This is a genomic window from Endobacterium panacihumi (assembly GCF_050847465.1).
In the GTDB taxonomy this organism is placed as follows: Bacteria; Pseudomonadota; Alphaproteobacteria; order Rhizobiales; family Rhizobiaceae; genus Neorhizobium; species Neorhizobium panacihumi.
The window spans coordinates 1,626,719-1,734,841 of record NZ_JBOZRA010000001.1; the positions used below are offsets into that span (position 1 = coordinate 1,626,719).

General features: G+C 59.9%; 112 protein-coding genes, 3 tRNA genes and 1 pseudogene (1 of these 116 running past the window's edge). 60 read left to right on the top strand and 56 right to left on the bottom strand.

What is annotated here, in order from left to right:
• From ACRQ1B_RS08095 to ACRQ1B_RS08110, 4 genes are all read right to left on the bottom strand, one after another.
• Positions 1 to 1,110: the 5' portion of an OmpP1/FadL family transporter gene (locus tag ACRQ1B_RS08095; protein ID WP_432293109.1), read on the bottom strand. 204 nt of this gene lie to the left of the window's left edge; only the first 1,110 of its 1,314 coding nucleotides appear in the window; its start codon is at positions 1,108 to 1,110; its stop codon lies off the left edge, out of view.
• A 332-nt stretch (positions 1,111 to 1,442) separates the two neighbouring features.
• Positions 1,443 to 4,361: a valine--tRNA ligase gene (locus ACRQ1B_RS08100; RefSeq protein WP_432293110.1), complete on the bottom strand. Its 2,919-nt coding sequence runs from the start codon at positions 4,359 to 4,361 to the stop codon at positions 1,443 to 1,445.
• Positions 4,362 to 4,495: 134 nt separating this feature from the next.
• Positions 4,496 to 5,425 carry a PopZ family protein gene (locus tag ACRQ1B_RS08105; RefSeq protein ID WP_432293111.1) on the bottom strand — a complete coding sequence of 310 codons (930 nt, stop codon included), beginning with the start codon at positions 5,423 to 5,425 and terminating at the stop codon, positions 4,496 to 4,498.
• Positions 5,426 to 5,585: 160 nt separating this feature from the next.
• On the bottom strand, positions 5,586 to 6,233 hold the full coding sequence (locus ACRQ1B_RS08110; protein ID WP_432293112.1) for a protein-L-isoaspartate O-methyltransferase family protein: 648 nt from the start codon (positions 6,231 to 6,233) through the stop codon (positions 5,586 to 5,588).
• Positions 6,234 to 6,515: 282 nt separating this feature from the next.
• On the opposite strand from ACRQ1B_RS08110, the gene ACRQ1B_RS08115 reads away from it, so the two are divergent.
• Together ACRQ1B_RS08115 and ACRQ1B_RS08120 are read left to right on the top strand one after the other, a co-directional pair.
• Positions 6,516 to 6,809: a hypothetical protein gene (locus tag ACRQ1B_RS08115; RefSeq protein WP_432293113.1), complete on the top strand. Its 294-nt coding sequence runs from the start codon at positions 6,516 to 6,518 to the stop codon at positions 6,807 to 6,809.
• A 347-nt stretch (positions 6,810 to 7,156) separates the two neighbouring features.
• Positions 7,157 to 7,230 (top strand) — tRNA-Cys (locus ACRQ1B_RS08120).
• 237 nt (positions 7,231 to 7,467) lie between these two features.
• Here ACRQ1B_RS08120 and ACRQ1B_RS08125 read toward each other — a convergent pair.
• On the bottom strand, positions 7,468 to 7,749 hold the full coding sequence (locus tag ACRQ1B_RS08125) for a hypothetical protein (RefSeq protein ID WP_432293114.1): 282 nt from the start codon (positions 7,747 to 7,749) through the stop codon (positions 7,468 to 7,470).
• 538 nt (positions 7,750 to 8,287) lie between these two features.
• Here ACRQ1B_RS08125 and ACRQ1B_RS08130 point away from each other — a divergent pair.
• Positions 8,288 to 8,932 carry an exopolysaccharide biosynthesis protein gene (locus ACRQ1B_RS08130; RefSeq protein ID WP_432293115.1) on the top strand — a complete coding sequence of 215 codons (645 nt, stop codon included), beginning with the start codon at positions 8,288 to 8,290 and terminating at the stop codon, positions 8,930 to 8,932.
• A 66-nt stretch (positions 8,933 to 8,998) separates the two neighbouring features.
• Here ACRQ1B_RS08130 and ACRQ1B_RS08135 read toward each other — a convergent pair whose 3' ends face one another.
• Positions 8,999 to 9,286 (bottom strand): hypothetical protein, encoded by a 288-nt coding sequence (locus ACRQ1B_RS08135; protein ID WP_432293116.1) that lies wholly within the window; start codon positions 9,284 to 9,286, stop codon positions 8,999 to 9,001.
• A gap of 148 nt (positions 9,287 to 9,434) precedes the next feature.
• Here ACRQ1B_RS08135 and ACRQ1B_RS08140 point away from each other — a divergent pair.
• Positions 9,435 to 9,509: transfer RNA gene (locus ACRQ1B_RS08140), tRNA-Asn, on the top strand.
• 474 nt (positions 9,510 to 9,983) lie between these two features.
• Positions 9,984 to 10,505, top strand: a complete 522-nt coding sequence (locus ACRQ1B_RS08145) for a DUF805 domain-containing protein (RefSeq protein WP_432293840.1) — start codon at positions 9,984 to 9,986, stop codon at positions 10,503 to 10,505.
• Between the two features lie 91 nt (positions 10,506 to 10,596).
• On the opposite strand, the gene ACRQ1B_RS08150 is transcribed toward ACRQ1B_RS08145, so the two are convergent.
• Both ACRQ1B_RS08150 and ACRQ1B_RS08155 read right to left on the bottom strand, forming a co-directional pair.
• Positions 10,597 to 10,833 (bottom strand): hypothetical protein, encoded by a 237-nt coding sequence (locus ACRQ1B_RS08150; RefSeq protein WP_432293117.1) that lies wholly within the window; start codon positions 10,831 to 10,833, stop codon positions 10,597 to 10,599.
• Between the two features lie 113 nt (positions 10,834 to 10,946).
• A complete protein-coding gene (locus ACRQ1B_RS08155) occupies positions 10,947 to 11,390 on the bottom strand; it encodes a MarR family winged helix-turn-helix transcriptional regulator (protein WP_432293118.1) in 444 nt (147 codons plus the stop codon).
• 315 nt (positions 11,391 to 11,705) lie between these two features.
• On the opposite strand from ACRQ1B_RS08155, the gene ACRQ1B_RS08160 reads away from it, so the two are divergent.
• From ACRQ1B_RS08160 to ACRQ1B_RS08170, 3 genes are read left to right on the top strand one after another with little or no spacing between them, the layout of a single operon-like run.
• Positions 11,706 to 12,251 (top strand): sorbitol dehydrogenase family protein, encoded by a 546-nt coding sequence (locus tag ACRQ1B_RS08160; protein WP_432293119.1) that lies wholly within the window; start codon positions 11,706 to 11,708, stop codon positions 12,249 to 12,251.
• A gap of 25 nt (positions 12,252 to 12,276) precedes the next feature.
• A complete protein-coding gene (locus ACRQ1B_RS08165; RefSeq protein ID WP_432293120.1) occupies positions 12,277 to 13,911 on the top strand; it encodes a GMC oxidoreductase in 1,635 nt (544 codons plus the stop codon).
• A 2-nt stretch (positions 13,912 to 13,913) separates the two neighbouring features.
• Complete coding sequence (locus tag ACRQ1B_RS08170; protein WP_432293121.1) at positions 13,914 to 15,353, top strand: c-type cytochrome; 1,440 nt, start codon at positions 13,914 to 13,916, stop codon at positions 15,351 to 15,353.
• A gap of 63 nt (positions 15,354 to 15,416) precedes the next feature.
• Here the strand turns inward: ACRQ1B_RS08170 and ACRQ1B_RS08175 are convergent, their stop codons facing one another.
• Both ACRQ1B_RS08175 and ACRQ1B_RS08180 read right to left on the bottom strand, forming a co-directional pair.
• Entirely contained in the window at positions 15,417 to 16,682 is a 1,266-nt protein-coding gene (locus ACRQ1B_RS08175) for a GGDEF domain-containing response regulator (RefSeq protein WP_432293122.1), read from the bottom strand.
• 215 nt (positions 16,683 to 16,897) lie between these two features.
• Positions 16,898 to 17,692, bottom strand: coding sequence for a hypothetical protein (locus ACRQ1B_RS08180; protein WP_432293123.1), 795 nt, complete (start codon positions 17,690 to 17,692; stop codon positions 16,898 to 16,900).
• Between the two features lie 347 nt (positions 17,693 to 18,039).
• Between ACRQ1B_RS08180 and ACRQ1B_RS08185 the strand changes: the two genes are divergently transcribed.
• Entirely contained in the window at positions 18,040 to 18,204 is a 165-nt protein-coding gene (locus ACRQ1B_RS08185) for a hypothetical protein (protein WP_165931989.1), read from the top strand.
• A 31-nt stretch (positions 18,205 to 18,235) separates the two neighbouring features.
• On the opposite strand, the gene ACRQ1B_RS08190 is transcribed toward ACRQ1B_RS08185, so the two are convergent.
• From ACRQ1B_RS08190 to ACRQ1B_RS08205, 4 genes are all read right to left on the bottom strand, one after another.
• The gene (locus ACRQ1B_RS08190; RefSeq protein ID WP_432293124.1) at positions 18,236 to 18,475 is read right to left on the bottom strand and encodes a hypothetical protein; all 240 of its coding nucleotides are present in this window, start codon (positions 18,473 to 18,475) and stop codon (positions 18,236 to 18,238) included.
• A gap of 143 nt (positions 18,476 to 18,618) precedes the next feature.
• Positions 18,619 to 20,004: a sensor histidine kinase gene (locus ACRQ1B_RS08195; RefSeq protein ID WP_432293841.1), complete on the bottom strand. Its 1,386-nt coding sequence runs from the start codon at positions 20,002 to 20,004 to the stop codon at positions 18,619 to 18,621.
• A gap of 37 nt (positions 20,005 to 20,041) precedes the next feature.
• Complete coding sequence (locus tag ACRQ1B_RS08200; protein WP_432293842.1) at positions 20,042 to 20,719, bottom strand: response regulator transcription factor; 678 nt, start codon at positions 20,717 to 20,719, stop codon at positions 20,042 to 20,044.
• Between the two features lie 85 nt (positions 20,720 to 20,804).
• Positions 20,805 to 21,314, bottom strand: coding sequence for a DUF1993 domain-containing protein (locus ACRQ1B_RS08205; protein ID WP_432293125.1), 510 nt, complete (start codon positions 21,312 to 21,314; stop codon positions 20,805 to 20,807).
• Positions 21,315 to 21,488: 174 nt separating this feature from the next.
• On the opposite strand from ACRQ1B_RS08205, the gene ACRQ1B_RS08210 reads away from it, so the two are divergent.
• The 4 genes from ACRQ1B_RS08210 (at position 21,489) to ACRQ1B_RS08225 (ending at position 25,833) form a co-directional block, all read left to right on the top strand.
• On the top strand, positions 21,489 to 22,562 hold the full coding sequence (locus ACRQ1B_RS08210; RefSeq protein WP_432293843.1) for an ABC transporter substrate-binding protein: 1,074 nt from the start codon (positions 21,489 to 21,491) through the stop codon (positions 22,560 to 22,562).
• Positions 22,563 to 22,770: 208 nt separating this feature from the next.
• Positions 22,771 to 23,715, top strand: coding sequence for a Bug family tripartite tricarboxylate transporter substrate binding protein (locus ACRQ1B_RS08215; RefSeq protein ID WP_432293126.1), 945 nt, complete (start codon positions 22,771 to 22,773; stop codon positions 23,713 to 23,715).
• A complete protein-coding gene (locus tag ACRQ1B_RS08220) occupies positions 23,712 to 24,203 on the top strand; it encodes a tripartite tricarboxylate transporter TctB family protein (RefSeq protein ID WP_432293127.1) in 492 nt (163 codons plus the stop codon). Before ACRQ1B_RS08215 ends, ACRQ1B_RS08220 begins: the two co-directional genes overlap by 4 nt.
• Before the next feature lie 112 nt (positions 24,204 to 24,315).
• Positions 24,316 to 25,833 (top strand): tripartite tricarboxylate transporter permease, encoded by a 1,518-nt coding sequence (locus ACRQ1B_RS08225; RefSeq protein ID WP_432293128.1) that lies wholly within the window; start codon positions 24,316 to 24,318, stop codon positions 25,831 to 25,833.
• Between the two features lie 78 nt (positions 25,834 to 25,911).
• On the opposite strand, the gene ACRQ1B_RS08230 is transcribed toward ACRQ1B_RS08225, so the two are convergent.
• Positions 25,912 to 26,556, bottom strand: a complete 645-nt coding sequence (locus tag ACRQ1B_RS08230) for a ChrR family anti-sigma-E factor (protein WP_432293129.1) — start codon at positions 26,554 to 26,556, stop codon at positions 25,912 to 25,914.
• A 347-nt stretch (positions 26,557 to 26,903) separates the two neighbouring features.
• On the opposite strand from ACRQ1B_RS08230, the gene ACRQ1B_RS08235 reads away from it, so the two are divergent.
• From ACRQ1B_RS08235 to ACRQ1B_RS08275, 9 genes are all read left to right on the top strand, one after another.
• Positions 26,904 to 27,941, top strand: a complete 1,038-nt coding sequence (locus ACRQ1B_RS08235) for a cysteine synthase A (RefSeq protein WP_432293130.1) — start codon at positions 26,904 to 26,906, stop codon at positions 27,939 to 27,941.
• Positions 27,942 to 27,948: 7 nt separating this feature from the next.
• Positions 27,949 to 28,695: an alanyl-tRNA editing protein gene (locus ACRQ1B_RS08240; protein WP_432293131.1), complete on the top strand. Its 747-nt coding sequence runs from the start codon at positions 27,949 to 27,951 to the stop codon at positions 28,693 to 28,695.
• A gap of 37 nt (positions 28,696 to 28,732) precedes the next feature.
• Positions 28,733 to 30,151 carry a 3-mercaptopyruvate sulfurtransferase gene (sseA, locus tag ACRQ1B_RS08245; protein ID WP_432293132.1) on the top strand — a complete coding sequence of 473 codons (1,419 nt, stop codon included), beginning with the start codon at positions 28,733 to 28,735 and terminating at the stop codon, positions 30,149 to 30,151.
• Positions 30,152 to 30,252: 101 nt separating this feature from the next.
• Positions 30,253 to 30,720 carry a DUF1203 domain-containing protein gene (locus tag ACRQ1B_RS08250; RefSeq protein WP_432293133.1) on the top strand — a complete coding sequence of 156 codons (468 nt, stop codon included), beginning with the start codon at positions 30,253 to 30,255 and terminating at the stop codon, positions 30,718 to 30,720.
• 107 nt (positions 30,721 to 30,827) lie between these two features.
• Entirely contained in the window at positions 30,828 to 31,160 is a 333-nt protein-coding gene (locus ACRQ1B_RS08255) for a PilZ domain-containing protein (RefSeq protein WP_432293134.1), read from the top strand.
• A gap of 98 nt (positions 31,161 to 31,258) precedes the next feature.
• Entirely contained in the window at positions 31,259 to 33,247 is a 1,989-nt protein-coding gene (locus tag ACRQ1B_RS08260) for a bifunctional 2',3'-cyclic-nucleotide 2'-phosphodiesterase/3'-nucleotidase (RefSeq protein WP_432293135.1), read from the top strand.
• Positions 33,248 to 33,529: 282 nt separating this feature from the next.
• The gene (locus ACRQ1B_RS08265) at positions 33,530 to 34,366 is read left to right on the top strand and encodes a PhzF family phenazine biosynthesis protein (RefSeq protein WP_432293136.1); all 837 of its coding nucleotides are present in this window, start codon (positions 33,530 to 33,532) and stop codon (positions 34,364 to 34,366) included.
• A 32-nt stretch (positions 34,367 to 34,398) separates the two neighbouring features.
• Positions 34,399 to 34,971: a DinB family protein gene (locus ACRQ1B_RS08270; RefSeq protein WP_432293137.1), complete on the top strand. Its 573-nt coding sequence runs from the start codon at positions 34,399 to 34,401 to the stop codon at positions 34,969 to 34,971.
• Entirely contained in the window at positions 34,964 to 35,383 is a 420-nt protein-coding gene (locus ACRQ1B_RS08275; RefSeq protein WP_432293138.1) for a CopD family protein, read from the top strand. Before ACRQ1B_RS08270 ends, ACRQ1B_RS08275 begins: the two co-directional genes overlap by 8 nt.
• Positions 35,384 to 35,402: 19 nt before the next feature.
• On the opposite strand, the gene ACRQ1B_RS08280 is transcribed toward ACRQ1B_RS08275, so the two are convergent.
• From ACRQ1B_RS08280 to ACRQ1B_RS08295, 4 genes are read right to left on the bottom strand one after another with little or no spacing between them, the layout of a single operon-like run.
• Complete coding sequence (locus tag ACRQ1B_RS08280; protein WP_432293139.1) at positions 35,403 to 36,260, bottom strand: ABC transporter ATP-binding protein; 858 nt, start codon at positions 36,258 to 36,260, stop codon at positions 35,403 to 35,405.
• Between the two features lie 12 nt (positions 36,261 to 36,272).
• Positions 36,273 to 37,208: an ABC transporter permease subunit gene (locus ACRQ1B_RS08285; RefSeq protein WP_432293140.1), complete on the bottom strand. Its 936-nt coding sequence runs from the start codon at positions 37,206 to 37,208 to the stop codon at positions 36,273 to 36,275.
• Between the two features lie 22 nt (positions 37,209 to 37,230).
• Positions 37,231 to 38,406, bottom strand: a complete 1,176-nt coding sequence (gene ssuD / locus ACRQ1B_RS08290; protein WP_432293141.1) for an FMNH2-dependent alkanesulfonate monooxygenase — start codon at positions 38,404 to 38,406, stop codon at positions 37,231 to 37,233.
• 23 nt (positions 38,407 to 38,429) lie between these two features.
• On the bottom strand, positions 38,430 to 39,395 hold the full coding sequence (locus ACRQ1B_RS08295) for an aliphatic sulfonate ABC transporter substrate-binding protein (protein WP_432293142.1): 966 nt from the start codon (positions 39,393 to 39,395) through the stop codon (positions 38,430 to 38,432).
• A gap of 213 nt (positions 39,396 to 39,608) precedes the next feature.
• Between ACRQ1B_RS08295 and ACRQ1B_RS08300 the strand changes: the two genes are divergently transcribed.
• Positions 39,609 to 40,547 carry an NAD(P)-dependent oxidoreductase gene (locus ACRQ1B_RS08300; protein ID WP_432293144.1) on the top strand — a complete coding sequence of 313 codons (939 nt, stop codon included), beginning with the start codon at positions 39,609 to 39,611 and terminating at the stop codon, positions 40,545 to 40,547.
• 379 nt (positions 40,548 to 40,926) lie between these two features.
• On the opposite strand, the gene ACRQ1B_RS08305 is transcribed toward ACRQ1B_RS08300, so the two are convergent.
• From ACRQ1B_RS08305 to ACRQ1B_RS08320, 4 genes are all read right to left on the bottom strand, one after another.
• Entirely contained in the window at positions 40,927 to 41,946 is a 1,020-nt protein-coding gene (locus ACRQ1B_RS08305) for an alpha/beta fold hydrolase (protein WP_432293145.1), read from the bottom strand.
• A gap of 190 nt (positions 41,947 to 42,136) precedes the next feature.
• Positions 42,137 to 42,628 (bottom strand): Lrp/AsnC family transcriptional regulator, encoded by a 492-nt coding sequence (locus tag ACRQ1B_RS08310; RefSeq protein WP_112731381.1) that lies wholly within the window; start codon positions 42,626 to 42,628, stop codon positions 42,137 to 42,139.
• A 67-nt stretch (positions 42,629 to 42,695) separates the two neighbouring features.
• Positions 42,696 to 43,310 carry a uracil-DNA glycosylase family protein gene (locus ACRQ1B_RS08315; protein WP_432293844.1) on the bottom strand — a complete coding sequence of 205 codons (615 nt, stop codon included), beginning with the start codon at positions 43,308 to 43,310 and terminating at the stop codon, positions 42,696 to 42,698.
• Between the two features lie 70 nt (positions 43,311 to 43,380).
• The gene (locus tag ACRQ1B_RS08320) at positions 43,381 to 43,914 is read right to left on the bottom strand and encodes a thermonuclease family protein (RefSeq protein ID WP_432293146.1); all 534 of its coding nucleotides are present in this window, start codon (positions 43,912 to 43,914) and stop codon (positions 43,381 to 43,383) included.
• A 180-nt stretch (positions 43,915 to 44,094) separates the two neighbouring features.
• Here ACRQ1B_RS08320 and ACRQ1B_RS08325 point away from each other — a divergent pair, with 180 nt between their 5' ends.
• From ACRQ1B_RS08325 to ACRQ1B_RS08335, 3 genes are all read left to right on the top strand, one after another.
• Positions 44,095 to 45,633: a sensor histidine kinase gene (locus ACRQ1B_RS08325; protein ID WP_432293147.1), complete on the top strand. Its 1,539-nt coding sequence runs from the start codon at positions 44,095 to 44,097 to the stop codon at positions 45,631 to 45,633.
• 71 nt (positions 45,634 to 45,704) lie between these two features.
• Positions 45,705 to 45,935, top strand: a complete 231-nt coding sequence (locus ACRQ1B_RS08330) for a hypothetical protein (RefSeq protein ID WP_432293148.1) — start codon at positions 45,705 to 45,707, stop codon at positions 45,933 to 45,935.
• Positions 45,932 to 46,210 carry a type II toxin-antitoxin system RelE/ParE family toxin gene (locus ACRQ1B_RS08335; RefSeq protein ID WP_432293149.1) on the top strand — a complete coding sequence of 93 codons (279 nt, stop codon included), beginning with the start codon at positions 45,932 to 45,934 and terminating at the stop codon, positions 46,208 to 46,210. Before ACRQ1B_RS08330 ends, ACRQ1B_RS08335 begins: the two co-directional genes overlap by 4 nt.
• On the opposite strand, the gene ACRQ1B_RS08340 is transcribed toward ACRQ1B_RS08335, so the two are convergent.
• Positions 46,207 to 46,599: a diacylglycerol kinase gene (locus ACRQ1B_RS08340; protein WP_432293150.1), complete on the bottom strand. Its 393-nt coding sequence runs from the start codon at positions 46,597 to 46,599 to the stop codon at positions 46,207 to 46,209. The genes ACRQ1B_RS08335 and ACRQ1B_RS08340 overlap by 4 nt on opposite strands.
• 636 nt (positions 46,600 to 47,235) lie before the next feature.
• Positions 47,236 to 48,252: a nicotinate-nucleotide--dimethylbenzimidazole phosphoribosyltransferase gene (cobT, locus tag ACRQ1B_RS08345; RefSeq protein WP_432293151.1), complete on the bottom strand. Its 1,017-nt coding sequence runs from the start codon at positions 48,250 to 48,252 to the stop codon at positions 47,236 to 47,238.
• A 119-nt stretch (positions 48,253 to 48,371) separates the two neighbouring features.
• Here cobT and ACRQ1B_RS08350 point away from each other — a divergent pair, with 119 nt between their 5' ends.
• The 3 genes from ACRQ1B_RS08350 to ACRQ1B_RS08360 are packed head-to-tail and all read left to right on the top strand — an operon-like array spanning position 48,372 to position 50,101.
• Positions 48,372 to 49,151, top strand: a complete 780-nt coding sequence (locus ACRQ1B_RS08350; protein WP_432293152.1) for an adenosylcobinamide-GDP ribazoletransferase — start codon at positions 48,372 to 48,374, stop codon at positions 49,149 to 49,151.
• An 18-nt stretch (positions 49,152 to 49,169) separates the two neighbouring features.
• Entirely contained in the window at positions 49,170 to 49,400 is a 231-nt protein-coding gene (locus ACRQ1B_RS08355; RefSeq protein WP_432293153.1) for a DUF1289 domain-containing protein, read from the top strand.
• Positions 49,397 to 50,101, top strand: a complete 705-nt coding sequence (locus tag ACRQ1B_RS08360) for a TIGR02281 family clan AA aspartic protease (RefSeq protein ID WP_432293154.1) — start codon at positions 49,397 to 49,399, stop codon at positions 50,099 to 50,101. Before ACRQ1B_RS08355 ends, ACRQ1B_RS08360 begins: the two co-directional genes overlap by 4 nt.
• 3 nt (positions 50,102 to 50,104) lie before the next feature.
• Here ACRQ1B_RS08360 and ACRQ1B_RS08365 read toward each other — a convergent pair whose 3' ends face one another.
• Positions 50,105 to 51,097 carry an AraC family transcriptional regulator gene (locus ACRQ1B_RS08365; RefSeq protein ID WP_432293155.1) on the bottom strand — a complete coding sequence of 331 codons (993 nt, stop codon included), beginning with the start codon at positions 51,095 to 51,097 and terminating at the stop codon, positions 50,105 to 50,107.
• Positions 51,098 to 51,170: 73 nt separating this feature from the next.
• Here ACRQ1B_RS08365 and ACRQ1B_RS08370 point away from each other — a divergent pair, with 73 nt between their 5' ends.
• Entirely contained in the window at positions 51,171 to 52,373 is a 1,203-nt protein-coding gene (locus ACRQ1B_RS08370) for an MFS transporter (RefSeq protein WP_432293156.1), read from the top strand.
• Between the two features lie 126 nt (positions 52,374 to 52,499).
• Complete coding sequence (locus ACRQ1B_RS08375) at positions 52,500 to 53,210, top strand: HPP family protein (RefSeq protein ID WP_432293157.1); 711 nt, start codon at positions 52,500 to 52,502, stop codon at positions 53,208 to 53,210.
• A 50-nt stretch (positions 53,211 to 53,260) separates the two neighbouring features.
• Here the strand turns inward: ACRQ1B_RS08375 and ACRQ1B_RS08380 are convergent, their stop codons facing one another.
• The 4 genes from ACRQ1B_RS08380 to ACRQ1B_RS08395 form a co-directional block, all read right to left on the bottom strand.
• The gene (locus ACRQ1B_RS08380) at positions 53,261 to 53,782 is read right to left on the bottom strand and encodes a TIGR00645 family protein (protein ID WP_432293158.1); all 522 of its coding nucleotides are present in this window, start codon (positions 53,780 to 53,782) and stop codon (positions 53,261 to 53,263) included.
• Positions 53,783 to 53,908: 126 nt separating this feature from the next.
• On the bottom strand, positions 53,909 to 54,685 hold the full coding sequence (locus ACRQ1B_RS08385; protein ID WP_432293159.1) for an ABC transporter permease: 777 nt from the start codon (positions 54,683 to 54,685) through the stop codon (positions 53,909 to 53,911).
• Complete coding sequence (locus ACRQ1B_RS08390; protein WP_432293160.1) at positions 54,682 to 55,650, bottom strand: ABC transporter ATP-binding protein; 969 nt, start codon at positions 55,648 to 55,650, stop codon at positions 54,682 to 54,684. The genes ACRQ1B_RS08385 and ACRQ1B_RS08390 overlap by 4 nt, the downstream gene beginning before the upstream one ends.
• A 96-nt stretch (positions 55,651 to 55,746) precedes the next feature.
• Positions 55,747 to 56,568, bottom strand: coding sequence for a sulfite exporter TauE/SafE family protein (locus ACRQ1B_RS08395; protein WP_432293161.1), 822 nt, complete (start codon positions 56,566 to 56,568; stop codon positions 55,747 to 55,749).
• 548 nt (positions 56,569 to 57,116) lie between these two features.
• Between ACRQ1B_RS08395 and ACRQ1B_RS08400 the strand changes: the two genes are divergently transcribed.
• Positions 57,117 to 58,040: an MYG1 family protein gene (locus ACRQ1B_RS08400; protein ID WP_432293162.1), complete on the top strand. Its 924-nt coding sequence runs from the start codon at positions 57,117 to 57,119 to the stop codon at positions 58,038 to 58,040.
• Between the two features lie 88 nt (positions 58,041 to 58,128).
• Here the strand turns inward: ACRQ1B_RS08400 and ACRQ1B_RS08405 are convergent, their stop codons facing one another.
• Positions 58,129 to 59,151: a zinc-binding alcohol dehydrogenase family protein gene (locus ACRQ1B_RS08405; RefSeq protein ID WP_432293164.1), complete on the bottom strand. Its 1,023-nt coding sequence runs from the start codon at positions 59,149 to 59,151 to the stop codon at positions 58,129 to 58,131.
• A gap of 102 nt (positions 59,152 to 59,253) precedes the next feature.
• On the opposite strand from ACRQ1B_RS08405, the gene ACRQ1B_RS08410 reads away from it, so the two are divergent.
• Complete coding sequence (locus tag ACRQ1B_RS08410) at positions 59,254 to 60,153, top strand: LysR family transcriptional regulator (protein ID WP_432293165.1); 900 nt, start codon at positions 59,254 to 59,256, stop codon at positions 60,151 to 60,153.
• 31 nt (positions 60,154 to 60,184) lie between these two features.
• On the opposite strand, the gene ACRQ1B_RS08415 is transcribed toward ACRQ1B_RS08410, so the two are convergent.
• Complete coding sequence (locus tag ACRQ1B_RS08415; protein ID WP_432293166.1) at positions 60,185 to 61,669, bottom strand: extensin-like domain-containing protein; 1,485 nt, start codon at positions 61,667 to 61,669, stop codon at positions 60,185 to 60,187.
• A gap of 338 nt (positions 61,670 to 62,007) precedes the next feature.
• Complete coding sequence (locus tag ACRQ1B_RS08420; RefSeq protein ID WP_432293167.1) at positions 62,008 to 63,822, bottom strand: methyl-accepting chemotaxis protein; 1,815 nt, start codon at positions 63,820 to 63,822, stop codon at positions 62,008 to 62,010.
• Between the two features lie 172 nt (positions 63,823 to 63,994).
• Between ACRQ1B_RS08420 and ACRQ1B_RS08425 the strand changes: the two genes are divergently transcribed.
• Positions 63,995 to 64,387: an acyl-CoA thioesterase gene (locus ACRQ1B_RS08425; RefSeq protein ID WP_432293168.1), complete on the top strand. Its 393-nt coding sequence runs from the start codon at positions 63,995 to 63,997 to the stop codon at positions 64,385 to 64,387.
• A gap of 381 nt (positions 64,388 to 64,768) precedes the next feature.
• Here ACRQ1B_RS08425 and ACRQ1B_RS08430 read toward each other — a convergent pair whose 3' ends face one another.
• A complete protein-coding gene (locus tag ACRQ1B_RS08430; protein WP_432293169.1) occupies positions 64,769 to 65,326 on the bottom strand; it encodes a DUF2087 domain-containing protein in 558 nt (185 codons plus the stop codon).
• A 196-nt stretch (positions 65,327 to 65,522) separates the two neighbouring features.
• Positions 65,523 to 66,488: a LysR family transcriptional regulator gene (locus ACRQ1B_RS08435; RefSeq protein WP_432293170.1), complete on the bottom strand. Its 966-nt coding sequence runs from the start codon at positions 66,486 to 66,488 to the stop codon at positions 65,523 to 65,525.
• A 149-nt stretch (positions 66,489 to 66,637) separates the two neighbouring features.
• Here ACRQ1B_RS08435 and ACRQ1B_RS08440 point away from each other — a divergent pair, with 149 nt between their 5' ends.
• On the top strand, positions 66,638 to 67,252 hold the full coding sequence (locus tag ACRQ1B_RS08440) for an FMN-dependent NADH-azoreductase (protein ID WP_432293171.1): 615 nt from the start codon (positions 66,638 to 66,640) through the stop codon (positions 67,250 to 67,252).
• Between the two features lie 93 nt (positions 67,253 to 67,345).
• On the opposite strand, the gene ACRQ1B_RS08445 is transcribed toward ACRQ1B_RS08440, so the two are convergent.
• The 3 genes from ACRQ1B_RS08445 to ilvA form a co-directional block, all read right to left on the bottom strand.
• On the bottom strand, positions 67,346 to 69,310 hold the full coding sequence (locus tag ACRQ1B_RS08445; protein WP_432293172.1) for a putative bifunctional diguanylate cyclase/phosphodiesterase: 1,965 nt from the start codon (positions 69,308 to 69,310) through the stop codon (positions 67,346 to 67,348).
• 178 nt (positions 69,311 to 69,488) lie between these two features.
• On the bottom strand, positions 69,489 to 69,812 hold the full coding sequence (locus ACRQ1B_RS08450) for an HlyU family transcriptional regulator (RefSeq protein WP_432293173.1): 324 nt from the start codon (positions 69,810 to 69,812) through the stop codon (positions 69,489 to 69,491).
• Positions 69,813 to 69,887: 75 nt separating this feature from the next.
• Positions 69,888 to 71,138 (bottom strand): threonine ammonia-lyase, encoded by a 1,251-nt coding sequence (gene ilvA, locus ACRQ1B_RS08455; RefSeq protein WP_432293174.1) that lies wholly within the window; start codon positions 71,136 to 71,138, stop codon positions 69,888 to 69,890.
• A gap of 204 nt (positions 71,139 to 71,342) precedes the next feature.
• Here ilvA and ACRQ1B_RS08460 point away from each other — a divergent pair.
• Positions 71,343 to 71,510 (top strand): annotated as a pseudogene (locus tag ACRQ1B_RS08460) (type II toxin-antitoxin system HicB family antitoxin); the annotation flags it as partial.
• 62 nt (positions 71,511 to 71,572) lie between these two features.
• Here the strand turns inward: ACRQ1B_RS08460 and ACRQ1B_RS08465 are convergent.
• Positions 71,573 to 71,657 (bottom strand) — tRNA-Leu (locus tag ACRQ1B_RS08465).
• Between the two features lie 160 nt (positions 71,658 to 71,817).
• Here ACRQ1B_RS08465 and ACRQ1B_RS08470 point away from each other — a divergent pair.
• The gene (locus ACRQ1B_RS08470; RefSeq protein ID WP_432293175.1) at positions 71,818 to 72,051 is read left to right on the top strand and encodes a DUF6894 family protein; all 234 of its coding nucleotides are present in this window, start codon (positions 71,818 to 71,820) and stop codon (positions 72,049 to 72,051) included.
• An 85-nt stretch (positions 72,052 to 72,136) separates the two neighbouring features.
• Here ACRQ1B_RS08470 and wrbA read toward each other — a convergent pair whose 3' ends face one another.
• On the bottom strand, positions 72,137 to 72,733 hold the full coding sequence (wrbA, locus tag ACRQ1B_RS08475; RefSeq protein ID WP_432293176.1) for an NAD(P)H:quinone oxidoreductase type IV: 597 nt from the start codon (positions 72,731 to 72,733) through the stop codon (positions 72,137 to 72,139).
• 309 nt (positions 72,734 to 73,042) lie between these two features.
• Between wrbA and ACRQ1B_RS08480 the strand changes: the two genes are divergently transcribed.
• On the top strand, positions 73,043 to 73,816 hold the full coding sequence (locus tag ACRQ1B_RS08480) for a competence/damage-inducible protein A (RefSeq protein WP_432293177.1): 774 nt from the start codon (positions 73,043 to 73,045) through the stop codon (positions 73,814 to 73,816).
• A 112-nt stretch (positions 73,817 to 73,928) separates the two neighbouring features.
• Positions 73,929 to 74,774: a universal stress protein gene (locus ACRQ1B_RS08485; protein WP_432293178.1), complete on the top strand. Its 846-nt coding sequence runs from the start codon at positions 73,929 to 73,931 to the stop codon at positions 74,772 to 74,774.
• A gap of 57 nt (positions 74,775 to 74,831) precedes the next feature.
• On the opposite strand, the gene ACRQ1B_RS08490 is transcribed toward ACRQ1B_RS08485, so the two are convergent.
• The 3 genes from ACRQ1B_RS08490 to ACRQ1B_RS08500 form a co-directional block, all read right to left on the bottom strand.
• Complete coding sequence (locus ACRQ1B_RS08490; RefSeq protein WP_432293179.1) at positions 74,832 to 75,269, bottom strand: DUF411 domain-containing protein; 438 nt, start codon at positions 75,267 to 75,269, stop codon at positions 74,832 to 74,834.
• 41 nt (positions 75,270 to 75,310) lie between these two features.
• Positions 75,311 to 75,694 carry a hypothetical protein gene (locus ACRQ1B_RS08495; protein WP_432293180.1) on the bottom strand — a complete coding sequence of 128 codons (384 nt, stop codon included), beginning with the start codon at positions 75,692 to 75,694 and terminating at the stop codon, positions 75,311 to 75,313.
• Positions 75,695 to 75,795: 101 nt separating this feature from the next.
• Positions 75,796 to 76,464 carry an NUDIX hydrolase gene (locus ACRQ1B_RS08500; RefSeq protein WP_432293181.1) on the bottom strand — a complete coding sequence of 223 codons (669 nt, stop codon included), beginning with the start codon at positions 76,462 to 76,464 and terminating at the stop codon, positions 75,796 to 75,798.
• 200 nt (positions 76,465 to 76,664) lie between these two features.
• Here ACRQ1B_RS08500 and ACRQ1B_RS08505 point away from each other — a divergent pair, with 200 nt between their 5' ends.
• Both ACRQ1B_RS08505 and ACRQ1B_RS08510 read left to right on the top strand, forming a co-directional pair.
• Positions 76,665 to 77,570 (top strand): hypothetical protein, encoded by a 906-nt coding sequence (locus ACRQ1B_RS08505; protein ID WP_432293182.1) that lies wholly within the window; start codon positions 76,665 to 76,667, stop codon positions 77,568 to 77,570.
• A 244-nt stretch (positions 77,571 to 77,814) separates the two neighbouring features.
• On the top strand, positions 77,815 to 79,023 hold the full coding sequence (locus ACRQ1B_RS08510; RefSeq protein WP_432293183.1) for an adenylosuccinate synthetase: 1,209 nt from the start codon (positions 77,815 to 77,817) through the stop codon (positions 79,021 to 79,023).
• 66 nt (positions 79,024 to 79,089) lie between these two features.
• On the opposite strand, the gene ACRQ1B_RS08515 is transcribed toward ACRQ1B_RS08510, so the two are convergent.
• Positions 79,090 to 80,367, bottom strand: coding sequence for a DUF1963 domain-containing protein (locus ACRQ1B_RS08515; RefSeq protein ID WP_432293184.1), 1,278 nt, complete (start codon positions 80,365 to 80,367; stop codon positions 79,090 to 79,092).
• Between the two features lie 273 nt (positions 80,368 to 80,640).
• Here ACRQ1B_RS08515 and ACRQ1B_RS08520 point away from each other — a divergent pair, with 273 nt between their 5' ends.
• From ACRQ1B_RS08520 to ACRQ1B_RS08545, 6 genes are all read left to right on the top strand, one after another.
• Complete coding sequence (locus ACRQ1B_RS08520; RefSeq protein ID WP_432293185.1) at positions 80,641 to 81,258, top strand: hypothetical protein; 618 nt, start codon at positions 80,641 to 80,643, stop codon at positions 81,256 to 81,258.
• Positions 81,259 to 81,477: 219 nt separating this feature from the next.
• Entirely contained in the window at positions 81,478 to 81,975 is a 498-nt protein-coding gene (gene gpt / locus ACRQ1B_RS08525; protein WP_432293186.1) for a xanthine phosphoribosyltransferase, read from the top strand.
• Positions 81,976 to 82,734: 759 nt separating this feature from the next.
• Positions 82,735 to 86,547, top strand: a complete 3,813-nt coding sequence (locus tag ACRQ1B_RS08530) for a vitamin B12-dependent ribonucleotide reductase (RefSeq protein ID WP_432293187.1) — start codon at positions 82,735 to 82,737, stop codon at positions 86,545 to 86,547.
• A gap of 270 nt (positions 86,548 to 86,817) precedes the next feature.
• On the top strand, positions 86,818 to 87,006 hold the full coding sequence (locus ACRQ1B_RS08535; protein WP_432293188.1) for a hypothetical protein: 189 nt from the start codon (positions 86,818 to 86,820) through the stop codon (positions 87,004 to 87,006).
• A 77-nt stretch (positions 87,007 to 87,083) separates the two neighbouring features.
• The gene (locus tag ACRQ1B_RS08540; protein WP_432293189.1) at positions 87,084 to 87,359 is read left to right on the top strand and encodes a BrnT family toxin; all 276 of its coding nucleotides are present in this window, start codon (positions 87,084 to 87,086) and stop codon (positions 87,357 to 87,359) included.
• Between the two features lie 37 nt (positions 87,360 to 87,396).
• Positions 87,397 to 87,684, top strand: coding sequence for a helix-turn-helix domain-containing protein (locus tag ACRQ1B_RS08545; RefSeq protein WP_432293845.1), 288 nt, complete (start codon positions 87,397 to 87,399; stop codon positions 87,682 to 87,684).
• An 82-nt stretch (positions 87,685 to 87,766) separates the two neighbouring features.
• Here the strand turns inward: ACRQ1B_RS08545 and ACRQ1B_RS08550 are convergent, their stop codons facing one another.
• Entirely contained in the window at positions 87,767 to 88,396 is a 630-nt protein-coding gene (locus tag ACRQ1B_RS08550; RefSeq protein WP_432293190.1) for an outer membrane protein, read from the bottom strand.
• A gap of 186 nt (positions 88,397 to 88,582) precedes the next feature.
• Here ACRQ1B_RS08550 and ACRQ1B_RS08555 point away from each other — a divergent pair, with 186 nt between their 5' ends.
• From ACRQ1B_RS08555 to ACRQ1B_RS08575, 5 genes are all read left to right on the top strand, one after another.
• Positions 88,583 to 88,825, top strand: a complete 243-nt coding sequence (locus tag ACRQ1B_RS08555; protein WP_432293191.1) for a hypothetical protein — start codon at positions 88,583 to 88,585, stop codon at positions 88,823 to 88,825.
• A 573-nt stretch (positions 88,826 to 89,398) separates the two neighbouring features.
• Positions 89,399 to 90,520: an acyltransferase family protein gene (locus ACRQ1B_RS08560; protein ID WP_432293192.1), complete on the top strand. Its 1,122-nt coding sequence runs from the start codon at positions 89,399 to 89,401 to the stop codon at positions 90,518 to 90,520.
• A 191-nt stretch (positions 90,521 to 90,711) separates the two neighbouring features.
• A complete protein-coding gene (locus tag ACRQ1B_RS08565; RefSeq protein ID WP_432293193.1) occupies positions 90,712 to 91,602 on the top strand; it encodes a hypothetical protein in 891 nt (296 codons plus the stop codon).
• A 185-nt stretch (positions 91,603 to 91,787) separates the two neighbouring features.
• A complete protein-coding gene (locus ACRQ1B_RS08570) occupies positions 91,788 to 92,798 on the top strand; it encodes a ketopantoate reductase family protein (protein WP_432293194.1) in 1,011 nt (336 codons plus the stop codon).
• A gap of 303 nt (positions 92,799 to 93,101) precedes the next feature.
• Positions 93,102 to 93,410, top strand: a complete 309-nt coding sequence (locus ACRQ1B_RS08575; protein WP_432293195.1) for a DUF1883 domain-containing protein — start codon at positions 93,102 to 93,104, stop codon at positions 93,408 to 93,410.
• A gap of 4 nt (positions 93,411 to 93,414) precedes the next feature.
• On the opposite strand, the gene ACRQ1B_RS08580 is transcribed toward ACRQ1B_RS08575, so the two are convergent.
• Together ACRQ1B_RS08580 and ACRQ1B_RS08585 are read right to left on the bottom strand one after the other, a co-directional pair.
• Positions 93,415 to 94,731: a replication-associated recombination protein A gene (locus tag ACRQ1B_RS08580; protein ID WP_432293196.1), complete on the bottom strand. Its 1,317-nt coding sequence runs from the start codon at positions 94,729 to 94,731 to the stop codon at positions 93,415 to 93,417.
• Between the two features lie 6 nt (positions 94,732 to 94,737).
• Positions 94,738 to 96,141, bottom strand: a complete 1,404-nt coding sequence (locus ACRQ1B_RS08585) for a DegQ family serine endoprotease (RefSeq protein WP_432293197.1) — start codon at positions 96,139 to 96,141, stop codon at positions 94,738 to 94,740.
• 149 nt (positions 96,142 to 96,290) lie between these two features.
• Here ACRQ1B_RS08585 and ACRQ1B_RS08590 point away from each other — a divergent pair, with 149 nt between their 5' ends.
• Genes ACRQ1B_RS08590 through ACRQ1B_RS08605 form a run of 4 tightly spaced genes read left to right on the top strand, consistent with a single transcriptional unit; the run spans position 96,291 to position 97,685 of the window.
• Positions 96,291 to 96,671: a YkvA family protein gene (locus ACRQ1B_RS08590; RefSeq protein ID WP_432293198.1), complete on the top strand. Its 381-nt coding sequence runs from the start codon at positions 96,291 to 96,293 to the stop codon at positions 96,669 to 96,671.
• A 30-nt stretch (positions 96,672 to 96,701) separates the two neighbouring features.
• Entirely contained in the window at positions 96,702 to 97,058 is a 357-nt protein-coding gene (locus ACRQ1B_RS08595) for a lysozyme inhibitor LprI family protein (RefSeq protein ID WP_432293199.1), read from the top strand.
• 55 nt (positions 97,059 to 97,113) lie between these two features.
• A complete protein-coding gene (locus tag ACRQ1B_RS08600; protein ID WP_432293200.1) occupies positions 97,114 to 97,374 on the top strand; it encodes a CopG family ribbon-helix-helix protein in 261 nt (86 codons plus the stop codon).
• On the top strand, positions 97,371 to 97,685 hold the full coding sequence (locus ACRQ1B_RS08605) for a type II toxin-antitoxin system RelE/ParE family toxin (RefSeq protein ID WP_432293201.1): 315 nt from the start codon (positions 97,371 to 97,373) through the stop codon (positions 97,683 to 97,685). The genes ACRQ1B_RS08600 and ACRQ1B_RS08605 overlap by 4 nt, the downstream gene beginning before the upstream one ends.
• 87 nt (positions 97,686 to 97,772) lie before the next feature.
• Here ACRQ1B_RS08605 and ilvD read toward each other — a convergent pair whose 3' ends face one another.
• Complete coding sequence (gene ilvD, locus ACRQ1B_RS08610; RefSeq protein ID WP_432293202.1) at positions 97,773 to 99,608, bottom strand: dihydroxy-acid dehydratase; 1,836 nt, start codon at positions 99,606 to 99,608, stop codon at positions 97,773 to 97,775.
• Positions 99,609 to 99,835: 227 nt separating this feature from the next.
• Between ilvD and ACRQ1B_RS08615 the strand changes: the two genes are divergently transcribed.
• Both ACRQ1B_RS08615 and ACRQ1B_RS08620 read left to right on the top strand, forming a co-directional pair.
• Positions 99,836 to 100,084 carry a DUF1902 domain-containing protein gene (locus ACRQ1B_RS08615; protein ID WP_432293203.1) on the top strand — a complete coding sequence of 83 codons (249 nt, stop codon included), beginning with the start codon at positions 99,836 to 99,838 and terminating at the stop codon, positions 100,082 to 100,084.
• A gap of 3 nt (positions 100,085 to 100,087) precedes the next feature.
• Positions 100,088 to 100,282, top strand: coding sequence for a type II toxin-antitoxin system HicA family toxin (locus ACRQ1B_RS08620; RefSeq protein ID WP_432293204.1), 195 nt, complete (start codon positions 100,088 to 100,090; stop codon positions 100,280 to 100,282).
• Here ACRQ1B_RS08620 and ACRQ1B_RS08625 read toward each other — a convergent pair whose 3' ends face one another.
• Positions 100,283 to 100,717 carry a DUF4112 domain-containing protein gene (locus tag ACRQ1B_RS08625; RefSeq protein WP_432293205.1) on the bottom strand — a complete coding sequence of 145 codons (435 nt, stop codon included), beginning with the start codon at positions 100,715 to 100,717 and terminating at the stop codon, positions 100,283 to 100,285.
• Positions 100,718 to 100,912: 195 nt separating this feature from the next.
• Here ACRQ1B_RS08625 and msrP point away from each other — a divergent pair, with 195 nt between their 5' ends.
• Together msrP and msrQ are read left to right on the top strand one after the other, a co-directional pair.
• Positions 100,913 to 101,854 carry a protein-methionine-sulfoxide reductase catalytic subunit MsrP gene (msrP, locus tag ACRQ1B_RS08630; protein WP_432293206.1) on the top strand — a complete coding sequence of 314 codons (942 nt, stop codon included), beginning with the start codon at positions 100,913 to 100,915 and terminating at the stop codon, positions 101,852 to 101,854.
• Positions 101,854 to 102,501 (top strand): protein-methionine-sulfoxide reductase heme-binding subunit MsrQ, encoded by a 648-nt coding sequence (msrQ, locus tag ACRQ1B_RS08635; protein WP_432293207.1) that lies wholly within the window; start codon positions 101,854 to 101,856, stop codon positions 102,499 to 102,501. The genes msrP and msrQ overlap by 1 nt, the downstream gene beginning before the upstream one ends.
• 127 nt (positions 102,502 to 102,628) lie before the next feature.
• Here the strand turns inward: msrQ and ACRQ1B_RS08640 are convergent, their stop codons facing one another.
• The 7 genes from ACRQ1B_RS08640 to secY form a co-directional block, all read right to left on the bottom strand.
• Entirely contained in the window at positions 102,629 to 103,042 is a 414-nt protein-coding gene (locus ACRQ1B_RS08640) for a ribosomal maturation YjgA family protein (RefSeq protein WP_432293208.1), read from the bottom strand.
• A 72-nt stretch (positions 103,043 to 103,114) separates the two neighbouring features.
• Positions 103,115 to 103,540: a 50S ribosomal protein L17 gene (gene rplQ, locus ACRQ1B_RS08645; protein WP_432293209.1), complete on the bottom strand. Its 426-nt coding sequence runs from the start codon at positions 103,538 to 103,540 to the stop codon at positions 103,115 to 103,117.
• A 140-nt stretch (positions 103,541 to 103,680) separates the two neighbouring features.
• On the bottom strand, positions 103,681 to 104,691 hold the full coding sequence (locus tag ACRQ1B_RS08650; protein ID WP_306838443.1) for a DNA-directed RNA polymerase subunit alpha: 1,011 nt from the start codon (positions 104,689 to 104,691) through the stop codon (positions 103,681 to 103,683).
• A 177-nt stretch (positions 104,692 to 104,868) separates the two neighbouring features.
• A complete protein-coding gene (gene rpsK / locus ACRQ1B_RS08655; protein WP_112731736.1) occupies positions 104,869 to 105,258 on the bottom strand; it encodes a 30S ribosomal protein S11 in 390 nt (129 codons plus the stop codon).
• A gap of 127 nt (positions 105,259 to 105,385) precedes the next feature.
• Positions 105,386 to 105,754 (bottom strand): 30S ribosomal protein S13, encoded by a 369-nt coding sequence (gene rpsM, locus ACRQ1B_RS08660; RefSeq protein ID WP_132273308.1) that lies wholly within the window; start codon positions 105,752 to 105,754, stop codon positions 105,386 to 105,388.
• 235 nt (positions 105,755 to 105,989) lie between these two features.
• Positions 105,990 to 106,574: an adenylate kinase gene (locus tag ACRQ1B_RS08665; RefSeq protein WP_432293210.1), complete on the bottom strand. Its 585-nt coding sequence runs from the start codon at positions 106,572 to 106,574 to the stop codon at positions 105,990 to 105,992.
• Positions 106,571 to 107,911 carry a preprotein translocase subunit SecY gene (gene secY / locus ACRQ1B_RS08670; protein ID WP_432293211.1) on the bottom strand — a complete coding sequence of 447 codons (1,341 nt, stop codon included), beginning with the start codon at positions 107,909 to 107,911 and terminating at the stop codon, positions 106,571 to 106,573. The genes ACRQ1B_RS08665 and secY overlap by 4 nt, the downstream gene beginning before the upstream one ends.
• Positions 107,912 to 108,123: the final 212 nt, after the last annotated feature.

Consider the following 108,123-nt stretch of genomic DNA (forward strand, 5'->3'; position numbering starts at 1 on the left):
CGTCTGCGTGCCGTAGCCCTGCGACGTACCGCGATCCCACGTCAGCGAAACAGCACCGCTCCACTGCTCATTAAACTTGTGACCGATACCGCCGCTGATAGTCCAGCCATCGCGGTAACCTAGATCCAAGGAGGTGGCTACGCGACCGGGGCCGCACAGGGTTGGCAGGCCCGGCACATTACAAGAGAAGTTCACACTTTGCAGCTGGCTCCAGTCAGTCCATTTGACTGATCCGAAAGCAAGCCAGTCAGGCGCGATGCCGGACTGAACCTTCAGCTCCAGTGAGTCCGGCATGGCTTGTGATCCGAAGACCGGCAGAATGCCGCTACCCGGAATTCCGGGAACCTGGCTCAGGTTCAGCGTACCGGTAATGTCGTCCAGCTTCACTTCACTGTTGTAGACTAGGCTTGCCCGCAATGCATATTCAGGGATTTCGTAAGCAACGCCAGCGCGCCAGCCCCAGCCGTCACCCTCCAGATCGAGACGGCCCACGCCACTCAAGTTACCGCCGAAAGCGGCCGGAACGTTGGTAAGGTCCTGAACGAGCCGTTCTTTGAAGCCGTAAACTTCCTGATAAAACGCACCGCCGATCAGCCGAAGCTGGCCCGGTCCAGCATCAAACCGATAAGAACAGGTCAGCGCATAATTGCGGCTGTTGACCTTCGTCTCAATATTCTGGTTGGCGCCAGCCCAATTGCGCCCGGGCTTCAGATGCGCGCCCCAAGGCTGCGAATAATCGAACATGCAATCCGCATTGTCGACGCCGCCCTTGATGCCCAGCCGCGTTGTCCAATAGCTTTCGCTGTCGTCCGCAGTATTAGGCAGACCATTCAGATTGCCGCCGCCCGAGGGCACCAAAGGCGATGGACGCGGTCCGGTTCCATTGAACGGATAAGCGTCGGATGTCGTATTGATGTCCCGCACATTCTTCAGCTCACGCTGCGGCGCAACAAAAGTCGTGGCCGCTTCCACAGCCACCGAAGACGGATCGAAAAGCAAATCGATATTATAACCGCCCCGTTCAAGGCCACCCGCAAAAGCAGGCGGCTGCACAGCCAGCAAACCGCCAGCAGCAAGAACAATCGTGGCAGTCTTTTTATTAAACGTCATGAGAACCCGCTCCTCCCAGCAAGTGATGGGAATCAGTGTGATGCAGTCATTGCCAAATAACAACTTTGCGTGACATGCGGAATATACCCGCCTGCAACCCAAATTTTGACGTGGACCTCTGAACAACAGGCCAATGAGCCGCATATGCGAAATTTCATTTTAACATATAGCAAGAACAATGGTCTTTTTAGAATTTTATCACACAACCAACAATAGATGTGCCTCATCCGCAACAGGATGGCGATTTCATGTCATCCCCAAACAATAAGGGCGCGCCGCTCTCGCGACGCGCCTTTTCAACGCAAAAACCCATCAATTTCAGCGGATAAGACTCAGTCCGCTTCGTTCAGCCGCTGCAGAGCGGTCAGCAGACTGGCACGCTGCACTTCCAGTTCCGCCAGACGCTCGCGCTCTGCCGCCACCACTTCCGGATCAGCATTGGCAACAAACTTTTCGTTCGACAGCTTTCCCTTGGCGCGGGCGATATCCGCATCGACCTTGGACAGCGTCTTTTCGATGCGTGCGCGCTCAGCGGCGAAATCGATCAGGCTGCCGAGCGGCAGGCAGGCCGTCGCCTCGCCGACCACGACCTGTGCCGCGCCCTTTGGAGCCGTGTCGGCCAGCGAAATGGCATCGACACGTGCCATCCGGCGGATCGCCGCGTCGTGACGCTGCAGACGACCCTCCGTCAGCTCACTGGCACCAACCATGATCAGCGGCGCGGTTGCCGACGGCGGCACGTTCATTTCCGAACGGGCAGACCGCAAGCCGGTCACAAGATCGACCAGCCAGTTGATTTCCGCAGCCGCCGTCGCATCGGCAAATTCCGGCGCCGGCCAATCGGTGTGGCACAGAAGATTGTCGCGGCTGTCGGTATGCGCCCACAGCTCTTCCGTCATGAACGGCATGAACGGATGCAGCAGCTTGTAGATCTCTTCGAGAACATAAGCGGCGCAGCCCTGTGCTTCCTTCTTGGCCGCCTCGTCCTCGCCCATGAAGACCGGCTTCAAAAGCTCCAGATACCAGTCGCAGAACTGGTTCCAGACAAAACGGTAGAGCGAGGATGCCGCTTCGTTGAAGCGATGCGTCTCGATCGCCTCGGTGACATCACGGATGGTGATGCCGAGTTCGGTCAGGATCCAGCGGTTGATCGTCAGCGTCGTGGCATCGGGAATGAAATGCGGATCGCGCTTCACACCGTTCATCTCGGCAAAACGCGTCGCGTTCCAGAGCTTGGTGCCAAAATTGCGGTAGCCGGCGATACGGGCCGGATCGAGTTTCACGTCGCGCCCCTGCGCCGCCATGATGGCGAGCGTGAAGCGCAGCGCATCGGCGCCGTATTCGTCGATCAGCTCGAGAGGGTCGATGACGTTGCCCTTCGACTTCGACATCTTCTGGCCGTTCTTGTCGCGAACCAGCGCGTGGACATAAACCGTGTTGAACGGCTCGACTGCGTTGCCCTCTTCATCCTTCATGAAGTGCAGGCCCATCATCATCATGCGGGCAACCCAGAAGAAGATGATGTCGAAACCGGTGACCAGCGTGTTGGTCGGGTAATAGCGCGCCAGTTCCGGCGTGTTATCCGGCCAGCCGAGCGTCGAGAACGGCCAAAGCGCCGACGAGAACCACGTATCGAGAACGTCCTCGTCACGCGTCAGGATCGAGCCAGGCTCGTAGTTTTCGAGCTTTTCCTGAACCCAGGCCTTCCACGGACCTTCATGCGCGAGGTAATGCTGGACGGCAGCGTCGAGCGCCTCCTCTTCCGACTTTTCAACGAAGCACTGGCCATCCGGGCCATACCAGGCCGGGATCTGATGGCCCCACCAGAGCTGGCGCGAAATGCACCACGGTTCGATGTTTTCCATCCAGTCGAAATAGGTCTTTTCCCAGTTCTTCGGGACAAAATTGGTGCGGCCTTCGCGAACGGAAGCGATCGCCGGCTCTGCCAGCGTCTTGGCGTCGGCAAACCACTGGTCGGTCAGCATCGGCTCGATGACGACGCCGGAGCGGTCGCCAAACGGCTGCATGATCTTCTTCTTCTCGACATAGGGAATGTCGTTGCCTTCGGCATCCTTGACCGTGACGGCAAGGCCTTCGGCATTGATCGTCTCGATGATCTTTGCACGGGCGACCATGCGGTCGAGACCGCGATATTCTTCGGGAACGAGATTGATCTCGTCGACTTCGGCCTCGCTCGGCAGTTCGCCGGTCTTGGTGATGGCGGCAGCCTTTGCCGCGCATTCGGCATAAGCTTCGCCATCGGTGCGCATGGCTGCGACCGTATCCATCAGGCGATAGAGCGGGATCTTGTTGCGCTTGGCGACCTGATAGTCGTTGAAATCATGCGCGCCGGTGATCTTGACCGCACCCGAACCGAAATCCTTCTCCGGATATTCGTCGGTAATGATCGGGATCAGGCGGCGATGCTCTTTTGGGCCGACCGGGATTTCACAAAGCTTGCCGACGATCGGCGCATAACGCTCGTCGGTTGGGTGAACGGCAACAGCACCGTCGCCCAGCATGGTTTCCGGGCGCGTCGTTGCGATCGAGATGTAATCGCGCTCTTCCGACAGAGTGACGTTACCGTCAGCATCCTTCTCGACATAGGTATAGGTCTCGCCGCCGGCCAGCGGGTACTTGAAGTGCCACATATGACCGTCGACTTCCTTGCTCTCGACTTCGAGATCGGAAATCGCCGTTTCAAACTTCGGGTCCCAATTGACCAGACGCTTGCCGCGATAGATCAGGCCTTCCTTGTAGAGCGTGACAAACACTTCGAGGACGGCCTTGGAAAGCCCCTCGTCCATGGTGAACCGTTCGCGCGACCAGTCGCAGGATGCGCCGAGGCGCTTCAGCTGGTTGAAGATCAGACCGCCGGACTCTTCCTTCCACTCCCAGACCTTGTCGATGAATGCCTCGCGACCAAGGTCACGGCGGGTAACATTGCTGCCATTTTCGGCCAGCTTGCGCTCGACAACCATCTGCGTGGCGATGCCGGCATGGTCCATGCCCGGCTGCCACAGCACGTCCTTGCCGCGCATGCGCTCAAAGCGGACCATGATGTCCTGCAGCGTGTTGTTGAGCGCGTGGCCCATATGCAGCGAACCGGTCACGTTCGGCGGCGGGATCACGATGGTGAAAGTTTCCGCGCCCGGCCTGGCATTGGCGCCGGCACGGAAAGCGTTGGCTTCGTCCCAGGCGGATGCGATCTTTGGTTCGACGGCGGCGGAATCGAAGGTTTTATCGAGCATTTCCTGACCCGTTTTTCTTTTATGAATGAGATGGTGCGGTGTTACGTATGTGGGGCGGGTGAAGTCAATAAAAAAGCCGCCCCGTCGCCGGAGCGGCTATTGAAATGACGCTTGAACGGCGATTAACGACGCCCTTAGCGACGGGGGCCGCGGGCGACGCGTTCGATTTCTTCACGCACGAGACGCTCGACGAGCGTCGGCAGATTGTCATCCAGCCACTCCTGCAGCATCGGGCGCAGCATGTCCTGTGCGATCTCCTCGACCGACTGCTGATTGAAGCCGTCGAGCATATCCGCCAGTTCGCCGAAAGAGCGGGCAACCTGCGCACCGGCTTCCGCCGACATCAGGTTGGCAGCGGCTTCGATCTTGGCCGGCAGGCTTTCGGCTTTCGGCTCGGAAAAATGCAAATCAGCCTTTGCCTGCGGCTCGTCGGCAAAACAAACAGGTTCGGCGGCAGGCGTTTCGGGCATGGTGGGCTCGATAGCAGACTCCACGATCCGCGGCATCCTTTCAGGTTCGGCCGGAACGTCATCCGGGTTGAAACCGGCAACGCCAAGCTCGGGAATCGGCGGCAGGATCGGGCGCGGCAAAGGCCGCGGTGCCGACGAGACCACGTTTAGTGCAGAAACATTCACGGGTTCTTCAGCAGCCTCGGTCGCTTCGAACTTGGGCACGCCGGCCTTTGTTTCCGACTTGGGTGCTTCGGAAGGCAGTTCGGGCGCACGGCTGGAAGCAGCCCGAACGCGGGCAGCGACATCGGCGAGCGAAAGCGAGCGTTCCGGAACGGTTGCTGCCGGTGCGGCCGATTGCGCCGAAAAATCATGGTTCTGCAGCGCAGGCTTTGCCGCAGCGGCCTCGCGCGCCGGCATGCCCGGATCATTCGCCGCCATTTCCGGCACGAAGGCGATATCGCCCGCATCGTCGGATACGCGCGGCTCCTCGTTGTAATCGGCAAAGTCGCGAGCGGAACCTTCGGCCGCCGGCTCGTTGCTTTCGATGATCCGGCGAATGGACGCCAGGATCTCTTCCATGGAGGGTTCACGCGCTACGCTTGGCTGAGCCATACTCTTCCCCGATCTGACGGTTCATGATCCGGAGCCTCAAGGATACGCGAGGACGAATCACCGGCATTTTAACGGAAAAGCCCGCCTCGAAACAATCGAAGGCGGGCCAGTCATGCTGCGCATGCACAGATTTGTTCGACACAGCTGTGCCGACATTTCATCAGAAAACGAATTCTTTCGCCTTCAGGAAACCCGGCAGGGCGCGGATCGACGAGTTGAATTGCGGCGTTGCCGAAACCCCTCCGCGCTCCTTGGTGAACAGGGTGGCGAAAGCGGAATTTCCATGGCCGACGACTGCGATCAGACGTCCACCGTCACGCAGCTGATCAAACAGGCCCGCCGGCACTTCTTCAACAGCGCCGCTGATGATGATGATATCGTAGGGGCTTTCTTCGTAGTGACCCTTTGCCATATCGCCGTTGGCAATCACGACATTGTCATAACCGGCAAGCGAGGCTCTGGCCTGCTCCACCAATACCGCGTCGCTGTCGACGGTGACGACACTGCCGGCCAGATGTGACAGCAGGGCGGCGGTATAGCCGGTGGAACAGCCGATCTCCAGCACGGAATCATCGCGCGTCACGGCGGCCAGCTGCAGAAGCTTGGCGAGTGGCGAAGCTGCCAGCACGTAACGGCCCGGTGCCACCTCTATATCGTTGTCGATATAAGCGATCGGCTTGACGGCATCCGGCACGAAAGCTTCACGCGGAACGGCGAGAAACGCCTTGAGAACCGAGTGAGAGGTCACGTCGGTCGTACGGATCTGGTTATCAACCATGGTGATCCGCGCTTTTTCGTAATCGGTCATGCTTCTGCGCCTCATGAAAGCGGTCCAACTGAACCCCGTATTACTGAGGGCGCAAGCGGCTTTCAAGCCATGGCGTACGCCGGAAAGCAAAAACAGCTTCAACGACACGTGGCGCGGAACGTCTGGCGCAGAAGATCGAGGCCATAACCGCTACCGCGGCAATTCCCATCGCCGGGCCAACGCGAAATGACTGCAATTGTCTGCATTAACGTAAAATTCACTATGAACTGGACGCAAGCAGGGTTTTATGGCGATAGGGTGTCATGTTTTCAGGAGAAAGAAATGCCCGACACCGCGCTGCTTCGCGACAGTATTGATAAAGTCGCCAGCCTCAAGAGCTTCTGGTCCGTGCGTGATAACGGCGTGCCTGTGAAGTTCGTCGACATGATCACAGAATTCCGGCACCATAACAATATTGCCTATATTTCCCTCGGATCCGCGATCATGGACCTCAACGGATCACCCACCGTCGAAATTGCCAGTCGCCTCAGACTTGATCTTGCGACCGCACGCAACCTGCACACCATGCTTGGCACGATGATCACCGAGATGCTGCGCACGGATGAGAAGATATGAGAGGCGCGACAGGAGCGTCCGACAGAGTGATTTCAATTCTGTTGGATCTCTACATGATCCTCTGTCTTTTCATCATTCGACACCGCGCGTTCAGTCACCGCACAGTCGGCTTGAAAGCGCGATGCGATTCAAACCGGGCGGATCATCCATCCGAACACCAACGGGCATTCTGGCATCCGGCCCGCCCTGTTTCCGGCAGAATGCGCCATTTCGGCACGGTTTTTCCGCTCCGGCTTTATCGGTTGTCGAACGGCTGACACGAAAAAACGGTAAACTTACCAAACAGCCTATTGCACGCTTCGTGGATTCGTTCTAAACGCCCGTCACCGCTCGATGAATACCCGGATGGCCTCGTGGCGGAGTGGTGACGCAGAGGACTGCAAATCCTTGCACCCGAGTTCGATTCTCGGCGAGGCCTCCAATTTTCCTAATAAAATCAGCAGATTGAAACCACAGCGCCTGGCGCTGGCGGTTGCTGCGTGGTCGATTGAGCAGCAGACGCTGGACACTCCACTCCGTATCTGTCAAAAGCCGGTCGAGAACGCGACTGCCGTTAGCTTTAGAACGGGGTCGGGCGACCGATTGACGTCACGTTGCTGCCGCGAGATCACGCAGGCCGTTCTTATTCTCTCCCACCACAGTCCGGCTCGCGCAGAGTTTATGCCGGCCAGTAGCCGTCCGAACTGAAGTCCGCCGGGATTTTGACGAAGCGGGCAATTGCCTGCGCCGCATATTCAATCTGCATGCGCAGATAACGAATTTCGATCGGCATCGGCGCGCCTGTCGCCAGTTCCCGGATACGCCAGGCATCATACCCACTGGCATGAATACGGCGCTCGGCTTCCTTGCGCACGTCCTCCGGCGTCGGACCGATGAGGTGATCCGCCTCACCTTCGGCCTTGTTGCTTCTGCCACCTTCGATCACCGTCAGCTTCACCATGCCTGCCGCCTTTCCCGCCGGAGCGCTTTTGAGAAAGAGCAAGTCTGGACCCGCTTTCTTGAGCGATCCTGACCACAGACACTGCCGAAAACCATCTAATAAAATTTGCAGGAAAACGGGGCGGATTCGCGCCTCTGGCTGCCTGTCATCAAATCTGCTAACATATGCGTGTGCCAAGGGGCTGAGGAGACCTGCGGCACCGTATCGACCGGCTCGATGCGAAGATCGGGAGATGTATTTGCGGCGCATCAATGCGCGGCCACACCCCCCAAGGTAAATTGATCATGCGGTAAGAGGAGAAACCGTCATGCATTATCTTGACTTTGTCACCGCCATCAATCCGTTCGTCATCGGCATACTGGTTCTGGTCATCGGTGTCGGCATGTACGATCACTTTGTAGCGCATAAATAAGACTTGAGAGCCGCGATCCGGCGGGTCAGATCGGGAACGGTTCGCTGATCGGCGAACCGTCGGATCGGTTTTCGCGCCGCAACAAAGCTGCTACACAATCGCAACCGCATCAACACGGAGGTGAATGTGCAGCAATCCGTCGAATTTGAAGATACCTCGCGCTCCCTGACGGAGACGTTACAGGCGCTTGTCAGCGGCATACGTGGTCAATCGATCACGCTGCGCGAACTGATGGACGCGGTCGGCGAGCAGGGGTTGCTCTTGCTTTGCGCCATCGCCTCCCTGCCCTTTCTCATTCCCGTCTCCATTCCGGGCGTCAGCACGGTGTTTGGCGCCGCCATTATTCTCGTCGGCATCGCCGTCTGTATGAACCGCCTGCCCTGGCTGCCGAGGCGCATTCTCGACCGCAAGCTCGACACAGCCAAGCTGGTGCCGGCGCTCGAGCGTGGTATCGGCATCGTCGGAAAATTCGACCGTTTCGTCAAACCGCGGGCAATGCAGCTTACCGGCAGCGCGGTGGCCAATCGTATCAATGCCTTGGCGATCACCGTCGGCGGCATTCTTCTCATGTTCCCGCTCGGCCTCATTCCGTTTTCCAATACGCTGCCGGCCGTCGCCATTCTGCTTCTGGCCGTCGGCATGATCCAGCGTGATGGGCTCGTCGTGTTGGGCGGTTATGTTTTCCTGATCGGCACCAAGATCTATTTTGCCGCGCTCGCCTACGCGGCCTTCAGCGCCGGCCAAGGACTGATGTCGATCTTCAGCTCGTAAGCGACACAAGAACTCCCCGGAACAGAATCGCCCGCGAAAATCCGAAATTTTCGCGGGCGATTCTGTTTATCGAGCATTTCTCGGGCGGCGCCTTGCCCACCAGACCGCGATTCGACGGCGCCGTCTGCGCACGAATGCCAGATCGATGGACAGAACCAGAAGGCCAAGCGGCACCATCCAGAAGCCGAGGATGGGCAGAAAACCGAGACAGCCGCAGATGACCAGCACAATGCCCAGCGCCATGCGTCCGAAGCGTGAACGTGGCATGGGAAGGCGAAAACGCCCCAGCATCAGCTTGCCATCCTTGGGATCGATCCCGAAACCCGACCTTCTCTCGTCGTCTGCCGCAGCCATCTGGCCTCCGTTTTTGGGCTTATTCACAGGTGCGAGGTGGGAAGTCGCAGTGGATAAAACAAGTTCCTTCATTTTTTTTACAAAAACCGCTTGGCAAATGGCCCAAGCATTTGTATTACCCCGCTCACCGCCGCGGCGACGCGGTTTTTCCCTGGTAGCTCAGCGGTAGAGCATTCGACTGTTAATCGACAGGTCGCCGGTTCGAATCCGGCCCGGGGAGCCAAATTCTAAGGGGTTCGCTTTCATAAGCGGACCCCTTTCTCATTTGAATCAATGACTTAGGCTTTGTGCCGCATCACCTCGCCGCAAGAGCTTCCGACTGTGCGCCCGTCCCTTCCGGCATGCTGCGTCCACCGCACATCCTCCCGATATGGTCAACCGGCCTTGATCGATGATGTGATTCTGCAATTTGCACCCGCATATTCTGATGATTGCGGTTCACAAAAATGCAACCAATGCCTTACCATCATGCATCCGGGGTCGGATCAGGTCATCACAAAAGCGGCTGCCGCAGCGCTGATGCGGTCATGGCGAGCAACTCCGCAGGCAGATCGAACACGTTGCGCGAAACGCCGCAACGGCTCGCTGAAAGCCGGCAGGGAGACCGCAATCACACTGATCATCTTCCGCCCGCACGCGCCCCCTGAAACCGCTTTGACGGGGTTTCAGGACAAGAAAAGCATGGAAAGGTTTGATGATGGGAAGTTTCTCCGTATGGCACTGGCTGATCATTCTGATCCTGCTCATCGTGCCGCTGATTTTCGTGCTTCAGAGCCCGCCGCTTGGGCCCAACCGTTTCGGGTCGCCACCAAAGGCCATGAGTTTTGGTGAAGCCATTGCCAGCTTCTTCCGCAACTATGTGAACTTTTCAGGCCGCGCCAGCCGATCTGAATTCTGGTACGCGACCCTGTTCAATGTCCTCGTCCACTTCGTTCTGGGCTTTGTCGATCCGTCGGAGGCCGCTTCGTCGATCTGGGGACTGGCCACCCTCCTGCCGTCGATCGCCATCGCTTCACGCCGTCTGCATGACATCAACCGAAGCGGCTGGCACCAGCTGCTGTCGTTCCTCTTTCCGATCGGCACGATCGCGTGGATTGTCTGGGCGTGCCAAGGGCCGAGCGACGCGGACGCATCGATCAGGCACTCCGACCCAACCCCACCCGCACCACCGATGCACAATGTCACCGGTGGAAAGAAGACATTCGGCCAATTGCGCTAAAGAAACGGCTGAAGGCAGGCCGGCACCCTTTCACGGATGCAAGGCCGCTTGATCATACGGATAGGATGTCGAGAGAATGCCGTGTGGCCGATCAGGTGATCTGCATGAGAAGGGATTTGATCTGTTCCGACTCCGGCAATTCCGGCGCGTGTTCGAGTTTCGTGCGCGCTCGGTATTTCGTGTCGGACGCATACCAATCGATCAGGCCGGATGCCACGTCCAGTGCCGCTGCGTCCGTTTTGTCTACGCCGTTCTCTTCGCACCAAGCCGTGTGAAACCGGTCGATCTCTTCAAGGTCATCGGACGATAAGACGGTTGTCGATCCCATGGTCGAAATCATAGCTGATCCCTGCGCGCTCACGCATCTTTTTGAAAGTGTTGGCGCATAACGATTCCATGAGGATTTTGTTCCAAAACGGGGCGATGGGCGCCCCGGCGCCCTCACCCCTTTTCATCCAGGATCGCGCTAAACGCCTTCATGTCCTCTAGAAAATGCTGAAAACGTTCCTTGCCCATCGTCTCGTAGATGCGGCTTCTCGCCTTCAACGCCGCATCATGCACAGTCTGCAGCACCTTCTCGCCTTCCGGCGTGATGTAAAGCATGCGCGCACGCCGGTCGCTGCGATCCACCTCGCGGCGGATCAGGCCATCCCTTTCGAGAATTTCCACGCATTTTGTCACGGATGAACGGTCAAGCGCGATGCGTTCGCCCAGCGCATTCTGCTGAATGCCCGGCTCGATATAGGCGAAGGCCAGCGCGCTGTATTGTGTCGGCGAAAACCCGTGTTCGACCGCCTGTTCGGTAAACAGCGCCAGCGCCACCTGCTGGCAGCGCCGCAACAGGATCCCGTGCGTATTCAACATATGTTCGGCAGTTACGATCACAGAAATCCTCTCCCATGCGACAGATTGACATAGGTCAATTGGTGGCGTAACTGATCATCAGCTATCCAATTATTTGGCGCGGTGGAGGACTGCGCTGTCTCGCGACAGCGTCAGTGAGTCCGCTCGCGCCTTTTTTCGTGACTTCCGCATGCCCGAAATCCGTCAGCAGTTTTCAGCATCCAGACGCCAGGCGCTCAGCGCCACGGTGAAGGGCGCGACATTGCCCGACATTGCGTGGCGATGCAACGCGCCGGCCGCGCCGGAAATCCTTTTCCCGTGGGCTACCGGCTCACTTTCTTCATGGTCAGGACAGAGATGACGAGACAGTCGAACGATCCCAACGGCAAGCTGATGATGTCGCGCCGCGGCATGTTGCTCAGCGGCGCCACCCTTCTTGCCGGCAGCCTTGCCGCCTCGCTCTGTCCCGCCATCTCGCTGGCGGCGGTCGATGCGGGGGTTGAGAGCCGTTTCATGCAGCTCTCCGGCCTTCTGATCAATCACCAGCTCAATCCCGATGTCGGCGCGCGTATCGCTGAAACGGCAACCGGTGAGTACAAGAATTTTGCCGGCATGCTCGATGCCATCATCGCCATTGCCGAAAAGAAGCAGGCGACGACGGTCGAGGATTTCTTCGGCGATATTCCGGAAGGCGAACTGAAGGACTTTGCCCACTGGGTGATCTTTGCCTGGTACAGCGGCTGCTCTTCGGAAAAGCGCAATGCCAAGGTCTTCACCTACGAAGAAGCCCTGACCTTCAAGACCACCAGCGACATCCTCACCATCCCCTCCTACGGCATTTCCGGCCCCAATCTGTGGACCCGGCCCAACCTGCCGCTCTCGGCCCCGATGCCGACTTTCTGACGACCCACTTAGAAGAAGTTTTCCCATGGTTACCAAGACTAGTGCCGACGTCGTCATCGTCGGAACGGGCGTTGTCGGCGTCGTGATCGCCGAACAGTTGCTCGATGCAGGCCATTCCGTCCTCATGATCGAGGCAGGCCCCCGCGTTTCGCGCGCCGAAGTCGTCGAGAACTGGCGCAATGCGCCGCTCGGCGTCAAAGGCGATACCTCGGTCGCCTATCCGCCCCGCCCCTGGGCACCGCATCCGAGCGGTGCCGAGAAGCCGGAAGATGCCTATCTGCAGTTTTCGGGCCCCGACGCCTATGACCAGACCTTCATCCGCTACGCCGGCGGCTCCACCTGGCACTGGGCCGGCACGTCCTGGCGCCTGACGCCGGAAGACATGCGCATCAACTCGCTCTATGGCGTCGGCCGCGACTGGGCCTTCGATTACGACACGCTGGAGCCCTACTACGTCCGCACCGAGCACAAGCTCGGCATTTGCGGCCCCGCAGATCGCACGCAGCAATGGCCGCAGACAGGCGCTCGCTCCGCCCCCTACCCGATGCCGGCTTTGCCGTTCTCTCCGGGTGAGGTGAAGTTCACCGAAGTCGTGAAAACGCTCGGCTACAACAACATCCCGGTGGCGCAGGCGCGCAATAGCGGCATGCCCTACGATGGCCGCCCGGCCTGCTGCGCCAACAACAACTGCGTTCCGGTCTGTCCCGTCGCCGCCAAGTATGACGCCGAAACAGCGCTGCATCGCCTGGAAAAGAAGGGCGCCACGCTGCTCGTCGATTCGGTTGTCTACAAGGTCGAAACGAACGCCCAGAACAAGATCGAGGCGGTGCATTTTTACGACCAGCACAAGCAGTCGCACCGTATCAGCGGCAAGCTCTTCGTGCTCGCCTGCAACGGTCTCGAAAACCCGAAACTGCTGCTGATGTCGACCGACGACCGCAACCCGAACGGTGTTGCCAACTCGTCCGATCAGGTCGGCCGCAACATGATGGACCACCCGGCCCGCTCGTTCACGGTCACCACCAAGGAGCCGTTCTGGTCGGGCATAGGTCCGGTCGTCAATTCCGGCATCATGGAAACGTCTCAAGGCGCGTTCCGCTCGGAGCATGCCGGCGCGTACTTCCGCTACAACAATTTTGCCCGTAACCGCTTCGTGACATTCGCTGCGTTGAAGAAGGGCCTCGTCGGCAAGGCGCTGGACGAGGAAATCCGCCGCATGACCGCCTGCACGGCCGATATCGTTGCCGCGCACGAAATTCTGGCCGACCCGAACAACCGCCTGACCCTGTCGGACAAGAAGGACTGGCTCGGCCTGCCAAAACCTTCGATCCACTATGATGTCGGCGATTACGTCCGCAAGTGCTGGGAAACCTACTCCCAGCCGATCGGCAAGCAGATCGCCGAAGCGATGGGTGCGGTCGACATCAAGATCTCGCCGAAATTCAACAACAGCAAGCACATCATGGGCGGAACCATCATGGGCAAGGATGCCGCAAACTCGGTCGTCGACGTGGATTGCCGCGCCCATGACCACGAAAACCTGTTCATCCCCGGCGGCGGCGCGATGGCCGCAGGCGCCTGCGGCAACAGCACCATCACCATGGTCGCGCTCGCCCTCAAGGCCGGCGACGCGATGGTCGACCAGATGCGGGGCGCATGATCATGAAGAGCGTAAAAACTTTCGCGCTTGCTGCACCGCTTGCACTTGCTGCGCTTGCTCCGGCATCGGCCCAGGACACCCAGAACCAATTCTCCAAGGAACTGATCGAAAAAGGTCGTTATCTTGCGACCGCTTCCGACTGCGTCGCCTGCCACACCAACCATGTCGGCGGCAAGCCGATGGCCGGTGGCCTGCCGATGTCGTCGCCGGTCGGCACGATCATCTCGACCAACATCACGCCGTCGAAGGAATTCGGCATCGGCAACTACACCGAAGCCCAGTTCGCCGACGCGGTGCGCAAGGGTGTTCGCGGCGATGGCGCCAACCTCTATCCGGCCATGCCCTATGTGTCCTATTCCAACATGACGGATGAGGACATCCACGCGCTCTACGCCTATTTCATGCAGGGCGTGCAGCCGGTGGACGAAAAGGCGCCGGAAACCAGCCTGCCCTTCCCGATGAACATCCGCGCCTCGATGATGGGCTGGAACATGCTGTTCCGTCCGAATGAGATACATAAGGATGATCCGGCGCAGTCGGCGGAATGGAACCGCGGCAAGTATCTGGCTGAGGGCGCGGCCCATTGCAGCACCTGCCACACCCCGCGCGGGACCTTCATGCAGGAGCAGAAGGACCTGAACCTCACCGGCGGCCAGATCGGCCCCTGGTTCGCGCCTGATATCACCAATGACAAGGTGCATGGTATCGGTTCATGGACGCAGGAGGAGCTGGTCACCTATCTGAAGACCGGTCGTCTCGATCACCGCGCCCAGGCAGCCGGCAGCATGGCGGAAGCCATCAGCTACTCTTTCCAGCACCTGACCGATGCCGACCTCAACGCCATCGCCACCTATGTCCGCAGCATCCCCAACCCGAACGCTTCGCAGGCAGCTGCCCCGACACGTTTCGATCAGGGCAAGGCCGGCAACGACCTGTCCGGTTTCCGCGGCAAGGATTACGCTGGCGGCATCAAGGGCGACCACGCCGGTGCAGCGCTCTACACCGCCAACTGCGCCTCCTGCCACGGCTACAATGCCCAGGGCACGGCTGACGGTTATTACCCGAGCCTGTTCCACAACGCGGCAACCGCCGGCGACAATGCCACCAACGTCATCGCCGCCATTCTCTATGGCGTCGATCGTCACACGGAAGACGGCCATGTCTTCATGCCGCCCTTCGGCGATCAGCCGAACACCGTCAACGCGCTGACCAATGTGGAAGTCGCATCGCTATCGAATTATCTGCTGAAGGATTACGGCAATGCCAGGCTGACGGTAACGCCTGAGGATGTGCAGGTGATCCGTGACGGCGGCCCGAGCTCGCAACTGGTGCTGTTTGCACGCATCGGCATGGGTGTTGGCGCTGTGGCGGCTGTCATCGTGCTGGGCGCAGCCGTATGGCTTTTCCGCCGCAAGCGGTCCCGAGCTCAAGTGGCCGTGTAAGCGCGGCCGGCCGATCCTGCGAGATACCAGCCTCCCGTTTCGCGACGGGAGGTTTTTTATTGATCAGAAGAGTTCCGCCACAGCTGAAACGCCGGCCGCCGTCATCGCTTCCGGCAGGGTGAGCGTCGAATAGACCCTGTTTCGGCCGCTGCTCTTCGCCAGATACAACAGCTGGTCGGCCGCATTGAGGTTGTTGTCGAAACTCTCACCGGTCTCCGTCTCCACCACCCCGATCGACACCGTCACGGAGATCTCGTGATTGTTGACCTCCATCACCAGTTCCTCGATCTGCTGTCGTAGCTGCTCACAGAAGGAATGTGCCTGGAACGCATCCGTGTTGCGCAGGTAGAGCGCGAATTCCTCACCGCCCAGTCGTGCGGCAAAATGTTTTGCTGCCGCACTGGCCTCGGCCAAAGTATCGGCCACCATCTTCAACACACGGTCGCCGGCCTCGTGGCCATAGGTGTCGTTGATCCGCTTAAAATGATCGATGTCGAGAATGGCCACGCTGCTACAGTGGTCGGGTGTCCGGCTTTCTTCCATTTGCCGTGTTTTTTCAAAGAAACAGCGGCGATTCGACAGTCCGGTCAGATAATCGCGATCGGCCAGATAGCGCAGCCGCTGGATCTGTTTGAGTGTTTCAATATTGTTGTCGATACGGCATTGCAGCTCTTCCGGAACGAAAGGCCGATAGATGAAATCGCAGGCACCGGCCTTGAGGAAGCTGGCGGAAAGCCAGCGGTCGGTGGAGGAAGACACGCCGACAATGCGCATCTCTTCGGAGGAACGCGTCTCACGAATGCGCCGTGTCAGCTCGTAGCCGTCCATGTCGGGCATATGATAATCAGTGACGACCAGATCGATCTTGTCTTCGACTTCGAGGATTTCCAGCGCCTGCTTGCCGGAATGCGCCTCGAGCACACGAAAGTTCTGGCGGGTCAGGATTTCCACCAGCCCCGATCGGGCGGAACGCGCATCATCGACCACGAGGATCGTGAAGGCACTGTTGGACAAAATGCGCGCCACGGTCTGGATTACGGTCTCAACCGTACGCGGGCCGTCCTTGACGATATAGTCGATGATCTTTTTCTGCGCGTATCGTTCACGCGCTTCGGGGTCGAAGATCGCCGTAAAAACGATCGTAGGCACGCCGAAATCACCGAGAAGACCGAGAATTTCACCGCGCGGCGAGTCCGGCAGGTTAAGCCCCGTCAAGGCAAGCGTAAAATGCTCGGCTTCCAGACAGGCCCGCGCAGAAGCCTGACTGTTGCAGCAAATGACTTCCGCTCCCGTTTCTTCTTCCATACGCTGCCGCAACAGCATAGTCATGGCCGGAGAATCTTCGATAAGCAGTATTCTATTATGCTCGTCTTTTGTTGCCACGACGCTTGCGCGACGTGCATCTTTCCTGGCTGCCATCAACCCCACCGCAATAACAGTCACCCCAATCCTTCTTGTTTGTATGGGGCAACCTGTTACCAACCGATTATAGATGAAGTAAAATTGCGAGCGGAAAGAATGTTATAGAGCAAAAGCTCGCCGCTTTATGAACACCAATTGGTAAATCTACCATCTTTGGGTTGCGCTAAACCTTCACGCACAAGCTGATCACCAATCGACTTTCCGCTGCGCATAGCAACACGCAATTTTGCACCGGCCTGCTCGCGATCGCCGCTGTCGGAAAGAACGAGATCGAACGGACCGGCATCGAGCAGTTCACGCAGCCGCACCTTGGCGCGGAAACCACGCTGGCGTTCGGCCTCGCACTTTGCCGATTCGGCGCTCGGCACGTTGACGTCGGCCAAGCGTACAGCAGTCTTGTCGTGCCAGAACACGCCGGCTTCGGCGATGCAATTGTTCAACCCGGAGCGACCGCAATAATAGAATTGCCCCTTGAAGCCCGCCCCCACCATCTTGGCGCCGCCATCCGGGGCAAGCGCCCTGGCGCCACTGACTGAGGGTATCGCCGGTGGTGGCAACGAGGCAAGCATAGGCTTGGCGATCGGTGATGGAGCCGTTGCGGGCACGGATCGTGAGGGAATGGCAGCGGGCGGTACCGGCACATTGCCGGAGGGCGCGTTTGCGGCCGACCTGGCGTTGGGCACGGCAGCGGGCGGAGACGGGCGCGGCGCCGGCTGCGGCTTTGCGGCTTCCTGCCGACTGGTACTGGTGGCCGGTGGTTTTGCCGGCGGCAGATAGCGCGCAAGATCGTCGCGGTGATCGTAAGCAATGATTCCGGCGACAACCAGGGCCGCAGCGCCGTACCACGGCACCATGCCGCCCTTTGCCTTGGTTGAACGACGCGTCTTGCGCCCCCTGCCCGTGGCTGCCTTTGCCATGACCTGCTCCTTCACATCTTTTGCGACGGAGTATCGTTAATAAATCTTTCCGAATGGTTGGCATGGCCACCCACAGCGTGTCGTTTCGATGCAGATTTTTATCTGATCCACAGGCCTGAAACATAAGGCATCTCACGCAGTGTGGCGACGAGATGGCTGGAAACGTGACACTCGCCTCTGGAAATGCGGATTTCCCCTCTATATGCAGGGGTCTACAGATTCCTGTGCCAGATTTGATCACCTGCGTATGCCGCGAGTTTCGCGGCGGTGTTGAGCCAGTTTTGCGCAAGCCCTGAATTCTAGGGTCTCGTCACCGGAATGAGTCCGGCCCCAACGAGGACAATGATATGTCGAATGAGACGGACCATAACCGCCACGAGCCGAGCGATTCGGCGATCGCGCTTTTCCTGCAGGACAACGATCCTGATCAACTGACCGACATTCTGGTCGCGGCGCTCGATGAAGCCTTCCGCATCATGGAACAGGACATCCGCACCGAAACCTTCCACTGAGATTTTGCCGTGAGCCGGCAGAACCTCCGGCTCACGCTGCCAGCAGCGCCTTCAACTTCTCAAAACGCCTGCGTGCCCGCGCCAACTGTTTTGCTGCTGCGATCGGCTTGTCGATAAGCTCTTCCAGCGATTCCACCAGAAGACTGGCGGCATCACTCTCACCGGTTCCCACCGGCACATTTTCGACGATCTCGCGCGCAAAATTGTACATTTGTCTGTAACTGGCGATTTCGGCTGCGACCTCGCTCCAATCGCGCTTCTGTCTGCTCATATCCATCCGTCTCTTTGACCATCAAATCGGGTCAGAAACGCGCCAACTGGCTAAAATGCCCGTCTTTATCGAAATCCTTAGTCAATCTCGGATTAACCTGTAACCCGCGCGAGAATTAGTATTCACTGAATAATCGCAGCACCTTAGCCATTTGGCGGCAAACGCACCCTTACCGTCAGACCTCGACCGTCCGGTCCATCGGCGAGTTCGACACCGCCGCCATGCAGAACGGCGATTTCCTCGACAATCGGCAAGCCGAGGCCGCTGCCCGGCCGCTCCTGCAAGCTGCCCCTCTCGAAACGGGTAAGCGCTTGCTTGCGGCGTTGCGCCGGAATGCCGGGGCCATTGTCTTCCACTTCCAGAAGCGCATCATTTTCTGACCGCAACGCCCGCAAGGTCACCACGGCGCCCTCGCCCGCATAAAGAACGGCATTGGAGATGAGGTTTTTCATCAACTCGGTCAAAAGCAGGGGTTCCGCCTTCACCATCACCGGTTCCTCGCCTTCGAAACCGAGATCGATACCGGCCTCAGCGGCAAGCACCACATGGTCTGCCGTTGTGGTGCGTGCCAGATCGGTCAGATCCACCGATGCGAACCCATCGCGCCGCGCCCGAGCCGTCGCATCGATCCGCGCCATCAGAAGCAGCTGGGCCAGCGTACGCTCGGCATCGGCCACCGCCTCGTCCGCCTTCAGCGCTGCCCGCCTTGCCTCCTCCAGATCCGTCGCCCGCGTCGCCAAGGCCAATTGCGTGCGAATGACGGCAAGTGGCGTGCGCAACTGATGGCTGGCATTGCCGGTGAAGTGGCGCAGCGCATCCAGTGCCGATTGCAGCCGCACCATGAAGGAATTGACGGTATCGACCAGTTCCTGCACTTCCTTCGGCACCCGGTCGGCGATCGGCGCCAGATCATCGGGGCTGCGATGGGCGATCGCGCCACCCAGACGGCTCAAAGGCCGCAGCGATACGGTCACCGCGATCCAGACGATCAGGGCAGCACCGACGATCAGAAAGGCCAGCCGCAGCGCCGAATGCAGCAGAATGGAATTGGTCAACTGCCGGCGCGCGATCGTCGTTTCCGCGACCGTCACCATGAAAGGCATGGAATTGATGCCGGTCGAGGCCGAGCGTGCCAGCGTCGCAACCCTGATCGGCTCACCGCGAAAGGTCGAATCGAAAAACGCCGTCGGCTGCCCCTCGTAACGTGCGAGGAAGGGCAGGTTCTTGTAGCCGGTGATAAACGTACCAGGCGGTCCGTCGACGCGATAGAAAACGCGGTCCTGCGCCGCCGAGGTCAGCATTTCCAGCGCCACATAGGGAATGTCGACTTCGAGCTTTCCGTCTTCCGAAACGACCACCCTTTCGGCGATCGCCAGCGCAGAACCGGCGAGAACACGATCGGAGACGTCATTGGCCGTCTCACGCGCTTCCCGCCATGTGTCGGACAACGCCAGCGCGCCAAGCACACCGGCCGAGGCCAGTAGCCATGCCAGAAGACGGCGGCGGATGGAAAACAGGCCCAGCCTCATGCCATTCCTGCGATCTGGAAAAGGCGAGACCTCGAACTCACCGGCCCGCCGCCGCGCCTTCGAGGTAATAACCAATGCCACGCGCGCTCTTCACCGTCAGCCCATGCGGCTGCAGGCGGCGACGCAGGCGGCTGACATATTGCTCGATCGCATTGGCGGACAAATCCTCGTCGAAACCGGTCATAGAACCGATGATCGCCTCCTTGGAGACTACCTTGCCGGCCCGCATGAACAGAAGTTCAAGCAGGCCCAGTTCCCTCGCCGGAATGTCGAGCGGCCGCCCTTCGCTGGAAAAGCTACGCGAGGTGAGATCGAACGTGACGCCGCCGTAACCGATCTGAGACGACCGCATACCCGCCTGTCGGCGCAACAGCACACGGATGCGGGCTTCGAGTTCGGAAATATCGAAAGGTTTGGTGAGGTAATCGTCGGCACCAAGATCAAGGCCCTTTACCCGCTCCTCCGGCGCTCCCCGCGCGGTGAGGATCATCACAGCCGCACGGTTTTGCCGCGAACGCATCGCACGCAAGACGTCGAGACCGTCCATTTCAGGCAGGTTGAGATCAAGGATGACAAGATCGAAATTCTGAGCGGCGGCCACGGCTTCGGCAGATGCACCGTCATGGACGACATCCACCACATAGCCACTGCCACGCAGGATCGTTGCCAGCCCGTCGGCCAGCGCGCCATTGTCCTCCACCAGCAAGATACGCACCGGCGACACCTCCCTTTCCGCACGGCCGAGAATAGCGGCAATGCGGCGAATTGTCACCGGCGCTCAATGACTTAAGAATGACAGATTATGAACGCGGCCCGAGATAATCCATCTTGCCGATCGGCACGCCCTTGTGGCGCAGGATCGCGTAGGCTGTCGTCACATGGAAATAGAAGTTCGGAATGGCGAAACCGAGCACGTAATCGCGCGCAGTGAAGGTCATCGAGCCGCTGCCGGTCTTCAGCACCACTTCGGTCTCGTCCTTGCCCTCCATGGCCGAAGCCTCGACCGCCTTCAGGATTTCGACTGTCTTTTCGATACGCGCCTGCAGGTCGGCGAACGTGGCCTCGTCGTCGGCCATCGGCACATTGTCGACACCGGCGACACGCACGGCCACGAATTTGGCGGTATCGCTGGCGCGCTGGATCTGCGACGTCAGCGGCCCCATGTCCTCGATCAGGCGTGCGTCCAGCAGCGTCTTGTGATCGAGACCGTTCTCGTCGGCAAAGGCCTCACCCTTCTTCAAAATGGCGGAGAGATTCTCAAAGGCGCGGATAAAGGCCGGAAGGGTGATGTCGTAAAGCGAAAGTGACATGGGGACAGGTCCTAAAAGTGGCCGTGGCGGGATGCCGATGGCGAAAAGACCGGGCACAGGTAGGCACACGGATTTTCGCAAACAAGTTACGAAAAAATTGTTTTTCCAGCCGTTGTGTTTGCACGAACAGCCACCATGCTTGTCGTTTGTCAGGCAGTCGGGCATGCTCTGAAGATGAAGGCTTTTGCGCTCCCGCTGTTTTTCACGCTCCTCTGTCCCATCGCCGTGTCTGCGGCGGAGGAAACGTTGTTTCCGGCCCTGTCCGGCGCTCAGGATGCGCGGGAACTTAAAGTCTATTCCTCACTCGACAGGCCGCTGGCGACACCGATGATCGCGGGCTTCCAAAAGGCCAATCCCGATATCACTATCCGCTATGAGGAAATGCTGACCGGCGAGATTTATGACCGCATCGTCCATGAAACCGATGCAGGTCAGAAAACGGCAGACTTCGCCTTTTCCTCGGCCATGGACCTGCAGGTGAAGCTTGCCAATGACGGTTATGCGCAGGTCAGCGACATGCCGATGAGCGAGCGTTGGCCGGAATGGGCAAACTGGCGCGATACCGTCTACGCACTGACATTCGAGCCAGCCGTCTTCGTCTATCACAAGCCGAGTTTTCAGGACACGCCGCCGCCCTCGACTCGTGCGGAACTGGTCAAATATCTGGAAAAACAGGGCGATGCCGTGCATGGCCGCATCGGCACCTATGATATCGAGCGCTCCGGGGTCGGTTTCCTGTTCATGTCGCGCGATCAGGAACAGTTTGGCGATATCTGGTCTGTCGTGAAGGCGATGGGGGCTGCCGGCGTCAAGCTTTATTCCACCAGCGAGGCCATTCTCGAACGTGTCGCCGATGGCCGTTTTGTGCTGGGATATAATATTGTCGGATCCTACGCGTCGAACTGGGCAACCCGACACCCGAATATCGGCATTCTTCTCCCAAAAGATTATACCGTGGTCATGTCGCGTATCGGCCTCGTGCCGCAGGCGGCAGCTTCTCCTGATCTAGGGCGAAAATATCTGGAATTCTTCATGTCGAAGGAAGGCCAGACCATCCTTGCCGTCGATGTACAGATCCCTGCCGTCAGCCCGGACGTGGCCGGCGCCAATACTGGAACAGCGCTGCAAAAGATTCTCGGCGGCCAGTTAAAACCCGTCCCCGTCAGTCTTGGCCTCATGGTTTACCTCGATCAGGTCAAGCGTTCGCGCCTGATTTCGCACTGGAACGACGTTCTGAGACGCCAATAAACACTATTTCCTCTTGCCAAACGCCAAGCACAGGCGAAGTGTCAGTTAGATGTCAGCTTCATATGTTGGCTTAACAAATGATCGGCGACCGCGTGGAGGCGGAAACCGGTGGATATGGGAGAGAGACTGTTAAGCTGGGCAAACCCGGCACCGTTCCTCCTGTCTCCAGCAAAGACACCGCGCCCAAGGCGCCAACGGAGGAACACACTTGAAACATTTCATCATCGCTTCGCTTCTTGCAGGTGCCATGGCACTGCCGGCTTACGCTGCCGATTACACCATCGTCGCGCCGGCGGCTCCGGGCGGCGGCTGGGACCAGACGGCCCGCTCGCTGCAGGCCGACCTGCAGAAGGAAAAGATTTCCGGCAAGGTTCAGGTCGTCAACGTACCGGGCGCCGGCGGCACGATCGGCCTTGCCCAGTTCTCCAGCCAGCAGAAGGGCAACCCGAACTCGCTGCTCGTCGGCGGTTACGTCATGGTCGGCGCGATCCTCACCAACAAGGCACCGGTCACGCTCGACGCCATCACCCCGATCGCGCGCCTGACCGGCGAATACGAAGCCGTCGTCGTTCCGGCCTCGTCCGAGATCCAGAACATCGGCCAGTTGATCGAAATGCTCAAGAAGGATCCGGGTTCGGTTTCCTGGGCTGGCGGTTCGGCCGGCGGCACCGACCATATCGGCGCAGGCCTGATCGCCAAGGCAGCCGGCGTTGATCCAACCAAGATCAACTACATCGCCTATTCGGGCGGCGGCGAAGCCCTTGCGGCCATCCTCGGCAACCAGGTCACCGCCGGCATTTCGTCCTACGGCGAATTCGAGCCTCAGGTTAAGGCCGGCACGTTGCGTCTTCTCGCTGTTTCCAGCGCCGAGCGCATCGAAGGTGCCGACGCACCGACGCTGAAGGAATCCGGCCTCGACGTCGTGCTCGAAAACTGGCGCATGGTTGCCGCAGCTCCCGGCATTTCCGAAGAGCAGAAGGCCGCCATCACCGCAGACGTCGAAAAGCTGGTCAAATCCGCCACCTGGCAGGAAACGCTGAAGACCAAGAAGTGGCAGGACACGTTCCTCGCCGGCAAGCCGTTCGAAGAGCAGCTGAAGAAGGACATTGCCGCGACAGAAACCATTCTCAAGGACATCGGACTGGTTAAATGACCACTGGTAACCACAACCATACCCACGCGCGCCGCCCTGATTGGGCGGCGCTTGCCGTGGCCTTCGTTCTCGCCGTCATCGCCGCTGTCATCTATTTCGACGTCAATCGCCTCGAAAGCAGCGGCGGATATTCCGGCATCGGCCCGGCAACGGTTCCTGAAGTCATCGCCATCTGTCTGATCGGCCTTGCGATCTGGACTGTCTTTGCCGCGTTCCGCGGTGACTTTCCCGAGCGCGAGCATCAGGAATTGTCGCCCGTTATCTGGATCGTCGGCGGCCTCGCCGCCCAGATGCTGCTGCTGACCACTGCCGGCTTTTCCATCGCTACGGGCATCCTGTTCGCCATGACTGCCGCCGGTTTCGGCAAGCGCAAGCTGTGGTTCTCGATCCCCGCCGGTATCGCGCTGGCCTTCGCCGTCTGGCTCGTTTTTGCACAGCTTCTGCAACTGTCGCTTCCGGCCGGTCCGCTCGAACGCTTGTTCTTCTAAGGCGTGATGCGTCCCGCATCGTCAGTCACGCCTTAGGCCTTTGTTTTCTCGCATGTCGTGACCGTGAACCGCTCAGCCGGTTGGTATGGCATGCTCTAGGAAGTAAGCCTCGATGAATACCTTCGATTTCCTCCTGCAGGGCCTGTCGATCGCCGCACAGCCGATCAACCTGTTCTACGCGTTGATCGGCGTCACGCTTGGCACGCTGGTCGGCGTTCTGCCCGGCATCGGCCCGGCGCTCACCGTGGCGCTGCTTCTGCCCGTCACCTACCAGCTCGATCCGGCCGGTTCGCTGATCATGTTCGCCGGCATCTATTACGGCGGCATGTATGGCGGCTCGACCACCTCGATCCTGCTCAATACTCCCGGCGAAAGTGCCTCGATCGTCACCGCGCTCGAGGGCAACAAGATGGCGCGTGCCGGCCGCGGCGGTCCCGCCCTTGCGACAGCCGCTATCGGCTCCTTCGTCGCCGGCCTGATCGCCACCGTGGCGCTGGCCTTCATTGCCCCCTTCGTCGTCAAATTCGCGCTTGCCTTTGGCCCCCGCGAATATTTTGCGCTGATGGTGCTCGCCTTCGTCACCGTATCGGCCGCTTTCGGCGATTCGACACTGCGCGGCCTCACCTCGCTGTTCATCGGTCTCGCACTGGCCATCATCGGCATCGACCAGCTGACCGGCCAGACCCGCATGAGTTTTGGCATTCCCGATCTGCTCGACGGTATCGAAGTGACGACGCTTGCCGTTGCCATGTTCGCCATCGGCGAAACGCTGTACGTTGCCGCTCAGGGCAGCCGCGCACCGGAAAAGGTCGAGGCGGTCAAGGGTTCGCTGTGGATGAACCGCCAAGACTGGGCCCGTTCGTGGAAGCCCTGGCTGCGCGGCACGGCGATCGGTTTTCCGATCGGCGCCATGCCGGCCGGTGGTGCGGACGTCTCAAGCTTCCTGTCCTATTCGGCGGAAAAGCAGTTTTCCAAACATCCGGAAGAGTTCGGCAAGGGCGCCATCGAAGGTGTTGCCGGTCCGGAAGCAGCCAACAACGCCTCGGCTGCCGGCACGCTGGTGCCGCTGCTGACGCTCGGCCTGCCGACCACGGCAACCGCCGCGATCATGCTGGCCGGTTTCCAGCAGTTCGGCCTGCAGCCGGGACCGCTCCTGTTCGCCACCAATCCGCAGCTCGTCTGGGGTCTGATCGCCTCGCTGCTGATCGCCAATTTCATGCTGCTGGTGCTGAACCTGCCGCTGATCGGCCTGTGGGTGCGCCTGTTGACGATCCCGAAGCCCTGGCTTTACGCCGGCATCCTGATGTTCGCGACGCTTGGCACGATCGGCGCCAACCCGTCGGTCTTCGAACTCGGCATGCTGCTCGCCTTCGGCCTGCTCGGCTATATCATGCGCGTCATGGGGTATCCGATCGCGCCTGTCGTGGTCGGCCTCATCCTTGGCCCGATGGCGGAGCAGCAATTGCGCCGCGCCCTGTCCATCAGCCAGGGTGACCCGACCGTACTGGTCAGCTCGCCGATCGCCGCAACGCTGCTGGTGCTCGCGGCCGTCGCACTGATCGTACCGCTGGTCATGCGCGCCCGCGGTCGTGGCGATGTGCTGTCGCAAGTCGCCGGCGACGAGGATTGATCACAACAAGTCTCCCAAGGCGAAAACACCCCGCTCGGTTCGCCGGCGGGGTGTTTTGTTTTGACGAAAGATGAATGTTCAAAGCCCGAGAATATCGCCGAGGAGGCCCATCTTCGAGCCCGAAAGTACAATCGGCGCAAACAGGACCGACAGGCACAGGCAGGGTTTTGTCATGCCCGCCACAGGCCTGTGGTCGAGATCCTCATCCGCCACCGACACGTCACCACGCCCGAACGTGCCGCGATGATCGTGAAAATCACCGTCCAGCACCAGCGTCAGCTCCAGCCCCTCATGGGTATGGTTCGGTAGCGCCCTGCCCGGCCGCGCCCACAGGAGCGACATTTCCGACCCGTCATCCTTGTCGTGCTCGATCATGTGCTGCTTCAGCCCCGGCAGCTTGGTCTTCCACGGCACGTCTTCGAGATCGTAACCGAGATGATCGCAGAGCGCGCGCGGCAGGACATGGTGTTTTTCGCGCAGCTGGACCACCCGCAGCGATGGCGATGATGACCGAATGATGCTGTCCACGCATCGCTCACCACCGGCCAGCGCACGCGTTTTCCCGGCTTGCAGCGACTCACCGGCAAACGCTTCGAGCGTTCTTGCCATCATTGCGGAAGATGGCTTCATCTCGATATGGGACGCGATCAGCACACGCGCGGGTTCGGGCAGGTCACCCGCCACATATTCGGAAATCAGCGCGTCGAGCATGGCCACCGTCATTGCGCCACCTCGACAACAATTCCGACTCCGGCCGCGTGAGCACCGAAGCCCTTTGCCGCACAAACTCTCCAACGCTGCCAGGCCAATGCCTGCATCACTTCGCAACCTTCCTATATCCCCGCCGTTCCAATAGGGGAAATTTCCCCATAATGTGGGGATATTTGCGGCATGCCGCCAGTCCTCAAAAATAGGGGGTAGTGAAGAAATTAAGCCTGTCCCGTTTTCCAGAAACAGAATTTCTTGCGTCTTCGCCATTGTCCGTAGACAAGACGGTTACTAGGTCGTGTACTCTCGTCTTCGCCTGTAGAAACACGGCACGCTCTTTAAGTGAAAGAAAAGGCATTTCCATGACCCCGCATTCCTCGGTGCTCAGCGTAATCGGCAACACTCCCCTGATTCGTCTGAAAGGCGCCTCGGAAGCGACCGGCTGCGAAATCCTCGGCAAGGCGGAATTTCTCAATCCGGGACAGTCGGTCAAGGATCGCGCTGCGCTCTATATCATTCGCGATGCGGAAAAGCGCGGCCTCCTGCGTCCGGGCGGCGTCATCGTTGAAGGCACGGCCGGCAACACCGGCATCGGCCTGACGCTGGTGGCCAAGGCGCTCGGTTACCGCACGGTCATCGTCATTCCCGAAACCCAGAGCCAGGAAAAAAAGGACGCCCTGAAACTCATGGGTGCCGAACTCGTTGAAGTGCCGGCAGTTCCCTACAAGAACCCCAACAATTACGTCAAAGTCTCCGGCCGCCTCGCAGAACAGCTTGCCAAGAGCGAACCGAACGGTGCCATCTGGGCCAACCAGTTCGACAATGTCGCCAATCGCCAGTCGCATGTAGAAACCACCGCGCAGGAAATCTGGCAGCAGACCGGCGGCAAGATCGACGGCTTTATCTGCTCGGTCGGTTCGGGCGGCACGCTGGCCGGCACTGCCGAAGGTCTTCGCGCTCACAATCCGTCCATCAAGATCGGCCTTGCCGATCCCGATGGCGCAGCACTTTATGACTATTACGCCAATGGCGAACTGAAATCCGAAGGCAGCTCGATCACCGAAGGCATCGGTCAGGGCCGCATCACCGCCAATCTCGAAGGTTTTACACCCGATTTCAGCTATAAGATCAGCGATGCTGAAGCTCTGCCCTACGTATTCGACATGGTCGAAAACGAGGGCCTGTGCCTTGGTGGCTCCACTGCCATCAACATCGCCGGTGCGGTTCACCTCGCCCGTGATCTCGGCCCCGGGCATACGATCGTCACGATCCTGTGCGATTACGGCAATCGGTATCAGTCAAAGATGTTCAACCCGGAATTCCTGAAGTCCAAGGGACTGCCGGTGCCGCAGTGGATCGCCAAGGCCAGCAAGATCGCCGCTCCCTTCGAAGCCGTTTGAGATCCCGATGACCACGAAACTCCTGTTCCGCGACGATTTTTATCTCTCCACCGCAGAAGGCACGGTCACCGTGCTGCATGAGGACGGCGCGATCGAACTCGACCAGACCTGCTTTTACGCCACGTCGGGCGGCCAGCCGGGCGATATCGGCTTTTTCGAGCGTGCCGATGGCAGACGTATCGAGATCGCCACCACCAAAAATGGCGCCACGAAGGAGATTTTTCTCCATGTGCCGGCCGAGGGCCAGCCGATGCCGCTGGTCGGTGAAAAGCTGACGCTGCATATTGACTGGCCGCGCCGCTACAAGCTGATGCGCATGCACACAGCCTGCCATATCCTGTCGGTCGTCTGCCCTTACCCGGTCACGGGTGCGGCCGTCGGCGAAGATGAATCGCGCATCGATTTCGACATGAGCGCCATTCCGGACCCGCTCGACAAGGCCGCCGCCACCGAACAGATGATGGCGATCATCAACGCAAATCACCCGGTCTACCTGCAATGGATCACCGACGAGGAACTGGCCGCCAATCCGGATCTGGTCAAATCCAAGAACGTGCGGCCGCCGGTCGGGCTCGGCCGTGTCAGTCTCGTCTGCATCGGTGAAAATTCCAGCGTCGACAGCCAGCCCTGCGGCGGCACGCATGTGTCGGAAACGCAGGAAGTCGGCCCAGTCTACATTTCCAAGATCGAAAAGAAGGGCAAGGAGAACCGCCGGTTCCGCATCCGCTTCGGCACGCCTGAAGAAACGGCCTGACCGGTACTCTGATATTGCCATACAAAGGGAGACTGCCATGAGCGGAGCAAAAAGCCGTTTCGTCGTATCCGCTAACTGGGTTGAAAAGCAGCTCGGCACGAGGGGTTTTCGTGTCATCGATGCAGCCTGGTATCTGCCCGCGCATGGCCGTAACGGCGCTGCTGAATATGCCGGCGGCCACATCCCCGGCGCGGTGTTTTTCGATCAGGACGTGATTGCCGACCACACGACCGGCCTGCCGCACAGCCTGCCCTCACCCGAATATTTCGCCGAGGAAATCGGCAAGCTCGGCATTTCCGAACACGACACGATCGTTGTGCATGATGGTCCCGGCTTCTTCTCCGCACCGCGCGTATGGTGGATGCTGCGCACGATGGGCGCCGAAAACGTCTATGTGCTCGATGGCGGTCTCGACGGCTGGAAAGCGGAAAATCGCCCGCTCGAAACCGACCTGCCCGAACCGGTGCCGACAACCTTTACGCCGCATTTCCGCCAGCGCCGTGTCACCAGCTTTTCGGAAATGCGCGCCGTCGTTGATAGCGGCGTGCGTCAGGTGGTCGATGCCCGCGGTGCAGGCCGTTTTACCGGTGACGAAGCCGAACCGCGTGCCGGCATGCGCTCCGGCCATATGCCCGGCGCCCGCAGCCTGCCCGCCACCAGCCTCTCGGCCAATGGCCATTTCCACGATCTCGCCACGCTGAAACGCATGATGGACGGCGCCGGTATCGATCTTTCGCAACCGGTCGTCACCAGTTGCGGTTCGGGCGTCACCGCCGCCGTCATCACGCTGGCGCTGGAATCGCTCGGCCACACCGACAATTCGCTCTATGACGGATCCTGGTCCGAATGGGGCTCACGCAGCGACACCAATATCGTCACCGGCCCGGCCGAACCGATCGCCCGCGACGAGGCACAGCCGCTCAAGGCGCATATCACCCGGCTCGAAATGACGGCAGCACCCAAGAACAGCCTGCCGATCCCGGCCAATATCCAGACAGCGCTGATGAGCGTGCAGGATATGCCGCTCAGCTATTACCGCTATCTCTACCGGCAGGTTGGCAAACGCTGGCACTGGTATGAGCGGCTGCGCATGAGCGATGCCGAACTGTCCGAAATCCTCCACAGCCCAAAGGTCAGCGTCACCGTTCTCTATGTGAACGGCGCACCGGCCGGGTTCTTTGAACTCAACAAGCTGAACGACGATCTCGTCGAACTCTCCTATTTCGGCCTGTTCGAGCGTGCCATCGGCATGGGCATTGGCAAGTGGTTTCTGGTGCAGGCGCTTTACGCTGCGTGGCAAGACAATCCGAAAAAGGTCACCGTCAACACCAATACGCTCGACCATCCGCGTGCATTGCAGCTTTACCAGATGATGGGTTTTTCGCCGGTCGGCACCAGCGAGGCCTGGGTGCCACCGATGTCGGATGCCGAACTGTTGATGGCGCTTGATCGCTGAAAATACGGCAAGGATTTGCAGTCCTTGCACATCAGGCAAGAAACGGGTGGCGGCAGGCCTCCATCCGTTTCATCTCTCCCTCAACCGAACGGGAGACAGACATGACCATCACCTTCACAGCCATGCCCACCGACCATGCAGAACACCTGCGTAACGGTGGCAGCGACGCCTATGGCAACCTGCCGGAAACAGCCATCTCCGATGGACCGGGCCATCCCTGCCGCCACTGCCTGAACAATATTGATGCTGGCGAAGAGTTCCTGATCGTCGCCTATCGCCCCTTCCCCACCCTGCAGCCTTACGCGGAAACGGGTCCGATCTTCCTGCATGCAGATAGCTGCAAACGGTACGAGGCAACGGAAGTATTGCCGCCGATGCTTGGAAGCCCTGACTATATTGTTCGCGGCTACAGCGAGAATGACCGTATCGTTTATGGCAGCGGCGCGGTCACCGCAACCGATGAGATCACGGAGCGTGCGACAATGCTTCTGGCACGAGAAGACATCGCCTATCTGCGTGTGCGTTCTGCCCGCAACAACTGCTTTCAGTGCCGTATAGATCGGGATTAATTGGGTTTTTCTCGAATTACATTCGGATTGCTATAATTTTACAGATGCAATGAAATGTAATTCAACAGCTTACCGCTATACCTCACCTCGAAAGATGGAGAGGGCACATGGCTGTCATTGGAATGAAGACCCGCAGCGCACAGCGCCGCAAGACCCGCATTATCGGGACCGTAAAATATTACAATCAGGCCGCCAAGGGCCGTATCGTCGATCTGTCCGACACGGGTCTGGCACTTGATCTCGGCAGCCCGTTCCATGCCGCCGCCGGCAGCGCGGTGAAGATCGAGACAGAAGAACTCGGCATTCTCGAAGGCACGGTCAAGTGGTCGCATCGCGGCCGTCTCGGCATACATTTCCGCCCGAACTCGAATGCATCAGCACAGGTCCAGTCCTATTTCCGCTTCTTCCATCAGGAAATCCGTCCGGTCCTGACGCGTTGAACCGCGGCATTTGAACTTATTGACCCTCTGTCATTTTACTGATGCAACCCTATGCAATTGCGCTTAGGTTGCCTCGATAAGCACCAGGGGAGATTTTCATGTCGCAATTGTCCGGTCTTCATCCCATCAGCCGCCGCGCCCTGCTTGGCGGCTTTGCTGCTTCTTCGGCCCTCGTGGTCCTGCATCCATTCGCCGCCCGCGCCGCAAACAATCAGGCGCATCTGCGCATCATGGAAACCACGGACATCCACGTTCATGTTTTCCCCTATGACTATTACGCCGACAAGCCGAACGACACGCTGGGCCTCGCTCGCACAGCCTCGCTGATCGACGGTATCCGCGCCGAGGCCGGCAACTCCATGCTCATCGACAATGGCGATTTCCTGCAGGGCAATCCGCTCGGCGATTACGTCGCTTACGAGCGCGGCATGAAGGAGGGTGACAAACACCCGGTGATCTCTGCCATGAACGTGCTCGGCTACGATGTCGGCACGATGGGTAACCACGAATTCAACTACGGCCTCGATTTCCTGAACAAGGTCCTGGCCGGCGCCGGTTTCCCCTTCGTCTGCGCGAATCTTACCAAAGGCATGCTGGCATCCGATCCGAAAAAGGATGAACTGATGTTCAAGCCTTACGTGATCATCGAAAAGCAGATCCGCGACGGTTCGGGCGCGACTTCGCCGATCAAGGTCGGCTTTATCGGTTTCGTGCCGCCGCAGATCATGACCTGGGATGCAAAAAACCTCGAGGGCAAGGCGCAGACCCGCGACATCGTCGATGCGGCCAAGGCCTGGGTGCCGGTCATGAAGGAGGAAGGCGCTGATATCGTCATCGCGCTCTCCCATTCCGGCATTGATGGCACCGGCCAGAGCGAGCGCATGGAAAACGCCTCGCTTTACCTTGCCGGCGTCGAGGGCATCGATGCGATCTTCACCGGCCACCAGCATCTGGTCTTCCCCGGCCCGAAGGATTTTGACGGCATTACCGGCGCCGATGCCAAGAAAGGCACGCTGATGGGCAAGCCTGCCGTGATGGCCGGTTTCTGGGGTTCGCATATGGGCCTGATCGACCTGCTCCTGGAAAAAGACGGCAACAGCTGGAAGATCATTTCGCACACGTCGGAAGCACGGCCGATCTACCACCGTGACGACAACCGCAAGATCGTCGCCGACGTGAAGGACAAGCCCGAAGTTCTGGCCGCCGCCAAGGCCGATCACGAGGCGACGCTTGCCTATGTTCGCCGTGCCGTCGGCAAGACGTCCGCGCCGCTGTATTCCTACTTTGCGCTGGTGGCAGACGATCCGTCCGTACAGATCGTGTCCAATGCGCAGACCTGGTACATCAAGCAGATGCTGAAGGACGGAAAATACAAGGATTTGCCAGTTCTCTCGGCGGCAGCACCCTTCAAGGCCGGCGGTCGTGGCGGCCCGGATTATTTTACCGATGTTGCAGCCGGCGATATCGCCATCAAGAACGTCGCCGACCTCTATCTCTATCCGAATACCGTGCAGGCCGTGCTGATCACCGGCGCGCAGGTGAAAAACTGGCTGGAAATGTCGGCGGGCATGTTCAATCAGGTCAAGGCCGGATCGAAGGATGCCGTCCTGCTGAATGACGGTTTCCCCTCCTACAATTACGATGTCATCGACGGCGTCACCTATCAGATCGATCTTTCCCAGCCGGTCCGGTTCGACAAGGACGGCAAGCTGGTCAATCAAGATGCCAACCGCATCGTCGATCTGGCATTCGATGGCAAGCCGATCGATCCGGCCCAGAAGTTCGTCGTCGTCACCAACAACTATCGCGCCGGCGGTGGTGGCAAATTCCCGGAGATCGCTGGCGACAAGGTCATCTTCGTCGCCCCCGACACCAACCGCGACGTCATCGTGCGCTACATCGTCGATCAGGGCACGATCAATCCGTCGGCCGATGCCAACTGGTCGTTCAAGCCGCTGGCGGATACGACTGCCGTGTTCGAAAGCGGACCAAAGGGCCGTCAATACGCGGCAGCGGTCAAGGGCGCAAAAATCGAGGATGCCGGCGACGGTGAAAACGGGTTTGCAAAATTCCGTCTGGTGCTTTGATACCCTCTGCTCCAGAGGACTATGCATCCTTTGAAGCATCCGAGGCGGGAACCAAGCGCCCTCCTCCGTCATCCTCGCCCTTGTGGCGGGGATCCAGCGGCGCCGCGTCTGCGGCGCGTAAGACACTCTTTTCGATTTTATCGTTCTTTCACCGTGCAGACGCGCGGTGGCCGGATTCCTGTGACAAACCTCGCGATAAACGCGAGGGACAGGAATGACGGTGGAATGTGGAAGCGCTGTGAGGCATCCTTCAATCAGCCACTCAATAACCTTGTGATCCCCATGCCCACATTTTCCTTCCAGCAGGTCGACGTCTTTTCCACACAAGCGATGCGCGGCAATCCGCTCGCCGTCGTCATCGGCGCCGATGGCCTTTCCGATGCCGACATGCAGGCCTTTGCCAACTGGACCAATCTGTCCGAAACCACATTTCTGCTCCAACCGACAACGCCCGATGCGCATTACCGCGTCCGCATTTTCACCCCCACGCAGGAATTGCCCTTCGCCGGCCACCCGACGCTCGGCAGCGCCCATGTCTGGCTCGCTCAGGCAACCGATGCTCCCGACGGCGAGGTCGTGCAGGAATGCGGCGCCGGCCTCGTGCGCATCCGCCGTGATGGCGAGCGGCTTGCCTTCGCGGCGCCGCCTCTCGTTCGCTCCGGCCCGGTCGATGCCGCCATCGTTGAGCGTATCACCCGTGGCCTCAATCTGCCGGATGCGCTGATCAGGGACAGTAACTGGGTCGAAAACGGCCCGGACTGGATCGGCGTCCTTCTCCCATCGCGGACCGATGTTCTGGCAGCCAAGGCGGATTATTCCATTCTCGCCGGCACCCGCGTCGGCCTTGTCGGCCCGTTCGATCCAGATCTCGATGGCACTGAGGCCCAGTTCGAAGTGCGCGCCTTCACCCGCAACGGCTATGAAGACCCGGTCACCGGCAGCCTCAATGCCGGGTTGGCTCAATGGCTGATCGGTTCGGGCGTCGCGCCCGAACATTACATTGCTGCGCAGGGCACCGCGCTTGCCCGCGCCGGCCGCGTCCATGTCGACAAGGTGGGTGACGATATCTGGGTGGGCGGCAATGTGACCACCTGCATATCCGGCACACTGACGCTATAGTCCTTGGCGAATGGCAAGCGGGGGGGAGATGGATGGACGCACGGCGATATTTTATCGCTCAGGCCTATAACAATGCCTGGGCCAATCACCGTCTGCTGAAAGCCTGCGGGCAACTGTCCATGGAGGAATTGGCAGCCGAGCGTGCAAGCTTTTTCCCGTCGATCATCCACACGCTGAACCACATCCTCACCGTCGACTGGCTTTACATCAGCGCACTCGAAGGCGATTGCATCGGCAGTGCCGCCTTCGAGCCGGAAATCCCGTTTCCCGCCTTTGCCGATCTCGACCGCGAACAACACGTCGCCGATCATCGCCTGATCGATCACTGTCGACATCTCGGCGAAAGTGGCCTTGCGGCAGAGGTGCGCATCCCGCGCGCCACGCATATTCAGGTGGAAACAGCCGGTCGCACCCTGCTGCATCTCTTCCAGCACCAGATCCACCATCGCGGTCAGGTGCATGCCATGTTATCCGGAACACGGATTCGCCCGCCGCAGCTGGATGAGTTCTTTACCGCCGACCCGGCAGAACAGGCGCTCAGGCGCCAGGATTTTGCCGAACTCGGCTTCACCGAGGCCCTTATCTGGGAAACCGACCATGCCTGATCTTTATCTCTGTCTCAGGGCCCTGCACCTGATTTGCGACTTCGTGCTGATTGCCGGCATGATGATCAACGCCTTTGCCATCGGCATGGTGCCGCCGGCCATCCGCACCGGCGTGATCGAGGTGCTGCGCAAATACGACCGTGTCGTCAACACCACAGCGCTGGCCGGTGTCTGGATCTTTGGCCTCTGGCTGGCCTTCGGTTACACCGGTTTTGCCGGCAATGGCTGGCTGCACGCGAAACTGCTGTTCGTGGTGCTTCTGTCGGCGCTGCACGGCATGCAGCAGGGCTGGATGCGCCGCATGGCCAAGAACCCGAAACTGGACCCGCCAGCCTTCGTGCGTGCCGGCATGCCGATCATTCTCGTTTCGACGGTCATCATAGTGGCGCTGGCCGCCATCAAACCGTTCTGATGAAAACCGCAGGCTATCCTCAGCTTTCGCCGAGGATAGCCGCCAGAAGCTGGCCCTCCAGCAGCGCCAGTTCCGGATCTCCATGGTGTCGCGGATGTGCCTGCGGCACCGCGAGATCGAGTGTCACCTGCCCCTCGTCCAGCACGATTACACGATCGGCCAGATGTACGGCTTCCGTTACGTCATGCGTGACCAGAACGGCGGTAAAACCCAGTTCGCGCCAAACCCTTGTCAGCAATTGCTGCATGCTGATCCGCGTCAGGGCATCGAGTGCGCCAAGCGGTTCGTCCAGTGCCAGCAGTCCGGGCCGGCTGACCAGAGCGCGTGCAAGTGCCACACGCTGCCTTTGCCCACCGGAAAGCTTTGCCGGCCACTCTTTTGCCTTTTCGGAAAGCTGAACCTCTTCCAGCACCAGTTCGGCCTCACGCCGCGCATAGGCTTTTGGTACGCCGTCCCCCAGCCCCACCGCAACATTGTCCGCCACGGAAAACCATGGCAACAATCGCGGCTCCTGAAAGACAATCCGGGCATCCGGTGCGACCCAATCACCGCCATCATCGATAAAATCGATCTCGCCACCGGTCGGCTCATCCAGCCCGACCAGCAGGCGCAAAAGCGTGCTCTTGCCGCAACCACTCTTGCCGACGATGGCGACGAACTGACCGGCCGGCACATCGAGATCGATGCCGCGCAGGACACGGTTGTCGCCAAACGCCTTTTCGACACCGCGCAGGCGAAGTCCGGCCGGCGCCTTGGGCAGAACCGGCGGCTCGGCAATCGGTCGCACCTCGGTGCCATCAGGAAAATAGGCTCTTTCCTGAAGCTCGAAAGCGTCCCAGACCATGGCGGAAGGAAGCAGATAGGAACTCACTGGCATCACCTCGTCTCCTCAAGCCTGATAGGCCGCGTTCCAGGACAGCGCCCAGCGCTCCAGCGCGCGGGCAACGACATCGGCGAGCTTGCCGAGCACGGCATAGATCACCAGCGCCAGCACGACGACATCGGTCATCATGAATTCGCGGGCGGTGTTGGCCATGTAGCCGATGCCGGAATTGGCGGCGATGGATTCGGACACGATCAGCGTCAGCCACATGATGCCGAGCGCATAACGAAGACCGACAAAGATCGACGGCAGCGCCCCCGGAAAGATCACCTTGCGGAACAGCGACCAGCTGCTCATGCCGTAGATCCTGCCCATCTCGACCAGATCACGATCGACATTTTTTACGCCGTGATAGGTGTTGAGATAGATCGGAAACAGCACGCCGAGCGAGGTGAGGAACAGTTTTGCCTCCTCGCCGATCCCGAACCACAGGATGACCAGCGGGATCATCGCCAGATGCGGAATGGTGCGCAGCATCTGCAATGTCGTATCGGTCAACTGTTCCGACAGTTTTGACACGCCGTTGGCGATGCCCAGCAGGAAACCGATAGAGCCACCGATCAGAAGCCCGCTCAGCGCCCGCGCGCCGCTCACTGCAACATCACGCCCCAGTTCGCCGGATAGAAGCCGTTCCCAGAACGCCGCCACCACCGCCACCGGCGACGGCATGATGCGATCGGAAATCAGACCGGTCGATGACAGGATCTGCCACACCAGCACCAACCCCACCGGAACCAGATAAGGCAACCATGCCCCGCGTGAGATGGTGCGCAGGCTGGCCGGTTTCCCGCCCTTTGCCTGCACACCGTCCGCCGCGCCCTTGGGAGGGTTTTGTGAGGCATGCGCCCAGTCCTGTGGCCTGTCTTCGCTCAACGTCCGCGGTGTTCCGCTAGTCGCCCGTCGCAGTTTTCGCCCTTCGGAAAACGTATCGATCGTCGTCATCGGCCAAGCCTCCATGTGTCAATCAGGATGCCGCAACGGCACGCACGGTCGCGTGCCCGCCGCCGCCAAAGATCGGCTTTGCCGCGGCAAACTCGTTGCCGAAACCGGCCCGCTGCTCTTCGCGGACAATCCCGAGTTCCGGAAACAGCAGTTCCGCCACGCGATAAGCCTCTTCCAGATGCGGATAACCGGAGCCGATCACCGTCTCGATGCCAAGCTCCTGATATTCGCGCAGTCGTGCCGCCACCGTCTTCGGCGAACCGACCAGCGCCGTCCCCGCACCGGAACGCACCAGCCCGATGCCGGCCCAAAGGTTCGGCGAGACTTCCAGCTTGTCGCGTCGCCCGTTGTGCAGGGCCGCCATACGCCGCTGACCGACACTGTCGGACTCGGTCGCAAAATGCGCCTGTGCCTTGGCGATCGTCTCGTCGGAAAGCTTTGAAATCAGCTTGTCGGCCGCTTCCCAAGCTTCCTCGTCGGTCTCGCGCACGATGAAATGCAGGCGGATACCGAAGGAAACATCCCGGCCCTGCTTTTCGGCTGCCGCCCGCACCGTCTTGATCTTTTGTTCCACCTGTTCCGGCGGCTCGCCCCATGTCAGGTATTTGTCGGCGCGGCCTGCAAAAAATTCGATGCCGGCATCTGAAGAACCGCCGAAATAAAGCGGTGGGCGCGGTTGCTGGATGGTCGGGAAACCAAGCTTGGCGCCTTTAGCCTTGATATGCTTGCCATCGAGATCGGCATGACCGGTGGTGACGAGATCCTCGAAAACCTGAAAGAATTCTTCCGCATGGGCATAACGCTCGTCATGCTCGAGGAAGATGCCGTCGCCGGCCAGTTCCGACGGATTGCCGCCGACCACGATATTGAGCAAAAGCCGCCCGTTCGACACGCGGTCGAGCGCCGCCGCCAGCCTTGCGTAATAGGCGGGCGACGCGGTGCCGGGGCGGATCGCCACCAGAAACTTCAGCTTTTCCGTGAACGGCGCCAGCGACGCAGCCGTCACGAACGATTCCTCGCAGGACACGCCGGTCGGCAGAAGCACGCCGGAATAACCCAGCCGGTCTACTGTCTGCGCCAGTTCGCGCAGATAGCGGTTTTCCGGCGGGCGGTTCAGCTCGGAACCACCGAGATAGGTGCCGTCACCGCCGGTCGGGATGAACCAGAGGAAATCGATTGGTTTGGACGTATCCGTCATGTCGGTGCTCCTTTCCATCCGTCTCAGCTGGCTTTCGGGCGCCAGACGATGTCGGCGATCTCGAGTTTTCTGGGAATAATTTTTAGGTCATAAAATTCGTCAGCCAGCGCCTGCTGGTATTGAACCGCCGCATCCGGCAGTGTCGAGACGGCGCCGAGGTCAGCGCCACGGCGCGACAGCACGACCTTGGTGACATTTTCCGGTACACCGGTGATCGAGGCGATCGCCTTCACCGTGTCGTCGAAATTGTTTTGCGCAGCCGTTCCGACCTTCTTCAGCTCGTCGATGATCTCGACGATCAGATCGCCGTTTTCACCAACGAAATCGCCATTGCCGAGAAAGTAGCTCCAGCTGTCCACGATACCTTCCGCCGTCGTCAGCACCCGCGTGTTCGGGTCGGCTTCGGCAATCGCCGTATAGGGATCCCATATCGACCAGGCGTCGATCGAGCCGTTCTTGAAGGCAGCGGCCGCATCCGGCGGTGCGAGATCGAGCTGCGTCACATCGTTCGGAGCAAGCCCGCCCTTGCGCAGCACCTTGACGGTGACGTTATGGGCGCTGGAGCCGCGCTTGAAGGCCAGCTTCTTGCCCTTGAGGTCGGCGATCGACCGGATGGGGCTATCCTTGTGCACCAGAATGGCCGAGCCCTGCCCGCTGCCGCGATAGGTGCCGACATAAAGCAGGTTTCCGCGCGCCGCCTGCGCAAACAGCGGCGGCACATCGCCGGTCGGGCCGAAATCGAGCGCACCGGCGCCAAGTGCTTCCAGAAGCGGCGGACCGGACGTGAATTCCGACCACGTCACCTTGATGCCGCGATCGGCAAATCGTTTTTCCAGCGCGCCCTGGCTTTTGGCGAGCGCCAGCACGCCGTTCTTCTGCCAGCCGATGCGTAATTCCTTCGCCGCCGCCCGCGCGCCTCCCGCGATCGGAAGAACCGTCGACACCGCTGCCGCGCCGATCAACCCCAATGTCTGTCTGCGAGTAACCATGGAACCCATCCCCTGTTCTACCCCGCGGCAACAATCACCGGCGGCGTTTCATCCATGGTCAAAGGCTCCCATACTCTATCGAAATGGTCGACATTGTTGCATTTCAAAAACTACCCGGTTTGAGAGTTTTCATTTCTCAATTTTGGCACTGTCGGAATGTGAAACTCCTAATCGACCATGTGATGCCGCATCGCGCAAAATGATTTTTTGCAGATGCACGCTTCCCGATGCCCCCGGTTTGTTTTAAGCCTTGAGGCATCGCATTTTCTGGAGGTTGGCATGGCGAAAGTGGCATTCATCGGTCTTGGGGTCATGGGGTACCCGATGGCGGGGCATCTCAGGCAAAAGGGTGGCCACGAGGTCACGGTCTATAACCGCACCGCCGCCAAGGCCGAGGACTGGGCAAAGAAATTCGGCGGCAAAACCGGCGCGACGCCGGCGGAAGCCGCCAAGGATGCCGATTTTGTCTTCACCTGCGTCGGCAATGACGACGACCTGCGCTCGGTCACGCTGGGCGAAACCGGTGTTCTTGCCGGCATGAAACCCGGCGCCATCCTGATCGACAACACCACCGCCAGCGCCGATGTGGCACGCGAACTGGCAATGGCTGCCACTGAGAAGAATATCGGCTTCATCGACGCGCCCGTGTCCGGCGGCCAGGCAGGCGCCGAAAACGGCGTGTTGACGGTGATGTGCGGTGGCGATCAGGCAACCTTCGATGAGGCAAAACCCGTCATCGACGCCTTTGCCCGCATGGTCGGCCTGATGGGCCCCGTCGGCTCGGGCCAGCTCACCAAGATGATGAACCAGATCTGCATTGCCGGCATCGTTCAGGGCCTCGCCGAATCCATCCATTTCGGCAAGCAGGCCGGTCTCGACATCGAAAAGGTCGTGGACGTCATTTCAAAGGGCGCTGCCGGCTCCTGGCAGATGGAAGCCCGCCACAAGACGATGAACGAAGGCAAATACGATTTTGGTTTTGCCGTAGACTGGATGCGCAAGGATCTCGGCATCGTGCTGGAAGAGGCCCGCAACAACGGCGCGAAACTGCCGCTGACGGCACTGGTCGACCAGTTTTATGGTGACGTGCAGGCCATGGGCGGCAATCGCTGGGACACATCCTCGCTGCTGGCGCGGCTCGACCGGAAATGATGCTGCGGTCAGGCTGCATCACTCTTGCCTCGGCAATCGTCCTGGTGGTGGGGTCAGCGGCATCGGCCGAAACGAATGGGGACAGGATTGTCAAAATCCTGTCCGAAACCATTCCATCCTGCTGGACAGTTTACCCGCCGCCGACGGGTGAAAAGCCGGTGCCGTTTGCCATCAGTGTCAAACTGACACCGGAGGGTTTCGTGGACGATCGGCCGGTATCCACAAGAGAACCGGCCTCCGCTTACGAACGCATGATGATGGCGAGTGGCGTTCGCGCTGTTCTCAGATGCGCGCCATACGAGGCACTTGCGACCTCTAACATTCCATATGAAGACTGGAAAAGCCTCACCATCAACTTTGACCCTTCAAAAACGGACTTTTAGGAGTCCTTCAGCCCTTCCAGCAACGCCTCGTGAAAACGCTCCGGCGCCTGGATCTGCGGCGAGTGGCCAAGATCTTCGAACTCAACCAGCTGTGCGCCCGGGATGGCCTTGGCCGCATCCTTGCCCAACTGCGTATAGTCACCGAGCGTCGCGGCAATCGCTTCCGGCGCGCGATTGGCACCCGGCGCCGTCTTGTCGGTCATGCCGATCATCAGCAGCGTTGGCACTTTCACCTGCGCAAATTCATGCACGACCGGCTGGGTAAAGACCATGTCGGAGGTCAGCGCCTGATTCCAGGCCACCTGATCACCGCCCTCACCTTCATACATGCCGGCACCCATCTCCACCCACTTATCGTAATCCGGCTTCCATTCGCCGGAATAATAGAATTTCTGCTGATAGGTTTTGATGCTGTCGAAGCTGGTCTTCTTTTCACCCTCGAAAGCCGCCTCGATCGTCTGGTAAGGCACGCCCTTGGCCTTCCAGTCCTCCAGGCCGATCGGGTTGACCAGCACCATCCTTTCGGTCGTTTCGGGATACATCAGCGCAAACCGCGTCGCCAGCATACCGCCCATCGAATGGCCAATCACTGTCGCCTTGTCGATACCGCGGCTTTCCAGCAGTGCCTTGGTGTTTTCCGCCAATTGATGGAAACTGAACTGGTAGCCCTCCGGCTTGCTCGATTTACAGAACCCAACCTGATCGGGCGCGATCACACGGTAACCGGCACTGCTCAACTGGCCGATCGTGCCTTCCCAGGTGGCGCCACAAAAATTCTTGCCGTGCAGGAGCACCACTGTCCGGCCATTCGGGTTTTCGGCGGCAATGTCCATGAATGCCATTTCAAGCTTCTGGCCCTGGCTATCCAGATTGAGCATTTCCGTCTTGAACGGATAGTCGAACCCTTCCAGCCGTGGCCCATAGGTTGGTCGCTCCTGCGCTGCGCTAACGGCAGGCAAGGCGGTACATGCCAAAGCGGCAAACATCGCAACGGATGTCAGGGATCGAACGGACATGAAAAACTCCTTCTGACCGCGGCACGCAATGCACGCACCGTCTATCGGCAGAGCTAGACACAAGCCATCGAACGACAACGCGCAATAACGTGGCCGTGAAAGTTGTTTATCGATCGGATTGGAAGAATGGTACCTGGGCGTTTTGTATCGCCCGGCGAAACGGCGTCGGCTCACGGCCGACGCCGAAGCCTTATTCCTCGACCTGCGACTTCTGGTTATCCAGCGTCATGTAGTCGAGCGGCAGTTCCGTCGTGTACTTAATCTGCTCCATGGCAAAGACGGAGGAAACGTCGCGGATTTCGATCTTGGCGATCAGCCGCTTGTAGAAGGCGTCATAGGCAGCGATATCCGGCACCACGACGCGCAGGAGGTAATCGACATCACCGCTCATGCGGTAGAATTCCACCACTTCCGGGAAATCTACGACCACCTCGGAAAAACGCTTCAGCCATTCGATCGAGTGGCTGGCGGTACGGATCGACACGAAGACCGTGACCTTGGTATTCACCTTGCCCGGATCGAGCAATGCCACACGGCGGCGGATGACGCCATCCTCCTCCATCTTCTGGATACGCCGCCAGCAGGGCGTCGTGGACAGACCGACCTTCTTGGCAAGGTCGGCAACGGCCAGTGTGGAATCCTCCTGCAGGATGCGCAGGATCTTGCGATCGAGACGGTCCATAAAATCTCCCCTTCGAAATTATTTTTCGTCATACCGCGAATTTTGGCACATGTAACCGAAAATTCTTTCAACGACACAATCTGTCCACATCCTGCCGAAGTGTTGGCAGAACGTCATTGCTAAACCACAAATTGCGTTTCAGCCATGCGCTGTTTCGCCAGCTCGGATGTGGCAGAGGCAGAATGCGCGGTCCGTCATTGACAAAATAGCTGCGTCGCCAACCCTTGACCGTCTCGGTCATCGTTTTCGCCCGCATTTTCCCCATATGCCACGCCTGGGCATATTGGCCGACCGCCAGAATCAGCTCGACCTGTGGCATCGCGTCGATCACGGCCTGCCGCCAGAGCGGCGCGCATTCGCGACGCGGCGGCAGGTCGCTGCCCTTCTCGTCATAGCCGGGAAAGCAGAACCCCATCGGCACGATGGCAAACCGGTCCGGATCGTAAAACGCCTCCCGGCTCACCGCCAGCCATTCGCGCAGCCGGTCGCCGGAAGCGTCATTGAACGGCAAACCGCTTTCATGCACGCGAAGCCCCGGCGCCTGCCCGGCGATCAGGATTTTCGCCTTGGAAGAAAGAACTGCGACGGGACGCGGCTCATGCGGCAACCGGTCGTCCAGCCCCCTCACCGGAACGTCTCGGCAGAGACGACAGGCAGCGATCGCGCGGCGCAAGACCTCCAGCCGATCTGGCTTGCCGGGCGCAGCAGGAACAGGGTTTGCAACAGGAGCAGAAGCGGACACGGGCGGAAACTCACAACCAACTCAGCGATAATATATCCTTGAGGCTGGAGAAGAAACTGCCTTCCTGTTCCAGCCGGCGTTCGCGCCGCCAGTCGGCCGGCATTATAAATGATCCGGCCCAAATTCCCTTCCGCTCCGTTTTGGCATCTGCCTGTTCGCTGCGATAGGTGATCATGCTCGTCGTCACCGCCATGCCGGCCTCCACCATGGCGCCACCCACCGTGCGTCCGTCGACAAAACAGTCAACCAGCAAACGGCCATATCGATCACGGTTCCCGCCATGACACTCGGCGGAACCATGTCTGATCAGTGCCTGCAAGGCCGCCTTGGCTTCCTGCCCGCATCGCCACTCTTGCCCGTCGCGTTCACAGGTCTGATCGAATTCCGGTGCATCGATGCCCAGCAACCTGAGTTTTTGGGAGCCGGCGGCCAAAGTATCACCGTCCACCACCCGGAACGGCCCGGTTACCGGATCACCTCCATGCCCCTGCAATCTGACGGCAATCAGGATCAGCAAAAACAGAAAACACAACGTCAGGACCATGTCCTTGAGACGCCCGATCCGCCCACGCCTGCGACCGGCTCCTCTGGCGCCCCATGTCATGCTTCTGCCTCAATCCCCAACAGAGCCTTCAGAAAAATGGAAAACAAATTCTTTCGCATCAGGACCTTCTTAATAATTTCCTACTAGGCTCGCACCATCCGGATCAGCAGTCCATGGGCAATGAGTAACAGCGTCAGCACATCGACGGACAAGATCATCGTGGACCGCACGCGCGCCCACCGCAGCAAGCCCGTGTCCAAAGCTGTTCGAGCCACCCGCGAAAGACTGCAATACACCGCCCAGGGCGCCCATGTCTTCGATCGGGAAATGCTGTCGCAGCATGTGCATACCGTCCTGCAAAGCGCGTTGATCACGCCCGTCGTCATCATCCTTGTCGCCATGGTCGGCCTTGCCATCAATCAGGATAGCAGCCTGTTATCATGGGGCCTGCTGGCGCTGGCGGTGCATGCCATGAACCTCGTTCTGGCCAAGCGGGTCGCCCGCAAGGAATTCACCACCGAGGAGGCGCTGCGCTGGCGCAAGTGGTTGCTTGCGGGACAGATCGCGCTCGGATTCTGCTGGGCAATTTTTGCCTTGCAGACCTGCGACGCCTGCGGCAATGCCGATGGCTTCTACTTCTACAAGGTGGCGGCTCTGCTGGTGGCGATCTCGATCACCGCCATGACCAATTTCATGCTGCGTCAGGCTGCTCTCTTCAGCTTCATCCCGACAGTCCTGATGCTGCTGATGACCGCGTTCTCGAGCCAGAACCCTCTGGATTACGGCATGGCGGGCATGGTGGCGACCGCACTCGTGCTGTTCTATTACATTTCCAACAGGCTCTATCAGTCCAGCCTCACGCTGATGTCCTTCCAGTCGGAAAAGGACGACCTGATCGCCGAACTGGAAGTCGCCAACTCGATGTCGGATGAGGCCCGCCGTCGCGCCGAGGAGGCAAATCTCGCAAAATCCCGTTTCCTCGCCTCGATGTCGCATGAGTTGCGCACGCCACTCAACGCCATTCTCGGCTTTTCCGAGGTGATGAATTCGGAAGTGCTCGGCCCGCTCTCCAACCCGACCTACAAGGAATATGCCGGCGACATCCACCGGTCGGGCGAACATCTGCTCAATCTGATCAACGAGATTCTCGACCTGTCGCGCATCGAGGCCGGTCGTTACGACCTCGCCGAAGAGGCGCTGTCGCTTCTGGAAATCGCCGAGGATTGCATCGGTATGGTGCAGCTGCGCGCCCGCGCCAAGAACATCACCATCCAGCAGCAGTTTGAGCCGGAAATGCCGATGGTCTGGGTCGATGAAAAATCCATGCGTCAGGTGCTGCTCAATCTGCTCTCCAACGCGGTGAAGTTCACCAGCCAGGGCGGCGATGTGATGGTCAAGGTCGGCTGGACGGCCGGCGGCGGTCAGTATGTCTCGATCAAGGACAACGGCCCCGGCATCCCGGAAGAGGAAATCCCGGTCGTGCTCTCTGCCTTCGGTCAGGGCTCGATCGCCATCAAGAGCGCCGAACAGGGCACCGGCCTCGGCCTGCCGATCGTGCAGGCGATCCTTGCCAAGCATGACGGTCAGTTCATTCTGAAGTCGAAATTGCGCGAAGGCACGGAAGTCATCGCCATCCTGCCCGCCACCCGCGTGCTGCAGAGCTTGCCGGCCGTAGAGGACGCCCCTCTGATTGAGCGCCGTCGCAAGAGCTTTGCCTGACCGGCTGAGAGCCTACCAACGGACCGGCACACCACCTTTTCCCGCGCACGGTTTTGAGGCATGATCGTGCCATGACCAAACTTCTCGACCGCGCCATCGAAGCCGCCCGCGAACTGCCTGCCGAAATGCAGGACGAGATCGCCGGCATGCTTTTGCGTTTCATCGGTGAGGATGATGGCAAGGTCTATCAACTGACCACAGAGGAGGAGGCTGAGCTCGGTATGGCCGAACAGGAAATCGCGCGCGGCGAACTTGTGGAGGAAACCGAGATGCGCACCATTCTGGCGAAATACATCCGGTGAGCATCCGCTTTACCGATCGCGCGTCCATGCAGATCGACGAAGCGCTTACCTATGTTCGCGAACGATCGCCATCCGGCGCCGAGAGCATCGCGCTTCGTCTTTCCGAGATTATCGATCTTCTCGCACACCAGCATAGAGCCGGCCAGCGAACGAACAGGCCATCAACAAGACGACTTGTTCTGACACCTTATCCCTACATCCTCTTCTATCGATTGCATGGCAATGAGGTGATTGTTACCCGTTTCCTCTATGCCGCGCGCACAAGCGGTACTTAAGAAGACAACCGCGCCATCACCACATAAAGCACAAACACGCCGTTCGCGCACAGCAGACAGAACACCGCGAGCGATCCCAGATCCTTGGCATGGCGGCCGACGCTGGAAATTTCGGGCGAGATGCGGTCGACCAGTTCCTCGATCGCCGTATTCAGCGCCTCGACTGAAAACAGCACCAGCATGAGAACGAGATAGATCAGGTAATCGGCAAGATGCGCGCCGACCGCCGCGAAGACCAGAAGACCGGCGACAAAGGCAATCACTTCATGGCGAAAGGCTTCCTCTCGCCACAGCCGTGCCAGTCCCTGCAGGGAATACCGCGTCGCCGCCACCACGCGGCGCATGCCGCTCGCCTTTTCGATCGTGCTGTCGAGTGGCGTCTTTTCCATGTTCGGCTTCCCCGTCCGGCAGCCGCAATTTCATCGGCCCGATGCGCAGCTATCGCCCGCACCGCCTTTGACGTCCATCCGTAATTCCTATCATCCAACAGAAGCCGGACCAAAATTTTTTCTCGTACAATCGATCATGTCACCGACAGAGCATTTTACGATCAGCTGTCGCGCTCGCGTTCGGCAGCCTGCCGCAATCTGATCCTCTGCCCCGCCGCCCAGGAATCCGCATGGTCCTCAAATCGGAAAATACGCTCGAAAACCTCGCCCTCCTCAAACACCCGGACGATCCACCAATCGTCACGTTCGATAATCTCGACCCTGTTGCAAGACAATATGCCAAATCCCAATCACCCCATCAAAATATGACAAAAGCTAACTTTCGAAGAAATAGGTGTCCACCCGCGATTTCTTGCAAATGACCGAAAAACAGGCAGGCAGAACGGCCAAACTCACGCAAATTCGATCATTCTGACCGATTTTCACGCAAATGTTATGCCGCGCTGTCGCTGAGGCGGGAAATGGGAAGACAGGAAAAGACCGGGAGAATCAGCGTGGCTGCGTACCCAACCGCCAACAAAAAGGGCGGTCGCCACAAGCGCCGCCCCTGCCCTGCCTTCGATGATCGCCCGGCCATTATGCCTTGTTGGTCACGCCCGCCTGAGCAAAAGTCGCCATGCCGGAATGGCAAGCGGCGGCAGACTTGACGATGCCGGCGGCCAAAGCCGCGCCGGTGCCCTCGCCCAACCGCATGCCGAGCGCCAGAAGCGGCGTCTTTCCGAGCTTTTCGATCGCCGCCAGATGGCCCGGCTCACCGGACACGTGACCGATCAGGCAATGATCAAGTGCCGAAGGGTTGGCAGCCTTCAGAATGGCGGCAGCGGCAGTGGCCACATAACCATCGATCAGAACCGGGACCTTTTCCATGCGCGCGGCAAGGATCGCGCCCGCCATCGCCGCGACTTCACGCCCGCCGAGACGACGCAGCACTTCCAGCGGATCGGACAGATGGTCCTTGTGGAATTCAACCGCCGCCTTCACGGCCGCAATCTTGCGCTCAAGTACGTCGCCATGCGAACCGGTACCGGGGCCGACCCACTCTTCGGCAGTGCCCCCGTAAAGCGCAAGATTGATGGCGGCGGCGATCGTGGTGTTGCCGATCCCCATTTCGCCAATCACCAGAAGATCCGTGCCGCCGGCAATCGATTCCATGCCGAAAGCCATGGTGGCGGCGCAGTCACGCTCGGACAAAGCCGGTTCAACGGTGATGTCACCGGTCGGATAGTCCAGCGCCAGGTCAAAGATCTTCAGGCCGAGATCATGGGTCACGCAGATCTGGTTGATGGCGGCGCCGCCGGCTGCAAAATTTTCCACCATCTGCTGGGTGACAGACGGCGGAAACGGCGTGATACCGTGTTTGGCAACGCCGTGATTGCCGGCAAAGATCGCCACCAACGGACGGTTGACCGCAGGCGTTCGGCCGGACCATGCAGCCAGCCAGAAGGCGATTTCTTCCAGACGCCCGAGCGAACCCGGCGGCTTCGTCAGTTGCGAATCACGCTCGCGCGCCGCCACCAGTGCCCGCTGATCGGGGCCCGGCAGTTCGCGCAGAAGAACGCGAAAATCATCGAAAGGCATGCCGCTCACGCTCATATCATCATTCCTTGTCTGTCTCTTCTCGCGGGAAGGCTTGTGTTTGCTTCGGGAATCCCGCTTTGTGGCCCCCTGTTTATCAGGCATGGCCGGAGGAACAACTGCCAAACGCACGTCACATGATCAGCGAATTCGTCGCGGATATCGCCCGATCCGCCGGCTTCCTGAGCCGGTTGCCGGTTCATGCGCGCTTTTTCGAAGGCCATGACGGCAGCATTTCACGGGCTGTGCGTGCCTTTCCCGTGGCGGGCGTCGTCATCGCCCTGCCCGCCATGTGCGTATTCTGGGCCGCTCTCGTTCTCGGCGCACAGCCATCGCTTGCCGCCATTCTTGCGCTCGGCGTGCTGACCATCACCACCGGCGCATTGCACGAGGACGGCCTTGCCGACGCTGCGGACGGGCTCGGTGGCGGACGCGACAAGGAACACGCGCTGACCATCATGAAGGACAGCCGCACCGGCTCCTATGGTGTGGTCGCGCTGATCCTGTCCTTCGGCATCCGCGCCGCCGCGCTTGCCCAGCTCGGCACCGATCTCTCTCCTTTCGGCGCAGCGCTCGCGCTTCTGTCCGTCGCCGCCGTCAGCCGCGCCCTGATGGTCTGGCACTGGTCAATGCTGCCGCCGGCCCGTACCAATGGCGTGGCGGTCGCGGTCGGCAAACCTGAAGAGACTGCACGTACGACAGCGCTAGTGCTGGCAACGACGATCGCCTTTATCGTCCTCCTGCCGAGCTACCATCTCGGCTCGATCCTGTTTGCCCTGGCATTCGCTGTTCTGGCCGCCTTTGCCTTCACCCGCGTGGTCGATAAAAAACTCGGCGGCCATACCGGCGATACGATCGGCGCGACCCAGCAGATCAGCGCATCTGCGGTTTTTACCGCCCTTGCCCTTGCAACGTAAGCACCCGATATGTTGGCCATGCACGCATCGAAAATTCTCTCTCCCTGCAGCGGCGTCTGCACGATTGCCGGCGAAAACACGGCCCTTGCCGGTCATTGCATCGGCTGCGGTCGGTCGCTGGACGAAATCGGCAGCTGGCGCGATCTGGATGACGATACGCGTGCAAAAATCATGACCGCCCTGCCCGGCCGCCTGCGCCACGCCGGTCTTACCGTTCCGACCACTCTCATGGAGACCATCGCACCGTGAATGGATTGACCGTCGTTCTGCTCATTCTCGGCGCCGGACTGGCGCTCCTCATCTTCAACGATTCGAGTGGCCGGACACTTGGCATGGCCAATGATGATTTTGCGAGTCTCGTTTATCTGCTGCCGATCGCGGCCGTTCTTTCCGCCGGTGTGCTGGCGGGCCGCCATGGCAAGCTTGGCGAAACGGCACGGATGATCGCCATCTGGCTGGTCATCATCATGGGCCTGATGGTCGGATATCTCTACCGCAACGATTTTGCTTCGGTCGGCAACCGTTTCATGGCGGGTCTGATGCCCGGCAGCGCCGTGGTCACCACCGCGTCAGACGGCAGTTCGGAAGTCATCCTGCAAAAGGGCATGGGCAATCATTTTCAGGTGCGCATGGAGATCAACGGTCGCACCATTCCGATGATGGTCGATACCGGTGCCAGCGCCGTCGTGCTGACATGGGAAGATGCCCATGCGCTCGGCCTCGATCCGGAAAACCTCTCCTTCACTGTCAGCGTATCGACAGCAAACGGCCGCGCCATGGCGGCTCCCGTCCGCCTCGAACAGATGGCCATCGGCCCGATCGTGCGTCGCGATATCCGCGCCATGGTTGCCTCGGAAGGACGCCTCAGCGAAAGCCTGCTCGGCATGAGCTTTCTATCGACGCTCAGCTCTCTGCAAATCCAGACGGACGAACTGCGGCTGCGTGACTGACGCCTACTCCGCCGCCATCAGTTCGGCCACCGGAACGACCTCATCCGTGCGGCTGCGGAAATGGCTGGGCGGTGCGCCGATGATGCGCTTGAAGGCGCGGCTGAACGAAGCTTCGGCATCATACCCCAGCCGTTCGGCGATCACCGAAACACGCATGCCCTCCTTCAGCCACAGGCGTGCCTGATGCATGCGCACCCGCGCCACGTACCGTGCCGGCGTTTCGCCCACCACCTTGGCAAAGCGTTCGGCGAAACCGGAGCGTGATGCCCCCATATGGCGTGCAAGTTCGGCCACCGACCAGTCGCGTTCCGGCTCCAGATGGATGGCCGCCAGCACACGGCCCACATCGGGGCTGCGCACCGCCGCGATCCAGCCATTGGTCTCGCCGCAGCCATGCTCCACCCATGTGCGGATCATCGTCGCCATCAACACATCCGCCAGCCGTGCCAGGATACCACCGGCGCCGACACGGTCCATATCCACCTCGCGTGCCATCGCATCGAGCAGATGCGGGATGGTCGGCTCGCTGCGGGCCAGATCCGTCGTCGTCATCACATCCGGCATCATCTGCAACAGCGGATGCAATCGGTCGAGGTTGAAACGCAGCGAACCATTGAAGATCTGCGTCTCACCCGGCCGATCCTGGCATTTCACGTCGTAAACGCCAGAGCAGATTTTTGTGCGTCCATACCGCTCGAACGGCACCGGCGGAACATGCGGATATTCCGCCACGATATGCGCATCGCCACGCGGCACCAGCACGGCATCCCCTGCATTCAGCGACAGCCACTCTTTCTGGCCCTCCAACCGCAACACGGCGGAGCCGGACTGGATGAAATGAAACCGCGCCGCCTCCTGTGCTGGAAAGGCGGTGGCCCAGGGCGAAGCCGGCCGGCAGCGGCCGTATTCCACGCCGTCGAGACGCAATCCCCGCAACATTTCGCTGAGCGGATCGGCGGGGAGTTCAAACGGAAAATTGGACGAATGATCAAGCATGCCGGATTTTCTAGCATGGAAACGCCAGCCCGTCACGTCTATCCCTTGATCAACAGCAAATCAGGAGATCCCCATGCTGGACCATATCCCTTCCCCGGGCGGCGACGCCCGGACGATAGAACACGCCCGCTGGGGCGCCGTCGTTTCCATGACGCTTGGCGTTTTTGGCCTCGTCACCGCAGAGTTTCTGCCCGTCAGCCTTTTGACACCGATCTCCAGTGATCTCGAGGTCACATCAGGCCTTGCCGGTCAGTCGATCACGATGACGGCCATCGTCGCCGCCATTGCTGGTCCCGGCGTTATTATCGGCACGCGAAAATTCGACCGCCGCTGGACAGTTCTGGCATTGACCATGACGCTGATCATTTCCAGCCTCATCGCCGCTGCCGCCACCAGCATCCACATGCTTCTTGCCGCCCGCTTCCTGCTCGGCATCGGGCTTGGTGGCTTCTGGGCCATGTCAGCCGCCCTGGCCATGCGCCTCGTGCCGCCGCATCTGATGCCGCGCGCCATGGCCATCATCATGGCCGGCGTTTCGCTTGCCACCGTCTGTGCCGCCCCGCTCGGCGCCTGGATCGGTGCCACGATGGGCTGGCGCGCTGCCTTCGGCCTGTCGGCCGGCATCGGTGTCGTCGCCCTTTTCGTGCAGGCCTTCACCCTGCCTGCCATGCCGCCAAGCGGCCATGCCGGTCTCGCCACCATGGCAGCGCTCTTGCGCCGACCGGCCATGCGACTTGGCCTGATCACCATCCTTCTGGTGATCACCGGCCATTTTGCCGGCTTCACCTATATCCGCCCGTTCCTGGAACGCGTGCCACATCTCGGCGTCGAAACCATCTCGCTGATCCTGCTTGCCTATGGTGTCGCCGGTTTCTTCGGCAACCTGTTGGGTGGTTTCGTATCGGAGCGCAGCCCGCGCCTGTCGATCACCATCTTTGCCAGCCTCATCGCAGCTGCCGCCGTCAGCATGGCAGTGGCCGGCAGTTCGGAAATCGTCGCCGCCACGGCCGTCGCCATCTGGGGTCTTGCCTTTGGCGCCATCCCGGTCAGCCTGCAGAGCTTTGTCGTTCGCGCCGGTTCGGATGAAGCCGAAAGCGCTGGGGCACTGATGCTGACGACATTCCAGATCGCCATTTCCAGCGGCGCGGTTCTGGGCGGCATCCTCATCGAAACGCAGGGTCCGATCGCCGTCGTCACCTTCCTTGCCGCTGGCGCGCTTCTGGGCGCCTCGGTCATGGCCAGCCGTGGCCAGCAGCGCCGCCTGTCGATGGGCTGACACGGCCCACGCGCCACACCAATGAACCGGCCGGGTCTTCCCGGCCGTTTTTTTGGAATATTCATTCTTGGCAATCGTCAGATTTGGGCGCATGCACGGCATATCGATCATCCCGCCAGTGTTGCCATGCCCCCTCGCCAAATCGCTTCCCTCATCTTCAGCCCCATCCTTGCCGGCGCCAGCCTGCGCGAACGCCTGATCGCCGGCCTCGGCGCGCTCATTGGCATATCGTTGACCGGCATGCTTGCCGGCCTCATGACCCACCACGGCCTGTCGCCGCTGCTCGTTGCCCCCATGGGCGCCTCCGCCGTGCTGGTGTTTGCCGTTCCCGCCAGCCCGCTGGCGCAACCCTGGTCGGTGATCGGTGGCAACACGCTGTCGGCAGCGGTCGGCCTGCTTGTCGTATATCTGGTGCCGGAACCGATCATCGCCACCGGGCTTGCCGTTTCACTCGCCATCATCGTGATGTCCGTGGCGCGCTGCCTGCATCCGCCGGGCGGTGCCGCGGCTTTGATGGCCGTGCTCGGCGGCGGCACCGTCGATGCCTGGGGGCCGCTCTTCCCGATCATGCCCGTTCTGCTCAACGCGGTCGTGCTGACCATCGCCGGCATCCTCTTCCACCGCATCTGCGGCCGATCCTACCCACATCGCCCGGCACCCGCCGTCACCGCGCCGAATGTGCCGGTGCCGCCAAAAATCCCGAATTTCGAGGAGGAGGATGTCGATGCGGCCCTTGCCCATCTCGACGAAACATTCGACATCGACCGAGAAGACCTGATCCGCCTGATGCGGCAGGTGGAAGCCGAGCACATCGCACGGCGCACAGCGCTGAAATGACAAACGGCGCCCCGAGAGGCGCCGTTTCCATTTGCATGTATCGGAAGCGATTAGATCTTCAGGTCGTCCTTGTCGGCTTTGGCCGATGCCATGATCTTTTCCAGCCAGCCGAGCATCACGGCCGACACCACGAAGGCCAAGTGAATGATCGTGTACCACATCAGCTGACCATCGGTGTATTTCGCGGCATTGAGGAAAATCTGCAGAAGATGGATCGATGAAATCGCCACGATCGACGAAGCCACCTTGATCTTCAGGCTGCCGGCGTCCAGCTTGCCGAGGAAAGAAACGTCCGCTTCCGTCTCGTCGAAACGGCTGACAAAATTCTCGTAACCGGAAATCATCACCATGACGATCAGGCTCGCCACCAGGGCGGCATCGATCAGGCCGAGCATGGCGAGGATCATTTCCCCTTCGCCCAGCGTGAAGACGTTTTGTGCCACCTTCCAGAATTTCGACAGGAAGGACAGCGCGTAAACCGCCAAAGCCGCAGCAAGGCCGAGGTAAAAGATGATAAGTATCCATCGGCTCGACAAAATGATCTTCTCGACGAGCAGTTCCAGCGATTTCATGTAAGAATAGTCTCCGAACGGTCTTGGGGTGCGGATCAGATAGTCGCTGACCACGACACCCGCAAGACGACGGAACTCCCCCGCGTCGCTAGGTCGCGATTTTCCTGACGATTGCTAGTTTTGGCGTCAGCTGCGCAGCCGGTAGCCGGTGCGGAAAATCCAGCCGAGGATCGACAGGCAGATGACCAGAAACAGACCGATCATGCCGAGGCTGACGACAGGGTTGACGTCGGCGATCTCGTAAAAACTCCAGCGGAAACCGCTGACGAGATAAAGAACCGGATTGAAATGGCTGACCGCCTGCCAGAAGGGTGGCAGCATGTCGATCGAATAGAAACTGCCGCCGAGGAAGGTGAGCGGCGGCACGACCAGCATCGGCACGATGTTCAACTGCTCGAAGTTCTTGGCCCAGATGCCGATGATGAAGCCGAACAGGCTGAAAGTAATGGCCGTCAGCACCAGAAACAGCGCCATCATGAACGGATGCGCGATATGGATATCGACGAAGAAGGAGGCGGTCGCCAGAATGATCAGGCCTATAATCAGTCCCTTGCTGGCTGCCGCCCCGACATAACCGATCAACACTTCCGCCATCGCAACCGGTGCGGACAGCAGTTCATAGATCGTGCCCGTGAACTTTGGGAAATAGATGCCGATCGAGCCGTTGCTGATGCATTGCGTCAAAAGCGTCAGCATGATCAGGCCGGGCGTGATGAACGAGCCATAGGACACGCCGCCGACTTCCTGAATGCGCGAGCCGATCGCCGTGCCGAACACGATGAAATAAAGTGACGTGGTGATGACCGGCGAAATCACGCTCTGCAACAGCGTGCGGCGCATGCGGGCCATTTCGAAGAAATAGATCGACTTGACCGCTTCGAAATTGAATTTTTGCACGCTCATGCCCGCTCTCCGATCAGTTTTACAAATATGTCCTCGAGCGAACTCTGGTGGGTGGAAATATCGCCGAGCGGCACATCGGCGGCAGACAGCGCCTTCATCAACGCCGCGATCCGGCTTTCATGGCCGTTGCCATGCGTTTCGTCGGCGGCGTAATCATGGACCAGCGCATTGCCGTTATCGACCAGCTTGAGATCAAAACTTTCGAGCCCCAGCGGCACCGCTTCCAGCGGATGCGTCAGCTCCAGCCGCAACTGTTTTGCGCCGAGCTTTTTCATCAGCGTCGTCTTGTTCTCGATCAGCAGAAGCTCGCCGGCATTGATGACGCCGACACGATCGGCGATCTCTTCCGCCTCCTCGATATAATGGGTGGTGAGGATGATTGTGACGCCGGTCGCCCGCAGCTTTTCCACCACCTGCCACATGTCGCGCCGAAGCGTCACGTCAACACCGGCGGTCGGCTCGTCGAGGAAAAGGATGCGCGGTTCGTGTGCCAAAGCCTTGGCGATCAGCACGCGCCGCTTCATGCCGCCGGACAGTTCGCGCAGCATGTTGTCGCGCTTGTCCCACAGCGACAGGTCTTTCAAAATCTGCTCGATCAGCGCCGGATTTTTGCTCTTGCCATGCAGGCCGCGAGAAAAGCTGACGGTGTTGATGACCGTCTCGAACTGGTCGGTGGTCAGTTCCTGCGGCACCAGCCCGATCATCGAACGGGTTTCGCGAAAGTCGCGCACCACGTCATGGCCGCCGACCATCACCTGCCCGCCCGACGGATTGACCAATCCGCAGACGATCGAGATCATCGTCGTCTTGCCGGCGCCGTTCGGCCCCAGAAGCGCGAGGATCTCGCCTTCGCGGATATCGAGATCGACGCCCTTCAGCGCCTTGAACCCGTTACCGTAGATTTTTGTCAGGTTGCGGATGGAAACGACAGGTGGTGTGCTGGATGGCGTCTGGACTGATGGCATGGGCAGGACTTCTGGCTGGAATGCTGAGGCGCCGGATATAGGTGTCATACCAACGAAAAACATCCCCCGTCAGCAGTTCTCCGTTTTCAGGGACAATCAGTAAAAGACGCCGACGAAAAACTGGATCGACACGCAGATGAGGAACACGCCAAACGCCCGTTCCAGTGCCTGCCGGCTCATCGCATGGGCGGCGCGGGCGCCATAAGGCGCCATGATCAGCGTGATCGGAATGATCAGCACAACAGCGATCCAGTTGACATAACCGGTCGAGAGCGGCGGCAGGCCGGATGCGCCCCAGCCACCGACCACATAACCCACCAGACCCGGAAGAGAGATCAGCACGCCCATGCCCGACGATGTCGCCACTGCCTGATGGATGGAACGACCGTAAAGCGTCATGAACGTGTTGTTGACCACACCGCCACCGACCCCCATCAGGCCTGAAAGAATGCCAAAACTGGTGCCAACCAGAAACCGCGCCGGATTTTTCGGCAGTTCATCGCCCAGCCGCCAGCTGGCACGGTTGAATATCATCCGTGCAGCCAGAATGAGGGCGATGACGGCAAAGATCACCCGCAGCGTCACGCTCGAAACCTTGGCAGCAACAAAGGCGGCGATCAGCGTGCCGAGCGGCACGGCAATCACCCAGCCGCGCAACAATTCCATATCGACCGCGCCGCGCGCCCGATGCGCCATGAAGGAGCGGATCGAGGTCGGCACGATGATGGCAAGCGACGTGCCGAGCGAAAGCTGCATGCGCACCTCTTCCGGCACGCCGAGCAGACCAAAAACATGAAAGAAGATCGGCACCAAAATGGCGCCGCCGCCAATGCCGAACATACCGGCCAGCAGCCCGGACAGGACACCGCTCACCGCCAGCACGGCCGCGAAGAACAGGATTTCCGTCAGTTCGGGCATAGGTTCTCCTCAATGCAAAACCGGCATTGCGGAGTTTTGTCTGCACCGCTGCACGTCCCACCGCTACACATCATTGGCTTTGTGCCAGCCTGAAGACCTGTGGACAAGTATGGTTGCGGCCGGTTTTGACCACCTCCAAAAACGCGAGAACCACAAAATCCATACAACCGTCATTCAGCAGTCATCTTGCCACGCCATGTTGCCGTCGTCGGGACCGGCCGCACCGCCGCACATGCAGCCAGCCCCGAAGCATGACCGTCCGCCGCCTTGCCCGCCCGTCCTCGTCGGGCCGCCAAGGCATCTTTTGGCCGATGGTCCTTATTGAGGAAACACATGGCCGCCCATGTGTTTCCTGTCGTGATGCATGCAGTCGTGATGACCGAAAGTCGGCGTTTCCATCCCACGCCAGCTTTCCTTCCTTGGCCGGCCTCAGTGCCGGCCTCTTTTTTTGCGCTGGGTGGAAAACACATCACCCTTGAGCCCCGCCCGCTCACCGGCTATTTGGAGCCTCCACAAAACTCCTCCGACAAAGCAAGGTACCTCCCGGCATGATCCCAGATTTCCTCGTCACCCATTCCGGTGGCTTCCATGCCGATGAGCTGATGTCTTCCGTCATCCTCACGCGTCTTTTTCCAAACGCGAAACTGGTGCGCAGCCGCGCGCCGGAATGGATCACGCCGGGTTCCGACCGCATCATCTACGATGTCGGCGGCGCTTATGATGCGGAGGCCGGCATTTTCGACCATCACCAACGCGGCGCCCCCTTGCGCGAAGACGGTTCGCCCTACTCATCCTTCGGCCTGATCTGGAAACATTTTGGCCGTGCATACTTGTTGGCACTCGATGTGCCGGAGGCGCATGCCGATGCCGTGCATGCCGCTTTCGATGAGAAATTCGTGCTGCCGATCGACCTTCTCGACAATGGTGCGGTCGATCCTTCCGTTGCCGGGCCGCTGGTCAGCCTGACGCTGCCAAGCCTGCTCGCCACCCTGAAGCCGGTTTTCGACGCCAAGGATGCCGACGCAGATGACCGCGCCTTTGAAGTCGCCCTCACCATCGCCCGCGCCTTCGTCGAAGCCGGCATTGCCCAGCGTGCATCAAAACTGCGGGCCGAAAGCCTCGTTCTCGATGCAATCGCGGCCACCGGTGAAAATCGCGTTCTGGAACTGCCGATGGGCATGCCGTTCCGCCCGGCCATCGTGAAAGCCGGCGCCGATCATCTTCTGTTCGTCGTTCACCCGCGTGACAAGGACTGGTGCGTCACCGGCATCCGCCTCAGCGACGAAGGTTTTGAGCAGCGCGCCGACCTGCCGGCCGCGTGGGCTGGCCTCAACAATGGCGAGTTGGAAAAGGTATCGGGTGTCATCGGCGCCAGCTTCTGCCACAACGCCCTCTTCATCGCCGCCGCAAAGACGCGTGAAGCGGCGCTTACCATGGCGGAAATCGCGGTCAATGAAGCCCTGGCGCACTGACAAGCTCATAACGCATACCCGAAGGCACGCTTGACCGCGTGCCTTCACTGCAATGGTTTGACCATTCGTCGTGGTCTCCTGCCGGATTTCAGGGAAGTGTGACCACGAGTTTCTCTCGCGAAACCCCTGACTTCGCAATCTCCAGCGCTTCCTGAAAAGCGGCGACCCCGCTGCCCACGATCCTTGCCGGCGGAGCGGCGCGATACGCCCCCCTGGCGAGCACGTCCGGCAAAAAATCGCGATATATCATATCGCCAATGCCATCGTCCTTCAGGCTCGTTCCGTGGATATGCGTGACCTTTACCGATGCGGATGGGTCCGTGTCTGGCGGCAGTGTCATGGCAATCGCGCGTAGCCCTTGACTGCGGCTCACAACGGCGACGCAGTCGGCCTGATTTCCGGTGGCATGGAGAGCACCCGCCAGCATCCTGCCTTCGAGAGCGTGTGAAACCTCATCGACAATGGCCGGATCACGATAATCGAACACCTCGACAGCACCCAGCTGCCTCAGCAGGAGGGCACTGGACTGAGAGGCAACGGCGATACAGTCATAGCCGGACGCCACGGCGAGCTGAATGGCATTGCAGCCAACGCTGGACGCGGCGCCCCAGACTAGAATGGTCTCACCGGTCGCTGACGGCGTGGCCGATGGGGGCGCCAGCCCGAGATGCGCGCCCTGATACAGGCCGCAAGCAGCAGTTCCCAGGCCAAGCGGCAGGACCGCGGCATCAACATAGGACATGGAAGCAGGGATGGGAGCGGCCATGTTCTCGAAAACCGCCGTATGTGTCTGGAAGGCGCCCTGCGATGGCTGATTGATGGTCGTGCCCACCGCCTGCCCGAGCACGCGATCGCCGGGCCGGAAACGTGTGACGCCATCTCCGACCGCGACGACCTCGCCGGCAATGTCGCTGCCGAGAATGGCCGGGTAATCGAGCCACGGCAACAACGCGTCATCCTGAAGCAACCAATCCAGAGGGTTGATCGCCACGGCATGATTTCGAACCAGAATTTCGCGGCTGGCTGGGTGCGGGATGATCACGGGTTCGACTGCAAGTGTGCGTCCCGGTTCTTTCTGCCACGCAGCTTGAGGGTTTTCCAATCTCGACATTGAGCAGGCTCCTTGGTCGGTCTCTAACCAAGGTAGGCGGCTGGATCGTGCCAAACAATGCACCATATCTACAATGCTTTGTTGCTTTTGAGGTTACAATCCATGGATGCTGGAGAATTCAAAGAACTCGCGGTTTTCATGGAAATCTGCAACGCGCGCGGTTTCCGTCGTGCTGCCAACCGCCTTGGTACGACGCCATCTGCGGTCAGCCGGACATTAGGCAGACTGGAACAACGTCTCGGCATGAGATTGCTCAACCGCACCACCCGCAGCGTCAGTCCGACCGATGCGGGTGAATTGCTGTACAATCGGCTCGCCCCGGTGTTGTCGAGTCTGGACAGTGTCGTTGAAAAAACGATCGCGCATCAGAATATGCCGGTTGGGACTGTCAGGCTTAACCTGCCGAAGCTAGCTGCCGAACACGTTCTTGCCCCGCATCTGGCGGGGTTCACCGCCGCCTACCCGGGCGTGCGTCTCAACCTCGTGATCGACGACGACCTGACAGATGTGATCGCGGAAGGATTTGATGCCGGCATTCGCATCGGTGAACTCATGGCGCAGGACATGGTGGCGATCAACCTGACGGAACCTTACCGCGTGGCCGTCGTCGGCTCCCCCGATTATTTCGAGAGACATGTCCGGCCGGACGTGCCGCGTGATCTGCGCAACCATGCCTGCTTGAATTACCGATGGACGAAATCCGGAAAGCTGCACCGCTGGCGGTTCCACGGTCCAAACGGTCACCTGTTCGTTGATGTCGATGGACCATTGGTGATCAACGATACCGGCATCATTCGGCAGGCTGCAATGTCTGGTGTGGGTTTGGCCTACCTGCCCGAGGCGAGCGTCGCCAGTGAACTTGCCACGGGCAGGTTGACGCGGGTGCTGGAGAAATGGTGCGAGCCTTTTCCAGGATTTTACCTGTATCATCCGAGCCGCAGACAGACGCCTCCTGGCTTACGGGCGCTGATCACATATCTGAAAGCTCATCATCAGCGATGACGCGGGCCGGACGTTTCCAGAATGTCCCGCATCAATCGCAGTAGCGGCTGTTCGACTTGCGCTGCCTCAGGTCGAAGTGAAAATGGTTCCAGTGCTCCTTGTTCGAGCCTGGGCCGAGCACAGTGTTGAAATATTTGCAGCTGTCGGTGCGCACGGCCTTCAGCAAAGCGCCTTCGCGGAAGGAGAAAAGCCCCTTCTTGCGCACGTCGATATCCTTGCCGTTTTTCAACACGAACTTGCCGACATCGATGGCATTGCCGCGAGAATGTTCCGACATCGGATTGTATTTCTGGCGGCTGTTGTTCATGCGACGGCAGGAATAGCCGCCCATCGGCACGATGCGCTTGACGCCGCTCCAGTAACGGTAGCGAGAAGACGGCGCCAACTCGTATTTCACCCAGCGGGCAAAGGCGAGCGTGGTCTGGCAGTTCAGTTTGACCGAAGGCTTGACGTCGATATCACCGGAAAGGCCGGTCAACTCGACGGGGTAATCGATGCCGCAACTCGGCCCGTCGCTGATACGAGGCGCGTTGCGGAATTCGACGCCGAGACGGCGCAGTTCCACCCGGCAGGCAGCTTCCGAAGCCGGCATGGCTTCCGGCCCGCGCGGCGGCGCAATCGGTGCGCGCTCGTCCATCGGGTTGGGCGTGCGCAGCATCGCCACCTCTTGCGTGCGCGCCGCACCACCAACCTGTCTTGTGCCGAACGGTGTCGACTGGCGCTGCCACGGCTGCTCGCCGTCCATGTTGCCGCCACCCAGATCGGCGCGCTGACCGCTGCCCGACCGTTTTGGTGGCACGATCACCGGTTCATCAGCCATGTTCTGTGTGCCGGCCCGACGGCCAAGCGCCCGCGGACTATCGGTGCCGATACCATCGACCACCGGCTGATTACCGACACCTTCGGCAATATCCGTCTGCTGTTCCTCCGCAAGCCCGACAACACCCTGATTGCCGCCAACGCCGAGTTCGGCATCCATATTGACGCCACCATCGGCACCTTGAGCCGACAGGCCCTGATTGCCGGAAACAGCCGCAACGCCCTCGTCGCTGTCTATGCTCGGCAGACGACCCTGCTGCACGCGCGCATTACGAGGCGTTCCGGCATAAGGATCGGATTGTTGCGGCGGCATCGGGCCGCCCCATTGTTCATTGCCTGCCCCGTCGCCGTTCGCTGGCGGCATCGGCTGCTGCGCAATCCCGCCATTGTGACCACCATAACCGCCATAGGACGATCCGGGTTGGCCATTCATACCCGGCTCACGCAGGTAACCGTAGGAAGATTGACCCTGATCGACGGAGGCCGGCGGCATGGGATTGGAAAGGCCTGCTGTCGAGGTTCCGCCATAGGTCTGGTTGGCCGGCATGTTTGCCGGTGGCATCGGGCGGATCGCACCAACGCGCGTGCCGTTGTCGACGCCGACCGGCGGCACAAGCCCTTCGGCCGAACATGCCGTCAGCATCGTCGTGATCATCAGCGAAGCCGTAACCCGCCGCCAGAAAAAAGCATACGCCATACCAGAATGCCTTACCTGTCCAAGAGGTCGTCCGTTCTTCGTGACAGATTCGCCACTCTGTCGGATTCTAGACAGGCTTGGTAAACGAAACCTTGAGCGATCAAGGCCGTTTCAAGGTCATATCGGGACAGGCTGCCGCAGAACGGGCCATAGACACGCAAAAGGCCGCCGGATGGGTCCCGCGACCTCAGAATGCTCGTCACCCTCGGGCTCGTCCCGAGGATCTAATCACGGCGCCACAAAAGCAACGGAGCAGATGCTCGGGACAGGCCCGAGCATGACGTGCGGTGGCGTTCGCGTGCGCTACAGACGACAGGCACGCACCTTAACCGACACGCTTACGCCGCCTTGCGCACCACGCCCATCGCGCCATTGCTCAGGCGGAAGCCGGAAATCAGCTGCTGCAGATGACGGCTCTGGTCGGCCAGCGTCTGGCTTGCCGCCGTCTGCTCTTCCACCATCGCGGCATTCTGCTGGGTCATCTGGTCCATCTGGTTGACGGAGGCATTGATCGCCTGCAGGCCGTTTGCCTGTTCGCCCGAAGCCTTGGCGATGTCGGAGACATAGGCGTTTACCCGCTCCACCAGATGCACGATCTCCACCAGCGCATCACCGGTCGAACGCACCAGCGTCACGCCAGCCTCCACCTCATGGGTGGAATTGCCGATCAGCGCCTTGATCTCGCGGGCGGCATTGGCCGAACGCTGTGCCAGCTCACGCACTTCCTGTGCCACGACCGCAAACCCACGCCCAGCCTCGCCGGCACGCGCTGCCTCCACGCCCGCGTTCAAGGCGAGCAGATTGGTCTGGAAGGCGATTTCGTCGATGACGCCGATGATCTGGCTGATCTTGCTCGAAGACTCCTCGATCCGCCCCATTGCCTCGACGGCATTTCGGACGATCTGGCCGGATCGGTCGGCACTTGCCTTGGTTTCGGCCACCACCTTGCTCGCTTCCTTGGCGCGCTCGGATGCGGCCTTGACGGTCACGGTGATCTCGTCGAGCGCTGCGGCCGTTTCCTCAAGGGCTGCCGCCTGTTGCTCGGTGCGACGCGACAGATTGTTGGTGGCGCCGCTGATATCGGCGGCACTGCCATAGACCACATGGCCGGTTTCGGAGATCGCCTGCACGGTCGAATTCAGCGCCTCGACGGCGGCGTTGAAATCATCGCGCAGTTTTGCGTAATCGGTGCCGATCTCGCAGAGCGACATGGAAAGGTCGCCGCTTGCCAGCGCTTCCAGCGCATGCCCCAGCTGCGACATCGCCTGACCCTGTTTTTCAGCAGCGCCGCGCAGCATGTCCTCATTGCCGCGACGTTCTTCCTCCAGTGCCCGCTGCTGTTCGATCTCGCGCCGCTGCATGGCCGCGCGTTCGTCGACGCTGTCGCGCAGCACCACAAGCGCCCGCGCCATCGCACCCATTTCGTTGCGATGATCGGTGCCCTGAACCTCGATGCCGGGACGCCCATCAGCAATCGCCTGCAGCACACGACGCACCCCGGCAATCGGATTGGCGACACTGCGGATCACAACATAGGCGCCGGCCAGCAGAAGCAGCAGGCCAACGCCGGAAATCGCACCAAAACGCATGGCGTTCTGCCAGAACATCGCCTTCAGGTCGTCGGAATAAACGCCGGTGCCGACCACCCAGCCCCAGGGTTCGAAACCGGCCACATGCGAAAACTTTTCGACAGGCTGGTCGGCGCCTGGCTTTGGCCAGTAGTAGTCCGAAAAGCCCTGCCCGGTTGCCTTCACGACCTTGGTGAATTCGACGAACAGGAATTTGCCGTTCGGATCCTTGTTCTGCGACAGATCGGTGCCGTTCATCTCCGGCTTGATCGGATGCATGACCATGAACGGCCGCATGTCGTTGATCCAGAAATAACCGCTGCCATTGCCGTAACGCATGGCACCGATCACCTTTTTCGCCTCGCCCTGCGCCGCCTCGCGGCTCATCGCGCCGGAAGTCTCCAGCCCGTGATACTGCTTGAGAATGGCGATAGCGTTGTCGTTCATGGCGGCAAGACCTGCCTTGCGTTCCGCCTCGGCGGAGCGATAACTCTCGAACAGAGAGAAGGTCATGGCCGCGCCCAGAACCAGCGCGGACAGCAATACCAACAGGTAAAGCCTTGCAGATATTGTCAAATGCCTCATGTCACTCCCCCAATAGTCATTTGTTCTTTTTAAATTTATTCGAATTCTTTTACTAACGCGTAAAAGTGCATTTGCCCGTTAAATTGGCATATGCACCGCTTGCCGAAGTAAGATTACTTGCCTATGCTCGCGATTTATTGCACCGCACAATAATAACAGACCGGAACAGACGATGACCGACACTGCCAAAACTGCACCAACCGGAGAACTCACACTCCGCACGCTCGCCATGCCCGCCGACGCCAATCCGGCCGGCGACATTTTCGGCGGCTGGGTCATGGCGCAGATGGACTTGGCCAGCGGCATCCGCGCCGCTGAGCGCGCCCATGGCCGCGTCGTCACCGCAGCGGTGAAGGAAATGGCCTTCGAACTGCCGGTCAAGATCGGCGATACGCTGAACATCTACACACAGATCGCCAGGGTTGGCCGCACGTCGATCACGTTGACTGTCGAGGCCTGGGCACAACGCGCCCGCCACCGCGCGCTGGAAAAAGTGACGGCCGGCACATTCATCATGGTGGCGCTGGACGAAGACGGCAAACCGACGCCGGTGCCGGGCGAATAAGATCAGACCGCCCACGCCCGATCACACGAGCTTCAATGTATCAGACATGTCGGGCAGACTTCTCTGTCCGGCATGCGGTTACCCCGGCTACGCGTCACGGCCAGCCTACGACGAGGCCGGTGGCATGATTGGCACAGCAATCTGCCCATGTTGTCTTTGGGAACCGGGCTTTGACGACCACCCCGCAGCAAGCAACACTGCCAAATCCACGATAATCACGTCGTTGCGCAATTATCGTAGACGCTGGAAAGAGGGACCTTGTTGGGCCGGCAACCCATCTGACATACCGCTGCATTGGGATGGCACCTTACAGCTGTCCAATCTGTTCAAGATCGCACCGCATCTCCGTTAGCAGGCTACCGACACCGACGGGGCGCGGGCCTACGCCGCCCTCTCCGCTATCCGCCTCAGCAGCGGCGCCAACTCGGGCGGCGGTGCCTTTTCCACCCAGCGGTAATCGCTGCCGTCGCGATTGCGCCGCATCAGCCCGAGATCGACCATGTCACGCCGCAGCAAGGCGGCGTCGCCAAATGTATGAAGCGTATCGAGAAAGGCGCTGATCTCGCGCTCCGAAAACAGTGTTTCACGCAGGATTTTCGACCACAGATACCAAAGGCATAATTCCTGCTGCGATCGTTTGGTCGGCCAGCGGATGATCCGTCCTTCACGATCGAACAGGCGCAACGTACGGGCCACGCGTGTTTCATCGAAAACCGGCGCGACCACCGTATCGGCAGAAAGGCTCCAGTCCTTGATCACATCGGCGCGCTGCTGATTTTCCCGCAAATGCTGGTAATTGCGAAAGCCCGCCGCTTTCGACAGCAGGTTCAAAACTTCCACCTGGCTGGGCTTATGGTCGAATCCGGAAAGCTGCTGGCGCACGGATTTGGCGAAGGCCGAAAGATCGGCGACTTCCATCGGAATGATGGTTCTGGACATAACTTACCCTCGATGCGCCGTTCCTGACATGAGGTATCGATGGTCGCCGTCTTGTCGATGTCGGCACGGGATAAGTGCTGAACTCCAAGTATCAAAGCAGGTTTAGCTTCCCTTGCGGGACGGCAACGCCTCGGTGAACTGCAGACCGTGCGCAATACCTACCATAGCCAATGGGTCCGTCAAGAATGGCAGCGACCTATTCCGCCGCCAGCCGCACCACACGCGGCTCATCCAACCCGAGAATGTCCGAAAAATCCTTGTGGTTCGGGCAGTTTGACAGCCGTACCTTGAAAGCCTCGACCAGCCAGGATGCCGCCGGCCCCAGCGGATGCGAAGCCTTGTGCATGGCATAAAGCGGATATTCGCCCTGCTGATAGGCATCGAGTTTCAGCGCCACCAGCCGGCCATCCGCCAGATCCTGACGGACAAGCGAAGCCGGCAGACCACCCCAGCCAAGCCCGCCCTTGATCAGCTGATGCTTGGTGGCGATATCGCTCACCCGCCATGTCTTAAACGACAGGACGTTGAAATCGCGGCCATTGGTAAGACCGGAGGCATCGGTCACCACCATCTGCACCTCCTCGCGCACATCGGACAGCGTCAGCGGCCTGTCGATCTGCGCGAGAGGATGATCAGAAGCGGCCACGGGCAGCATGAAGGAATGGCCGATCTTTTCCGCCACCAGCGTATCGTCCTTGCTCAACATCGCGCCACCCAGGCCGATATCGGCGCGGCCGGAAGACACCATGTCCATCACCATGCCGAGTTCCCCGACATGCAGGTTGAGTGACACGGAGGAAAAGCGGGCACGGAATTCTCTGAGTTCAACGACAACCGCATCGGCGGGCACCATGACGGAGATCGCCATGGTCAGCTCCGCCTCCAGTCCCTGTTTGATGCTTTTCGCCCGCGCCCGCATCAATTGCAGATCAGCGACGATGCGGCGGGCATCGGCCAGCATGGCGCGCCCCTCTTCCGTCAGCTTCGGCTGGCGGCCGCTGCGTTCGAACAGCGACATTTCCAGCTGCGCCTCCAGATTGGCGATCGTATAGCTGACCACCGATTGGGCGCGATTGAGCCTGCGGGCTGCCGCGGAAAAGCTTCCCGTTTCGGCCACGGCCAGAAAAACCTGCAACTGATCGAGCGTGGGATTGGCGTCCATTCGACCTATCCATTTTTTAGATAACGAGCTTCGACATTATCCCGGTTCTCTCGATAGGTGTCCACGCCTATTTGTGTCGTCAAGCGAGGACGGGACATCCCAGCCCAACCTCCGAAGAAACAACCACAATCCGATCAAGGAAATTGTCCATGTCGTCCATTCTCCTCGTCACCTCCAGCCCGCGCGCCGAATCCCTGTCGACGAAGGTGGCCACCGAGTTCGTCGATAAGTTGAAAGCCAACAATCCGGCAACAACCGTTGCTCACCGCGACCTTGGCAAGAACCCGATCGCCCATCTCGACCCGGTCACCACCTCGGCCATCAAGAAGCAGCCGGCCGACCGCACGCAGGAAGAAGCCGCAGCCGTCGTCGAATCCGACACGCTGACGAATGAACTTCTGGCTGCCGACACCGTCGTCATCGCCACCGGCCTCATCAACTTCAACATCTATTCCTCGCTGAAGTCGTGGATCGACATGATCGCCCGCGCCGGCATGACCTTCCGCTACACTGCTGAGGGCCCGGAAGGCCTGGCCACCAACAAGAAGGTCTACGTCGTTCTGTCGTCTGCCGGCATCTACAGCGAAGGCCCTGCAGCGGCAATGAACCATGCCGTTCCCTACCTCAAGACCATTCTGGCTTTCATGGGCATGAACGACGTGGAATTCATCCTCGTCGAAGGCACGGCATTCGGTCCGGAAGCCTTTGAAAAGGCGATTGCCTCGGCTGCCGCACGCACTGACGAGCTGGCCAAGGCTGCCTGATCTTTCAAAAAATCCACCGCTGAAACGGAAAATGGCGACCGATGCAGATCGGTCGCCATTTTCATTTGAAGTCCTTTTATGGATACGGCCCGATCAGACGGCCTGGCGCTCCGGCTCCACCACCTGGGCGGCATACATGGTCTTGCCGCGATGCACCGCTTCGGCCATGCCCTTGAGCTGCATGCCGATCACTGGGCGCACTTCCATCAAGCGTTCCTGCACCGGCACCGGACGGCCAAGGAGATACCCCTGCAATTCATCACAGCCGGCCTGGGTCAGGAACAGTGCTTCCTCGATCGTTTCAACGCCTTCGGCGACGATCTGCATGCCCAGCCCGTTGCCGAGCGCGATAATGGAGCGGACGATGACCTGCGCGCTGTCGATCACGCCGAGATTGCTGACGAAACTGCGGTCGATCTTGATCGTGTCGAACGGATAACGGCTGAGGTAGCTCAGCGATGAATAACCGGTGCCGAAATCGTCAAGCGCCACGGCAAACCCCATGCGCTTCAATTCTTCGAGAACCTGCAAGGCCCGCTTGTCGTCTTCGATCAAAACGCTTTCGGTGATTTCCAGCTCTATCTGCGAAGCCTGAGCACCGGTCTCCCTCAGCATCTCGCCGAGGCGGACCAGGAACCGGCTTTCGCGGAACTGCAGCGGACTGACATTGACGCTGATGCGCCGCCCTTCCAGCCCATGGCTCAGGCGGCAAGCCTCCGCGATCACCCATTCGCCAAGCGCCACGATCTGGCCCGACGCTTCGGCGACCGGAATGAATTCACCCGGCGAGACGAGGCCGCGCTGCGGATGGTTCCAGCGCAACAGCGCCTCGTAAGCAACGATATCGGCAGTGACCGCATCGACACGTGGCTGCAAATAAAGTTCGAACTCACCACGCGCGATGGCAAGATCCAGATCCGCTTCCAGCGCACGCCGCTTTTCGATGGCCTCGTTCATGCCCGGCTTGAACACGAGACTTGCGCCAAGCCCCTGCTGCTTGGCATGGAAAAGCGCGATATCGGCCTTGCCGACCAGTCCATCGAGGTCGGCGGCATGTTCCGGGCAAAGCGCTCCGCCGATGCTGACGTCGAGCTGCAGCCTCTCTCCTGAAGCGATCTCGATCGGCTCGGCCATGCCGGCCAGCAGGCGATGACCGAAATCCTCGATCTGGAAGCTGAAATGTGTGTTGGCCAGGATTACCGCGAACTCGTCGCCACCCAGTCGAGCGACCAGATCATGAGGGCCAAGCAGCCGCTGCAAACGCGCTGCCGTCTCACGGATCACCGTGTCACCGGCATGGTGGCCGTGGCCGTCGTTGACGTCCTTGAAGCGATCGATATCGACCATGGCGATGGCAAAGCTTGCGCCGCGCGCGCTCAACTCCGCCACACGCTCGGCAAACAGTGCGCGGTTCGGCAGGCCGGTCAAAACATCATGCTGCGCCAGATGGCGGATACGTTGTTCAGCCTCCTTGCGCTCCCGCAGGTCGACGAAACATCCGACACGCGCCCGCTGGCCGTGATAAAGGATATCTCGCCCACGCGCCTGCACAGGAATGTGTTCACCATTCTCGGCGACCAGCACGAGTTCATGGATGGTGTCGTCGTTGAAGGTGGTTACCGTCGCGACATCGATGTCGGGCCCGTCGCGGAGAAAATCGTAAATGCTTGTACCGGGCAGATCTCTCGGCGACCGCCCCAGCAGTTTCGCCAGTTGCGGATTGCCGTCGATGACGATGCCGTCCCGATGGATGATGATCGCTTCGAACGTGGCGCTGGCAAGGGCGGCCACGCGCTCGCTATCATCGCCGGCTGCGTTTTTCTTCTGTTTCTTGCGCTGAAAGGCTGCCAGCGTCCAGGCCTTTCGACCCGGGATCAGCCAGCCAATGCCGGCAAAGGCAACCGCACTGATGCCCAGGCCCCAGTAAAGGTCGGAGAGGATCGAACCAGTCGAAGAGCCCATTGCCGGTGCGTCAGTCGCAGCCGCAAGCGCCTGCGGCGCCGTGCAGGCAAGAAGGCCAAGCGCAAACCAGCCTATATGTGTGCAACGTGCTCGCATCAGCGGACCGACAACTCAAGTGACAAGATGAGCGGAAGGTACGGCCAAGGCCTTAATATTGGGTGATCGCGAGATTGCAGGAATCAGCGATTTCGGCAACGGGATCAAACCTGTTGCTGACTTTTCCGTGAGAGCGGAGATTGACTTACGTTACGGCAGCGGTTGCTGCGTCAGCCGATCAGGCGGAGCGCTCCGGGGCACCGTCGGAAAACAGCGAGGCACCGTTCTGATCGATGATCTGACGCGCCTTGCGGAATGTGCTTTCCACCGCATCGTCCATCGAGGTGAACATGTCGGCGCGGATGAAGGTGCGCACCAGAACGGTCTCGCCGACCTGCTTTTCGATACGGCCGGCCAAGCGGTACTGGCTGCCTTCCTTGATCGGTGCCGGATGGATCATGCAGCCCGCATGTTCCTGCGGCTCGACAGCCGGACCGGCCGCAGCTTTTGGCGCGTCACCGGAGGAAAACATCGAAAGAATATTGGAAAGAAATGAAGTCATGGCGGTTGTCTATCACACAGTTGATGATGCCGGAAGCCACGGATTGCCGCAGCTTCCGCCCGTTGTCGACAGCGATCAAATGATCAGGTTGGCCAGAATTTCATTCTCGGTGATGTCTTCATAACCGAGGCCCGCCGCTTCGAAACGCTGAAACAGGCCGACAAAATTTTCCGGCGCCGTCGTTTCGATACCGATCAGGATCGAACCAAAATTGCGGGCTGATTTCTTGAGGTATTCGAAACGGGCAATATCATCGTCCGGGCCAAGCATGTTGAGGAAATCGCGCAGCGCGCCGGGTCGTTGCGGCAGTCGCAAAATGAAATACTTCTTCAGGCCGGAAAAGCGCATGGCGCGCTCCTTCACATCCGGCAGGCGCTCGAAATCGAAATTGCCGCCCGAGACCACGCAGACCACCGTCTTGCCTGCCAGCCTGTCCGGTCCCAGCTCTTCAAGAGCGCGGATCGACAGGGCACCGGCCGGCTCCAGAACCACGCCTTCGAGATTGAGCATTTCGGTGATCGTCACGCAGATGGCGTTTTCGGCGATTAGTTTTACCTGTTCCGGCGGAAAACCCTTCAGTCGCTCGAAATTCAGAGTGCCGATACGTGCAACGGCCGCGCCATCGACAAAATTATCGACCTTCGGCAGCGTCACCGGCTCGCCGGCCAGCAGCGATTTTTTCAGGCTCGGTGCGCCTTCCGGCTCGACGAACAGAAAATTTTGCGGTTCCACGACACCCTTCAGGAAACCGGTCGCGCCCGAGGCCAAACCACCGCCGCCGACCGGCAGGATAACGAGATCCGGCACCGAACCGCTCGGCAGCTGGTCCATCACTTCCGCCGCAACCGTCGCCTGACCCTCGATGATATCGGCGTCATCGAAGGGCGGCACCATCATGGCGCCCGTCGTCTCCACATGCTCGCGGGCGGCCGCATAGCACTGGTCAAAAATGTCGCCGACCAGACGGATCTGGATGAAGGCGCCGCCGAACATGCGAGTCTTGTCGATCTTCTGCTGCGGCGTCGTCACCGGCATGAAGACCACGCCCTGCACCTCGAAATGACGGCAGACGAAAGCAAAACCCTGCGCATGATTGCCGGCGGATGCGCAGACGAACACGCGGTCACGGCCGTGCTGTTCGACCGCCTTGCGCATGAAATTGAAGGCGCCGCGAATCTTGTAGGAACGGACGGGCGACAAGTCCTCGCGCTTCAGCCAGATTTCGGCGCCGTACCGGCGGCTCAAATGTTCGTTGAGCTGCAGCGGCGTCTCGGGAAAGATTTCCCGCATGGCCACCTTCGCATCCGCAACCGCGACTTTATCCAAGACTTGGCACTCCCTGACGACTTCCGTGTTGCAGCGGCTATGCCACAACGGCGCGCAAGACAAAAGGATAATTGCGAACCGAGCGGTACGGTTGCAGTACCGAAGATAATTTTGTCATGGCATGATACCATCTCAATACAACCCTACGGAGATTGAGACATGCCCGAATAGATTGGTGTCATTCACAAGGATGCCAGCAGCGACTTGGGCGTTTCGTTCCCGGACTTTCCCGGTGCCGTCACTGCCGGGGTCGATCTTGAGGATGCGAAACGCATGGCAGCCGAAGCACTCGAGCTTCACGTCCGTGGAATGCATGAAGACGGGCAAGCGATCCTAGCTCCGTCCAGCCTGGACGAAATATTGGCCGATCCTGAAAACGCCGATGCCACTACGATCGCAGTTCTCATCGACATTGGAAAACAAGCAAGAAAATCTGGTGCGGACGGCGGGGATCGAACCCGCAAGACCGAAGTCGAGAGATTTTAAGTCTCTTGCGTCTACCAGTTTCGCCACGTCCGCGTGACGTGTCTTTTCAGGCACATACGCCTCACAGTCAACAGCGCGTTTTAAAATCACGCGCATTTCCACGCGTGCCCGGTCGTCGCACACAGCTTATATTAGCAACCTTATCGTCGCATTTCCGTTTGCCTGAAGTTATTCTTTTCGCAACGGAGAAATCATGCCCAGATTCTATCTGCATATTTCCGACGGCAAGGAAGCCGAAGTCGAAATCGACGCCGCCAATGCCCATGCGGCGATGAATGACGGGCTGAACGCGCTGAGCAAATTTGCCTGCCGCAGCTTTCCGCCGCCCGACAACGTCTCGATCACCGTGCGGGACGACAGACGCCGCAAGGTCGGAAGCATGCGCTTTTCATTCGATATCGAATATGCCGATGCGGTCGTGATGTAGTTCGCCCATAAAACAAAATACAAGGAGCGCGACATCGCTGCCGCGCTCCTTTTGACAGATTGGCAAGTGAAAGGTTACGAGCCGATCAGGCCAGCTTGGCGGCGATCTTCGCCACATGCGCACCCTGATATTTGGCAGCTTCCAGTTCGACGTCCGAAGGCATGCGCGAACCGTCGCCGTCAGTGATGGTGGAGGCGCCGTAAGGCGAGCCACCCTTCACGGCTTCAACACCCATCTGACCCTGGAAGGCATAAGGCAGGCCGACGACAGCCATGCCGTGGTGAAGGAGCGTCGGGATGAACCCGAGGATCGTCGATTCCTGGCCGCCGTGCTGGGTGGCCGAAGAGGTGAACACCGAACCGACCTTGCCGACCAGCTTGCCGCCCGCCCATAGGCCACCCGTCTGATCCCAGAAATTGCGCATCTGCGAGGCAACCGTGCCAAAACGCGTTCCGGCACCGACGATGATCGCATCATAGTCCGCCAGTTCGTCCGGAGTTGCGATCGGGGCAGCCTGATCCAGCTTGAAATGCGAGGACTTTGCCACCTCTTCCGGCACCAGTTCCGGCACGCGCTTGACCGTCACGTCGGCACCGGCCGACTTGGCGCCTTCGGCAACGGCATAGGCCATCGCTTCGATATGGCCATAGGCGGAGTAATAGAGGACCAGAACTTTTGCCATTTTTTTCGCTTCCCTGATTGGGGTTGAGGTTGGATCGGCTGTCGATGCTGCATCCGGCGCGCCGCCGAGCAGCATTTTCAAAAACTCGATAATCATCGGCCTGCCCTGTAACATCCGTATGGAGGCAAGCTAACGGAGACGGCACAGCGCGGCCAGACAGTGGTTTCAGCACGCAGTGTCCACTTTTCATGAACAACGAAGAGAGATCTTGTTCATCATTTGCAGAATGCAAGACCATGTTTCGCTGCGGCTTGCATTCGTGATCGGGCGCGCTAACGTCACCCCATCATTCCCGCACGAGTATTCCATATGAGCCAGTCCACCACCGTTACCGCCGCCATGCTTGCCATCGGCGACGAGCTTTTGTCCGGCCGTACCAAGGACAAGAATATCGGCCATCTCGCTGATCTGCTGACGCTTTCCGGCATCGACCTCAAGGAAGTGCGCATCGTCGCCGACGAGGAGGATGCCATCGTCGAGGCGCTGAATGCGCTGCGCAGCCGTTACGATTATGTCTTCACCTCCGGCGGCATCGGCCCTACGCATGACGATATCACCGCCGATTCGGTGGCGAAGGCTTTTGGCCTGCCCTGCATCCACGATCCGGCGGCGATGACGCTGCTTGCCGAGATGTACAAGCGCCGCGAGATGGAGTTCACGGAAGCCCGCCAGCGCATGGCGCGCATGCCGCAGGGTGCCACGCACATCCCCAACCCGGTCTCGACCGCGCCCGGCTTCATCGTTGAAAACGTCTATGTCATGGCCGGCGTGCCGCAGGTGTTTCAGGCCATGGTCGACAATGTCCTGCCCATGCTGCGGACAGGGGCAAAAATGCTGTCGCGCGCCATCCCCTGCCCTTATGGCGAAGGCGATATCGGCACGCTTCTCGCCGCCATCCAGAAGGCACATCCGGAGACCAGCATCGGCTCCTATCCCAAATATGATGGCCAGCGTTTTTCCACCGAACTGATTGTACGCGCCCGCGAAACGGCGCCGCTCGATGCCGCAGCGGCGGCCGTTGAAGGAATGATCGTGGAACTGAACAGTCGCCATATCGCGGCCAATCCCTCGCCGGATGCCTGATCGTCTTTTCGCCGCTCCCTCCTGCGCGGCCCGCCTTGACCAGCGGTCCACCGCGACCCACGTTCATCATCAGAACGGGTCAAAAAATCCCGACAGATGAGGAGGCACCACAATGAGCTACAAGACCATCATGGCCGTACTCGATGATCCGGCCAGCGCCGTACAGATCAGCGATTTCGCCAGCTTCCTGTCTGAGCGGTTTTCCGCGCATATCGTCGGTGTCCATGCCGAAACGCTGGCCGCCGTTCCGCTGATCGCGCCGATGGAAATTCCCGATCCCGCCGCCGTGCAGGTTCTGCAGGAAGCCGCCCAGCGCGAGACGGCCTCGGTCGAAAAGATTTTTCGCCAGCGCATCGAAGCCCAGGGCCTGCCGTCGGAATGGCGCAGCTTTGTTTCGGCCAATGGTTACGCCTCCGGCAATGTCATCGAGAGCGCCCGCGCGGTGGATCTGATCGTTGCCAGCCAGGGCAATCCGCCCGAAGGCGGGCCGGACAATCGCGCCGATCTCGAAGCTTTTCTGTTCGAAAGCGGCCGGCCGATGCTGCTGGTGCCGCGCACCATCAAACAGCCGCAGCCTATCCGCCGTGTGCTGATTGCCTGGAACGGTTCGCGCGAGGCCACCCGCGCCACATTCGATGCCCTGCCCTTCCTGAAAAATGCCGAAAGCGTGGAAATCTTCTGCGTCGATCCGCCGGAAACCTCTGGCCAGATGCCGGACATGGCCGGCGTCGAACTTGCCGCCACGCTTGCCCGCCACGGCGTCAACGTCACGCTTCGCACCGAACATACAAGCGGCATCAAGGCCTCGGCGGCGATCGAAAATCGGCTTGCCGATTCGAGCGTCGATCTGCTGGTGATGGGCGGTTACGGCCATGCCCGCTGGTGGGAAGTGCTGTTTGGCGGCGTCACCCGCACATTGCTCGATTCGATGACGGCGCTGACGCTGCTGTCGCGGTAAGGGAGAGCGTCTCCTTCTCCCCGTTTTGCGGGGAGAAGGGAAAGCGTTGCAGGCTCCTTACGGCCGCACCTCCATATACACCGACTGCCGACCATCCTTGCCGATCGCAACCACATCATAGGAGGCCTTGGGGTCATCTCCCATGCCAAGCGAGCCGACCGGCATGCCTGGCACCGCGATACCGATGATATCCGGCTTTTCCTTCAGAACGCGCTGCACCGCCTTCAACGGTACATGCCCTTCGAAAACATAACCGTCGGCCACTGCGGTGTGGCAGCTCCAGGTCTCTTCCGGCACGCCCCACCTGGCTTTGACGGCATCCATGTCTTCCACCTCTTCCATGCGCAAAGGCAGGCCAGCGGCTTCGAGTGCCTTTGCCCATCTCTCGCAGCAGCCACAGGCGGGTCCTTTATAGACCACCATGTCCCCAGCCTGCGCGGATACGGCCGTCATCAGCGCCAAAACAAGCGCAGCCATCATCGATCTCGGTTTCATCGCGATATCTCCATCATTTTCGAAATTTCTCAGTCAGAATTTCAGGCGACAAAGGCGCCTGTCGTTTCGAAGACGGGAGATTTGGGAGGCGGCACCGGCGGCGTGGAAAACAGGATGACAAGGCGCTGCTCGGCCTGGGGCCAGAAACAGCAGCTGGTCATGAACGGTTGGGCTTGCGGCAGGTCCGGCACGATCATCGGCATAACGGCCCACGCACTCTGGCTTGCCGCAATCGTGCAGCCCGTCTCGCGGCACTGCTTGCCGCCACGCGCCGCATGAACGGCGACCGGGTCATGGGTCAGCGCCCTTTCAAGCTCGGGAACGCTGTGCACATGCATGACCGGCCTGTCGTCAGCCGTCGTCAGCCCGTGCGCCAGAAGCAGCACGGCCATGAACAGAACGGCAAAGCGCATCACGATGACCATGCCGGCATGATGTCACCATCGCACGGGCGAATGAAGCTGCGCGACCAGAGACAAAACCGCGCAAGTTTTCGATCGTCAAGCCGTCAGCGGCAACAACGCCGTCAGATACGCCGGTCGAAAACCGCAAGCGGGGTTTTGAGCCGGTAAAGCGTCGTCGGTCGCCGCGCCCGTTCGGTCTGGCGCTTTTCGCCCTCCACCTCTTCCAGCAGGTTGAGATCGTTGATCTTGCGGCGAAAGGCGCTCTGGTCCAGCCTTTCGCCCATCACCGTCTCATAGATCGCCTGTAGCTCCGACATGGTAAAAACCTCCGGCAGCAGCCGTGCCGGAATGGTGGAATAGGCGCCCTTGCCGCGCAGACGCTCCAGTGCCGCCCGGATGATATCGGCATGGTCGAACGGCAAATCACCGAAGGAATCGGCCGGTCGCAATTCCAGCGCCACCCCGGCATCGTCCAGCACATCCTGCGGCACCAGCGCGAAATAGGCGATCGAAACGGACCAGTCGCGCGGATCGCGATCCGCTGACGCAAAGGTTTGCAGCTGCTCGAAAAAGATGCCGGTCAGCCCCGCTTTGACCTTCAGGATGCGGGCAACGGCTGCCTCCGCATCCGCGTCCTCCTCAATATGCACATAACCGCCGATCAACGCCGGCACACCGGCAAAAGGCTCGGCGGCACGGGGAAGTAACGCAACGTGAAGCCTTTCCTCACGCAAGGTCAGGAGCACGATATCCACCGTTACGATCGGCCTTGGAAAGTCCGCTTCCGCCATATGTTGCAATCCCCTCGCCCGCATTCCCGATCTCCCTTCCCTCATACCCGGCCGAACAAAAAACGACAATTTGCAACATGCAACTTGCAAAATACATTTTGCAAGTTTATATCATTGCTCGACGGCAGGACAGCGACCTCACACAAGAAACCGCAGCCACCGTCCGCAAAAACCGAAGGCAGAAGCAAAGGAGTGTTGCCATGGGTATGGGACGTTTCAGCACGGCCGACTGGGCCGATTACAATGCGCGCCACGTCAACGGTCGCAGTCGTTCGGAAGTGTTTGGCGCAACCGGCATGGACCCCAAGTTCGACCCTGCCCGGTTCGGATATCGCGAAAGCCGCGACAGCGATTTTAATCCGCTGTCGACGCCGATCATCCTGGCCGCCGACGTCACCGGCTCGATGGGCATGATCGCCCATGAACTGATGCGCAACGGACTGGTGACGCTCACCTCGGAAATCTACGACCGCCGCCCGGTCACCGACCCGCACATCATGGTCGCGGCTATCGGCGACGCCACCTGCGACAGCGCGCCCCTGCAGGCCACCCAGTTCGAGGCCGATATCTCGCTCGCCAGCCAGATCCGTGGCCTGTGGCTGGAAGGCGGCGGTGGCGGCAATGACGGCGAAAGTTACAGCGCCGCCCACCTGCTCGCGGCGCTGAAGACCACGACCGACGCCTATGAGAAGCGCGGCCGCAAGGGGTACCTCTTCACCATCGGCGACGAACCGATCCTCGACGGACTCACCGGCCCGCAGATCACCCGCATCTTTGGCACGGAAGGCCCGCGCCAGGGCTTGAGCGCCCGCCAGTGCCTGGAACTCGCGCAAAGATATTACGATGTCTTCCACATCGTCATCCGCGAGGGTTACGCGTCGATGCGGATGTCGAAGGTGCTGGAAACGTGGGAACCGCTCCTGCCCGGCCGCACCTTCGTGCTGGAGGATTATCGCAGGCTCGCCGAACTGGTGGTCTCGATCATCGAGATCAACGAGGGCCGCGACGCCGAGGATGTCGCCGCCAGCTGGGGCGGTGACGCCGGCAGCGTGATTGCCAAGGCGGTGCGGACACAGCCGAAGAGACGGTTCTTGAATTTCTTTTGAAGCCTCGAGGATGCGGCATGGTCCCTTCTCCCCGTTTACGGGGGTCCGGAGGACGGGACGGGGCAAGCGACCCGTCCCCGGTAGGTGCCGGCAGGCGGATGAGGGGCAAAAGCCTCACCCTCAGCGCCCGCGAGTGCCCCTCATCCCCTCGCTGTCGCTCCGGACCTTCTCCCCGCAGGCGGGGAGAAGAGGCAAGCCACCCACTCCTCCACACCACATTCCCCAACACAAGGAGACAATAGCCATGACCATCCGCGCACAGGCTGTCATCGGCGCCGCCTATGGAGACGAAGGCAAGGGATTGGTGGTCGACCGCTTGGCCGCCGCCACCCAGAACGCGGTCGTCGTCCGCAGCAATGGCGGCGCGCAGGCCGGGCACACCGTCATCGCACCAAACGGCCGGCGGCATGTGTTTCACCATGTCGGTTCGGGCACGTTTGCGGGTGCCGCCACGCATTTCAGCCGTTTTTTCGTCGCTCAGCCGATGCTGCTGCTCGATGAACTGACGGCGCTCGACAATATTGGCTACCGCCCTCGCCTCACCAGCGACCCCGAAGTGCTGGTCACCACACCCTATGACGTCATCATCAACCAGGCGGTCGAAATGGCGCGTGGTGTTGACCGCCACGGCAGCTGCGGCCTCGGTTTTGGCGAAACGATCGAGCGCAACCTGCGCCCGCAATTCACGCTCACCATGCGCGACCTTTTTCGCCCCGACCTCAAGGCCCGCCTTATCGCCATCCGCGATCAATGGGTGCCGCAGCGGCTTGAAACGCTTGGGCTCACCACCCTGCCCGATGAACTGGCGACAGCGCTCAAGGCCGAAGCCACGCTGCGGCGCTTCATCGAGGATTGCGACGCCACGCTCGATCACGTCTCGCTCTGGCCCGACCGGCGTCTGGCGCAGCTTGGGCCGGTAATTTTCGAAGCCGCGCAGGGCTTGCTGCTTGATCAGGATTTTGGCGCCTTCCCGCATGTCACCCGCTCGAATACCGGGCTCGCCAACATGCTGGCCATCGCAACGGAAGCCGGCATCGAAAAACTCGACGTCACCTATGCGACCCGCATCTACGCCACCCGCCACGGCGCCGGACCGCTGAAGGGAGAAACGCAGACGCTTGAAAACATCCGCGTCATCGACCCCACAAACGCGCCGAACGACTGGCAGGGCACCTTGCGCCTCGCCCCGCTCGATCTCGGCGTATTGCGGGATGCGATTGCGAATGATCTCGCCCTGCCCCGCAAGGGTGTTTCGGTGAATGCTGGCCTCGCCGTCACCTGCCTCGACCAGGCGGAAGGCGCCTTTACCGTCACGGATGGCGACGCCGTGCAGATGTTCGATCCCGCCGATGCGGCCTACGAAACCGCGCAGGCGGTCGCCCTGCCGCTCGTGGCCGAAAGCTGGGGGCCGAGCCGTGACGATGTTGGCAGGAACGTGGACGTAGCGGCGTGATGGAGCGCCCAGCGCCTGACGCCTCTGCGTCCTGACGCAAGACGGGCGGGAGCAATACGCTCCCGCTCAATCCTGCTCGTAAACCACCCAGGCCTTGTCGAAGTTGCGCGCAGCCAGATCCTCTTCGCGCATCAGCACATAAAGCGCGCCGGGAAACGGATAGCCGGTCGCCTCGTCGGTGCCGATCTGCAGCACCAGCCGCCAGACCTTGGCCGCCGCCATCAGCCGCTTGCCTTCCTCCGTCTGGAAAGCCGAACCATCACCGGCATAAACGCCGTTCGAAGCCAGCTGGCTCATCGCCTGCATGCCGGACTGGATGGCGCGCGGCCAGCCGCCAAGCTGGTGATTGCCGCCCTCAGCCGCAGTCGGCCAGCCCAGCGAAAACAGCCATTGCGAATAGATCGAGGTGTCGTCACCGCTGATCTCGCCCACCGTGTCCCAACCGCTATCACCGACCGGCACCGTCGTCACCACGGAACGCGGCGTGATCGTTGCAGGCTTCAAACTGGCATTGCCGGGAAAATCGGCCAGTTCCTTCGGCAGTGGCTTGCGCTCCAGATCCGCGACCGGCGTATCGTCATAAATGAGTTTCCAGCCGGCCTTGCCGCGCGGCTCATAACTCGCCGGCAGGACCGGCATGTCGTAGAAGAACAGAAGTCGGCCGGTGGTCGGCAGGGCCTTGTCAAAACCGGCCTCGCCCGCCAGAGCCGCCAGATCCACCTGCGCGATAAACGGCAGCGGAAACGGCTTGACCACATTTTCGGCGAGCAACCGCTGTTCGACCGCAGCCTTGACGGCCACATCCGGCGGCAGACCACCGACACCGGCCAGATCGGCTTCATTCACCTCGGCGCCGGCCTCCTTCATGATTTTCAGCGCTGCAGCCCTCGCTTCCTCGTTGGCGCGCTTGCGCTCCTCTGCAAAGGCCTTGCCCTCGGCTTCCGGCACCCATGGCGGCACCTGGCCCGCATCCGCATAAAAATTAGCGGCATCGGCGGTAAATTGTTCCGCCAGTTCGTGGGCATTGTCATAGGCCGGCCGCACCGGCCATACGGCACCCTTGGGCAGATCCGGCAGACCACCCACCTTGGAGGCGCCCGGCGCCATCACTGTCTCGTCGGCAGGCTTGGTGTCCAGCACAAGAGCGTCACGCGCCACCTTGACGATCGCCGCAACGCCTTCTGCCGACATGCCCGCCTCGGTCAACCGATCGGACAATTCATCTCTGGAGGATGGCAGGGCGATGACCTCATCCCCCTCCTGCGCAAGTGCTGCTGCATGGCCGAAAACGGAAACGCAGGCAAACAGGCTGCCGGCGAGAGCGAGATGGATACGGCGGGACATGATCGGCTCCTCGGGCTGTTCGCAGGGTGACAGCAGTGCCGTGACTCGCACGTAGGAATCAAGTCGAGGCAGGCGTGTTGCGCGCTCCACATGACAGAGTTTTGTCACAGGCCTTTGTCGATGACCGGATAGACCTGCGTATTTTCCCTGCCGGCGGAGCAATGGCGGCATGACCCTTGCCGCCAAATCTCAAAAGCCCCAGAAACTTTGCGCGGCGATCTGGACTTCTTGCCACCAGACACCACTCTTGCGGCTGTTTTGATGGAGCTCTCGATGACCAGTGCCGATGATGTTATCAATTTGACCTACACGCCAGATCCGGGCCAGCTCGCTGATTACATTCTGGGGTATGAACATCAGGCCTACCAGAACTATCGCATGATGTTCGATACCGCTTGGGATCGTTACTTCGTTCAGATGAAAACCGAACTTTCGATCATCGCGGCGTTTGTCATGGTCCTCATCTACTCCATCAGCCTGCCTTCCTTCCCCAGCGCTTGGTCCGTGTTGGGCTTTTGGATCCTCGCACCCGCACCATTTGCCGGCCTGGCTGCCTGGTTCATCTTGAAACGTGGTGCGCAACGAACGACAAAACACTACAACGAGATTTTTGCACGGTGGAACATTGAAAACGAGCGGTTCTATTCGCCTCACTATGAGGTCGAGATCGGGCCGCAAGGTTTTAGGCAGGTCACGCGCACGGACACGCTGGAGCTCCGCTGGGCACGATACCATCTGGCGATCCTGCAGCCTGACAATCTCGTTCTGGTGTTCCATGGCACCGTCGCCGTGATCCCCAACGCGATATTGCCAATCACGGCTCAGGATCTGGTGGACAAAATTCACGGCTGGTCATTGGAGCAACAAAAAGTGCTGACGCCATTAGCCTGACTGCGCGAGCGGAAACAGTCATCCTCCGTTCTGTCGGGTCAGGAATGACGCCAAACCTGCCGATCATCCACAGCCAACATGCCCGCGCGCTTGCCTTCGAACCACCGATGCCGCTATGACAGGCTGCAAGAGGTCGGGAAACCGGCCTTTTGGCGTTTCCGTTCTGCCAACCGGCGCGGCCGCCCGTTCCTTTCACACAACGCTTGCGGAGCCCGTCGGATGTCTCTTCCCGATAAAGCCTTTCCCGTTTCCTGGGACCAGTTCCACCGTGATACCCGTGCCCTGTCCTGGCGCCTTTCCGGCCTTGGCCAGGAATTCAAGGCCATCGTCTGCATCACCCGCGGCGGCCTGGTGCCGGCGGCGATCATTTCGCGCGAACTCAATATCCGCCTGATCGACACCGTCTGCATCGCCACCCGTCATGACTACGTCAACCAGGGCGACACCGTGGTCCTCAAGGGCATTTCGCCCGAGCTGATGGAGAATGGCGGCGAAGGCGTGCTCGTCGTCGACGACCTCACCGATACCGGCAAGACGGCGCTGGAAGTGCGCGCCATGATGCCCAAGGCACATTTCGCCTGCGTCTATGCAAAGCCATCAGGCGTGCCGACCATCGACACCTTCGTCACCGAGGTTTCGCAGGATACCTGGATCTATTTTCCCTGGGACATGGGTTTTACCTATCAGGAACCGATCACCAAGGGTCACCGCGGCTAAACCCCACGTTTTGACGGCGACTGATTCGCCCGTAAAAATTCTGGCCAGCCTTCTGCATGCAGGGCTGGTCTTCCAAATGCGCAAGGCGTCTCATTTCGGCACGAAAAACGGGGCCTTCCCGCCTTTCCGCTGTCGCCCCCTCTATATCTTGGGCTGCTGCGATGCCTAAACCACAGGCGCAAGGGCTCCGACGCCGACGCGACACAATCCACGGGAAAATGTGGCAATTTATCGTCGCCTTTGTGGTGCACGGCCGTTCATTTTCCGGCTCATCAGTCGACAGGCCTGCAAAACTTTCTCGCAAGCCTCTGAGATTCAACGGCTATTTTTTCTCCCCGTTTTCCACAGCCGCAAACCACAATATCTTGTGGTTAAAAAAGTGTGGCAGACCAGTACTTGACCCCAAGGCCGCGACTCGGCATGAATGATCCCATGTTGCGGCGGCGACTGGACCGGAGATAACGAGGCCGGTTCTCCTTCGATTTGTAGATTTCCTGAATGGTTCGGGCTGGTCATGATGGTCGCCCGGCAACGGGTTTTCGTGCGCGTTCGAACGTCTGCCAATGCGGTGTTCAAGGCTGGTAAAAATAATCTGTTAATGCTATATTTAGTGTTTGCAGCCAGCATCGGACACAAGATACAGGTAGGCAATCACTGCTGATTCACCTGGATCATCGAATCCGACCGGCTGCCCATGATGGCGAGCGGCCGGCGCTGAAGATTTGCGCCCGGAGAGGCGCCACGAACAAGGACGAGACCATGCGTATCGAACGTCGTTTCACCAAGCCCGAGACCGGGGCTTATGGAGAGATCGCTTTCCGCAAGGCGGTAAGCGAGATCCGCAACCCGGACGGTTCCATCGTTTTCCGTCTCGCCGATATCGAAGTGCCGACCCAGTTTTCCCAGGTCGCCACCGACGTTCTGGCCCAGAAATATTTCCGCAAGGCCGGCGTGCCGAAATTCCTGAAGAAGGTCGAGGAAAACGACGTTCCTTCCTTCCTGTGGCGTTCGGTTGCCGATGAAAAGGCCCTGAAGGATCTGCCGGAAAACGAGCGTTACGGCTCGGAAACCGATGCCCGTCAGGTTTTTGACCGTCTCGCCGGCACCTGGACCTACTGGGGCTGGAAGGGCAAGTATTTCTCTACGGAAGAAGATGCTGCAGCGTTCAAGGACGAGCTTGCCTATATGCTCGCCACGCAGCGCGTCGCTCCGAACTCGCCGCAGTGGTTCAACACCGGCCTGCACTGGGCCTATGGCATCGATGGTCCCGGTCAGGGCCACTTCTATGTCGACCCCTTCACCGGCAAGCTGACGAAGTCGAAATCGTCCTACGAACATCCGCAGCCGCATGCCTGCTTCATCCAGTCCGTCGAGGACGACCTCGTCAACGAGGGTGGCATCATGGACCTGTGGGTGCGTGAAGCGCGTCTGTTCAAGTATGGTTCCGGCACCGGCTCCAACTTCTCCTATCTGCGCGGCGAAGGCGAAAAGCTGTCCGGCGGCGGCAAGTCCTCGGGCCTGATGTCCTTCCTCAAGATCGGTGACCGCGCTGCCGGCGCCATCAAGTCGGGCGGCACGACCCGCCGTGCGGCCAAGATGGTCGTGGTCGACATCGATCATCCGGATATCGAAGCCTATATCGACTGGAAGGTGAAGGAAGAGCAGAAGGTTGCCGCTCTCGTCACCGGCTCCAAGATCGTTGCCCGTCACCTGAAGTCGATCATGAAGGCCTGCGTCAATTGCGAGGCCGATGGTGACGATTGCTTCGACCCGGCCAAGAACCCTGCCCTCAAGCGCGAAATCCGCGCTGCCAAGAAGGACCAGGTTCCGGAAAACTACGTCAAGCGCGTCATCCAGTTCGCCAAGCAGGGTTACAAGGATCTTGATTTCAAGACCTATGACACCGACTGGGATTCGGAAGCCTACCTGACCGTTTCGGGCCAGAACTCCAACAACTCCGTCTCGCTCAAGGACGACTTCCTCCGCGCTGTCGAAAATGACGGCGAGTGGAACCTGACCGCCCGCAAGGACGGCAAGGTCATGAAGACGCTGAAGGCACGCGACCTGTGGGAAAAGATCTCCTACGCCGCATGGGCCTCGGCTGATCCGGGTCTGCACTACAACACGACCATGAACGACTGGCACACCTCGCCGGCCGCGGGCCCGATCCGCGCCTCGAACCCGTGCTCGGAATACATGTTCCTCGACGACACCGCCTGCAACCTGGCTTCGCTGAACCTGCTGCAGTTCAAGTCGGCGCTCACCAAGCGTATCGACATCGCCGATTACGAACATGCCGTTCGCCTGTGGACCGTCGTTCTGGAAATCTCGGTGATGATGGCGCAGTTCCCGTCGAAGGAAATCGCCGAACGCTCCTACGAATACCGCACGCTCGGCCTCGGCTATGCGAACATCGGCGGCCTGCTGATGTCCTCGGGCATTCCGTATGACTCGACCGAAGGCCGCGCCATCGCCGGTTCGCTGACCGCCATCATGACCGGCATTTCTTATGCCACGTCCGCTGAAATGGCATCGGAACACGGCCCGTTCCCTGGCTTTGCGCCGAACCGCGATAACATGCTGCGCGTCATCCGCAACCACCGCCGCGCCGCCCATGGCGAAACCGCCGGCTACGAAGCCCTGTCGGTCGATCCGGTCGCTCTCATCCATGAAGAGAACCCGGATCAGGATCTGGCAGTGCATGCCATGGCCGCATGGGACAAGGCGCTGGAGCTGGGTGAACAGCACGGCTACCGCAATGCCCAGGTCTCCGTCATCGCGCCGACCGGCACGATCGGTCTCGTGATGGATTGCGACACGACCGGCATCGAGCCCGATTTCGCACTGGTCAAGTTCAAGAAGCTCGCCGGTGGCGGTTACTTCAAGATCATCAACGGCGCGGTTCCGGAAGCGCTGCGCACGCTCGGTTATTCGGAAAGCCAGCTTGCCGAGATCGAAGCCTATGCTGTCGGCCACGGCAACCTGAACCAGGCCCCTGCCATCAACCCGTCGAGCCTCGCTGCCAAGGGTTTCCCGGCTGACAAGATCGAAGCCGTCAATGGCGCGCTGAAGGCCGCCTTCGACATCAAGTTCGTGTTCAACCAGTGGACGCTTGGCGCCGACTTCCTCAAGGAAACCCTGAAAGTTTCCGACGAACAGCTCGCCGACATGAGCTTCAACCTGCTCGAGCACATCGGCTTCTCGAAGAAGGACATCGACGCCGCCAACATCCACGTCTGCGGTGCGATGACGCTGGAAGGTGCGCCTTTCCTCAAGGAAGAACACCTCGCCGTCTTCGATTGCGCCAACCCCTGCGGCAAGATCGGCAAGCGTTATCTCTCGGTGGAAAGCCACATCCGCATGATGGCAGCTGCCCAGCCGTTCATCTCAGGCGCGATCTCCAAGACGATCAACATGCCGAACGACGCCACCGTCGAAGAGTGCGGCGAAGCCTACATGCTGTCCTGGAAGCTGGCCCTCAAGGCCAACGCCCTGTACCGTGACGGCTCGAAACTTTCGCAGCCGCTCAACGCCTCGCTGATCGACGAAGACGATGCCGAAGATGCTCTCGAAGAGCTGATCCAGGCACCGGCAGCCGCGCAGGCGGTCACCGTCACCGAAAAAATCGTCGAGCGCATCATCGAGCGTGTATCGCGCGAGCGTGAAAAGCTGCCGAACCGTCGTCAGGGTTACACCCAGAAGGCCAATGTCGGCGGTCACAAGGTGTATCTCCGCACCGGCGAATTCGGCGACGGCCGCATCGGCGAGATCTTCATCGACATGCACAAGGAAGGCGCTGCCTTCCGTGCGATGATGAACAATTTTGCCATCGCCATCTCGCTGGGCCTCCAGTACGGCGTGCCGCTCGAAGAATATGTTGAAGCCTTCACCTTCACAAAATTCGAGCCGGCCGGCATCGTGACGGGCAATGACGCGATCAAGAACGCCACGTCGATCCTCGACTACGTGTTCCGCGAACTCGCCGTATCGTACCTCGGCCGCCACGATCTGGCGCATGTCGATACGTCGGATTTCTCCAACACGGCACTCGGCAAGGGCATCCAGGAAGGCAAGACGCAGCTCGTCTCGACCGGCTGGACCCGCGGCTACAAGCCGACGCTGATCCAGGGCGGCCAGGTTGACCGCGCTGCCGGCGAACCGAAGGGGGCTGCCACCGCCGCCCCTGCCCGCGCTTCGGCAACGGTAACCTCGTTTGCCGGCTCTGCGGCCCGCAAGCTGGAACCGACGGTTGCCATCTCGACCTCCGAAATCGTCGCCTTCAAGCGTGATTACGAAGAGCGCGCCAAGGAACTGGCCGAAGAGATCGCCGAAGACGCACCGCTTGCGAGCGAAAGCGAACAGGCCGCCACGGCCCTCTTCTCCGACAAGGCCGCAGCGGATGCCGCATCCGCCAAGGCCGAAGCCAAGAAGGTGGAAGCCGACCGCCGCATGAAGTCGATCATGCAGGGTTATACGGGCAACATGTGCTCCGAGTGCCAGAATTTTACGATGGTACGGAATGGTACGTGCGAGAAGTGCGACACCTGCGGCGCGACGAGCGGTTGCAGCTGATCGCTGTGAATAACTGACAACAAATCAGCCCGAAGGAAACTTCGGGCTGGACATTTAAAGAGAACAAAACGAGATTCAGGGCTACGAATTTGTATCCATTAGAAATGACAAAGCCGGCGTCAAAGACCCCGGCTTTGAATACCGCGAAAAAGCCGAAGCCCACGCGGGGCTAAGAGACTCACATCCCCAGCCTGTAGCACGGTTATTATATGGGGTTTGACGTTTCAGAGTCGAGGTAGCTTTGGCATTTGTAAGCGAATGGAAAAGCAAATGGCTAAGAATACAGGCGATGGATATCGCCAAGGCTCTGTAACGGGACGCACCCAGTTCGAACGACCGGATGGCTTATATCAAAAGCGCGATGAGCGTACCGGTCACTTCATGGAAGTCAAACAGTCTGAAGGGAAATTCAAAGGCGTCGCCAGAGAACCCGACGGGCGAGACACAGAGAATTCCTAAATGAATTACTGGCGGCTTTCCTCTGCAGGAAGCCGCCGGCGTCTTGGGCGTCTTCTCTTAGGACACTGTAGTGATCCATGTTACATTTCGAATGGGATGAACAGAAAGCTGCGTCAAACCTCCTCAAACATCGAATAAGCTTCTCGGCTGCATCGGAGGTTTTCAACGATCCTAACGCAATTGATAGCGAAGAAAGGTCCATGGAATACGGAGAGGTCCGGCGACGGATTGTCGGCCTTGGAAACGGCATCTTTCTCGCGGTAATATACACAGAGCGATCGGACATGATCCGGATCATATCTGCGCGACGAGCAACGCGTGCCGAACGTCGGGAGTATGAGAATGCCAGATAGCAAAACCGACCCAACGGACTGGGCTTATCTTGCTTCCATGACCGACGAGGAAGCCTACGCCAACGCGCTTGCCGATCCCGACAATCCTCCTCTCACGCAAGAACAGCTGCGCGCCGCCCCACGCATGCCGCGTGTAAAGATCATTCGTCGTGCGCTGCAACTGACGCAGGAACAGTTTTCCGCCCGCTATCACATCCCGCTCGGTACGCTACGGGATTGGGAACAGGGTCGCTCCGAACCCGACCAGCCGGCCCGCGCCTATCTGAAAGTCATCGCCGCCGATCCAGAGCGGACCGCATCGGTGCTCGCCAAGGGCGCGGCATAACTTTTTCTACCCCACAAACGCCAACAGCGCCGCGCACCCTTCCGGGCACGCGGCGCTGCCGCAATCATTGCACCACCAGATCTTAGAAGTGGTAGTTCACGCCGGCCTTGATCGTGTGATCGCTGACATTGGTTTCAGCGGCACCGACGCCGGGGATAACGCTGCGCACGTCGCCGGTGCGGGCATAGTTATATTCCACCTTGCCGGAAATCTGCTGGTTGAACTTGTGTTCAACGCCGCCACCGACCAGCCAGCCGGGCTTCCAGCCGTCCGGACCCTGAGCCGTGCCATCGCGCATGCTCGTCATCGTACCGCCGGCCGTGCCGTAAATCAGAGTGTTGCCGAGCGGCATGCCGGCCTTGGCCTTGGCAGCCAGGCGGTAGCGCTCTTCCAGGTTACCGCCCGGTACGCGCACTTCGGCATCGCCCATATGCGACAGTTCCAGTTCGCCACCAACAACGAAACCGTTGGTTTCCATGTTGTAGCCGCCCTGAACGCCGCCCATGAATTCGCGGTCGCCCGAGAACGGATTGCCGTGGCGCGAAGCCGTGCCGGCGTGAAGACCGACATAACCGCCTGTCCAGCCCGACGACTGCTCGGTCATCGGCTCGTTGTAGGACGGGGCTTCGTAGGCATTGGTGAGGTCGGCTGCGAAAACCGGACCGGAGATGACAGTGGCGCCAAGCGCCAATACGAGCGACTTCTTGAACATGATTTTACTCCATACACAGCCCGCAAATGGTGAATGCGCAGGCGATACATCGGCTTTCGCCACGGACGTTTCCAAACGATCCAGCCCGGTCCCCTGACCGTCTTGGCACGTCCGCACCGCTGTCCCTTTCATTTTCACGAAAACATAAACAGTCGATTAACCGCGCCTGCTCACGACCTGCTTACCATGGCCGCAAAAGCCGATGTTTCCGGTGTTTCAGGCGTGGCTTCCGATGCTGTACGCGAAGGACAAGGAAACGGAATCAAGCGCTTGCGAAAAATCCGACAAGCAGTCGTTTTTGCTTCGAAATTTCGATCTTTTTTTCGTGATCGGAAGGCCGAAAAAACGCATCGCAATACCATTTTATTGAGAAATTTTGCCTCTGCGTGGACGATTTCGACACCTGACTCAACAAAATCAACGGCTTAATTCCGAGTTCATCTCCGCATTTGTAACATGTGCGATCTTCACCCGTTCCATCGCGGATACACCGGGAGGCGTCCCGGCGAGGTGGAGCCGGCGCGAGGCATGAGGGGCAGACGCTTATCCTCATGTCTCGGGTTCGCGGAAACTGGTTCCCCTCCGGCGACGTGGGGGAAGTTTTGCGGGCGTCAAAACCTGCATGGCTTCTGAGGCCCGAAAGCGCGCGCCGGGCGTGCCGGTGCGGCACACATGATCGCCAGTCGGTGGGCAACCATCGGGATGGCTTTGGCAGAGGAACCGAAGTCGCGGGCAATCCTCGGGTTTAACCCGAGGACCAGAACGGGGCACTGAGAGGTGTCACCTATAAAATAAATTACGAGGCAGCTTTCAGTGCCCCGACCGCACAACCCGCAAATGGCGGGTGTTTTTTGAAAATCTCGAGATCGCCAAGGGTGGCCTCTGCCTTGATGGGACCATTCGGAAATACAGGAAAAATCACGCCCCTGCCGGCAAAATCGTCTGGTCACGCCATCACCATCCGTTATCTTCAGCCATCATCGCAAACGACATCGGAAAACCATGAGCGAGACGCCTCCAAAAACCCGCGAACGTTTTGTCCTGCTCGACGGATTGCGCGGTGTCGCTGCAGTCTTCATCGTGCAGCGTCATGCCGAACCCATGCTGGGTGATGCGCTCCCGTCCAGCTATCTCGGTGTCGACCTGTTCTTTGCGCTCAGCGGTTTCGTCCTCGCCCATGCCTATGGTGCCGCACTCGGCTCCGGCGCCATGTCGGCGCTGTCCTTCATGAAGGCGCGGCTGCTGCGGCTCTATCCGCTCTATCTCGTCGCGCTGGCGCTCACCGTCGGCTATTACCTGCGCATGTATCACGCGGGCCTGCCGGTCATGGCCGATGAAGTGGTGACGGCCGGTGAGCTTGCCGCCGGCACGCTGACCGGCCTGCTGTTCCTGCCCACGCCCTTCACCATTTCCTTCAACGCGGCGCTGTTTCTCGTCCATCCGGCATGGTCGCTGTTCGATGAACTGGTCGCCAATTTCGCCTATGCGCTTCGCGGCGTACGTTTGCAGAGCCGCCATATCGCGGTCGTCATCGCCATCAGCGCCATCGTGCTTGTCATCGCCGCGCTGCAGTTCGAGCGGCTGCATGCCGGTTTCCGCTGGAACGAAATGTATGCCGGGCTTGCCCGTGTGTTTTTCTCGTTTTCCGTCGGCGTGCTGATCTATCGCCACCGCCGCAAGACACAGAAGCTCCAGCCGCTTGCCGCCCTCGCCTGCCTTGCTCTCACCGCCGCCGTTCTGGCCGCGCCGACACCCAAGGATGCGAAATGGATTTTTGACCTGATCGTCGTCCTGTTCGTCTGGCCGGCCCTGCTCTATGCGGCAAGCGGCATCCTGCCCGACCGGCGCACCGCCGCCGTCTCGACTTTCCTCGGCACCGCATCCTACGGACTTTACGTCCTGCACTCGCCCTTCATCGATTGGGCCGTGCTCGGCTGGGCGACATGGACAGGCAACAGCATCGGCGACCTGCCCTATGCACCTGTCGCCGGCGTCGCCTTCATCGGCCTTTGCGTCATTCTTTCATGGTGGCTGACGGTCGCTTTCGACGAACCCCTGCAGCGCCGTTTCAAACGCGCCCGTAACGATCGCCGCCCGCTTGCCGACAATCCCGGAGGTCCGTAACCGTACACAGATCGGCTTCGCGCATAGCCCGCGGAACCAAACCAATCACAGCGTGTTGAACGGCCACACGGCACAACAGACCGTGATCAATCAGGAGGTTCATCATGGGACGCGGTATTCTTCTCTGGCTTCTGGGCATTCCTCTGCCAATCGTCATCCTTCTCGTCCTGTTCCTGCGCTAGGAGGCCGACATGCCCCTATCCCCGACAGGCACAATTCCGGTCGAATCGTCGAAATCGGCGATCGCCTGGGGTCCGATCATCGGCGGCGCGGTGGCCGCCACCGGCGTCAGCCTTATCCTCCTCATGTTCGGCTCCGGCCTTGGCCTCACCATGGTCTCGCCTTGGTCGGGTGAAAGCAGCTCGGCGGCGACGGTCGGCATCACCGCCGCCATCTGGCTGGTCGTCGTACAGTGGCTTTCGTCCGCGCTCGGCGGTTACCTGACCGGTCGCCTGCGCACCAAATGGGCCGCGATCCACACCGACGAGGTGTTTTTCCGCGACACCGCACACGGCCTCGTTTCCTGGGCGGTCGCCACTCTGTTCGTCGCCGGCTTTCTGGCCTCGTCGTTGACGTCGCTTGCGGGCGCCGGCGCACAGGCAGTCGGTAGCGCCGCATCCACGGCAACGGTCGCCGCCGCCTCGACATCCGATGGTTCGACTGACACCTCTGCCGCCACAGCCTACTTCACCGACGCATTGCTGCGCCCGGAACGGGTTTCGGCCAATGCGCAGGGCGATGATACGGCGGCAACGGCGGAAGTCTCCCGCATCCTCGTCAACGGCGCGGTTGCCGGCGGCGTGCCGGAAGATGACAAGGCCTATCTCGCCGCCATCGTCTCCGCCCGCACTGGTCTTGAACCGGAACAGGCCCGCGGCCGCGTCGATGCCGTCCTGCAGCGCATCGAAGCTGCCAAGGTTTCCGCTCAGGAAGCAGCCGACAAGGCTCGCAAGGCCGCCGCAACGACCGCACTGGTCGGTGCGATCTCGCTTCTGGTCGGCGCCTTCATTTCCTGCGCCGCAGCCGCCCTTGGCGGACGCCAGCGCGACGAGGAAGAAGACCTCATCGCCGCTCGCCTCTAAGGCACGCAAAAAACACCGGCACAAAGCCTCGCAGCCATGCGGGGCTTTTTTCATTGCGCCACGTCCCCCCGGGCGGAAGCCACGTTATGATGCCTGACAAAATGCGGGTTGGAGTGTGGTTTTTCTCACAGAATCGTTTCCATCCCCTAATCTGCTTTTGAGAGAAGCAAAGGAGCGTTGAAGGCATGACCGAGTTGAAGAATATCTGCATCTACGGCGCCGGAGCGCTTGGTGGCACGCTGGCGGCACGGCTTGCGGAAGGACTCGGCGACAAGGTCACTGTCTCGGTCATCGCGCGCGGCGCGCACCTTCAGAAAATTCGCGAGAACGGTCTGGAAGTACGGGTCGCAGACGAGGAAAAGCCGACCATCGTTGCCGTCAATGCCACAGACGACCCGACCACGCTGCCGAAGCAGGATCTCGTCATTACCGGGCTCAAGGGCCATCAGGTGCCGGCGGCAGCCGAGGGCCTCGCCCATCTCGTCAAGGATGACACGCGCGTGGTCATGGTCCTGAACGGTATTCCGTGGTGGTATTTTCACCGCGATGAAAAGAGCGGCCATGAGGATCATCGCCTGAGCGAACTCGATCCCGGCGATCGCCTCTGGAATGCGATCGGACCTCAGCGTGTCATCGGCTGCGTTGCCTATCAGGGTGCGGAAGTGGTGGAGCCCGGCGTCATCCAGTTGCCGGCGCGCGGCCGTTTCATCCTTGGCGAACCATCCGGTGAAATGTCCGCCGACCTCAAGGCCATTTCAGACCTGCTGACCGAGGCCAATGTCACGATCATCCAGACGCCCGACATCAGAGGCGAGATCTGGAGCAAGCTGATGGGCAATGCCTCCTTCAATCCGATCAGTGCGCTGACCCGCGCCCTCTCCGACCGTATCGTCACCGATCCGGCTCTTCTTGCGCTGAAAAGCCGGGTCATGCGCGAAGTACATGCCGTCGCATCGGCGCTCGGCAGCCCGCCGCTGCAGACGGTCGAAGAACGTTTGATGGAAGCGATGAAGATCGGCCCGCATCCGACCTCCATGCTGCAGGATTTTCTGGCGCAGAAACCGCTGGAATATGTGCCGCTCGTCGAAATGGTCGTGCGGCTTGCCCAGATGACCGAAACGCCTACTCCGGCGCTCGAGACCATTCTAGCTCTTGTAGGAGAACTCGACCGCCAGAACCGGGGCATCACCGCCTGAGGAACCGATCAGAGAAACAGATTCAAGTCCTTGCGAGATTGAGTCAGAAAACTGGCGCAAGGCACTGATGTCGGGATTGAAATACGACCACAAGAAAAACCCTCCGCGGCAGGGGAACAGCGGAGGGTCAGGTGACTTGGAGGTCAAAAATGATTGTTGTTATCGTGCGACACCGAGGGGAGGAATGCCGCCTGTTATTGCCTGTGTTCGATGTGTAGATAACCGATAAGCCGCCGTTTGGTTCCATGTTTCCTTAACGGCCGACTGTTACGATCCACAATCCAGCATGCACCAGAGGCCACCATGTCGACCCAGCATTTCCGCTTCACCCATTATGATCTGCAGGAGCAGCGTGCCGGCACGATCGTTGATGTGACGCTGAATGCGGTCAACAATATACGCCTGATGACGGCGGTGAACTTTCAGCGGTTCAAGGAAAAGCTCGATTACAAATATGTCGGTGGCACCGCCAAAAAATCACCGACGCGGATCATCATTCCGGAAAACGCTCACTGGCATTTGATCGTTGACGAGGAAGGACATGGCGGGTTGGCGGGTTCCTCGGTCAAGGTCGTCACGCCGCCCGGACGGCAGGCCAAGGCGCCCGCCTGACCGATCAGCTTTCGTTACGCTCCTGGCGCAGCTTCTGCCACCAGTCCAGGCGCTTGCGGATCTCGCGCTCGAAACCGCGCTCCGGCGGATCGTAGAAACTCTGCCGCCCCATTCTTTCAGGGAAATAATCCTGTCCTGAAAAGGCATCCGGCTCGTCGTGGTCGTAACGGTAGCCGTCGCTGTACCCTTCGGCCTTCATCAGCTTTGTCGGCGCATTGAGAATGTGCCGCGGCGGCAGCAACGAGCCGTTTTCCTTCGCCGCCCGCGTCGCAGCCTTGAAAGCGGTATAGACGGCATTCGATTTCGGCGCGGTGGCGAGATAAACGCAAGCCTGCGCCAGCGCCAGTTCGCCCTCCGGCGAGCCGAGATAATCATAGGCATCCTTGGCGGCATTACACACCACTAGGGCCTGCGGATCGGCCAACCCGATATCTTCCACCGCCATGCGCACCAGCCGCCGCCCAAGATACAGCGGGTCCTCGCCGGCATCGAACATGCGGGCAAGATAATAAAGCGCCGCATCCGGGTCCGAACCGCGCACGGACTTGTGCAGCGCCGAGATCAGATTGTAATGCCCATCCTGCGCCTTGTCGTAGACCGGCGCGCGGCGCTGAACGATACGAGTGAGGTTTTCCGTATCGAAAACCTCTCCTTCCCGCGCTGCACGCCACACTTCTTCGGCCAAGGTCAGAACGGCGCGGCCATCGCCATCCGCCATGCGCACCAGCGCTGCACGGGCGCTTTCATCGAGCGGCAACGGCTTGTCCTCGGCCTTTTCGGCACGGGCGAGCAGTTCCGTCAGGCTCTCTTCGTCGTGGCTCCCGAAGGTCAGAACACGGGCACGCGACAAGAGAGCGGCATTGAGTTCGAAGGACGGGTTTTCCGTCGTGGCGCCGACCAGCACGATCGTTCCGTCTTCCATGACGGGCAGAAAACTGTCCTGCTGGGCGCGGTTGAAGCGGTGGATCTCGTCGACGAACAGCAATGTCTGGCGGCCATTGAGACGGCGCAGGCGCGCTGACTCAAAAACCTTCTTGAGATCGGCAACGCCGGAAAAAATCGCGGAAATCTGTTCGAAAGCCAGGCCCGCCTCCCCGGAGAGAAGACGTGCAACAGTGGTCTTGCCGGTGCCCGGCGGTCCCCAGAAAATCATTGAACCAAGCGAACCGCTGTCGATCATCCGGCGCAACACGCCGTCTTCGCCGGTCAGGTGCGACTGCCCGGTAACATCAGCGATCGTTTTCGGCCGCAACCGATCGGCAAGAGGCCGCCGGTTGGCGACCTCCTCCGGAATCTTCGGTGCGAACAGATCGTTGCTCATGGTCGATCAGCGAAAGAACTGGCGAATACGCTGGCCTTCACGCTCGACCTCCAGACGCCAGAAGCCCGGGTCGCTGTCTTTCAGGACATCTTCCAGCGCCTTGCTCGACTTTACCGGCTCGCCATTCAGCGAAATGATGATGTCTTTCTGCCGGAAACCGACGCGGGCAGCAGGCGAGTTGCGGGCGATGTCGGTGACCACAACGCCCGTCTTGTCGGCCGTCAGCTGCATTTCGCCGGCAAGCTTTGGCGATAGGTTGGCAACATGCAGGCCGGCAAAAGGATTGCGGCCTTCGATAAGGCGCTCGTCACGCGGCGTCGTTTCCGGTGCCGTGTTCAGCGCGATCGTCAGCTTGCGCTCACCGCTCGACTGCGCGATCGTCAACTCGGCAGACTTGCCCAGCCCGGCTGTCGTCAGGCGGTAACCGAGCGCATCGGGATGCTCCACGGCAATGCCGTTGACGGCCGTGATGACTTCGCCGGGCTTCAGGCCTCCCTTGTCGGCTGGACCGCCATCCACGACAGCCGTCACGAGCGCACCACGTGCCGTTTTCAGGCCAAGTGCCTCGGCCACTTCGGATGTGACCGGCATGAAGGTTGCGCCGACATAAGGACGCTCAAACGACGATTTGCCTTCCTCGGCGGCTTTCAGGAACACATTGACGAGATTGCCGGGAATGGCAAAACCGACGCCGTTGGAGCCGCCGCCACGCGAAAAGATGGCGGTGTTGATGCCGATCAGCTCACCATTGGTGTTCATCAGCGCGCCGCCGGAATTGCCGGGATTGATCGAGGCATCGGTCTGGATGAAGAAACCGAAATCGCCATTGGTCACCTGGTTACGCGCGAGACCGGACACGATGCCGCTCGTCACCGTCTGGCCGACACCGAACGGATTGCCGATGGCCAGCACGAGATCGCCGACCTCGACGGCATCGGAATTGGCGATTGCAAGCACGGGGAAGCTTTCCTTCGCCTTGATGCGAAGGACGGCAAGATCCATGCTTTCGTCCTTGAGGATCACCTCGCACGGAAATTCGCGACCATCGGCAAGCGCGATCTTGATGTCGTCGGCGCCCTGGATGACGTGGTTATTTGTCACCACGAGACCCTTGTCGGAGAGGATGACACCCGAGCCAAGAGACGACTGCTTTTCGGAGCGGTTCGGCATGCGCTGGCCGAAAAACTGTTCGAAGAAAGGATCGCCGGCAAACGGGTTGTTCCGCTGGACGGCACGTTCGGCATACACGTTGACGACCGCGCCGGCGGTGCGCTTGACCAGGGGCGCAAAGGAGAGCTGCATCTGCTCGCGGCTCTGCGGCAGGGTTTTCTCCTGCGCCTGCACCGCAACGGGCATAAGAAGCGAAAGGGCCAGAAGGCCGGTCGACACGCATTTTTGCATGGTCAGCATGGAATTCCTCAGTTCAGAAGGTTCGGCCACATCAGCCGGGGTCGATTTATCGACATGCAAGCTGGAAAACAAAGGTGGCCGAATCGCGGATAAGGTCAACAAAATCGAATGGTTTCAGATTACATATAGGACAGGTAAGGATGGAAACCATGGGCTTTCTGGAACGCACAAAAATCTGGGCAAAACGGCTGAAGCGCGAGGTGATGGCGCTGTGGCTTGCCGCGCGGGATACGCGCGTTCCGCTGATGGCAAAGCTTGTCGCCGGGAGCGTCGCTGCCTATGCACTGTCGCCTGTCGACCTCATCCCGGATTTCATTCCCATCCTCGGTTATCTCGACGATCTGCTTGTCGTTCCCCTCGGCATCATGCTGGCCGTCCGACTCGTTCCGCCGCCGCTGATGGCCGAGTTTCGCGAACAAGCCGCGCTTCGAGAAACGCGGCCGACAAGCCGCACCGGCTTCGTCGCCGTCCTTGCCATCTGGCTTTTGTGCCTCATCTTTCTTGTTTGGGGTTTCCGCAATTTTGTGTGAGGACCCGCAACCCGCGCAAGGAAAGCTGCAATGAAAAAGACGATCGCCTCCACCGCCATGACTGCATTGCTGCTTGGACTGACCTTGCCCGCCCTGCCCGCCTCTGCCGCCAGTTTCGACTGCAATGGCAAGACCCTGGCTGCGGACGAAAAGGTCATTTGTGAAAACCGCGATCTCAACGATGCCGACGTGAAGATGGTCACGACTTTCGAGATCCTCACCGGCCTGCTGGCCATGGGCACACGCGGCGAGATGCAGGACGATCAGGCCACATGGCTGAAACGCCGCCAGGCCTGCGGTGGCGATGTTGAGTGCGTCCGCACGGCGTATGTGGAGCGTCTGAAACAGTTGAGCGAAACGTTCGAGAAAATCGACCGGCCGCTGTGATAGTGTGGCAGCCTCAGGAATGATAAGTTGGCGCATCTGAACTTAGGAGGCCACAATGGCAGCCCTGACAAAACTGACAATCGAGATCAGCGAGGACACCAAGACCGGCCTTGATCGTCTGGCAGGGACTTCCGATGCAAGCTCCAGCCGCCTGGCGGGTGATGCCATCGCTGCTTATGTCGAGCATGAATTGGAAATGATACATGAGATCGAAGCAGGATTATCCGACCTGAAAGCAGGAAGGGTCGTGCCTCATGACGCGGCGATGGCAGAGATCACCGACCTGATCAGTGCAGCGCAGGCGAAACGCGCATGAACGCCAGCCTCCAATGGTCGCGAAACGCCTTGGAGGACTTCAAGAAACAAATCGCCTACATTGCCGAACGCAATCCACAAGCGGTCGCAAAGGTCGCAGAACGGATCGATGACTGCGCCAGAAACCTTTCGCTGCGATCGACGGGACGCCCCGGTCGGGTGGACGGCACGCTGGAAAAACCTGTTCCCGGCCTTCCCTATATTATGGCCTATTCGGTCTCCACAAACGCAACCCATACGGTTACTACCATCCTGCGCCTAATCCACACCGCACGTGACTGGCGCCGAGCAAAATGGCCGCCCTCTGCGTGACCGCCGCCTTATGCAGGATGACAAAACAAAGCCCCGCCAGTGACACCGGACGGGGCTTTGATATCTCAGTGCCGTATCGGCAAAATCTTATTCCGGCAGAATCCGCACAGCACCCTTGTCTGCCGATGAGGCAAAGGCCGCATAGGCCTTCAGCGCCGTCGTGACATTGCGCTTGCGCGGTGCCGCCGGCTTCCAGCCGAGCGTGTCCTGCTCATGGCGGCGGGCCGCCAGATCGGCATCCGAAACCTTCAGGTTGATCGTGCGGTTCGGAATGTCGATCTCGATCATGTCACCCGGCTGCACGAGGCCGATGGCGCCGCCCTGTGCCGCTTCCGGCGAGGCGTGACCGATCGACAGGCCGGACGTGCCGCCGGAGAAACGGCCATCGGTGATGAGAGCGCAGGCTTTTCCAAGGCCCTTCGACTTCAGGTAGCTGGTCGGATAGAGCATTTCCTGCATGCCCGGACCGCCCTTCGGACCTTCGTAACGGATGACGACGACATCGCCGGCCTTCACTTCGTTGCCCAAAATGCCCTTCACGGCGGCATCCTGGCTTTCGAAAACGACGGCCGGGCCAGTGAATTTCAGGATGGATTCATCGACGCCCGCTGTTTTAACGATGCAGCCGTCGAGCGCGATGTTTCCGTAAAGAACCGCCAGCCCGCCGTCCTTGGAGAATGGATGTTCGACCGAGCGGATAACGCCCTTTTCACCGTCGTCATCCAGATCATCCCATCGCGAGGACTGCGAGAAGGCGACCTGCGTCGGCACGCCACCTGGAGCCGCCTTGAAGAAGGTGCGCACGGTCTCGGAATTGGTGCGGGTGATATCCCAGCGGTCGATGGCATCACCGAGCGTCGCCTCATGAACCGTGTAGCAGTCGCGGTTGATCAGGCCGCCGCGATCCAGTTCGCCGAGAATACGCATGATGCCGCCGGCGCGGTGGACGTCTTCCATATGGACGTCCTGCTTCGCCGGCGCCACCTTGGAGAGGCACGGAACCTTGCGTGACAGCTTGTCGATCTCTTCCATGCCGAAATCGATACCGCCCTCATAGGCGGCCGCGAGGATATGCAAAACCGTATTGGTCGAGCCACCCATGGCGATGTCCAGCGACATGGCATTCTCGAATGCCTGCCTGGTGGCAATGTTGCGCGGCAGGACCGTTTCGTCTTCCTGTTCGTAATAACGACGGGCGAGATCGACAATCAGGTGACCGGCTTCGACGAACAGGCGCTTGCGGTCCGAGTGGGTGGCGAGCGTGGATCCGTTTCCGGGTAATGACAGGCCGAGCGCTTCGGTCAGACAGTTCATGGAGTTGGCGGTAAACATGCCGGAGCAGGAACCGCAGGTCGGGCAGGCCGACCGTTCGATGGTGGCGACATCCTCGTCGGAAATCTTGTCGTCAGCGGCAGCAACCATGGCATCGACGAGATCGAGCGCGACCGTCTTGCCGTGCAGCACGACCTTGCCGGCTTCCATCGGGCCACCCGACACGAAGACGGCCGGAATGTTCAGGCGCATGGCGGCATTCAGCATGCCGGGGGTGATCTTGTCGCAGTTGGAAATGCAGACCATGGCATCGGCGCAGTGGGCATTGACCATGTATTCGACCGAGTCGGCGATGATTTCGCGCGACGGCAGCGAATAGAGCATGCCGTCATGGCCCATGGCGATACCGTCATCGACGGCGATCGTGTTGAACTCCTTGGCAACACCGCCGGCCGCCTCGATTTCGCGGGCAACCAACTGGCCAAGATCCTTCAGGTGCACATGGCCCGGCACGAACTGCGTGAACGAGTTGACGACGGCAATGATCGGCTTGCCGAAATCCGAATCCTTCATGCCGGTCGCGCGCCAAAGGCCGCGCGCACCCGCCATATTGCGGCCGTGGGTGGTGGTTCTGGAACGATAGGCTGGCATGGGTATATCCTCACTCGACTAGGCCCGCAGTCTATCCGCTCCTCTGCGGAGACGCAAAAAGCCTATTTTTGGCAGATGTCCTACTCCAAGCGCGCGAGAGTGTCACTGCCAGATGGCGACAAAACAGTACGGTACGGTACGGTTCGTGAAACGAGGCGTCATATCTTAAAATTGCCTGCGCCCGAATATGCTTGGGGATCATTCGTGAAGGGATCAGGGAGAAAGCCATGGCATCTCTTGATGCAATCATCGTTCACGCCGCCTGGGATGCAGAGGCGTCGGCATGGGTCGCGACAAGTGAGGATGTTGTAGGGCTTGCCGTGGAAGCTCCGCCGCTGGAAGCGCTGGAGCCAAAAGTGAAGGCGGCGCTTTCGGATCTGATAGAGTTGAATGGCCCAAGCTCTACGCTGCGGGAAATTCCTGTTCGTATCCTTGCAGAACAGACGTCAGTCATTGCCAATCCCCACGCGACGTAGACCATGGTCGGACACCTCAGGCAATTGAAGGAATTGCTTGAAAGGGCGGGATGCCGCTATCACCGGCCGGACAAAGGCGACCATGAAATCTGTTACAGCCCTATCACCAGACGATATTTCACCGTCGATCACGGTATGACTTCGCGGCACACGGCAAATGCCACCCTCAAACAAGCCGGATTACCGAAAGCCTTCTGATCAGCGCTCCCGGCGCAAATCGTCAGGATGGACACCAAAATGCTGCAGGATCATATCGACATTGCGCCGATGCGATTTGAAATAGACATCGAACAGGTCACCGAAAACCGGCACGCTGCCAACCAGAGAATCCACCGCTAGATTGCCGACCATCTGCGCCAGCTTGTCGGCAGGCACGCCCATGCGGCGGGCTTCGTTGACGATGTAAAGCCCGATCAGTGCGCCGCCGGCATCGCCGATCACCGGAACGAGCCCCAGCACCGAATCCGCACCAAAGCGGATGCCGGTACCCGGGATGCGGATGGCCGTATCCATCAGGCGGGCAATACCCGAAAGCCGGCGCAGGCGACGAAGCCGCTCGGCGGTGTCCGCGAAATCATCCCCGGCATTATGGCCGGCGGCATTCCCAGTCGCATTCCAGGTATGTGCGGGCATGTTCGCCTCCGATCTGATGCCTTGACCATAATGAATGGGGATTGCCGTGGTTCCCTGCAAGGTACGGTTCGTCATGGCGTGACGGATCGGCCTTTCACGCAAACGTGGTTCATTGCCAAACGGCAGGTGCTGTGAAACCAAAGCGGTCGGCGCTACGTATATGCATGAAAAGCAGTCTCCAGCCGGAGGTTTATCATGGCCGCCTATCGCCCACCGCATATCCCCGCATCCGACATTACCCCACGCGGCATCTACATGTCGCGACGCGCATTCATGGGCACCGCTGCTGCCGGCCTCGCGATGGCCGGCGCGGGCAGTGCCCTCGCTGCGCCGCTGCAGGCCAAGCCCGGCCCCTACAAGCTGGACGAAAAACTGACGCCGAAGGAAGCGGTGACGTCTTACAACAATTTTTACGAGTTCGGGACAGACAAGAGCGATCCATCCAACAATGCCGGCGATTTCAAGCCGACGCCGTGGACAGTGAAGGTCGATGGTCTTGTCGGCAAGCCGAAGGAATTCGGTCTCGAAGAACTGATGAAAATGCCGATCGAGGATCGCACCTATCGCATGCGCTGCGTCGAGGGATGGTCCATGGTCATTCCGTGGATCGGTTTTCCGCTGGCAGCCCTGCTCGATCAGGTCGAACCGCAAGGCAGCGCCAAATATGTGTCGTTTGAAACCGTCGTCCGGCCATCTGAAATGCCGGGTCAGAAAGGCCTGTTTCAGCCCCTGCCCTGGCCCTATGTCGAAGGCCTGCGTCTCGACGAGGCTCGCCACCCGCTGACCATCCTTGCCGTAGGGCTTTATGGCGAAACCCTGCCGAACCAGAACGGTGCGCCGATACGCCTCGTTGTACCGTGGAAATACGGTTTCAAGAGCATCAAATCGATCGTGAAAATTTCGCTCACCGAAAAACAGCCGGAAACGACCTGGAAGAATAGCAATGCCCGCGAATACGGGTTCTATTCCAACGTCAATCCGGCGGTCGATCACCCGCGCTGGAGCCAGGCAACCGAGCAGCGCATCGGCGAAGGCGGTTTCTTCAACACCGCCCGCCGGCCAACCCTGCCGTTCAACGGTTACGGTGACGAGGTGGCAAGCCTCTATGCAGGCATGGATCTGAAGGCGAATTACTGATGCCTTTTATCCCCGCCTTGCCCCGCAGGCTGCATGGCCCCAGCATATGGGCGCTTTATGTCCTCGGCCTCTGTCCCGCCGTCTGGTCTTTCTATCAGGGCGCCACGGGCGGGCTCGGCATCAACCCGGTCAAGGAGTTCGAGCACCTTCTGGGCCTGTGGGCGCTGCGGTTCATCATTCTGACGCTGGCGATCACGCCGCTACGCGATCTTTTCGGCATCAACTGGATCCGCTACAGGCGGGCTCTGGGCCTGCTCGCCTTCTATTACGTGCTGATGCACTTTGCCGTATGGATGCTGCTGGATCTGCGCCTGGATGTGCACGCCGTGATCGGCGACATCCTGAAACGCCCCTATATCACCATCGGCATGGTCTGCCTCGCCGCGCTGGTGCCGCTGGCTGTGACATCCAACAACTATTCAATCCGCAAACTCGGCAAACTTTGGATCGACATGCACCACCTGATCTACCCGATCGCACTTGGTGGGGCTCTGCATTATTTTCTCGCGGTCAAATCGATCACGGTAGGCCCGTTTCTGCACATTGCCGCGATTGCCGTGCTGCTCGCCTATCGTCCGGTGCGCAAACCTTTCGTGCGCTGGAAACGAACCTCGAGGCCGACGGCAGCCAGCCAGTCGCCTCGCTGAATCAGATAAGGGTCGGACCCTGATGTGTCCGACCCTCTGGCCCTCCCGCCAAAACTGGCTGATTGCCCGAAAATGCGTGCTGAACAACAATCGGTCGAGGCCAAACATAACGAATGCTTGCGTTCCGTCATTGATCGCGATCAAACGTGAAGGCACGCCTGTCGGCAAGCGCGGCCAAGCCGATGCCGATGGCATAGCTGACAATATTCCAGAGCGAAAAGACACGCCCCAAGAGCAGCTTGCCGGCCGTGGTGAGCCGAAATGCATCAAGCTCAGGCGTGTGATACAACCGCGAAAATTCGACAGCCGCGCCGATCGCCACAGCGATCAGGGTCAAAGGCACGATACTGCGCGAACCGGAAACGAAGGCGACCAGCAGAAACACCATGGCGCCCCAAAGGACGGAGCCACCATATTTCACCACAAGGAAGGACAGGCCGAGGTCATACCCAAAACGGCGTAACGCCAATCCGGCGCAGATGACGAGGACGGTTGCCAGCAACCTCTTCCATCTTCGGCTCCACACCATTCTGTCGCGCATCGTCACCCTTTCCGAAAACGAAAAAAGCCGGGCGTTTCCACCCGGCCTTTTCGATAGATCTGTCAAAACCGATTAAGCGGCTTCAGCAGCTTCAGCTTCGGCAGCAACGCGAGCCTTGTCGGCTGCGCCCTTGGCGTCGACGTCGCGTTCAACGAACTCGATGACAGCCATCGGTGCGTTGTCGCCCTGACGGTAGCCAGCCTTCATGATACGCAGGTAACCGCCGTTGCGGGTTGCGTAGCGCGAAGCGATGGCATCGAACAGCTTCTTGACAGCGTCGTTGTCCTGGATCTGCGAAACGGCCTGACGACGAGCGTGCAGGTCACCGCGCTTGCCGAGCGTGACGAGCTTTTCGACGATCGGGCGAATTTCCTTCGCCTTCGGCAGAGTGGTTACGATCTGCTCATGGGTGATGAGCGAGGCCGCCATGTTGGCAAACATTGCCTTACGGTGGCTGGCGGTACGGTTAAGCTTGCGACCGGCTTTTGCGTGACGCATGATATGTCTCCTTCACTTGCAGGCATTCGCCTGCAGTCTGATTTTGGCGCATGTTCATCCCGCATCGGGGGACAAAGATACATGCGCGTGGTTTCAGTTGCCAAGGCCAGCTTGACGCGCCCCGAAGGGCGCGTGAGGCCTTAGTATTGGTCTTCGTAACGCTTTGCGAGGTCTTCGATGTTTTCCGGCGGCCAGGCGGGAACTTCCATACCAAGATGGAGGCCCATGGACGCGAGAACTTCCTTGATCTCGTTGAGCGACTTGCGACCAAAGTTCGGAGTGCGGAGCATTTCTGCTTCGGTCTTCTGGATCAGGTCGCCGATATAAACGATGTTGTCGTTCTTCAGGCAGTTCGCCGAACGGACGGAAAGTTCCAGTTCGTCGACCTTCTTGAGGAGCGCCGGGTTGAATGCCAGCTCGGTGACGGCTTCCTCTTCGGCTTCCTTCTGCGGCTCGTCGAAGTTGACGAAGACCGACAGCTGGTCCTGAAGGATGCGGGCAGCGAATGCAACGGCATCTTCACCGGTGACCGAACCATCGGTTTCGATGGTCATGGTCAGCTTGTCGTAGTCGAGAACCTGACCTTCACGGGTGTTCTCGACCTTGTACGATACTTTCTTGACCGGCGAGTAGAGGCTGTCGACCGGGATGAGGCCGATCGGAGCATCTTCCGCGCGGTTGCGCTCGGCCGGGACGTAACCCTTGCCGTTGTTGACCGTGAACTCCATGCGGATCTCGGCGCCGTCGTCCAGCGTGCAGATCACATGGTCAGGGTTCAGGATCTCGATATCGCCGACCGTCTGGATGTCGCCGGCAGTGACCGCACCCGGACCCTGCTTGCGGACGACCATGCGCTTGGCATCGTCGCCGTCCATCTTGATGGCGATTTCTTTGATGTTGAGCACGATATCCGTCACATCTTCCCGAACGCCGGGGATGGAGGAGAATTCGTGCAGGACGCCGTCGATCTGCACAGCCGTAACAGCAGCACCGCGCAGAGACGACAGGAGTACACGACGAAGGGCGTTGCCGAGCGTCAGACCGAAACCGCGCTCAAGCGGCTCGGCGACGAGCGTCACCTTCGTGCGACCGGACGAGGTGAAATCGACCTTGTTCGGCTTGATCAATTCCTGCCAGTTCTTCTGGATCATAGTTTTCCCTTCCGTACGCTGCCACCATCCAATCGTGGCAACCGATCACGAGAACACCGACGATGCAAGATGCTTGTCGGCGATACAGGCAAAGCCGCCAAACCTCAAACGTGAGGCCGGGCGGCGATGCCAGAGTTCTTTAAACGGAGCCGCGCCACACGCAGCTCCGAAATGCGATCAGACGCGGCGCTTCTTGCGCGGGCGGCAACCATTGTGCGGGATCGGCGTCACGTCGCGAATGGAAGTGATCATGAACCCGGCAGCCTGGAGGGCGCGCAGAGCCGATTCACGGCCGGAACCCGGACCGGTAACTTCGACTTCCAGCGACTTCATGCCGTGTTCCTGAGCCTTCTTGGCACAGTCTTCAGCAGCGATCTGGGCAGCGAACGGGGTCGACTTACGCGAACCCTTGAAGCCCTTTGCACCGGCAGACGACCAGGCAATAGCATTGCCCTGTGCGTCGGTGATGGTGATCATCGTGTTGTTGAAGGTCGAGTTAACGTGGGCAACGCCCGACGTGATGTTTTTACGTTCGCGACGGCGAACGCGTGTGGCTTCCTTGGCCATGATCTTCCTTTCGTCGATCTCTTCACCGCCGTAGTTCCAGCGGCTCCACCGGCCTACATCGCAAGGACGCAGGCCAAACTATAAAGAGGCCGGCGACAGCCAGCCTCCCCTCCCGGATTCCCGGAAATTACTTCTTCTTACCAGCAATCGCCTTTGCCGGACCCTTACGGGTACGAGCATTGGTGTGCGTGCGCTGACCGCGGACCGGAAGGCCACGACGGTGACGCAGACCACGGTAGCAACCGAGATCCATAAGGCGCTTGATGTTCATCGCGGTTTCGCGACGCAGGTCACCTTCGACCTGATAATCGCGGTCGATGGTTTCGCGGATCTGAAGGACTTCAGAATCCGTCAGCTGATGGACGCGCTTGTCAGCGGGAAGACCAGTCTTCTCCATGATCTCCTGCGCGAACTTCGGACCAATCCCGTGAATGTAGGTCAGCGCGATAACAACGCGCTTCGCAGTCGGGATGTTGACGCCAGCGATACGTGCCACGTCTGCTCTCCTTTTCCAGTTGCCATCCGGCAAGTGGTGCTTGTTCATGATAGCGACCTGAATGCGGCCACCAGTTCAAATTCGATCCGGAACACGTCGAAACGATCGGACCCGGCTTCCCTCACGGGAATACCGCGCCGATCGCAGAAATGTCGCGAGTTGGCGCGGTGTTTAGCGGAATCACTGCCCGAAAGCAACCGGCTCCGCCAAGATTCTTTAACAGTCCCCTACGCTCTCAAAGAGCGGAGAGGATCTTTTCGATTTCGGCGGTGACCGTTTTCACGTCGGCCATGCCATCGATCGTCTTCAGCTGACCGGTCGAAGCGTAATGTGCCGAAAGCGGCGCGGTCTTCTCGCGATATTCGACCAGACGCTTCTTGAAAGCTTCAGGCATGTCGTCGGCACGAACCTCACCGCCTGCGGCGATCGTCTCGGCGACGCGGTTTTCGATTCGGCCCATCAGGGCGTCCTCATCAACCTTCAGCTCGATGACGGCGTCCAGCGGACAACCCTTGTCCTTGAGCATCTTTTCGAGCGCCACGGCCTGCGGCACGGTGCGCGGGTAACCGTCGAGGATAAAACCCTTGGCGCAGTCATCCGCATCCACACGCTCGGCGACGATCGCGTTGACGATGTCGTCGGAGACCAGCTGGCCGGCATCCATGACAGCCTTGGCCTTCAGTCCGATTTCAGTGCCTGCGGCCTTGGCAGCGCGCAACATGTCACCGGTGGAGAGCTGCGGAATGCCGTATCTCTCCGTCAGAAGCTTGGCCTGGGTGCCCTTGCCCGCCCCGGGCGGTCCCAAAAAGATCAGTCTCATCGTCCCCTCTTTCCTCCGCGCAGTTTCGACTTCTTGATCAGACCCTCATACTGCTGCGCAATGAGGTGTCCCTGGATCTGTGCGACCGTATCAAGGGTTACACTGACGACAATCAAAAGCGAAGTACCACCAAGGGCTAATGGAATGCCGGTACGGGCAATCAGAAGCTCAGGCAGAGTGCAGACGAAGACGAGATACACAGCGCCGACAACCGTGATGCGGGTCAGTACGTAGTCAATATATTCGGCGGTACGCTCACCCGGACGAATGCCCGGAATGAAGCCGCCATGTTTCTTCAGGTTGTCCGCCGTCTCCTTGGGATTGAAGACGATGGCCGTATAGAAGAATGCGAAGAAGGCGATCAGCAGGCCATACAGAAGCATGAACACCGGCTGGCCATGACCGAGCGCCGAGATAACCATGGTTGCCCATTCAGGCAGCTGGTTGTTGCTGGCAAAACCAGCGGCCGTTGCCGGCAGAAGCAGCAACGAGGAAGCGAAAATCGCCGGAATAACGCCCGAAGTGTTGAGCTTCAGCGGCAGGTGCGAGGTATCGCCCTGGAACATGCGGTTGCCAACCTGGCGCTTCGGATACTGGATCAGAAGGCGGCGCTGCGCGCGCTCGACGAAAACGATCAGAGCGATGACGCCAATGGCAACGAGAACGACCAGGAGAATCAGGCCCGTGTTCAGGGCACCCGTGCGGCCAAGTTCCAGCGTGTTGGCCAGAGCGCTCGGCAGACCTGCGGCAATGCCGGCGAAGATGATCAGCGAGATACCGTTGCCGAGACCGCGCGAGGTAATCTGCTCACCCAGCCACATCAGGAACATGGTGCCGCCAAGCAGCGTCACGACGGTGGCGATGCGGAAGAACCAGCCCGGATCGAGCACAAGCCCCTGCCCGCTTTCGAGGCCGACGGCAATGCCATAGGCCTGCAGCGTGCCGAGAAGAACCGTGCCGTAACGGGTGTACTGGTTGATGATCTTGCGGCCCTGCTCGCCTTCCTTCTTCAAGGCTTCGAGCGAAGGAACGACCGAGGTCATCAACTGCACGATGATCGATGCGGAGATGTAGGGCATGATGCCGAGCGCGAAAATCGCCATGCGCTCGACAGCGCCGCCCGAAAACATGTTGAAGAGGCCGAGAATACCGCCGGCCTGACCCTGGAAGGCCTGGGCGTAGGCTTCGGGGTTGAGGCCCGGAAGCGGGATATGCGTACCCAGACGGTACACAAGAAGAGCGGCCAGCGTAAACCACAGGCGCTTCTTGAGGTCCTCTGCCTTGGCAAAGGTTGAAAAATTCAGATTTGAGGCCAGTTGTTCAGCTGCTGAAGCCATGGAATTCTCCGCCCGACCCTGTCCCCGGCGGCGAAAAAGCCGAACCGGACCGTAGTCTTGATTCTGTTTTCAGAAAGTCGGGGGCGCGAATAGCTGTCAGCCATCGCCTGCCTCACCCGCTTTTCCGTTTGATCCCGGTAAGCTGACCGGCCGGACTGCCCTGGGATCGTGAGGCTCACATATGGACATAAAATCGCCCGGTGTGAAGCTCA

What these genes read in the sequence shown, in the direction of transcription:
- ACRQ1B_RS08100 (WP_432293110.1), bottom strand. Translation starts at nt 4,361, where the DNA reads ATGCTCGATAAAACCTTCGATTCCGCCGCCGTCGAACCAAAGATCGCA.
- ACRQ1B_RS08105 (WP_432293111.1), bottom strand. Translation starts at nt 5,425, where the DNA reads ATGGCTCAGCCAAGCGTAGCGCGTGAACCCTCCATGGAAGAGATCCTG.
- ACRQ1B_RS08110 (WP_432293112.1), bottom strand. Translation starts at nt 6,233, where the DNA reads ATGACCGATTACGAAAAAGCGCGGATCACCATGGTTGATAACCAGATC.
- ACRQ1B_RS08115 (WP_432293113.1), top strand. Translation starts at nt 6,516, where the DNA reads ATGCCCGACACCGCGCTGCTTCGCGACAGTATTGATAAAGTCGCCAGC.
- ACRQ1B_RS08125 (WP_432293114.1), bottom strand. Translation starts at nt 7,749, where the DNA reads ATGGTGAAGCTGACGGTGATCGAAGGTGGCAGAAGCAACAAGGCCGAA.
- ACRQ1B_RS08135 (WP_432293116.1), bottom strand. Translation starts at nt 9,286, where the DNA reads ATGGCTGCGGCAGACGACGAGAGAAGGTCGGGTTTCGGGATCGATCCC.
- ACRQ1B_RS08145 (WP_432293840.1), top strand. Translation starts at nt 9,984, where the DNA reads ATGGGAAGTTTCTCCGTATGGCACTGGCTGATCATTCTGATCCTGCTC.
- ACRQ1B_RS08150 (WP_432293117.1), bottom strand. Translation starts at nt 10,833, where the DNA reads ATGGGATCGACAACCGTCTTATCGTCCGATGACCTTGAAGAGATCGAC.
- ACRQ1B_RS08160 (WP_432293119.1), top strand. Translation starts at nt 11,706, where the DNA reads ATGACGAGACAGTCGAACGATCCCAACGGCAAGCTGATGATGTCGCGC.
- ACRQ1B_RS08165 (WP_432293120.1), top strand. Translation starts at nt 12,277, where the DNA reads ATGGTTACCAAGACTAGTGCCGACGTCGTCATCGTCGGAACGGGCGTT.
- ACRQ1B_RS08170 (WP_432293121.1), top strand. Translation starts at nt 13,914, where the DNA reads ATGAAGAGCGTAAAAACTTTCGCGCTTGCTGCACCGCTTGCACTTGCT.
- ACRQ1B_RS08175 (WP_432293122.1), bottom strand. Translation starts at nt 16,682, where the DNA reads ATGACTATGCTGTTGCGGCAGCGTATGGAAGAAGAAACGGGAGCGGAA.
- ACRQ1B_RS08180 (WP_432293123.1), bottom strand. Translation starts at nt 17,692, where the DNA reads ATGGCAAAGGCAGCCACGGGCAGGGGGCGCAAGACGCGTCGTTCAACC.
- ACRQ1B_RS08185 (WP_165931989.1), top strand. Translation starts at nt 18,040, where the DNA reads ATGTCGAATGAGACGGACCATAACCGCCACGAGCCGAGCGATTCGGCG.
- ACRQ1B_RS08190 (WP_432293124.1), bottom strand. Translation starts at nt 18,475, where the DNA reads ATGAGCAGACAGAAGCGCGATTGGAGCGAGGTCGCAGCCGAAATCGCC.
- ACRQ1B_RS08195 (WP_432293841.1), bottom strand. Translation starts at nt 20,004, where the DNA reads ATGAGGCTGGGCCTGTTTTCCATCCGCCGCCGTCTTCTGGCATGGCTA.
- ACRQ1B_RS08205 (WP_432293125.1), bottom strand. Translation starts at nt 21,314, where the DNA reads ATGTCACTTTCGCTTTACGACATCACCCTTCCGGCCTTTATCCGCGCC.
- ACRQ1B_RS08210 (WP_432293843.1), top strand. Translation starts at nt 21,489, where the DNA reads ATGAAGGCTTTTGCGCTCCCGCTGTTTTTCACGCTCCTCTGTCCCATC.
- ACRQ1B_RS08220 (WP_432293127.1), top strand. Translation starts at nt 23,712, where the DNA reads ATGACCACTGGTAACCACAACCATACCCACGCGCGCCGCCCTGATTGG.
- ACRQ1B_RS08225 (WP_432293128.1), top strand. Translation starts at nt 24,316, where the DNA reads ATGAATACCTTCGATTTCCTCCTGCAGGGCCTGTCGATCGCCGCACAG.
- ACRQ1B_RS08230 (WP_432293129.1), bottom strand. Translation starts at nt 26,556, where the DNA reads ATGACGGTGGCCATGCTCGACGCGCTGATTTCCGAATATGTGGCGGGT.
- ACRQ1B_RS08235 (WP_432293130.1), top strand. Translation starts at nt 26,904, where the DNA reads ATGACCCCGCATTCCTCGGTGCTCAGCGTAATCGGCAACACTCCCCTG.
- ACRQ1B_RS08240 (WP_432293131.1), top strand. Translation starts at nt 27,949, where the DNA reads ATGACCACGAAACTCCTGTTCCGCGACGATTTTTATCTCTCCACCGCA.
- sseA (WP_432293132.1), top strand. Translation starts at nt 28,733, where the DNA reads ATGAGCGGAGCAAAAAGCCGTTTCGTCGTATCCGCTAACTGGGTTGAA.
- ACRQ1B_RS08250 (WP_432293133.1), top strand. Translation starts at nt 30,253, where the DNA reads ATGACCATCACCTTCACAGCCATGCCCACCGACCATGCAGAACACCTG.
- ACRQ1B_RS08255 (WP_432293134.1), top strand. Translation starts at nt 30,828, where the DNA reads ATGGCTGTCATTGGAATGAAGACCCGCAGCGCACAGCGCCGCAAGACC.
- ACRQ1B_RS08260 (WP_432293135.1), top strand. Translation starts at nt 31,259, where the DNA reads ATGTCGCAATTGTCCGGTCTTCATCCCATCAGCCGCCGCGCCCTGCTT.
- ACRQ1B_RS08265 (WP_432293136.1), top strand. Translation starts at nt 33,530, where the DNA reads ATGCCCACATTTTCCTTCCAGCAGGTCGACGTCTTTTCCACACAAGCG.
- ACRQ1B_RS08270 (WP_432293137.1), top strand. Translation starts at nt 34,399, where the DNA reads ATGGACGCACGGCGATATTTTATCGCTCAGGCCTATAACAATGCCTGG.
- ACRQ1B_RS08275 (WP_432293138.1), top strand. Translation starts at nt 34,964, where the DNA reads ATGCCTGATCTTTATCTCTGTCTCAGGGCCCTGCACCTGATTTGCGAC.
- ACRQ1B_RS08280 (WP_432293139.1), bottom strand. Translation starts at nt 36,260, where the DNA reads ATGCCAGTGAGTTCCTATCTGCTTCCTTCCGCCATGGTCTGGGACGCT.
- ACRQ1B_RS08285 (WP_432293140.1), bottom strand. Translation starts at nt 37,208, where the DNA reads ATGACGACGATCGATACGTTTTCCGAAGGGCGAAAACTGCGACGGGCG.
- ssuD (WP_432293141.1), bottom strand. Translation starts at nt 38,406, where the DNA reads ATGACGGATACGTCCAAACCAATCGATTTCCTCTGGTTCATCCCGACC.
- ACRQ1B_RS08295 (WP_432293142.1), bottom strand. Translation starts at nt 39,395, where the DNA reads ATGGTTACTCGCAGACAGACATTGGGGTTGATCGGCGCGGCAGCGGTG.
- ACRQ1B_RS08300 (WP_432293144.1), top strand. Translation starts at nt 39,609, where the DNA reads ATGCACGCTTCCCGATGCCCCCGGTTTGTTTTAAGCCTTGAGGCATCG.
- ACRQ1B_RS08305 (WP_432293145.1), bottom strand. Translation starts at nt 41,946, where the DNA reads ATGTCCGTTCGATCCCTGACATCCGTTGCGATGTTTGCCGCTTTGGCA.
- ACRQ1B_RS08310 (WP_112731381.1), bottom strand. Translation starts at nt 42,628, where the DNA reads ATGGACCGTCTCGATCGCAAGATCCTGCGCATCCTGCAGGAGGATTCC.
- ACRQ1B_RS08320 (WP_432293146.1), bottom strand. Translation starts at nt 43,914, where the DNA reads ATGGTCCTGACGTTGTGTTTTCTGTTTTTGCTGATCCTGATTGCCGTC.
- ACRQ1B_RS08325 (WP_432293147.1), top strand. Translation starts at nt 44,095, where the DNA reads ATGAGTAACAGCGTCAGCACATCGACGGACAAGATCATCGTGGACCGC.
- ACRQ1B_RS08330 (WP_432293148.1), top strand. Translation starts at nt 45,705, where the DNA reads ATGACCAAACTTCTCGACCGCGCCATCGAAGCCGCCCGCGAACTGCCT.
- ACRQ1B_RS08340 (WP_432293150.1), bottom strand. Translation starts at nt 46,599, where the DNA reads ATGGAAAAGACGCCACTCGACAGCACGATCGAAAAGGCGAGCGGCATG.
- cobT (WP_432293151.1), bottom strand. Translation starts at nt 48,252, where the DNA reads ATGAGCGTGAGCGGCATGCCTTTCGATGATTTTCGCGTTCTTCTGCGC.
- ACRQ1B_RS08350 (WP_432293152.1), top strand. Translation starts at nt 48,372, where the DNA reads ATGATCAGCGAATTCGTCGCGGATATCGCCCGATCCGCCGGCTTCCTG.
- ACRQ1B_RS08355 (WP_432293153.1), top strand. Translation starts at nt 49,170, where the DNA reads ATGCACGCATCGAAAATTCTCTCTCCCTGCAGCGGCGTCTGCACGATT.
- ACRQ1B_RS08365 (WP_432293155.1), bottom strand. Translation starts at nt 51,097, where the DNA reads ATGCTTGATCATTCGTCCAATTTTCCGTTTGAACTCCCCGCCGATCCG.
- ACRQ1B_RS08370 (WP_432293156.1), top strand. Translation starts at nt 51,171, where the DNA reads ATGCTGGACCATATCCCTTCCCCGGGCGGCGACGCCCGGACGATAGAA.
- ACRQ1B_RS08375 (WP_432293157.1), top strand. Translation starts at nt 52,500, where the DNA reads ATGCCCCCTCGCCAAATCGCTTCCCTCATCTTCAGCCCCATCCTTGCC.
- ACRQ1B_RS08380 (WP_432293158.1), bottom strand. Translation starts at nt 53,782, where the DNA reads ATGAAATCGCTGGAACTGCTCGTCGAGAAGATCATTTTGTCGAGCCGA.
- ACRQ1B_RS08385 (WP_432293159.1), bottom strand. Translation starts at nt 54,685, where the DNA reads ATGAGCGTGCAAAAATTCAATTTCGAAGCGGTCAAGTCGATCTATTTC.
- ACRQ1B_RS08390 (WP_432293160.1), bottom strand. Translation starts at nt 55,650, where the DNA reads ATGCCATCAGTCCAGACGCCATCCAGCACACCACCTGTCGTTTCCATC.
- ACRQ1B_RS08395 (WP_432293161.1), bottom strand. Translation starts at nt 56,568, where the DNA reads ATGCCCGAACTGACGGAAATCCTGTTCTTCGCGGCCGTGCTGGCGGTG.
- ACRQ1B_RS08400 (WP_432293162.1), top strand. Translation starts at nt 57,117, where the DNA reads ATGATCCCAGATTTCCTCGTCACCCATTCCGGTGGCTTCCATGCCGAT.
- ACRQ1B_RS08405 (WP_432293164.1), bottom strand. Translation starts at nt 59,151, where the DNA reads ATGTCGAGATTGGAAAACCCTCAAGCTGCGTGGCAGAAAGAACCGGGA.
- ACRQ1B_RS08410 (WP_432293165.1), top strand. Translation starts at nt 59,254, where the DNA reads ATGGATGCTGGAGAATTCAAAGAACTCGCGGTTTTCATGGAAATCTGC.
- ACRQ1B_RS08415 (WP_432293166.1), bottom strand. Translation starts at nt 61,669, where the DNA reads ATGGCGTATGCTTTTTTCTGGCGGCGGGTTACGGCTTCGCTGATGATC.
- ACRQ1B_RS08420 (WP_432293167.1), bottom strand. Translation starts at nt 63,822, where the DNA reads ATGAGGCATTTGACAATATCTGCAAGGCTTTACCTGTTGGTATTGCTG.
- ACRQ1B_RS08425 (WP_432293168.1), top strand. Translation starts at nt 63,995, where the DNA reads ATGACCGACACTGCCAAAACTGCACCAACCGGAGAACTCACACTCCGC.
- ACRQ1B_RS08430 (WP_432293169.1), bottom strand. Translation starts at nt 65,326, where the DNA reads ATGTCCAGAACCATCATTCCGATGGAAGTCGCCGATCTTTCGGCCTTC.
- ACRQ1B_RS08435 (WP_432293170.1), bottom strand. Translation starts at nt 66,488, where the DNA reads ATGGACGCCAATCCCACGCTCGATCAGTTGCAGGTTTTTCTGGCCGTG.
- ACRQ1B_RS08440 (WP_432293171.1), top strand. Translation starts at nt 66,638, where the DNA reads ATGTCGTCCATTCTCCTCGTCACCTCCAGCCCGCGCGCCGAATCCCTG.
- ACRQ1B_RS08445 (WP_432293172.1), bottom strand. Translation starts at nt 69,310, where the DNA reads ATGCGAGCACGTTGCACACATATAGGCTGGTTTGCGCTTGGCCTTCTT.
- ACRQ1B_RS08450 (WP_432293173.1), bottom strand. Translation starts at nt 69,812, where the DNA reads ATGACTTCATTTCTTTCCAATATTCTTTCGATGTTTTCCTCCGGTGAC.
- ACRQ1B_RS08470 (WP_432293175.1), top strand. Translation starts at nt 71,818, where the DNA reads ATGCCCAGATTCTATCTGCATATTTCCGACGGCAAGGAAGCCGAAGTC.
- wrbA (WP_432293176.1), bottom strand. Translation starts at nt 72,733, where the DNA reads ATGGCAAAAGTTCTGGTCCTCTATTACTCCGCCTATGGCCATATCGAA.
- ACRQ1B_RS08480 (WP_432293177.1), top strand. Translation starts at nt 73,043, where the DNA reads ATGAGCCAGTCCACCACCGTTACCGCCGCCATGCTTGCCATCGGCGAC.
- ACRQ1B_RS08485 (WP_432293178.1), top strand. Translation starts at nt 73,929, where the DNA reads ATGAGCTACAAGACCATCATGGCCGTACTCGATGATCCGGCCAGCGCC.
- ACRQ1B_RS08490 (WP_432293179.1), bottom strand. Translation starts at nt 75,269, where the DNA reads ATGAAACCGAGATCGATGATGGCTGCGCTTGTTTTGGCGCTGATGACG.
- ACRQ1B_RS08495 (WP_432293180.1), bottom strand. Translation starts at nt 75,694, where the DNA reads ATGGTCATCGTGATGCGCTTTGCCGTTCTGTTCATGGCCGTGCTGCTT.
- ACRQ1B_RS08500 (WP_432293181.1), bottom strand. Translation starts at nt 76,464, where the DNA reads ATGGCGGAAGCGGACTTTCCAAGGCCGATCGTAACGGTGGATATCGTG.
- ACRQ1B_RS08505 (WP_432293182.1), top strand. Translation starts at nt 76,665, where the DNA reads ATGGGTATGGGACGTTTCAGCACGGCCGACTGGGCCGATTACAATGCG.
- ACRQ1B_RS08510 (WP_432293183.1), top strand. Translation starts at nt 77,815, where the DNA reads ATGACCATCCGCGCACAGGCTGTCATCGGCGCCGCCTATGGAGACGAA.
- ACRQ1B_RS08515 (WP_432293184.1), bottom strand. Translation starts at nt 80,367, where the DNA reads ATGTCCCGCCGTATCCATCTCGCTCTCGCCGGCAGCCTGTTTGCCTGC.
- ACRQ1B_RS08520 (WP_432293185.1), top strand. Translation starts at nt 80,641, where the DNA reads ATGACCAGTGCCGATGATGTTATCAATTTGACCTACACGCCAGATCCG.
- gpt (WP_432293186.1), top strand. Translation starts at nt 81,478, where the DNA reads ATGTCTCTTCCCGATAAAGCCTTTCCCGTTTCCTGGGACCAGTTCCAC.
- ACRQ1B_RS08530 (WP_432293187.1), top strand. Translation starts at nt 82,735, where the DNA reads ATGCGTATCGAACGTCGTTTCACCAAGCCCGAGACCGGGGCTTATGGA.
- ACRQ1B_RS08535 (WP_432293188.1), top strand. Translation starts at nt 86,818, where the DNA reads ATGGCTAAGAATACAGGCGATGGATATCGCCAAGGCTCTGTAACGGGA.
- ACRQ1B_RS08540 (WP_432293189.1), top strand. Translation starts at nt 87,084, where the DNA reads ATGTTACATTTCGAATGGGATGAACAGAAAGCTGCGTCAAACCTCCTC.
- ACRQ1B_RS08545 (WP_432293845.1), top strand. Translation starts at nt 87,397, where the DNA reads ATGACCGACGAGGAAGCCTACGCCAACGCGCTTGCCGATCCCGACAAT.
- ACRQ1B_RS08550 (WP_432293190.1), bottom strand. Translation starts at nt 88,396, where the DNA reads ATGTTCAAGAAGTCGCTCGTATTGGCGCTTGGCGCCACTGTCATCTCC.
- ACRQ1B_RS08555 (WP_432293191.1), top strand. Translation starts at nt 88,583, where the DNA reads ATGGCCGCAAAAGCCGATGTTTCCGGTGTTTCAGGCGTGGCTTCCGAT.
- ACRQ1B_RS08560 (WP_432293192.1), top strand. Translation starts at nt 89,399, where the DNA reads ATGAGCGAGACGCCTCCAAAAACCCGCGAACGTTTTGTCCTGCTCGAC.
- ACRQ1B_RS08565 (WP_432293193.1), top strand. Translation starts at nt 90,712, where the DNA reads ATGCCCCTATCCCCGACAGGCACAATTCCGGTCGAATCGTCGAAATCG.
- ACRQ1B_RS08570 (WP_432293194.1), top strand. Translation starts at nt 91,788, where the DNA reads ATGACCGAGTTGAAGAATATCTGCATCTACGGCGCCGGAGCGCTTGGT.
- ACRQ1B_RS08575 (WP_432293195.1), top strand. Translation starts at nt 93,102, where the DNA reads ATGTCGACCCAGCATTTCCGCTTCACCCATTATGATCTGCAGGAGCAG.
- ACRQ1B_RS08580 (WP_432293196.1), bottom strand. Translation starts at nt 94,731, where the DNA reads ATGAGCAACGATCTGTTCGCACCGAAGATTCCGGAGGAGGTCGCCAAC.
- ACRQ1B_RS08585 (WP_432293197.1), bottom strand. Translation starts at nt 96,141, where the DNA reads ATGCTGACCATGCAAAAATGCGTGTCGACCGGCCTTCTGGCCCTTTCG.
- ACRQ1B_RS08590 (WP_432293198.1), top strand. Translation starts at nt 96,291, where the DNA reads ATGGGCTTTCTGGAACGCACAAAAATCTGGGCAAAACGGCTGAAGCGC.
- ACRQ1B_RS08595 (WP_432293199.1), top strand. Translation starts at nt 96,702, where the DNA reads ATGAAAAAGACGATCGCCTCCACCGCCATGACTGCATTGCTGCTTGGA.
- ACRQ1B_RS08600 (WP_432293200.1), top strand. Translation starts at nt 97,114, where the DNA reads ATGGCAGCCCTGACAAAACTGACAATCGAGATCAGCGAGGACACCAAG.
- ACRQ1B_RS08605 (WP_432293201.1), top strand. Translation starts at nt 97,371, where the DNA reads ATGAACGCCAGCCTCCAATGGTCGCGAAACGCCTTGGAGGACTTCAAG.
- ilvD (WP_432293202.1), bottom strand. Translation starts at nt 99,608, where the DNA reads ATGCCAGCCTATCGTTCCAGAACCACCACCCACGGCCGCAATATGGCG.
- ACRQ1B_RS08615 (WP_432293203.1), top strand. Translation starts at nt 99,836, where the DNA reads ATGGCATCTCTTGATGCAATCATCGTTCACGCCGCCTGGGATGCAGAG.
- ACRQ1B_RS08620 (WP_432293204.1), top strand. Translation starts at nt 100,088, where the DNA reads ATGGTCGGACACCTCAGGCAATTGAAGGAATTGCTTGAAAGGGCGGGA.
- ACRQ1B_RS08625 (WP_432293205.1), bottom strand. Translation starts at nt 100,717, where the DNA reads ATGCCCGCACATACCTGGAATGCGACTGGGAATGCCGCCGGCCATAAT.
- msrP (WP_432293206.1), top strand. Translation starts at nt 100,913, where the DNA reads ATGGCCGCCTATCGCCCACCGCATATCCCCGCATCCGACATTACCCCA.
- msrQ (WP_432293207.1), top strand. Translation starts at nt 101,854, where the DNA reads ATGCCTTTTATCCCCGCCTTGCCCCGCAGGCTGCATGGCCCCAGCATA.
- ACRQ1B_RS08640 (WP_432293208.1), bottom strand. Translation starts at nt 103,042, where the DNA reads ATGCGCGACAGAATGGTGTGGAGCCGAAGATGGAAGAGGTTGCTGGCA.
- rplQ (WP_432293209.1), bottom strand. Translation starts at nt 103,540, where the DNA reads ATGCGTCACGCAAAAGCCGGTCGCAAGCTTAACCGTACCGCCAGCCAC.
- ACRQ1B_RS08650 (WP_306838443.1), bottom strand. Translation starts at nt 104,691, where the DNA reads ATGATCCAGAAGAACTGGCAGGAATTGATCAAGCCGAACAAGGTCGAT.
- rpsK (WP_112731736.1), bottom strand. Translation starts at nt 105,258, where the DNA reads ATGGCCAAGGAAGCCACACGCGTTCGCCGTCGCGAACGTAAAAACATC.
- ACRQ1B_RS08665 (WP_432293210.1), bottom strand. Translation starts at nt 106,574, where the DNA reads ATGAGACTGATCTTTTTGGGACCGCCCGGGGCGGGCAAGGGCACCCAG.
- secY (WP_432293211.1), bottom strand. Translation starts at nt 107,911, where the DNA reads ATGGCTTCAGCAGCTGAACAACTGGCCTCAAATCTGAATTTTTCAACC.